Consider the following 115343-nt stretch of genomic DNA (forward strand, 5'->3'; position numbering starts at 1 on the left):
AAACCTTTTTTAAATGGTTGGAAAATCATATGCAAGAGATAGCTAAAAAGCCAATTGCAGAACTTGCTATTTCTTATGCTGGTGATAGGGAACTAGCAGACCAGCTTTTAGAGAGGATTAGACCTTTTTACAAGGGAGAGGTATCTGTACAAGAAACGGGTTCTATCATTCAGACTCATACAGGAGAAGGCGCCTTCGCCGTTATGATTAGATATGAGTAAAAAAGATTTACTAAAAGGAAGTCTCTGTTTTGTCATAGCCTTCCTGATTTTTTCCCTTGCTTTAAATTTACTTATACCAAAATCACGGTCACAATTAAAGGCCAGTGATTTTTTAAATCAAGAAAAAGTTCATATTAATTATATTGCCATTGGGGATTCTCTGACAGAAGGGGTAGGTGACTCTACTAATCAAGGTGGCTTTATTCCCCTCTTATCCAAAGATTTAGAGTCACACTATCACGTTACTGTAAATGCTCAAAACTACGGTATTTCTGGTAATACAAGCCAGCAAATAGTAAAACGCATGCAGAGCGATGAAGCACTTAAATCTGACCTAAAAAAAGCTCAAATCATGACTCTCACTGTAGGGGGGAATGATGTGATGGCTGTTATTCGAAAACACTTATCTCATCTTGAGATAGAAACTTTTGACCAACCAATGATAGAGTATCAAGAAAGATTAAGTCAGATTATCACGTTAGCTAAAAAAGCTAATAAAGATATTCGTATCTATGTTTTAGGTATTTATAATCCCTTTTATTTAAATTTTCCAGAAATAACAAAAATGCAAGATGTAGTGGATAATTGGAATCACAGAACAAAGATAACCTTATCCCAATTTAAACATGTTCATTTCGTTCCTATTAACGATCAACTCTATAAGGGGATTGATGGGAAAGAAGGAATTATTCATTCAGAAGGTGATAAGAAAAGTGTTCTAAATGATGTATTATATGCAGGTGATCATTTTCATCCTAATAACATTGGTTATCAGATAATGTCCGACGCTGTATTGGAGGCAATCAAAAAACATGAAAAGAAACTCAAACATTAATTGGTGGAAATGGGCTTTTCTCCTTCTATTATTTTTGAAGGCAAGTACAAGCTTTTAGGTTATGAAGTTCCTCTCTATGTCTACTTTCAGCCGATTGCCTTAGCTAATGGCAACGTCCAACTGCAAGTTTCATCAATTTCTGCTGGAACCTTACCTTTGCCAGAGTCAGAAGTATTACAATATGTAAAATCGAGTTATGAGTTACCAAACTTTGTAACTGTTAATGCTAAAAAATCATCTTTAATGATTGACCTTAGCAAAATTAGAAGTAATACTCCACTTTTTCTAAAGGCTAAAAAGCTTGACTTAATTAACGACAAAATAAGTTTTGATATTTACAAGAAATCGTCAAAATAACGTTAAATACTTGACCTATAAGCTTTTTTTAGATATCATTGTAACTGTTAAAGCATATTGCTTATTAATTAATTGGAGGATTTGTTAAATGGCTAACAAACAAGATTTAATCGCAAAAGTTGCAGAAGCAACTGACCTTACTAAAAAAGATTCAGCGGCAGCTGTTGACGCAGTATTTGCTGCAATTGAAGGCTTCCTTTCTAAAGGTGAAAAAGTTCAATTAATCGGTTTTGGTAACTTTGAAGTGCGTGAACGTGCAGCTCGTAAAGGCCGTAACCCACAAACTGGTGCAGAAATTGAAATCGCTGCATCAAAAGTACCAGCTTTCAAAGCAGGTAAAGCTCTTAAAGACGCAGTTAAATAATTTTACTTAAAAATCCTTATCACATCAGGTTTTCTTGATGCTGATAAGGATTTTTTTGTCGAGAGAAGATGATTAGTCATTATTAACCTTGTGTATTTTTCTTGGTTTCTAATATATTATAAAGTATATTTCTCCTAGTGTTGAATCAGATATCATCTTTTCTTCAACTAGTAAGTTTAAAGGATAGAATTTAAGATAGGTCGGTTATTTTGGTAGCGTTTGCAAAACTGGGTTTATTTTGGTATATTAGCTAAGGGAGTAATGCCCCTTATAATTTATCTGTTAATATTTGGGAGGTTCTTATGAAGAGAAGGTTAATGAGTAGTCTTTTGATTTTGGGGATTATTGCAACGTCATCCACAGTAGTTAAAGCGAGTGGACCCAAAGTAGCTTATACACAAGAAGGTGTGACTGCACTTTCTCAAGATGCTAAGGATAAAGTGAAGACTGTTTCTATTGAAGCTATTCAAAAAAGTCTAGATGGTAAGAAGAAAACCACTGTAAGCTTTGATATTGATGACACATTACTTTTTAGTAGCCAATATTTTCAGTATGGAAAAGAGTATGTCACTCCAGGATCTTTTGACTTTCTTCATAAACAAAAATTTTGGGATCTCGTTGCAAAACGAGGAGATCAAGATTCTATTCCTAAAGAATATGCAAAGAAATTAATTGCAATGCATCAAAAACGAGGAGATAAAATTGTCTTTATCACAGGGAGAACTAGAGGTTCGATGTATAAAGAGGGTGAAGTTGATAAAACAGCGAAAGCATTAGCCAAAGACTTTAAGTTAGACAAACCAATTGCTATTCATTATACCGGAGATAAAGCTATGAAATCTTATAAGTATGACAAATCATATTATATTAAGAAATACGGCTCAGAAATCCACTATGGTGATAGTGATGAGGATATTCATGCAGCAAGAGAAGCTGGTGCTAGACCCATTAGAATTTTAAGAGCACCTAATTCTACAAACTTACCACTACCACAGGCTGGAGGATATGGGGAAGAAGTTTTAGAAAATTCGGCTTATTAATCATTTTGTTACTCAAATTGTAGCAAATTTCCATCAGAGATATTTCGTAATTTAAAGAGGAAGAGCTTATCGCTTATTAGCTCTTAGAGCAATGAAATTTCCGCTCGGCAATATTCATGAAATTGTATCAGCTTAAAAAGAGAAAAATAATCTCATTTAAAGATTCTTATCTTATTAAGTTTTGATAATGCTAACAAGCTCTTAGAATTCTCTTTCTCAATTTAACAGGGTTCATCAATCATGTCACCTGCTCCTAATAGAGTATCGTAGCTAGACAAAAAGAAAAGCCGCCCTATCGGTCTAAGAGCGGCTTTTTGTCTTATTTAAGGAGTCTTAATTAGTTAAAGTATACTTGTTGTGGTGCAAATTGGTTAAGAAATTCTTCCACTTCAGATTTGATTTCATCATCTGCTTTAGACTTCAACTTTTCTAAAAGTTTGCTGAAATCTTGTTCTTCACTAAGATCTAAGTATAACTCAGCGTCTTCTTCATCAATTCCTTTTTGAGTTAAGAAGTCTACTAGTACTTGACGGTTGTTATCTTTCACGTCTGAACGAATTTCAGTGTTTACATTTCCAACTTGATCTGCGTTGACAATTTGAGTTGAAGCAGTAAGGCATGCTGCAGCTAATGCTAAAGCAGCGATTGTAGACATTGCAAATTTTTTGCAAATTAGTTTCATAAAAAAGTTTCCTCCATTTTTGGTTAGGTATACCGTTAATTTATGTGATAGAAAACTATCACAAGTTTATTTTAATCCATAACTCTCTTTTTTGTCAAATTATTTTGTAATATATTTGAAGCAAATTATTTTTAAATTAAAAATTTTTGACCTAAAAATGAATGTTATACCTGTTTATGATCGACATTTTCTAGCTTTTTATTTTTACTTTAGAGAAAAGGTTAAGCCCTGCTGCAAAGCAGGTCTTATTTTTTATCTAGAAAACTGTATGTTAGGCATGAAAAAGAAATAGACTTATCAATTAGTGTAAAAACTGGTATATAAAACGAAGTGTTTTTAATTTTGTCGTAACAAAAGATAATATTATCTGCCAGTTAATGATAAGTTTTTTTACCTCTTATCATTCCTAATTTTGCTAAAGATATTTTTTAAAATTACTTAGCTAGTCAAGTTGTTTAGAATTATTCTAAATAACTTGACTTTTTTATTTAGAATAATTATAATTAAGGTAAGTTAAATAGTTAGAAAATTTCTAGCCTGGAGGAAGAGAAATGACTTGGATTAAAATGCACATTCGTTTAATGGAAACACTTATTTGCTTATTATTGATTTTAGTAGGTTTACTACTTTTAGGAGCACATGCTAGTTTAGCCTCAGTATTTTTCATAATAGCTTTTTTGATTGGTGGGTATGAATCTGCAAAAGAGGGTCTTCATGAGTTATTTGTTGAAAAGCATTTGACTGTTGATATTTTAATGATTCTAGCAGCAGTAGGTGCAGGTATTATCGGTTACTGGTTAGAAGGAGCTTTATTGATTTTCATTTTCTCCCTTTCCAGTACATTGGAAGAAATGGCCATGGAAAAAAGTAAACATGCTATTTCAGCATTGATGAATCTTACGCCTGACACAGCACGTAGAATTCGGGAAGATGGTAGTATTGAAGAGATTGAAACTAAATCTTTAAAAGTTGGTGATAAACTGCAAGTACGAAAAGGTGAGTCTGTTCCAATTGATGGCGAGTTACAAAGTGGTTTTGGTCAATTTGATGAATCGATGATTACGGGTGAGTCCATCACTGTTGAGAAAACTTATAAGGAATCTTTAATTGGGGGTACCATTAACGAAGGTCAGACTATTGAAATGATAGTGACTGTAGAGAATGAGGACACTTTATTTGCTAAAATTGTCAATTTAGTAGAATCTGCTCAAACTCAAAAAAGTCGAACAACAACTTTCATTGAAAGCTTGGAAGACCATTATGTAAAAGCAGTCCTTCTCTTAGTACCACTATTTATCCTATTCTGTCACTTGGCTCTTGGTTGGTCTTGGTTGGATTCTTTTTATCGGGGGATGGTTCTGCTGACAGTAGCTTCTCCTTGTGCTTTGATAGCTTCCTCAACACCAGCAAGCCTATCAGCTATTAGCCGAGCTGCTAGAAAAGGTTTAGTCATCAAGGGCGGTGATATTGTCGATAAAATGGGTGATATTAAGGCAGTGGTTATGGATAAAACCGGAACCTTGACTCAAGGCAAACCTTCAGTCGTAGATAGCTATTATGTTGGTAATAAATCAGAAATCGACACAATTGTGAAAGCAGCGGAGGAAAAGTCCATCCACCCTATCTCACAGGCTTTATTGGACTACATTGGTGAAGGTATCCGTCTCAGTCCTATTCAAGCAGAGGAAATTTCTGGTAAAGGATTTATGGTGACAAGTAACGGTCAAGAATGGCGTATCGGAAAGAAATCTTTTGTATTGGAAAGAGTAACCCACATTGAGCATATTGAGCCTGAGATTGAAAAGTTAGAGAATCAGGGTAAAACACTTATATTTGTCAGCCGAGAAGGCGAGTTAATGGCTTATTATACTTTACTTGATGACATTAAGGAAGAGTCTCTAAAAGCTATTAAGATGTTGCATGCGTTAGATATTAAGACTGTCATGTTAACAGGTGATCAAGAAAGAACAGCCTGTTATGTAGCTAAAAAATTGGGTATTGATGAAGTAGTTGCTAATTGTATGCCACAAGATAAAGTTACTAACCTTGCTAAAATTAAAGAAAGGTATGGCTTTGTGGCCATGGTTGGTGATGGTATTAATGATGCGCCAGCGTTAGCCCAGGCGGATGTATCTTACGCTATTGGTTCAGGAACGGATATTGCAATGGAAAGTGCTGATAGTGTTATTATGGAAGATTTAATGAGAATTCCATTTTCAATCAAATTGTCGAAAAAAATGAAAAGGATAGTGAAACAAAATATTATTTTTGCTCTTTCTGTTATTAGTTTACTGATACTGGCTAATGTTTTCCAAGTTGTAAATTTACCACTGGGTGTTGTCGGTCATGAGGGGGCCACGATTCTTGTCATTTTGAATGGTTTACGCTTATTGTCTTTTAAATAAATTAGGAAACTTGATTCTTACTTTGAAAGTGTTTATACTAGTATTAGGAGATTTGTATAGAAAGTAGAACACATGATAAAATTAGGAATCGAAGCTGTTATAATAGGATTAGCCATTTTCTCAATTGTAAAAGTCATTATTTTTATTGTCCTATCAGAGAGATTTTTACCAAAAAATAAGAGCAGAAAAAATAAAAAAGATCCCAAAACCTATTATTTAAAAAGAGGAAATCAAAAAATTAACTCTGCTGAAAAATATAAAAGAGATTATTTTAGATAAGAGAGTCTCTTAGGATAAGGGCGAGTATCAGACTTGATGCTTGTCTTTTTCTGTGTACCAACAGACTAGTATTATTAAAAAGGAGTTTACCACCCGGCTGTTTTTGAAACGTTTTCATAGTTTACATCTCCTGTTTTCAATTTTATCTGGAATAGACTAGCTTTTTTATGTCATTTTTTGTAAAATAGAGGTTGTAAAAAGGTGATAAACCTTAAATAAAAGGAGAATTAACTAATGGTTAAATTGGTTTTCGCTCGCCACGGTGAGTCAGAATGGAATAAAGCTAACCTTTTCACAGGTTGGGCTGATGTTGATCTTTCAGAAAAAGGAACACAACAAGCTATTGATGCAGGTAGATTAATCAAAGAAGCTGGTATCGAATTTGATCTTGCCTTCACCTCAGTTCTTAAACGTGCTATCAAAACAACTAATCTTGCTCTTGAATATTCAGACCAATTGTGGGTACCAACTGAAAAATCTTGGCGTTTAAACGAACGTCACTATGGTGGTTTAACTGGTAAAAACAAAGCAGAAGCTGCAGAACAATTTGGTGATGAGCAAGTTCATATCTGGCGTCGTTCATATGATGTCTTGCCTCCAGATATGGCTAAAGACGATGAGCATTCAGCACATACTGACCGTCGTTATGCACATTTAGATAACTCCGTTATTCCAGATGCTGAAAACTTAAAGGTAACCTTAGAACGTGCGCTTCCTTTCTGGGAAGACAAAATTGCACCAGCTTTAGTAGATGGTAAAAATGTTTTCATTGGTGCTCACGGTAACTCCATCCGTGCCTTGGTTAAACATATCAAGCAATTAAATGATGATGAAATCATGGATGTTGAAATTCCTAATTTCCCACCACTAGTTTTTGAATTTGATGAGAAATTAAACTTGACTGCTGAATACTACCTTGGTGGTCAGTAATCTGACAGCCCTCACTGTGAGGGCTTTTTGTGTTCAAACAAGTTAGGTTATTTGAACTTTTTGACCTCAAGAACACTCTTCTTGGCATCTTTTTGCTAGCAGAGAGTCTCATTTTAGATTATATTTTTGTAGGACTTTGTTATAAGATAAGGCATAGGCTAGCTTAAAATTTTATGGTAAGATAGACTTTAATAAGTAATGGAGAGGTGTCCCTATGAAAGCAGAAGAGCGTCGAAAAACCATTTTAGAAATTCTTGAAGCTAATCAAGAGCCATGTTCAGCTAATAAGCTAGCTAAGCAACTACAAGTCAGCAGGCAGCTTATTGTAGGTGATATTGCCTTACTGAGAGCTTTGCAAAATGATATTATTTCAACTCCTAAGGGCTATATTATGCGCCAATCGCTTTATTCAAGTGATTACACGGCGAGATTAGTTTGTCAGCACCAAAATGATCAGACTTTTCAAGAGTTATCAATTATTGTAGCTAACGGTGGTATTGTTTCAACGGTGGAGGTAGAACATCCTCTCTATGGTATGCTAACTGCTCCTCTCAATATTAAAAGTCAGCAAGATATTCTTGATTTTATGACTAAGGTTGACAATTCGCATGCAGAACTCTTGTCCTCACTAACCAATGGACTGCATAGTCATTTGGTATCTTGTCCAGATCAGAGAAGCTTTGAAAAAATTAAAGAAGAGTTGTCATCAGTCGGTATTCTTTATCACGATTAACAAAACATTACAGGTGTCTTGACACCTGTAATGTTTTGTTTTATAATTCTTTTAAACAAAAGGAGATTATTATGACAAAGAAACCTACTCAAACAATTGCTTACGCATCAATATTAGTTGCATTTGGAATACTGATTCCTATGATTATGCCTGTTAAAATTGTAATTGGTCCAGCTTCCTATACTCTAGCGAGCCATGTTCCTCTTTTTATCGCCACATTTATTTCTCTACCAGTGGGGTTATTTGTTGCACTCGGAACAACACTAGGGTTCTTTTTAGCCGGTTTTCCAATTGTTATCGTTATGAGAGCACTCTCACATCTTATTTTTGTAGCAGTAGCCGCTCTCTATCTAAGTAAGAAGCCCACAACCTTACAAAGTCCCCTTAAAGCTTTACCTTTTGCGATAGTGATTAATATCATTCATGGAGCTGCAGAATTTTTTGTGGTCCTTTTAATGACAATGACTCCTCATACAGAACTTTCCTATATTTGGTCCATATTAGGGCTTGTTGGTCTAGGAACTGTCATTCATGGTTTAGTTGATTTTTATTTAGCCTACTGGATTTGGAATCGCTTAACACATAAATAAAGACCACAGAAAATATCTTACATATCAATCGTCAAGTCCTTGTTGCAAGGGCTTGCATTTTTTTTGAAAATTGGTATACTAGAAAAAGAATTGTGAAGACTATAACAAAAGAGGTAACCATGAAGAGTCCAGAAGAGATTATCCAAACTACAATTGCTATTGGCCAGCGCAAAGTTGAAAAGCCTTTTCTTGCAAAAGCGATTTTAGGATTTATTGGAGGAGCTATGATTAGTCTAGGCTACCTCTTGTACGTCAGAATTGCTGCTAGTGGCTTAGAAACTTTCGGTGCTTTTTCAAGTATTTTAGGGGCATGTGCCTTTCCTATTGGGCTAATTATTATCCTGATGGCCGGTGGTGAATTGATTACTGGAAACATGATGGCTGTATCAGCTAGCTTTTTTGCTAAAAAAATATCTTTTAAAAAACTCCTACACAATTGGTTAATCATAACCTTTTTTAACATCATTGGTGCTATCTTTGTTGCCTACGTTTTTGGTCATTTTCTCGGCTTAACCTCAAGTGGAGTCTTTAAAGAAGAGGTTATTCACGTCGCACAAGCAAAAATTCTTGCCAGTCCCTTACAAGCCTTTGTATCTGGTATTGGCTGTAACTGGTTTGTCGGACTTGCTCTATGGTTAAACTATGGTGCTAGTGATGCCAGCGGAAAATTGCTAAGTATTTGGTTTCCAGTGATGACTTTTGTTGCTTTAGGTTTTCAGCATAGTGTGGCTAATGCCTTTATTATACCTGCAGCTATATTTGAAAATGGGGCAACCTGGTTAGCATTTTTACAAAACTTTACTCTAGTTTATGCTGGTAATATTGTAGGTGGGGCAGTCTTCGTCAGTCTTTTCTATTACAAAGCATTTTACCACCACTAATATCATAAATTATAAAAAAATCTTGACTGAGAACTTCATTCTCAGTCTTCTTTTTATAATTTATGATAAAATAGAATGCGAAGTTTAAAAGGGGGTATTGTCATCAAAAAAGAGTCTAAATTATTAGTTGTTATTAAGAAAAAAGCAAGCATACCTCGTCGGATAAACCTTTTATTTTCTATTATTGTTTTTCTTTTTGTGGTTTTAATCTTGCGTCTAGCACAAATGCAAATTCAAGATAAGGCTTTTTATGATGCAAAGCTTAAGTCCTCAACTGTTTACAAAGTTAAAAGTTCAACGCCACGGGGAATGATTTTTGACCAAAAAGGAAAATTATTAGTTGGTAATGAGATAAAAGAAGTTATTTCATTTACAAGAAATCCTGATGCTTCAGCAAATGACCTAAGAATATTAGCTAAAGACTTAGCTGATTATGTGAGATATACTGATGTTAAAGTTAGTCTACGTGCTAAGAAGGATTACTATCTAGCGGATCCTAAAGTTTATGCCAAAGTGGTTAAAAAATTACCGAAGAATAAAAAACTTGATACCTATGGTAACAGCTTGACTGAAGGAAAAATCTACCGAAACGCTTTAGCTTCTGTCAGTAAAGATGACCTTAATTATTCTCCTGATGAAGAAAAAGTTATTTCTATTTTTAACCAAATGAATGCGGTAGCCAGTTTTAATACGATAACTCTAAAAACCGCAGATTTAACGGATCAAGAAATAGCTTATCTGGTAGCCAATAAAGCAAAACTACCAGGAATTTCTGTGACAACTGATTGGAATCGTAAAGTGGAAGATGTCAGCTTAAATTCAATTATTGGGAAGGTCTCCAGTCGAGAAGCAGGTCTGCCTCAAGAAGAAGCAGCAGAATATATAAAAAAAGGCTATGCTCTGAATGATCGGGTAGGAACCTCCTATCTTGAACGACAATATGAGAATCAATTACAAGGTCAACATGAAGTCCGGGAAATAAAAACAAGTAAATCGGGAAAAATTGTCTCAGATAAAATCACTCATAAAGGCGAAAATGGGAAAAACTTGAAATTGACTATTGCAACAGATTTTCAAGATGGTGTCGATAAAATAATAAGAAAATACTTTGAATCAGAGATAGCTCAAGGCAAAGCTAAGTACTCAGAAGGAGCTTATGCTGTTGCTATGAATCCTAAGACTGGCGCTGTTCTGGCTATGTCAGGACTATCGCAAGATTTGGAAACGGGTCAATTGGAAAAGAATGCCCTAGGAACTATTACTAATGTTTTTACTCCAGGTTCGGTAGTCAAGGGAGCTACCTTAGCAGCTGGTTGGCAAGCAGGAGCTATTTCTGGGAATCAAGTTTTAACAGATCAGCCAATTCAATTTGGAAATTCTAAGCCAATAAATTCTTGGTTTACTTTTGGTCAACAAAATATCTCAGCTATTCAGGCTTTGGAGTATTCCTCAAATACTTATATGGTGCAGATTGCTCTGAAAATGATGGGACAAGATTATCATGTTGGGATGTCCTTAACCAGTGATGGCATGAAAAAAACAATGGAGGAACTACGCCAAGCTTATGCTAGTTTTGGTTTAGGTGCACCTACTGGTATTGATTTACCTGGTGAATCTACCGGTTATGTGGCCAGCAAATATACCGTTTCAAATGTTATCACAGAAGCGTTTGGACAGTTTGATAACTATACTGCTATGCAATTAGCGCAGTATGTTTCAACAATTGCAAATGGAGGAAAAAGAGTAGCTCCTCATTTGGTTGAAGGTGTTTATCACAATAATGGCAGTAAGGGACTTGGTCAACTTGAGCAGACAATTGCAACTAAAGAGTTGAATCAGGTTCAACTAAACAATGAGCAACTGGCGATAATTCAGGATGGATTTTATCAAGTTGTTAATAGTGGTAGTCCCTATGCTACTGGTAAAGACATGGCTGGCTCCCCTGTTACTATTAGTGGTAAAACGGGAACTGCTGAAACGTATGCTAAAGATAAAAATGGCAGTACTGTAGCTACTTTTAATCTAAATGTTGTCGCTTATGGACCTAGTCAGGATCCACAGATTGCAGTAGCCATTATGTATCCACATACCAGCGACGCTTTAGCTAAAGCTCATCAATATATGGCAAGAGATATTATTAATTTATACTTATCAATGAATGCAAAATCATAAAGGAGATCAGAGTGTTATACCCAACACCTATAGCGAAATTAATTGAGTCCTATTCAAAGTTACCTGGTATTGGAGTAAAGACAGCTACAAGACTGGCTTTTTATACTATCAGTATGAGTGATGATGATGTTAATGACTTTGCTAAAAATCTATTAGCGGCCAAACGTGAATTAACCTACTGTTCAATTTGTGGTAATTTAACAGATGAAGATCCATGTTCTATTTGTATGGACCCAAGCCGCGACAAGAGTCAAATTTTGGTGGTTGAAGAGTCTAAAGATGTTTCTGCAATGGAGAAAATTCAAGAGTATCATGGCTACTATCATGTTTTACACGGCTTGATTTCTCCCATGAATGGAGTTGGTCCAGATGATATTAATCTGAAAGCACTTATTACTCGTCTTATGGATAGCGATGTCCAGGAAGTGATTATTGCTACCAGTGCCACTGCAGATGGTGAAGCAACCTCAATGTATATTTCAAGAATTCTAAAGCCAGCAGGAATTAAGGTTACTAGACTGGCTAGAGGTTTGGCAGTAGGCTCAGATATTGAATATGCAGATGAAGTAACTCTTTTGAGGGCTATTGAAAATCGTACAGAGTTATAAAATAGAAGAGAAAAGGTAGTTCAAGTAGGAACTCCTTTCTTTTTATTCGGGACTATTTGCTTTTGAAATGCTTTCAAATTTTTGTTATAATTAATAGAAATTTAATTCAGATAGGAAAAAGAAAATGTCCAAACAAACACTTGTCTTGTTATACGGTGGCCGTTCTGCAGAGCGTGAAGTTTCAGTTTTATCAGCAGAAAGTGTGATGAGAGCCATTAATTATGACCGCTTCTTGGTCAAAACTTATTTCATTTCGCAATCTGGTGATTTTTATAAAACTCAAGAATGGAATCAAAAGCCAGCCGATACTGAAAAATTAATGACCAATCAAACGATTATTGCAGATTCTCAAATTAAAGCAAGTGACATTTATGAAAAAGGTGCTGTTGTCTTTCCTATATTGCATGGGCCAATGGGAGAAGATGGCTCTATCCAAGGCTTCCTAGAAGTTCTTAAAATGCCCTATGTTGGAACAAATATCTTATCTTCAAGTGTTGCCATGGATAAAATTACAACTAAGCGAGTTTTAGAATCAGCAGGAATCCCTCAGGTTGCTTACAATGTTTTTATTGAAGGAAATTCCTTAGAAGAATGTATCCAGGAAACACTGACCAAATTAAATTTTCCCATTTTTGTAAAACCAGCGAATATGGGGTCATCAGTGGGTATTTCAAAAGCCGAGTCTGAAATTGAGTTGAGAGAGGCTATCCAACTAGCCTTACAATATGATAGTCGCATTTTAATTGAGCAAGGAGTTGATGCGCGTGAGATTGAAGTTGGTCTGTTAGGCAATACTGATATTGCATCAACACTTCCTGGTGAGGTGGTTAAGGAGGTAGCTTTTTACGATTATCAGGCTAAATATATTGATAATAAAATTACAATGGCAATTCCCGCAGAGCTTGAGACAGACCTTGTTGATAAAATGCGCTTCTATGCGGAAAATGCTTTTAAAGCTCTAGGATGCTGTGGCTTGTCCCGTTGTGATTTCTTTTTAACAAGAGACGGCTCTATCTATTTAAATGAGCTGAATACCATGCCAGGCTTTACACAATGGTCCATGTATCCCTTGCTATGGGAGAATATGGGACTTTCTTATTCTGAGCTTATTGAAAAATTAGTTACTTTAGCAATCGAGATGTTTGAAAAACGTGAAAGTCATTTAATTTAATACTCAAAAGAACAAAGTGGGGACAACACTCTGTTCTTTTATTTGACATCATTTTTGTAAGGCAGCTATAGTGACCTGAGAGCTATAACCCTTAGTGATATTTTAAGAACTTGCAATTCTAGGTCTGTGCTTAAAATATCGCCCGAAAATAAAATTGAAGCAAAAGAGAATGGAAAATGGAGGTTCTGATTAGAATAAAGACAATTATTTAGTTTATCAGAAGTTTTAACTCAACCTTCGAGTAAAAAATAATAGTATATACTTTAGCAATTTAAAATGTCATAATTTTCTTTGTAAAAAGTGGTATAATGAGTGTGAGAATTTTTTTGTTACTGTAAAAAAGAAGGAAATATTATGAAATTATCATTGTATGAAGTTGCAAAGGTCGTGGAGGCTCAGAATATTATTTCTGAATTTGATGACGTTCCCCTGAAACAAATCGAATTTGATAGCCGTAAAATCGAAAAAGGGGATCTTTTCCTACCTTTAAAAGGGGAGAGAGATGGTCATGATTTTATAGATAGGGCTTTTGAGAGTGGAGCAGTCGCTACATTTTCCGAGAAAGAGATTAGTGGGCATCCCTATATTCTTGTTAAAGATTGTTTGAAAGCATTTCAAAAGCTTGCTAAGTACTACATCGAAAAAATGCGTTTAGATGTTATTGCTGTTACGGGCTCAAATGGAAAAACTTCTACCAAGGATATGATTGAAGCTGTACTAGCAACAACCTACAAAACCTATAAGACCCAAGGAAACTACAATAACGAAATTGGTTTGCCTTATACGGTTCTTCATATGCCCGATGATACTGAAAAAATTGTTCTTGAAATGGGCCAAGATCATCTGGGAGATATTCATCTTCTTTCAGAAATTGCTCAGCCGCATATTGCTGTTGTAACTCTAATTGGTGAAGCTCATTTAGAATTCTTTGGTAACCGAGAAAAAATAGCCCAAGGAAAAATGCAAATTACTGATGGCATGAATTCTCATGGTATTCTGATTGCACCGGGAGATCCTATTATTGATCCTTATTTACCTGAAAACCAAATGGTTATCCGTTTTGGTGAAAATCAGGAAATTTTTGTCAAATCGATCGAGGAAAGTAAAAATAGCCTATCATTCACAACAAATGTTTTAAATCAATCTCTTACTTTACCATTATCAGGTAAGTATAACGCGACAAATGCTATGCTTGCTGCTTATGTTGGAAAGCTCTTAGCTGTCGCTGATGAAGATATTATTGAAGCTTTAGAACATGTGCAACTGACACGCAACAGAACCGAGTGGAAGAAGGCCAGTAATGGAGCGGATATATTATCAGACGTCTATAATGCAAATCCTACTGCTATGCGTCTTATCTTAGAAACTTTTGCACAAATTGCACCGAATCATGATGGCCAAAAAATAGCCTTGTTGGCAGACATGAAAGAATTAGGACCAAGTTCAGTTGACTTACATTGCCAATTAATAGATGCATTGAATCCAGATGATATTAATCATTTAATTTTTTATGGTAAGGATATTGAAGCTTTAGCCCAGTTAGCTAGTCAAATGTACCCAGTTGGAAAAGTCTTTTTCTTTAGAAAGACCGACACTTACGATCAGTTTGAAGACTTGTGTCATCATGTTCAAGAAGTACTTGGAGCTAATGATCAGATCCTGATAAAGGGAAGTCATTCAATGAATTTAGAAGAAGTAGTAAATCGTCTTTTGGTATAGCAAAGATTCTTAATAAATTTTTGGTTTTTAATTACCAATCTAACTTGTCCAAAAGTTATGATTAAGGTATAATTAAAAAATCAAGAAAGGATTTATTATGAATTTTTTTGCTTTAACTCCCACTGAACTTCCACGTATTAGCTTGCAATTTTATCTTTTTTGTTTGGTGTTGGTTCCTGTTCTAATTTATTTAACATTAAACTATTATCAAAAAAAGGGATTTCGATATTTTTTCCTAGCCCTCCAATTATTTCAACTCATAACTTTTTATGGTTGGTATATTCTTAAGGGCTTCCCAGCTGCTGAAGCTTTGCCTTTATATCATTGTCGTATTGGCATGTTAGCTATTTTTTTCTTTCCAAACAAAACTAAGCTTAAGCAATTGCTGATGTTATTAGGAATAGGGGGATCAATCCTTGCCTTATTTTCTCCTGATTTATATCCTTATCCTCTCACGCATGTGACTAACTTTTCATTTTATATAGGTCATTATGCCTTACTAGTCAATGCACTCGTATACCTACTTCAGTATTATGATAGGGATTTATCGTCCTCTATGTTTTCTCTCACTTTCTTAGCGACTCTCCACTTTTCATTAATGATTGTCAATATCTTAACTGGTGGTAATTATGGGTTTGTTATGGAATTGCCTCTGCTACATAGTCGTCATTTAGTAGGGAATTTTTGCTTACTAACCCTAGGTTTATGGATGTTAGCGAGACTAGTAGAATTAGTGTATGTCCGTTACTGCTTAAAAGAAGAAGCATTTGCTCCACTTGTAAAAGGATAGTCATTGCTAAAGCACTTAAAATCCGATATAATAAAGAAGTTGTCGATAATCCGGCGCTTTTTTACTTTAAAATATTGAGGAGTACCCAATGTAGCATTACTTGGAAATGATAAAATGGTTATCAACATAAATAATAAATATAGTACAATTAAAAAGAACTGTAACTAACTAAGGAAGACCTATGTCAATACAAGAAGAAATAAAAAAAAGACGAACTTTTGCTATCATTAGTCACCCAGATGCTGGTAAAACAACAATCACTGAACAATTGCTGTATTTTGGTGGTGAGATCCGTGAAGCAGGGACTGTCAAAGGAAAAAAAACTGGAACGTTTGCAAAATCGGACTGGATGGATATTGAAAAACAAAGAGGAATCTCGGTAACATCATCTGTTATGCAATTTGATTACGCAGGTAAGCGTGTTAATATTTTGGATACGCCGGGGCATGAGGATTTTTCTGAAGACACCTACAGAACCTTGATGGCAGTTGATGCGGCTGTTATGGTAGTGGATTCTGCAAAAGGTATTGAGGCACAAACTAAAAAATTGTTTGAAGTTGTGAAACATCGTGGTATCCCAGTCTTTACTTTTATCAATAAGCTTGATCGTGATGGTCGTGAGCCTCTTGAACTGTTAGAAGAATTAGAGGAGGTTCTTGGAATTGCTTCATATCCTATGAATTGGCCAATTGGTATGGGAAGAGCTTTCGAAGGCCTTTACGATCTACACAATCAACGTTTAGAACTTTATAAAGGGGAACAACGATTTGCAGACTTAGAAGAAGGGGCTAAACTTTTTGCTAACAATCCCTTCTATGAACAATCTCTTGAAGATATCGAGTTACTCCAAGAAGCTGGAAATGAATTCTCTGCGACTGCCATATTGGCTGGTGAATTAACTCCGGTTTTCTTTGGCTCAGCCTTGACAAATTTTGGTGTTCAAACTTTTCTCGATACATTCTTGGAGTTTGCTCCAGAGCCGCATGGCCATAAAACAACAGATGAAAGAGTGATTGATCCCTTAAATAAAGATTTCTCTGGTTTTGTCTTTAAGATTCAGGCCAACATGGATCCTCGTCATCGGGATCGCATTGCCTTCGTCCGTATCGTTTCAGGCGAATTTGTTAAAGGAATGGGTGTTAACTTAAGCCGGACTGGTAAAAGTGTAAAATTGTCCAATGTTACCCAATTTATGGCTGAGTCGCGAGAAAATGTGCAAAATGCTGTTGCTGGTGATATTATTGGTGTCTATGATACAGGAACTTATCAAGTGGGTGATACTTTAACAGTCGGCAAAAACAAATTTGAATTTGAGCCTTTACCAACCTTTACACCAGAAATCTTTATGAAGGTTTCTGCTAAAAATGTCATGAAACAAAAATCATTTCATAAAGGGATGGAGCAATTGGTGCAAGAGGGGGCTATTCAACTCTACAAAAATTATCAGACGGGTGACTACATGCTTGGTGCTGTTGGTCAACTCCAATTTGAAGTTTTTAAACACCGAATGGAAGGTGAATATAATGCAGAGGTGATTATGACTCCTATGGGCAAGAAAACCGTTCGTTGGATTAAGGAAGAAGATTTGGATCAACGAATGTCCTCAAGTCGTAATATTTTGGCTAAGGACCGTTTTGATCAACCTGTTTTCTTATTTGAAAATGATTTTGCTCTCCGTTGGTTTGCGGATAAATACCCAGATGTCCAACTAGAAGAAAAAATGTAATATTCTTACAAAAGCTAAACTGTACTGTTTAGCTTTTTTTATATATATTTTACACCTAGATAACATATATTTTATTAATGTTACAAAAATGTTGCAAATTGAAATTTAAGTGATATAATCTAATTATAATAAATAAAAAATATTTTTTGGAGTCGTATTATGAAAAAAGGTTCATTATTCCCTTATCAGCACTTATTTTGATTTTACTAACCTTCATAACGGTAAAATCGCTTATTTTTAAACCTCAAGAGCAAACAACTAAAAAAGAAATTAGTCAGACACGAGTTAAAAAAGTTGAAACAAAAAAAGAAATATTGAATCCTAGTCAGGAAAATAGCAGTCATACGGGAGACCTCAATAGTAGTAGTCAAAAAGGAAGCCAACCTGAGCAAAGTAGTAGCCAAGAGAATCCTGCTCATACTTTTGACTCTCAGACTGATCAAATTAATACGGCTCATGCCCTTGTTACCAGATTAGATAACCGTGATTTTTCAGCAATAGCGGGAACTTGGAAAAATGCTTTAGGAGAAGTTCTGATTATTGAAGCAGATGGTAGTTTTACGCTTGACTACAAAAAAGCTGATGGTAGTCTGGCTAGGGGATATGATAAAATTGGGACGGGTTCTATTAAAGATGGCTGTTATTTAGCTAATATTACTGGAGCTGGATTTATAGTAACACCAGCTAGCGTCAAAAATATCCATATTGGTACAGTATATAACCAAGATTCTATTGCTATAGGGCAATCTGTCCATGCAGATGAACACCCATTTTATAGACAATAATCAAGGAATGTCATTATAATATTCGTAATATATCATTCTTCAGGAGGAAGACGAAAATGACAAAGAAATTTGTGGTTAGTGTTTTAGTTGTGTTATTGGCTTGTTCAAGTATTCTTTATCTCGGGCAATATAAAGAGACGGGTAAAGAGTATTTTCCAAATAGGGTAACTTCTCTTAAACAAAAAAAGCTGTTGCTAATAAAAATACAAGTAACCTTTCCAAACTGTCAAAGAAAACCGACGACAAGAAAATGAAGACCGTAGATGTCCTAAATAATAAGACTGAGCTTGATAAAGGACAAAGTCAAGAAGCCCAAAACCAGCAAGCTGTGTTGCCTCCTAGGGATAAAACTAGTTCAAGTTCAGAAATTCCAGTGACAGGTGTGACTAAAGAGGTTAACCAACCTAATATTCTAAATGATAAAGAAAATAGCGCTCAAGTAAGCAAGGCAAGTCAATCCTCAGAAGAAATGACACCAACACTAGATAGCTCTGCTTTGGCTCCCATGCCAGCTGCTAGCATTGGAACTTGGGCTATTCAACTTAAGTCTGATTTTTTTGTGACGATTACTATTAGTGAGGATGGTACAGTCACTCGCGTAGATCAATCACTGAAGTCAAGTTCTGATGTCCAATCCAAAACGGTTCATTTTAAGGGCGTTTATGATAGAGGAAATGGGAATTATCAATTAGTAGGAAATTATGGTGCAGATCAAGCTATTATGATTCTTGGAGGTATTGGTGGTTACAATATCAAGTACGTTTTTGGCATGCATGTTGAGGGGAATAGTCTAACACCGATCCTATGGCAGACCGGGATTGATTCAGAATTTGATTATAATTACCCGCTGACTGGTCCAACACTTATCAAACAATAAAAATAAGGTTTCCAAGGAAGTCTAGACTGAAGAAAAAATCCTGTCTGTTACTTGGCTAGCCCGAATGGATGTCTAACAGATAGGTAATTAACCATTCGAGGGAGATAAAGGAGTTTTATAGTATCCGTCAACCTTCTTTTAGTTTATATTTCCAAACTTAAGCAGAAATTGTTTCGTGAATAGTTTCTATACACTAAAAATCTCAGAAGGTCAAAAACCTAGTGTTTTTGGCTTTTTTACTAGGTCTAAAGGATTTGGACAACTCGTATTACTCGTTAGTTTTGCCTAAAAACAGTGTAAAGAGTTAGACTATTATATGATAGATTTAAATAGTAATTAAAAAAGATTACTTAGCCCTTATTTCACTATTATTTTTTATAAAAACCTTTTCATAACTTCTTTCCTATCTTTTTAGATTTAATTATGTTACACTAGTCTAGTTGTTAATTGAACGACAGAACTATAAAGGCTTATAAGGCAGCTTCGCACTGCTTTTTTAGAAAAGAGAAACATTTGAAATTTACAGAATTAAACTTATCTGAAGACATCCAATCAGCTGTTGTAACAGCAGGTTTTGAAAAAGCATCTCCTATCCAAGAGATGACTATTCCATTAGCTTTAGAAGGAAAAGATGTCATTGGTCAAGCACAAACAGGAACTGGTAAAACAGCTGCTTTTGGTCTTCCAACCTTGAATAAGATCCGTACGGATGAAAATATCATCCAAGCACTTGTTATTGCTCCAACGCGTGAACTTGCTGTGCAAAGTCAGGAAGAACTTTTCCGTTTTGGTCGTGATAAAGGCGTTAAAGTTCGCTCCGTCTACGGTGGTGCAAGTATTGATAAACAAATTAAAGCCCTTAAATCAGGAGCTCATATTGTTGTTGGTACACCAGGTCGTTTACTTGACTTAATTAAACGTAAAGCATTAAAACTTGACCATGTTGAGACGCTTATTTTGGATGAAGCTGATGAAATGCTTAATATGGGATTCTTAGAAGATATTGAAGCTATTATTAGCCGTGTCCCTGAGGAACGCCAAACCTTGCTATTTTCAGCAACTATGCCAGCACCTATTAAACAAATTGGTGTTAAGTTTATGAAAAATCCAGAGCACGTTCAAATTAAAAATAAAGAACTTACAAATGTGAATGTTGAACAATATTATGTTCGCGTGAAAGAACAAGAAAAATTTGATACCATGACACGGTTGATGGACGTTGACCAACCAGAATTATCAATTGTTTTTGGCCGGACAAAGCGTCGCGTCGATGAAATTACTCGTGGTTTGAAATTACGAGGTTTCCGTGCTGAAGGTATCCATGGTGACCTTGATCAGAATAAACGTTTACGCGTTATCCGTGATTTTAAGGGAGATCAGGTTGATATCTTAGTAGCAACAGACGTTGCTGCGCGTGGTCTTGACATTTCAAACGTAACCCATGTGTATAACTACGATATTACACAAGATCCGGAGTCTTATGTTCACCGTATCGGTCGTACAGGCCGTGCTGGTAAATCCGGAGAATCAATCACTTTTGTTTCACCAAATGAAATGGGTTACTTAAGCATGATTGAAAACTTGACTAAGAAACAAATGAAACCACTGAAGCCAGCAACGGCTGAAGAAGCTTTTCAAGCAAAGAAAAAAGTGGCACTTAAAAAGATTGAACGTGATTTTGCAGATGAAGCAATTCGTTCAAATTTTGAAAAGTTTAAAGGTGACGCTATCCAATTAGCCTCTGAATTTACACCTGAAGAGTTAGCACTTTATATTTTGAGTTTAACTGTTCAAGACCCAGCGGATCAACCAGAAGTTGAAATTGCACGTGAAAAACCACTTCCATTCAAATATGTTGGTGGTGGCCACGGAGGTGGTAAAAAATCTTCCAAAGGTGGTCGAGGTAGAGGTAGCCGTGATGGTGAACGCCGTGGTGGTTATCGTGGGAAACGTGATGACCGTCGTGGCGGAGAAAGACGTGATGACCGTCGCAAAGACAAACGTGATGAGAATGGCGGAAGTCGTGACTTTAAGCGTAAGTCAAAACGTCAGGCAAAAGAATTCTTTAACAAAGATAAAAAGTCTGCAGGTAAGGATTCCGGATTCGTCATCCGCCATAAAGGTGAATAATTGAATGAGAGCTGAACGCGTTTTCAGCTTTCTTTTTTATTTGTCTTTCATATCTTTTTATTTCATAATTTGTTATAATGAGTTCAACCATTTTTGGTATTTTTAATGAATATTAGGAGGACGATTGGATGTCTAATGCCAATCACCCAGCTTTTGATAAAGCTACAAAAGCTGGATTTATTATTGCACTTGGAATTGTCTATGGTGATATTGGAACTAGCCCCCTCTATACCATGCAATCCTTAGTTGAGAATCAAGATGGTTTATCGCAAATATCTGAACAGTTTATCTTAGGTTCAGTTTCATTAATTTTTTGGACTTTAACCCTAATCACTACTGTTAAATATGTTTGGATAGCCTTAAAGGCAGATAATCATCATGAGGGCGGTATTTTTTCTCTCTATACTTTGGTTAGAAGAATGTCGAAGTGGCTCATTGTTCCAGCCATGATTGGTGGAGCAACTCTGTTATCAGATGGTGCCTTGACTCCTGCAGTAACAGTTACTTCAGCGATTGAAGGCTTGAAAGCTGTGCCTGGTATTGACCATATCTATGCCAATCAAACAAATGTTATTATTACTACTTTGTTGATTCTACTAACACTGTTCAGTATTCAAAGATTTGGAACAAGTATGATTGGTAAACTATTTGGTCCGGTTATGTTTATTTGGTTTAGCTTTCTTGGCTTGACCGGAATAATGAACAGCCTTGGTCATTTGGAAATCTTTAAAGCCATCAATCCCTACTATGCTATCCACTTATTATTGAGCCCGGAAAATCACCGTGGCATTTTTATCTTAGGTTCTATTTTCCTTGCAACTACCGGTGCCGAAGCCCTTTATTCAGATTTGGGCCATGTTGGTCGTGGTAATATTTATGTTAGTTGGCCATTTGTTAAGGTTTGTATACTCTTATCCTATTGTGGTCAAGGAGCTTGGATTTTGGCTAATAAAAATAGTGGAATAGAGTTAAATCCATTCTTTGCTAGTGTTCCCGAAGCTTTTCGCGTTTATGCTGTTATTTTGGCAACGCTAGCTGCTATTATTGCCTCGCAAGCTTTAATAACAGGTTCATTTACCTTGGTAGCAGAAGCCATGCGCTTGAAAATTTTTCCGCTCTTTAGAGTTACCTATCCGGGTGAAAACTTGGGTCAACTTTATATCCCTGTAATTAACTGGGTTTTGTTTCTCATTACGTCAAGTACAGTTTTATATTTTAGAAATTCCGCTCATATGGAATCAGCCTATGGTCTGGCCATTACAATTACGATGTTAATGACTACGATTCTGCTCAATTACTATCTTATCAAGCGCGGAATGAAATCAGTTCTTGCTCACTTAGTGATGTCATTTTTTGCAGTTATTGAATTTATCTTCTTTTGGGCTTCAGCCGTTAAGTTTTTCCATGGAGGGTATGTGGTTGTTATCATTGCGCTGACAATTGTTTCTTTAATGTTCATTTGGTATCGAGGAACTAAGATTGTATTTAAATATGTTAAGTCTCTTAATCTACTAGATTATCGTGAACAGATTAAGGCTCTTCGAGATGACACATCTATTGATTTGTATCAAACGAATGTTGTGTATTTGACAAATAGGATTAATGACAACATGATTGATAAGTCAATCCTATATTCCATCCTGGATAAGCGACCAAAGCGGGCTAAAGTATACTGGTTTGTAAATGTAAAGGTAACAGATGAACCTTACACAGCTAAGTACAAGGTTGACATGATGGGAACGGACTACATGGTTAAAGTGGAACTCTATTTAGGATTTAGAATGCCTCAGACTGTTCCGCGTTATTTAAGAACTATTGTTCAAGATTTAATGGAAAGTGGTCGTTTACCAAAACAAGTTCAGGAGTATTCAATTTCTCGTGGACGTGAAGTAGGTGATTTCCGTTTCGTTATTATTGAAGAACGTGTTTCTCAAGCTAGACAGTTAAGTGGTTTTGAACGTTTTATCATGCAAACAAAAGCAAGTATCAAACATTTCACAGCAACGCCTACTCGTTGGTTTGGTTTGCAATATTCAGAGGTAAAAATAGAGCTGGTTCCACTAATGCTCTCTGATATCTTGAAATTACCAATAAAAGAAGTGAAAGAAGTTGATCCAAAAGCTGAAACGATTTAAAAACCAGTAAAAGCATTTCAACTGACTTCAAATAGTCAACTGTTGTATTTTAAAAATGGACTTAGTTCTCTCCAATATAGAACTAAGTCCATTTAATTTTAGTTTATTTGCTAGTCTGATAAGTTTTTTTCTCAACCATTACAGTTGACAAATAACCATTTTTTGATCGACTTTATGGTATAATTACTACAATTTTAGGGATTTTGAGAATTGAAAGTTTATATTAGCTCTCTTTCTTTAAACAAGTTTGATGTTCTTTTATATAAATTAATTTTTCTTGGCGGCTTTTTCGTTTTTTGAAAAGTGCCTCTGCACTCATAGCCTCTTGTTTGCTTGCAAAAGATTCAGTATATAGTAGTTTAACTGGCAAGCGAGAACGCGTGTATTTAGCTCCCTTCCCTTCATTATGGGTTTTTATCCTTCTGTCGATGTCAGTTGTATATCCTGTATAAAGTGTCTTGTCAGCACATTCTAAAACATACATATAAGCTTTCTTATTTATCATGAGTAATTGCCTTTTTTGTGAGAATGAAGAGCATCTGCAATGCAAGTATTAACAAATAAAAAGTCCCCCAAACAAGTTCTGTAAACAGACGGGAATGAGTAGTTTGTATTGCGCCAGTTCCATCAGTTTCTCGGGTCCATAAAAAGAATGCAACAATAAGAAATAAAGCAAAAAGTATGAGATTAAAGATCAATAAGGTCTTTTTCATATATAAAAGCGTTCTTCTGTTGTTACTTTGTACCAAAATAAAGAGTATTGATATCGTCTGTGTAATCGCCATTTTCTTTGTGAACAATGAGTGGTGGCAAGATTTTCATTCCTTCAATGGAGCCATCCTTGATAGCTTCGATTAATAGCATATTGGCTTCTTTACTAGCTTTGGGATATACGAATTGAACTCGTTTGGGAGCTAGGCCATATTTTTGTAAAGAATTCATTATTTCAATAAAACGATCTGGTCGATGGACTATTGCTAAACGTCCGTTAGATTTTAAAGCATGCCGACTAATACTACAGATTTCTTCTAAATTTGTAGTGATTTCATGGCGAGCCAAGAGATAATGTTTAGAGATATTTTTCTTTGAACTTTTAGTTGATTTAAAGTAAGGTGGGTTACAGAGGATAAGGTCAACTCCTGATCTTGGAACGTGATTTAATAGATTATTTAAATCATCACAGATTATAGAAACTTGTTTTTCTAACTGATTGAGTTTAATAGATCGTTCGGCCATTTCTGCCAACCGTTCTTGAATTTCAATTTCCACAATTTGGGCGTTAGTATTGCGACTAGCAAAAAGGCCAACAGCACCGTTACCAGAGCACAAATCAACAATTAGCCCTCTAGAAGGTAGCCTTGGAAATCGTGATAGTAGAACGCTATCAATTGAATAAGAAAAAACATCCTTATTTTGAATAATTTTAACATCGTTTGAGAATAATTGATCAACGCGTTCCCCAGTTTTTAAAAGTTCTTCTGTCATAAAAATATTATAACAGAAAAGTACCTGTTGAGAAATAACTACTTATTAACAGCACAAGGAGTCAAGTGGCTATTTTGACATAGAATTTGACAAAGATGGTATTCGTGATACAATAAATGAAGTTAAAATGATTGAAGGAGAATAGGGTGTTTTACGCATATTTACGTGGGCTTGTTGTCTTTATTTTATGGGCTGTTAATGGTAATTCACATTACCATAATGAAAAAAATATTTTGCCAGCTGATGAAAATTATATTTTAGTGGCTCCTCACCGAACTTTTTGGGATCCGGTTTATATGGCGTTTGCTGCGAGACCAAAACAATTTGTATTTATGGCGAAAAAGGAATTATTTGCTAATCGAATTTTTGCATGGTGGATAAAAATGTGTGGGGCTTTTCCAATTGATCGGGATAAACCGTCACCTGATGCTATCCGTTATCCTGTAAATGTTTTAAAAAAGAAAAATCGTTCCTTGGTTATGTTTCCTAGTGGAAGCCGTCATTCAAAAGATGTAAAAGGAGGCGTTGCTGTTATCGCCAAGATGGCCAAGGTTAAAATTCTGCCAGCTGCTTATGCTGGACCAATGACGCTAAAAGGACTTATTCTAGGTGACCGCGTCGATATGAATTTTGGTCATCCTATTGATATCTCAGATATAAAACGGATGAATGACGAAGGGATTAAAGAAGTTGCCAGTCGTATCCAAGCAGAGTTTGATCGGATTGATGAAGAAAATGCCCAGTTTCAACCTGGAAAAAGACGCAATCCTTTAACTTATATTTATCGCTTTCCGTTAGTTTTGATTGCGATAGTTATCTTACTATTAACGCTATTATTTTCTCTGCTAGCTAGTTTTGTTTGGGATCCGGATAAACATACTTATTAAAATATCTTTCGGGATATTTTTTTTATGTTTTTCATCATATTTCCGAATAAATAATTGAGGTGATATGAATGATTAAACACTTGATATCTTGTAAAGACAAAATGTGCTATTTTATATCGAAAATACAATTACTGACAATACTGCTATTTATTGGAGTTTTTTTCTTACTTATTATTCTCCTAGTTGGTAGAAAAGAGGTACCTGACAATACTGCTTCCACTGTAAAACTTGAGACAATCCAAGAAAGTCAAGAAACAAAAGCTAGTGCTAGAGAAATAGCATCAGCTCAAGAACAAGCTAATAAAGAAATTGTCGTTGATATCAAAGGAGCAGTCAAGCAAGAAGGCGTCTATCGTCTTAATAAGGAAAGTCGTGTGACGGATCTTATTAAAAAGGCGGGTGGGCTTACGGAATCTGCAGATAGGAGAGCTGTTAATTTAGCTCAAAAATTAAGTGACGGTAGCGTAGTGTATATTGCAAAAGTTGGGGAAAATAGATCAGTTATTCCTAACGAAGAAAACGGTAGTGATTCTAGTACGATAGAGAAAGAGAAACTTGATTTAAAAATTAATATCAATGTCGCAAAACTTGAAGATTTAACAAAGATTCCGGGAATAGGAGAGAAAAGAGCCAAGGAAATTATTGATGTTCGAGATAGTCAGGGAGGGTTTAAGAAATTAGAAGATCTCTTAAAGATTTCTGGAATTGGGCAAAAGACATTAGAAAAACTCAAAGATGATATTAGCATTGATTAGACAGATGCCTATGCCTTTAATTCAGATTGTCTACCTTGTTATCTTTTCTTATTACACAGTTCGTTTTCCCAGCATTCCTCTTATAATTGTAGATATTTTAATAATCTCTTTAGTTATCAAACATTACAAAAAAAGAATTATTCCTTGGTTGATATGTCTTTCAGTCTCAACAATGTCTCTATTTAGCTATTGGCAATGGCATGAAAATAAAGTTTATAATCAACAGCCGAAGAAGATTAGTCAAGTCAGACTTATTCCAGATACAGTTGCCATTAATGGAGACTCTTTAACCTTCACTGGAGAGCATAAACATAGTAGGTATAAGCTTTTCTATAAATTGAAGAGCGAAAGGGAATTAATGTTTTTTAGGGAAAACAGAGACTATTTAAACATTGTTTCTGAGATACCTTTGGAAGAAGCTGAGGGTATTCGTAATTTTTCAGGATTTGATTATCGAGCATTTCTAAAATATCAAGGGATACACCGTATAGGGCATATAAAAGGGTTAAATCAGTTATCAAAAAGCCCGACTAGGAACTTAGTCGAAATTGTGCGAACTTGGCGACGCCAGGCTATCATAATCTGTCAAAAAGAATTTCCCAAACCAATGTCTGATTACATGACAGGACTTTTATTTGGCTATTTGGATAAATCTTTCGGTGAAATGACCCGGATTTATAGTCAACTAGGGATTATACATCTATTTGCCTTATCGGGAATGCAAGTTGCTTTTTTCCTTAACTATTTTCGTAAACTATTGATACTTTTAGGTATTCCTAGAGATTACTTTCCTTATTTAGATATTTTGTTTTCTTTATTTTATGCCTTTATCACTGGATTTAGCATTTCTGTTTTACGGAGTTTGTGGCAAAGTAATTTAAGGAATTTTGGTTTTAAGGGACTTGACAATATTGCTTTAGCGTTCTTACTGATGTTTATTTGTGATCATCAGTTTCTACTGAGTATTGGAGGCGTTCTATCATTTGCCTATGCTTTTTTTATTACAGTACTTCGCTTTGAAAATTTTGAAGGGATTAGAAGGAGGGTTTATGAAACTTTCGCTTTAAATCTTTGTCTTCTCCCGTTTTTAATTAGCTATTTTTCACAATATAATGTAATGGCTATTTTATTGACTATTCTTTTTTCTTTTCTATTTGATAATGTAATTCTCCCAATCTTGTGCGTAACCTTTCTTTTATCTCCATTGATAAAATTCAGTATCTTTAATAGTTTGTTTTTGCTTATGGAAAAATTAGTTCATCTTATTGGAAGATATACTAGTAAACCAATAACTTTAGGAAATCCAAATGTAATCCAATTTTTCCTACTTATCATAGTTCTTGCTTTTTTTGTCAATCAACTCTCAAAAAAGAAAGCTGTTTTCTTACCAGCTTGTGTCATTGTTTTTCTCTTTCTGAGTGTGAGAACACCGTTCCTTAATGAAATTACCGTTGTAGATGTTGGACAAGGAGATAGTATTTTAATTAGAGATATGAATAACAAAACTCTTTTGATTGATGTCGGTGGCGTACACTATTTTGATGGGAGAGAAACCTGGCAAAAAAAGTATAGACAATCTAATGCTGATAAAACCCTTATTCCCTATCTTAAGTCAAGGGGGATTACAAAAATTGATTATCTATTACTAACTCATACTGACAATGATCATGTAGGAGATATGGAGGAAGTTGCCAAAAACTTTGAAGTTAAGGAGATTTTAACTAGTCAGGGAAGTATGAAAAATATTAGTTTTGTGAATAGGCTTAAAGCTATGAAAATTAAAACAAAGCTGGTTAAGGCCGGTGACCGACTTTCTATAATGGGGAGTCACTTACAGGTTCTTTATCCATGGTCGATAGGAGATGGTAAAAATAATGACTCTTTAATTTTATATGGTCGTTTATTAGGAAAAAACTTTCTTTTTACAGGTGATATTGAAGCAGAAGGTGAAAAAACGTTACTTGAAAAATACCCAGACTTAAAAGTAGATATCTTGAAAGTGGGGCATCATGGATCCAAAGGATCCTCTACAGAAGATTTTCTAAATACAATATCAACGAAGGTTGCTTTGATTTCTGCTGGTAACAATAATGCTTTTAAGCATCCAAGCCCCGAAACTTTAGAACGGTTTAAAGAGCGACATGTCAAGGTTTATCGGACGGATCAACAAGGAGCCATACGATTTACTGGACGTAGTCAGTGGGAAATTGAGACTTGTCGCTAATAGAGTGATTTTTATATAGTAGAAATCTAAGAGCTTTTCTTCAATTTTAAAGATAAGATGGTATAATAGGTACATGATTGCAATCGAAAAAGTAAAGAAATTGTCAAAAGATAAACTAGGTCTTATAACCTTAGTTACAGGTGATGATTTAGGGCAATTCAGCCAGATTAAAGAGGAAGTTCTGAAAGCAATTGCTTATAATAAAGAGGACTTAGCCTACTCCTATTTTGATTTATCAGAAGGAGGATATTCTGAAGCAGAAATGGATTTACTAAGTCTTCCTTTTTTCGCTGATTCCAAAGTTGTCATCTTTGATCATTTCGTTGATATTACGACACAAAAAAAGAATCACCTGAAAGAAGATGAGCTTAAATCTTTCGAAAGTTATTTGGAGAAACCTCTAGGAACGACAAAGTTAATTATCTTTGCGCCTGGGAAGCTGGATGGAAAGAGACGTATCGTTAAGTTATTAAAGCGTGATGCGGAGGTTATTGAAGCGCTTCCTTTAAAAGAAGTAGAACTAAAGCAATATTTTCAGTCAAGGGGAAAAGAAATTGGGTTGATATTTGATAGTGGTGTTTTTGATAAGCTTCTTTTAAAATCCAATGGAGACTTTAGCGAGATAGCAAAAAATTTATTGTTTTTAAAAACATATAAGGGACAAGGTAATATCTCTTTAGAAGATGTCGATGAGGCAATTCCAAAAACACTTAATGATAATATTTTTGATTTATCGCGTTTTATTTTACAAGGAAGTAGTGATCAAGTAGCTGAATTGGTCCATGATCTCAGACTAGCTGGTGAAGATGAAATTAAATTGATTGCTATTTTGTTAGGACAATTTCGGCTATATTTACAAATTAAGTTGTTACTACAAGATAGTAAGAATGAGCAACAAATAGTCTTGGCTCTTTCTGATTTGATGGCACGGAGAGTTAACCCCTACCAAGTAAAATTCGCTATTCGTGATTCACAAAATTTAAGTATTGCTTATTTAGAAAAAATAGTGAAAGTATTGATTGAAACTGACTATCAAATTAAAAAAGGGGTCAATGATAAAACCTATTTATTTGATTTAGCCATCCTAAAATTGATGATTGGTTGAGGTCTAATTGGGAACTTATTCTAGTAGTCATACCTTATTTAGAATTAATCAAAATAGTTGAAAGCTCTATCAAATTAGGTTACTATAGTCTTATCAACAATGGAAAAGAGGAATACAAATGGCTATTATTTTACCTGAACTTCCCTATGCATATGATGCTTTAGAGCCCCAATTTGATAAAGAAACAATGATACTTCATCATGATAAACATCATGCAACCTATGTTGCTAATGCTAATGCGGCACTTGAAAAACATCCAGAACTTGGTGAAAACCTTGAAGAGCTTTTAGCAGATGTTTCAGCTATTCCTGAGGATATCCGTCAAGCTTTGGTTAATAACGGAGGTGGGCATCTCAATCATGCACTTTTTTGGGAAATACTCTCTCCAGAAAAAACTGAAGTGACTAGCGATGTGGCAAGTGCAATTGATGAGACATTTGGTTCCTTCGAGGCTTTTAAAGACGCTTTTACGACTGCAGCAACTAGCCGTTTTGGCTCGGGCTGGGCTTGGTTAGTCGTTAATAATGAAGGTAAACTAGAAGTTATGTCTACTGCGAATCAAGATACTCCAATATCTGAAGGGAAACACCCTATTTTGGGACTTGATGTTTGGGAACATGCCTATTATTTAAATTACCGTAATATTCGTCCAAACTATATCAAAGCCTTCTTTGAAATTATTAACTGGAATAAAGTTGATGAACTGTACAAAGCTGCTAAAGCTTAAACTGATGATAATTTATGAAGAACTGACCAAAAGGCCAGTTTTTTTTGCTTTAGAAATATATTTCTTTTTTTATATCATAGAAGTTTAAAGGGTTAGCTAATCAGGATTTATTTAAGCAATTTAAATAAGTCTAATTTTGTGTCTATCCCGTGGTCTTTTTGGTAAAATAATTCTTTGAAAACTCCAAACTTCTATTTTGTAATATAATTGACATATAATTGTCTAAAAAACGCAACATTCCCTTGATTTTTAATTAAAATAATATAAAATATAATTGAGAGGAGAATGGGGTTGCGTAAGAGAAGATTTTTTGAGGTTCCTCAAACAGTTAATATTGTTATGTTAGTTTTCTTGGTCATTGCTTTAGGTTTAGTAGTAACTGTGTCAGCTTTGGAAAAGGCTAAGACGCACCAAGTGACACAAGAAGTAAAAAAAGTAGTAAAGAAAAATGGTAATCGAGTAGAAAAATCAGCAGAAGCCAAAAAGGCTGTAATGGATGCTGACTTAGCCAGGATGAACGCTTTAGGTTTATATTATGAATATGATAAGCTAAGTTTGGTAGATACTGTCAAAGCCTATTTGGATGAATTTGGTATCGATCATTCTCAAGTAGCTTTTAGTTACAAAGACTTAGAATCTGGTAAAACCTTCTCAATGAATGATAGGCAACCGATGACTGCTGGTTCAACCTATAAACTTCCTCTTAATATGTTAGTTGTTGATGAGACAGAGAAAGGGAAATATAACCTTGAGCAACGTTTTGATATAACTAATACAACTTATGAGTATGACAGGGAACATATGGCATATGTTAATTAATTTGACGGGGCTATGTCTATCTCAGAAATGCAAGAGTACTCTTTACTGTATTCTGAAAACACTCCAGCTTATGCTTTGGCTGATCGTCTTGGTGGTATGGATAAGGCTTATAAAAAATTTGGTAGATATGGTAAGTCCAAATCAGAGATAAAAACGATACTTGAAGAGGGTAACAAGACGACAACAGAGTATTACATCCAAGTTCTAGATTATCTTTGGAAGCATAGAAATAAGTATAAGGATATCCTATATTATATTGGTGAATCATTTCCAGGAGACTATTATAAAACCTATTTGCCAAATATTACTATTTACCAAAAGCCTGGCTATGTGAGAGAAGCCTTGAATGTAGGGGCGATTGTCTGCGAAAAAAATCCTTACTTAATTGCTCTTTATACTGAAAACCTAGGAGGAAGTACAGAAGAATCCTTTGAAATTTCAGGAGAGGGTTATAATCAACTGGTCGGTCTTACCTATGTCATAAACGAGTGGCATCGTGTTAATCAAAATAAAGCCTAATTGCTGAATATTTAAAGTACCAATCTTAAATAAAAAATCATAAGCACCCATTAATGGGTGCTTATGATTTTTTATTTAACAAACATGGCATCACCAAAACTAAAGAAACGGTAATGTTCACTGATAGCGTGTTTATAAGCTTCCAAAACGAAATCACGCCCAGCAAAAGCTGAAACTAACATGACAAGGGTTGATTTTGGTAGGTGGAAGTTGGTTGAAAAAGCATCCACCACCGTAAAACGGTAACCTGGCTTAATGAATATATTAGTCCAACCAGAATCTGCTTGAATACCACCATTAAATTTGTTGCCAATTGTTTCAAGTGTCCGAATGGAAGTAGTACCAACAGCAACAACACGCCCACCGGCTTTTTTTACTTGGCGCAAAGTATTAGCTGCTTCCTCAGAAAGTTGGTAAAATTCAGAATGCATTTCGTGCTCATCAACATTATCTACTGAAACGGGGCGAAATGTTCCAAGCCCAACATGAAGAGTTAAGTAAACTAAATGAACTCCTTTTTCTTGAATTCTTTGGAGTAATTCCTGTGTGAAGTGTAAGCCTGCAGTGGGAGCAGCAGCAGATCCATTTTCCTTAGCATAAACAGTTTGGTAACGCTCAGAGTCGTCTAATTTTTCATGTATATATGGAGGAAGAGGCATTTCGCCAAGACTTTCTAAGACCTCTAGAAAAATTCCTTGATAAGAAAAGGAAACTATTCTACCACCATGATCTAGTTCTTTTATGACCGTTGCTTTTAAGCGACCATCGCCAAAACTGATGGTGCTACCTACTTTGAGACGTTTAGCAGGCTTAGCCAAAACTTCCCATTCGTCACCTTTGGTATTTTTGAGAAGAAGAAGTTCAACATGACCATGAGTATCTGGTTTTTCTCCATGAAGACGTGCTGGTAGAACACGAGTGTTGTTCATAACTAGAGCGTCTCCAGGATTAAGCTGGTCAATGATATGGTCAAAGTGACTGTCAACCATCTTTTTTGTTTTGTGATCGATAACTAGTAGTTTTGAACTGTCTCTTTGTTCAAGTGGTGTTTGTGCGATTAATTCTTCAGGTAATTCAAAATCAAAGTCGTTTGTATTCATTCTAGCTCCTTTAAGGGCTTTTCTCCTAGTGGATATAAACCCAATCCTAATTATTATATCACGTGAGGATACCTACGTCATTATAGAAAGTTTAAAAATAAGGAGCTTGACAAAAATTGGTATATACCATATAATAAAACTATAAAAGGTCTATACCAATAAAAGGAGATAAAATGAAAGTAATTCATGTAAAGAATCAAGAGGAAGGTGGGCAAGTTGCTTTCTCACTATTAAAAGAAGCTATGTCTAATGGGGCTAAAACCTTAGGATTAGCAACAGGTAGTACACCACTTGCTTTTTACCAAGAAGTTGTAGCAAGTGATCTAGATTTTTCTGAGATGACAAGTATCAATTTAGATGAATATGTTGGTTTGCCAAAGGAACATTCTCAAAGCTATGACTATTTTATGAAGGAGCATTTGTTTAATGCGAAACCGTTCAAGAAGAGTTTCTTACCAAATGGCTTAGCAACTAATCTAGCAGAAGAAACTAAGGCTTATGATAAGGTTATTGCGAATCATCCTATTGACTTCCAAATCTTGGGAATTGGACGCAATGGGCATATCGGATTTAATGAACCTGGGACTTCTTTTGAAATGACAACGCACGTTGTGAATCTTGAAAAGTCAACCATTGAGGCCAATAGTCGTTTCTTCGAGAGTATTAATGATGTACCAAAACAAGCAATATCTATGGGAATTGCCTCTATTATGTTATCCAAAACAATTGTGTTGATGGCTTTTGGCAAAGACAAAGCAGAAGCAATCAAAAAAATGGTTTCTGGTCCAGTTAGTGAAGACTTACCAGCTTCAATTTTGCAAAAGCACAAAAATGTGATTGTCATTGTTGATAAAGAGGCAGCGTCAGAATTATCCAAATCTTAATCTCCAGATTCCTAAGCGAAAGGAGGCTATCCTGCCTTTCTTTCGTTTTTTTGTGTTAAACTATAACTATGCGTTTAGACAAATTGTTAGAATCTTGTCAGGTTGGTTCCAGAAGGCAAGTAAAAAAATTAATTAGTACTAAAAAAATTACTATTGACGATAGAATAGCCATTGGAGGTCGCCAAAATGTCGATCCAGGACTTCAAACGATTATAGTGGATGGTAAAATATTGCAGGCAAAAGGTCATCATTATTTTCTTCTCAATAAACCCAGAGGGGTTGTCTGTGCATTAAAAGATAGAGAGCACCCAACTGTTATTGATTGTTTAATAGAAGCTGATCGATTTCCTAGTCTCTATCCTGTAGGCCGCTTGGACAGAGATACTGAAGGTTTAGTATTGTTAACGGATAATGGTCCCCTCGGTTTTCGGATGTTACATCCAAAACATCATGTTGACAAAAGTTATTATGTTGTCGTTAATGGTTTTTTAGGAGATGATCTCCTATCATTCTTCAGGTCTGGAGTTGTCTTTTTTGATGGAACAGTCTGTAAAGCTGCAGCTGTCGAGATTTTATCAGCTCGGGAAAAGCGATCGGTGGCTATGGTAACACTCTCTGAAGGGAAATTTCACCAAATTAAAAAAATGTTTTTAGCATATGGGGTCAAGGTCATCTATCTGAAGCGAATTACTTTTGCTGAATTTTCTCTTGGGAATCTCGCAGAAGGTGAGTATAGAACATTAACAGATCAGGAAAAGGCTATTGTGAAGCAGTACTTAGAGTGAGAAAAAATATCACATGAAAAAATTCACAATCCTTGAAAAATATTAAAAGTGTCTATATACTGAGTAGGTAATATTTTTAAGGAGAATAGTAATGCCAAAAAAATTATCAACTAAATGGGCAATCCTGTCCATTTCCCTTTTTTTGATGTCTCATTTAGCGATAGCCCCAGCTATTCCTAAATTATATCAATTATACCACCAGTCAAATCCTCATATTGGGCTAGCTTCAGTGGAAACCTTGGTGACAATTCCTGCGATGATGATTACTATATTTGTTATCCTCAGTAATTTTGTCGTTGCGAAAATTGGTAAAAAGAATACCATTAAGCTAGGTTTAATCCTTATCTTACTTTCAGGGCTTGGTTCTTTTTTAACAAGACAATTTGTTATTGTTTTGATTTGTCGTTTGCTTTTGGGGATTGGAATTGGCCTTTATAATTCTCTTTCGATAAGTATTATCAGCGATTTTTACGAGGGTGATGAGCGTGCTAATATGATTGGTTTTAGGACAGCAACTTTAAATATTGGTAAAGCTTTGACTACCTTTATTGTTGGGCTAGCTTTATTGATTGGTGTAAATTATACTTATCTTATTTACTTGTTAGTTATTCCTGTTTATTTCTTTTTCAATGCAAAGGTTCCTGAACTTGAAAATGAGCTAGTCTCTGTACGAGCTGCTCGTCTGTTTAATCGCCAAATTGCGGTATTAATGTTAATTACTTTCTTGGTTGGTATTGCCTATATTGGGGCAACAGTAAAAATTCCAACTTTGTTGGTCACTAAGTATCATTATTCTAGCTTTTTTGCTAGTAATATGTTGACGCTGTTAGCATTCTCAGGCATTTTTAGTGGTTTTCTTTTTGGTCAGTTAGCAAAAGTGTTGCAAGAAAAAACTCTGCTAGTCATGTTGAGCATGATGGCGGCTGGAAATTTAATTTTCACCTTTGGGAATTTGCCAATTCTCTTTTTCATAGCTGCTTTTCTAATAGGAGCTAGCTTTGTAGGAACTATGTCATCAGTCTTCTATTTTATTGCTAAGCATTTTGGTAAGGAACACAATCATTTTATTACCAGCTTGGCTATTACCGCTGGCAACATTGGTGTAATCTTAACGCCTATTATTTTAACAAAACTACCATCAGCTTTACATTTGGAAGCTTTTGTGACACCTTTTGCTATTAGCGTTGGTCTGATGGTCGTCAGCTTGTTACTCTATCCACTTTTGAAAAAAGACTAAAAGTGTTGAGCTATCTTAGGATAGCTCATTTTTTTCGAATAAAAAGGTAGGGAAAAGAGGAGGAATTGATGCTAAAAGCCGTAGACAGTTATGGGAAGACAATCTCCTTATTAGAAAAAGTTCCGGATAAGGGAGATTATTATTGTCCATTATGCCGAGGGAAGCTTTGCTTAAAAAAGGGAAAAGTGATACGCCCTCATTTTGCTCATCTGAATTTACGTGATTGTCAATTTTTTCAGGAAAATGAGTCGGTTGAACATCTCACTTTAAAGGCTTTGGTCTACAATGCCTTACGGCCACTACACAATGTAGAAATTGAAAAATACATTGAGACATGTGGCCAGGTTTCAGATATTATGGTCAATCATAAGTTAGCTCTTGAGATTCAATGTAGCCCCTTGCCAATAGAGCGTTTAATGGTGAGGACTAGTTCTTACCAGGAAAAAGGAATTTTTGTTCGGTGGCTCTTAGGACAAAAGCTTTGGTTGAAGAATAAATTGACTGCTTTGCAAAAGCAATTTTTATATTATTCTAAAACTTATGGTTTTCATCTCTGGGAATTGGATGTCAAAAAGCGAGAAATCCGACTACAGTATATGATCCATCTTAATCTCTTTGGGAAAGTGTATTTCCAAACAGAAACTTATTCCTTAACTCATGATTTACTAGCTGTTTTGAGATTACCATATAAGGGAATTCCTGCCAAAAAAATGAAGATTTACATGCAAGATAAAGTAAAGTTAAGCATTCAAAAAGCTCTTCGAAAGAAAAATGCTTATTGGATGAAAGAGCAAGAAAAAGCTTATTTAAAAGGGGATAATTTATTAGCGAGACAAACAGAAGAGTTCTATCCTCAAATCTACCCTCCACGGTCAGATGTCGGCTTTTGTCAGATTAAAATGGATTATCTATCAGACTATCGGCGCTTTTGCTGTTATTACAAGAATATTAAGAATAAGAAGGTGCAAACGATTCATCCTCCACTCTTTTATGATAAAATAGGGGAAAAGAAAATTTAGGAGGTTATGATGGCAGATAATAGAAGTCATTTGGAAGAAAAGTACACATGGGATTTGACTACTATCTTTGATAGTGATCAAAGATGGGAAACGGAAGTTAATGCCTTAAAAATAGACTTAGAAAAGGCTCAGTCTTTAGCTGGACAGCTTTTAGACTCAGCGAAAAATTTATTAGAAACAACGGAAGTCCAATTGGATTTGTCAAGACGTATTGAAAAGGTCTATGTCTACGCTCATATGAAAAATGATCAAGATACGACAGTTGCAAAATACCAGGAATATCAATCAAAAGCATCAGCTTTATATGCAAAATTTAGTGAAGTTTTTTCGTTTTATGAGCCAGAATTCATGACTATTCTTCCGAACCAATTTGATGAATTTCTTAAGGAAGAACCTAAATTGGAAGACTATCATCACTTCTTTGAAAAACTTCTTAAAAATAAAGAACATGTTCTTAGTCAAGCTGAGGAAGAACTTCTAGCAGGAGCTCAAGAAATTTTTAACGGTGCCGAAGAGACCTTTGGACTTTTAGATAATGCTGATATCCAATTTCCAATTATCAAAGATGAAAAAGGACAAGATGTTGAAATTACGCACGGTAATTTTATCCACTTGATGGAATCTAAAGATCGTCAAGTTCGTCAAGCTGCTTATGAAGCCTTATACAGTACCTATGAACAATTTCAACATACTTATGCTAAAACACTCCAAACTAATGTTAAGGTAAACAATTATAAGGCACGCGTTCATCATTATGAATCTGCCCGTCAAGCTGCTATGACCGCAAACTTTATTCCCGAAACAGTTTACGATACCCTTCTAGAAGTTGTTAACCGTAAGCTTCCATTATTACATCGGTATTTAGAATTAAGAAAAAAAATATTAGGTTTAGAGAGTTTAAAAATGTATGATGTCTACACACCGCTATCTCAAACCGACCTATCTGTCAATTATGACCAAGCTTTGGAAAAAGCTGAAAAAGTCTTATCTATTTTTGGAAAAGAGTATAGTGACTATGTTCACCAAGCCTTTTCGGAAAGATGGATTGATGTTCATGTCAATAAAGGGAAAAGATCCGGGGCTTATTCAGGTGGGTCTTACGACACTAAAGCTTTTATGCTGTTAAACTGGCAGGATAATTTAGACAACCTCTATACCTTGGTGCATGAGACAGGCCATAGTTTGCATTCAACTCTAACACGAAAAAACCAACCTTATGTCTATGGGGATTACAGTATTTTCTTGGCAGAGATTGCTTCAACAACAAATGAAAACATCTTAACAGAGGCTTTATTGAAAGATGTTACAGATGAAAAAGAACGCTTTGCTATTCTAAATAATTACTTGGATGGCTTTAGAGGAACTATTTTCCGCCAAAGTCAATTTGCTGAATTTGAACATGCTATTTATCAAGCTGACCAAAATGGTGATGTCTTAACAAGTGATTATCTAAATCACTTATATGCACAGTTGAATGAAAAATATTACGGTTTAGCTAAAGAAGATAACTATTATATTCAATATGAGTGGGCACGTATTCCTCATTTCTATTATAATTATTATGTTTATCAATATGCTACAGGTTTTGCGGCAGCAAGTTATTTAGCAAACAAGATTGTTCATGGCCAACAAAAGGATATTGATAACTATTTGTCTTATCTAAAAGCCGGTAATTCTGATTATCCATTGAATGTTATAGCAAAAGCAGGCGTGGACATGACCAACGAAGCTTATTTAGAAGATGCCTTTACTATTTTTGAAGAACGTCTTACAGAATTAGAGGCTCTAGTCGAGAAAGGTGTTCATTTATAAAAAAATATTTGATAATTCTTTCGCCTAGAAAATATGTTTATATGGAGACTATTTTGCTTAAAAACAAGGAGCGATAAATGGGGAAATGGGTTATTTTTGATATGGATGGTGTTATCGTAGACTCGGAGTATATTTTCTTATCAAGTAAAACAGAAATGTTGTTAGATCGAGGAATTAACACAGATGAGACGTATCAATATCAGTTTATGGGGACAACTTTTGATTACATGTGGCGTGTGATGAAAGAAGAGTGCCAACTTGCTGATTCGGTAGAAGAATTAATTGCAGAGATGAATAATAGACGAGAAGAGATTATAGCTAGAGATGGTGTCAGAGCTGTTAAAGGTATTAAAGAGTTAGTAACTTACTTAGTAGATTTGGGTTACCAACTAGCAGTAGCATCTTCTTCCCCGAAAGCTGATATTAATCATAATCTGTCAGAATTAGGTCTCACGCAGTATTTTACGGTCACTGTAAGTGGTGAAGAAGTGGCTCGTTCAAAACCAGCACCAGACGTTTTTCTTAGAGCAGCAGAATTACTGGGTGCGATTCCAGAAGCAACATTTGTCTTTGAAGATACCAGAAATGGTAGTTTAGCAGCTAAAGCGGCAGGAATGATTTGTTTTGGTTTTGTAAATCCAGATTATCCTAAGCAAGATATGACAGCTTGTGATGAAGTTTTCGAAAAATTTGAGGATTCCTATTGTTTCTTTCGCTAAGTGTTTTTTGTTATTTGGCTATTTAGGTAAAAAGTAGATGCCAACCCCTCATTAGGATTAGTGGTGGTTGACACTAAAAGTTTTTTGAGCGGGGATAATGGAAGCTAAGTACTTCACACTTCTTGACACTGCTTGATAGACTGTGATATGCTAAATTTATGGTTGAATCGTATAGTAAAAATGCAAATCACAATATGCGTCGTCCGGTTGTGAAAGAAGAAATTGTTGACTTTTTAAGAAATAGGCAAGCACCTAATACAGGTTTTTTAGCTGATATCGAGGCTTTTGCGCATCGCGAAAATATTCCTATCATTCAGCATGAAGTGGTGGCTTATTTTCGTGTCTTGTTGCAAGCCTTACAGCCGAAAGACATCCTTGAAATTGGGACTGCAATTGGCTTTTCGACCTTGTTGATGGCTGACACGCTTCCTCATGCGAGGATAAAAACAATTGATCGCAATCCAGAGATGATCAGTTTAGCCAAAGATAATTTTTCTAAACATGATTATCGCAAACAAATTACCCTTTTAGAGGGGGATGCAGTAGATATTATTGGACAGATAGACCAGCAATTTGACTTTGTTTTTATAGATTCTGCAAAATCTAAATACATTGTATTTTTACCAGAAATCTTAAAGCGCTTAAAGAGAGGTGGTATTATTATCTTTGACGATGTTTTCCAAGGGGGAGACATTGCTAAGCCGATTGAAGAGGTTAGGCGAGGTCAGAGAACTATTTATCGAGGACTTCATAGATTGTTTGAGGCTACTTTAAATCATCCTGGTCTAAGTTCAAGTTTGATTCCACTTAGCGATGGCCTTTTGATGGTACGCAAAAATCAGGAATGTGTCGATTTAGTTGATTAAGTAATATTTAAGAAATTATGTTATAATGATTTGGTTAAAGATAAAGAAGGAGCACATTAAAAATGAAAAAATCGAATAAGCTAGTTACAGGATTTGTAACTTTGGCTTCTGTAATGACCTTGGCTGCATGTAGTTCAACTAATGATAGTACCAAAGTTGTTACGATGAAGGGTGACACCATTACTGTTACTGACTTTTATAAGGAAGCTAAAACATCAACTGCTGCTCAGCAGTCAATGTTAAGTTTGATTATGTCTCGTGTTTTTGAACAAGAATACGGAAAGAAAGTTTCTGATAAAAAAGTAGAAGAATCATATAACAAGACAGCTAAGCAATATGGTTCATCATTCTCAGATGCTCTTGGTCAGGCTGGATTAACAACTGAAACTTATAAAAAACAAATTCGTACAACAATGTTAGTAGAGTACGCTGTTAAGCAAGAAGCAAAAAAAGAATTAATAGAAGCGAATTATAAGAAAGCTTTTGAGTCTTATAGCCCAGAAATGACAACTCAAGTTATTATTATGGATGATGAAGCCAAAGCTAAAAAAGTGTTAGAAGAAGTTAAAGCTGAAGGTGCTGATTTCTCTAAAATAGCTAAAGAAAATACTGTTGAATCAGCTAAAAAGATTGATTTCACTTTTGACTCAGCGGGAACTGATTTACCATCAGATGTTATTTCTGCTGCAGGTAAGCTAAATGAAGGTGCTAAATCCGAATTGCTCACTGTTATGGATCCGTCAACTTATCAGAAAAAATACTATATCGTAAATATGGTTAAGAAATCTGAGAAAAAATCGGACTGGAAAGAGTACAAAAAACGCTTAACAGAAATCATCATGAAATCAAAAGAAAATGATACGGCTTTCCAAAATAAGGTTATCTCTAAAACTTTGGACAAAGCCAACGTTAAGATTAAAGACAAAGCCTTTGCTAATATCTTGTCACAATTTGCTTCTAACAAAGGTAAAGGTGGAATTTCTTCAACAGTAGGTAAAAAATAATTAAGGTTTGACCCGACTAAAAAAAGAAGTTATAATAAGACCATTAAGAATTGCTAATAATTAGGATTTTCACCAGAAAAGTGACGGTTGATGCGAGTCATGATTATTCTTATTAGCATGCTACTTAATAAATACAATTACATATAACAATAAAGATAATGACAAGTTCATTGAATGGAGGTGGTACCGCGGTTTTCGCCCTCTATACAGTGCACTTGTCTTTTATCTTGATTAGGAAAAAAGGAAGGAAAGAAAGTTTTAAGACAAAAAGATGAGTTCAAACTCAATGAAACATTTTTAAAATGTGGTGAGTGAATCTTCTTGTAACAATTACTCCTTGTTGAGGAACTTTCTAACATGTAACAATGAAAACTTTAACATCTGCAGAAATTCGTCAAATGTGGTTAGATTTTTGGAAATCAAAAGGTCATGCTATTGAGCCTTCAGCTAACCTTGTTCCGGTAAATGATCCTACGCTGCTCTGGATTAACTCGGGAGTCGCTACTTTAAAAAAATATTTTGATGGTTCTGTAATTCCTGAGAATCCAAGAATTACAAATGCTCAAAAATCTATACGTACAAATGATATTGAAAATGTAGGCAAGACGGCTCGTCATCATACTATGTTTGAGATGCTGGGCAATTTCTCTATTGGAGATTATTTCCGTGATGAGGCTATTGAATGGGGGTTTGAACTCCTAACAAGTCCAGAATGGTTTGATTTTCCAAAAGATAAACTTTATATGACTTATTATCCAGCAGATACTGATTCTTACAATCGTTGGGTTGCGTTGGGTGTAGACCCAAGTCACTTAATTCCTTTAGAGGAAAACTTCTGGGAAATTGGTGCGGGTCCTTCAGGTCCAGATACTGAGATTTTCTTTGATCGTGGCCCAGCCTTTGACCCAGAAAACATTGGGATCCGTCTTTTGGAAGAGGATCTTGAAAATGATCGTTACATCGAAATTTGGAATATTGTTTTGTCTCAATTCAATGCTGATCCTGATGTGCCTCGTTCTGAATATAAAGAACTTCCTAATAAGAATATTGATACTGGTGCAGGTTTAGAACGCCTAGTTGCCGTGATGCAAGGGGCTAAGACAAATTTTGAAACTGACCTCTTCATGCCGATTATTCAAGAAGTTGAGAAACTCTCCGGTAAAGATTATGATCCAGATGGCGATAATATGAGCTTTAAGGTTATTGCTGATCATATTCGCGCTCTTTCATTTGCGATTGGCGATGGGGCCCTACCTGGGAATGAAGGTCGCGGCTATGTGCTTCGTCGGTTGCTTCGTCGTGCAGTCATGCATGGTCGTCGATTAGGAATTACCAAGACTTTCCTTTACAAATTGGTTGTGACAGTTGGTCAAATCATGGAATCTTATTATCCTGAAATTCTTGAAAAACGTGATTTTATCGAAAAGATTGTTAAACGTGAGGAGGAAACTTTTGCCCGTACTATTGATGCCGGATCAGGTCATTTGGATCAATTGCTAGCGCAGTTAAAAGAAGAGGGCAAAGATACGCTTGAAGGAAAAGATATCTTTAAATTATACGATACCTATGGTTTCCCACTAGAATTAACTGAGGAAATGGCAGAAGATGCAGGTTATAAGATTGATCAAGAAGGCTTCAAAGCTGCTATGAAAGAACAACAAGATCGTGCGCGTGCAGCTGTTGTAAAAGGTGGCTCAATGGGGATGCAAAATGAAACCTTAGCAGGTATTGTTGAACCGTCAGAATTTTCCTATAAAGAAGAAACCTTAGACGCTAAACTTTCAGTTATTATCGTGGATAACGAACGTAGCGATATGGTTTCTGAAGGTCAAGCTCTACTTGTTTTTGATCGTACACCGTTTTATGCGGAGATGGGTGGACAAGTGGCAGACCACGGTGTTATAAAAAATGCAAGTGGCGATATACTTGCCAAAGTGATTGATGTGCAAAAAGCACCAAATGGGCAGGCACTACATACTGTTGAAGTCTTTGCAAGTCTTTCAGTTGCTGCTATCTATACTTTAGAAATCGACCATAAACGTCGCTATGCTGTTGAGAAAAATCATACGGCAACCCATTTATTACATGCTGCCTTACATCATGTTATTGGCCAACATGCAACTCAGGCGGGTTCATTGAATGAAGAAAGCTTCCTACGTTTTGATTTTACACATTTTGAAGCGGTCACAGCAGAGGAACTCCGTCGAATTGAAGAAGAAGTTAATCAGCAAATTTGGAACGCTATTACCGTTAAAACGATTGAAACAGATGTTGACACAGCTAAATCAATGGGAGCAATGGCTTTATTTGGTGAAAAATATGGCAAGGTTGTCCGTGTTGTTAAAATTGGTGATTATTCAGTTGAACTTTGCGGTGGGACTCACCTTAACAACACATCAGAAATCGGTCTCTTTAAAATTGTCAAAGAAGAGGGAATTGGATCAGGAACACGTCGGATTTTAGCCCTAACAGGTCAACAAGCTTTTGAGGCTTTCCGTCAACGCGAAGATGCCCTTAAAGAAATTGCTGCTAATTTAAAAGCCCCACAATTAAAAGAAGTTCCTGCTAAAGTTGCTAGCCTTTCTGAACAGGTTCGTGACTTGCAAAAAGAAAATTATGAGCTCAAAGAAAAGGCTGCAGCGGCACAAGCTGGAGACCTCTTTAAAGAGGTTAAGGAAGTAAATGGCCACAGATACATTGCGACCGAGGTTTCTGTAGCAGATGCTGGTGCATTGCGAACTTTTGCTGATAACTGGAAGCAAAAAGATTATTCTGATATCTTAGTTCTAGTTGCTGCCATTGGTGAAAAAGTAAATGTACTAGTTGCGAGCAGAGATAAGGCTGTTCACGCTGGTAATCTCATTAAGAATTTGGCACCAATTGTTTCTGGCCGTGGTGGAGGGAAACCTGATATGGCTATGGCAGGTGGTTCTGATGCGAGCCAAATCTCAGCTTTGCTATCAGCAGTTCCAAACTTCTTGAAATAATAAGTGCTTACACAATTGTTTCTTATGTACTGAAAATAAGGTATGATGTGCTATAAACAAGGACATCATACCTTTTGTCATTTTGAAATTGATTCTATTAGCCCTAAGAACTTTTTGTTCTAGTTTGGAGAGGGTTTGATTAGGCTTTAATGTGTTTAATATCATAGAAAACTCCCATTAGAAGTTAGGTTATGTCTAACTTCTAATGGGAGTTGATAATAATTTTAGTTGTAGTAGTCAAGCAATCTTAGCTTGAAGTTTTCATATTTAATAAAGAAGCACCTATTTTTTGAAAAAATAGTGCTGACAAAATGGCAATGGCTATAGGTAAAGCATTCCAAAGGGGTTGATTAGTAATTTCAAGTAAGAAAAAGACTGCTGCTACTGGGATATTGTTGATGATTGCTAAGAAAATGGCAGCTCCAATAATAATAGCAAATGAAATTGAAATATTCGGTAGGTAGGAATTCCAAGCTTGAGCTGCTAGTAAACCAAGTCCCCCTCCCATCATCATGGAAGGAGCTATTCTACCTCCGAAAGCTCCAGCATAAAAAGTGATAAAAACAGCGACAGCCTTTGCTATTAATAGGCCACTGGCATAAGAAAAGTCATAGTTAGCATGGATAAAATAGAGTAATCCAGCTTTGCCATTCCCTAAAATGTGGGGGAAAAAGATACTAAGAATTGCTACAAATACAAATGAGCCTATGACCCAATAAAGATAAGTAGGGCTTGTTAAATTTCTCTTTGGGCTAATCTTAAGCAGGTATTTATAGCAAAAAATAATGATGGCAACTAAGAAACCAAAAAGAGGAGCCCATAAGAGTAAGTAGCTATTCCAATGTAAGGGACTTAGTTTGTATTGAATGACATTTCCTGACAACAGTCTAACAGTCCATACAGCCATAAATGACGTGATGGTAGCTGATAAAAAATGACGCTTTGTCCATTTTAAGAGAACATTCTCCATAATAAAAATAGTTGTTGCTAAGGGAGCATTATAGACCGCACCTAAGGCAGCTCCAGATGCGCAGGCTAACAGAAGCCTTATCTCTTTGTTTTTAAGTTGGAAAAATTGTAACCAACTTGCAGTGAGAGCAACTGAGACTTCGCGGGAAGCGCCTTCACGTCCTAATGGTGAGCCCATAGAAACAGTCACTAACTGTAACATTCCATGACAAAAAGAGGAGGTTGGGTAGACTTTCTCATTATCTTGGACAATTGCTTTAATCGTTTTAAAGGGTTTAAAATATTTTGTCAAAGCTTGCCAACCAAAAGCAGCAATAATTCCCGCAAAAATGACACTGATAGCGCGGCGAATAGGCGCTACTTTTGCAATTTCTGAACTAAATGTGCCTGAGTGATAACCAAAACTAATAGCTTGAATGAGGTGGATAAGAACAGTTAATATACTAGCAACGACTCCTGCTGTAATACCAGTTAAGAGAAGTAGTCCCAGCCACCTGAGCTGTTCTTCTATTGATTTCTTCATAGTATTATTATAGCAGAAGCTAGTAGCCATTAAAAGATATGTCCATCAAGAAGGACAAATAGAAGAGAGAATTTTTAGATGGAAAAAAAGGAACTGAGATGATTTATCTTAGTTCCTTTTCTATTATTTCTATTTTTAATATGGCTTAGCGCCCCATGTTATAGTCATCATCTTGCATAGCTTCTACTGAGCCTAACAAATAACCGTTTCCGACTTGAGAAAAGAAGTCATGGTTTGAAGTTCCAGTAGAAATACCATTCATAACGATTGGATTCACGTCATTTGCAGTATCAGGGAAAAGAGGATCTTGTCCTAGATTCATAAGAGCCTTGTTAGCGTTGTAACGTAAGAAAGTCATGACCTCATCAGTCCAGCCAACTTGATCATAAAGAGTTTTAGTGTAATTTTCTTCATTTTCATAGAGTTGGTAGAGAAGATCATACATCCATTCTCTGAAGGATTCTTGTTCTTCTTCACTTAATTCGTTAAATCCGAGCTGGAATTTATAACCAATGTAGGTTCCGTGGACGGATTCATCACGAATAATTAACTTGATGATTTCGGCTACATTTGCTAGTTTATTATTTCCTAAATAGTAAAGAGGGGTAAAAAAGCCAGAATAAAAGAGAAAAGTTTCTAGGTAAGTTGAGGCAACTTTCTTCTGTAAGGCGTCTCCATTTGCATAGATGTCATTAATGATTTTTGCTTTTTTCTGCAAGAATTCATTATTATTAGTCCATTCAAAAATATCTTCAATTTCTTTTTTGGTATTCAATGTTGAGAAAATTGAAGAGTAGGATTTAGCATGAACAGATTCCATAAACTGAATGTTATTTAAAACAGCTTCTTCATGAGGAGTTCTAATATCCGCTCGGATAGCCTCAACACCTGTTTCGGATTGCATAGTATCAAGTAAGGTTAGACCACCAAAAACTTTACCGACTAAATCTTTTTCTTGATCGGAAAGCTTGCGCCAGTCATCCAAATCGTTTGATAGAGGTATTCGTGTATCGAGCCAGAATTGTTCTGTTAATTTTTCCCAAGTCGATTTATCGATTACATCTTCGATTTCATTCCAATTTATTGCTTCATAATAGGTTGTCATTGTATAGGTTCTCCTAAAAGAGTATTATCAAGATATAAACCAGTAATCCATTCTTGAGTAGATTACTGGTAGTTTCATTTTTCAACTGAAAGTGAGTTCTTATTTAATGATGTTAGGATTTTCCTTTCACCACTAGATAACACATGATTCACATTGGTTTGCGCCAACTTCTTCACCATCATCAGTAAAGGTACGAACATAATAGATTGATTTAATACCTTTATTAAAGGCATAGTTACGAAGAATAGAAAGATCACGGGTTGTTTGCTTACTTTCTGTTTTCCACTCATAAATCTCTTTTGGTAGTTCACTACGAAGGAAAAGTGTCAAAGATAAGCCTTGATCAACGTGTTGTGTCGCAGCGGCGTAGACATCGATCACCTTACGCATATCCATATCGTAAGCAGAAGTGTAATAAGGAATTGTGTCAGTTGATAGGCCGTTTGCTGGGTAGTAAATTTTACCAATTTTTTTCTCTTGACGTTCTTCAATCCTTTGAGTTATAGGATGAATAGAAGCAGAGCAGTCATTAATATAGGAGATGGAACCATTAGGGGCAACTGCTAAACGGTTTTGGTGATAGAGACCGTCTTTTTGCACAGCTTGACGAAGAGATTCCCAGTCGGATGCTTGAGGAATAAAATGGTTCTTGAAGAGCTCTTTAACCAAGTCTGATTTAGGAACAAATTCTCCGGTCACATATTTATCAAAGTAAGTTCCATCGGCATATTTTGACTTTTCAAAACCGATAAAGGTTGTGTGACGCTCACGAGCTATATTATTTGATTCTACCAAGGTCCAGTAATTCATCAACATAAAGTAGATGTCAGTAAATTCTACCGACTCTGGACTGCCGTATTCAATGTGGTTCTGTGCTAGGAAGGAATGTAGCCCCATAGCCCCAAGTCCAAAGGTGTGTGCTTGTTGGTTACCATTTTTGATCGTTGGCACAGCTTCAATATGAGAAGAATCTGTAACGTAAGTCAAGGCTCTAGTCATAGCTTTAATGGAGCGACCAAAATCTGGAGAAGTCATCATATTAAGAATATTAGTTGAGCCAAGGTTGCAAGAAATATCTGTACCTAATTCAAGAAACTCTTGAGCATCGTTAATGACACTTGGTTTTTGGACTTGTAAAATCTCTGAACAGAGATTACTCATAATGATTTTTCCGTCAATCGGATTAGTTTTATTTGCTGTGTCAATATTGATGATGTAGGGGTAGCCTGATTCTTGTTGTAATTTTGAAATTTCAGTCTCTAAATCACGAGCACGTAATTTGGTCTTTGTAATCTTAGGATTAGCTACTAATTCGTCGTATTTTTCAGTAATATCAATGTAATTGAAAGCAATACCATATTCACGTTCAATGTCATATGGACTAAACAAGTACATGTCGTCATTGTTGCGAGCTAATTCGTAAAATTTATCAGGAACAGTTAGTCCAAGTGACAAGGTTTTTACTCGAACTTTTTCATCGGCATTTTCTTTTTTAGTTGATAGAAAAGCGATAATATCTGGGTGGAAAATATTGAGGTAGACAACGCCAGCTCCTTGTCTTTGACCTAATTGGTTAGAGTATGAAAAGCTATCTTCAAACAGTTTCATAACAGGAACGACGCCAGAAGCAGCACCTGCATAGCCTTTAATAGGTGCACCAGCCTCGCGAAGGTTTGATAAACTAATACCTACGCCACCTCCAATTCGAGATAATTGCAAAGCTGAATTGATAGAGCGACCAATTGAATTCATGTCATCAGTAACTTGAATGAGGAAGCAAGAAACCAATTCTCCACGACGACTACGACCAGCATTCAAAAAAGAAGGAGTTGCTGGCTGATATCGTTGATTAATCATTTCAATTGCTAAATCTTTTGCTAGGTCTTCACTACCATCAGCATAGTAGAGGGCATTGAACATTACGCGATCTTCAATGCTTTCTAGGTAAAGGTCACCATCATTTGTTTTCAAAGCATACTGTTGGTAGAATTTATAAGCAGCCATAAAGGATTTAAAGCGGAAATTTTCTGATTTTAGGATGGCAGCTAACTCTTCGATAAATTCTGGCTGGTATTTCTGAATAAACGCAGTTTCAATATAGTCATTTTCTATTAAGAACGTAACCTTATCAGTAATAGATGAAAACTGTTTTGTATTTGGTAGCACATTCTCTTTAAAAAAAGCTTTCAGAGCTTCTTTGTCTTTGTTTAAGGGAATTGTCCCATTAACAGGACGGTTAATTTCGTTATTTAGGCGAAAATAAGAGATATCACCAATATCTTTAAGACTCATAAAAAAACTTCCTTACTACTTAAATAATTTCTTTTAATTTTGCTGGCTGGAATCCTGAGAAAACCATCTGATCACTCTCGATAACAGGAGCAGCAGTAAATCCTAAACTTTTAACATACTCAATTTTTTCAGGGTGTTCATCAATGTTAATTTCTTGAAAATTTGCTCCGTTTTGTTCTAAGAATTTTTTTGTCATTTTACATTGCATACAGTTATTTTTTGAATAAAGTGTAATCATAAATAATTTCTCCTTTGGTATTTTCGATACTCTAATAGCATATAAAAATTGTATTTAAAAAGCAAGATTTTTCTCTTAAAAAAACACAATATTTTGGGGTTGTTGTTTAGACGTGTCACTATATATTGTGTGAATATTGATCTAGACTAGTACCTACGAAGATGGAGGGAACACTTCTTTCTCAAATAGCCGAAAAAATAGTTGGCACAATGTGTTTCTACGGAACTATGGCTATAGCAATCATTTAAAATTAATTGCTGCTAAAAAAGAGCAGAAAATGTATTTTAGGAAAATCTATATACAGAAAATTTCATGAAAATTTACTATTAAGGAGTGGAAGGTTTGAGGTTAGAGATAAAGATAAGAGAGAAAATTTCTAATAGAGATAAGCATTTAAGCTAGATTGGAGGTATATGAAAATTTTAGGAAAACTTTTAGAGCTTTTCCTTGTTAGAAGATTTAATCTTGAAAATAAAAAGACAATATGCTATAATCTGTTATTGTAAGGGTTACCATGTGGCGACTCGAAAATACACAACTATTAAAGGAGAACCATACTATGGCTTCAAAAGATTTTCACATTGTTGCGGAAACAGGAATTCACGCACGTCCAGCAACATTACTAGTTCAAACAGCTAGCAAATTTGCATCAGACATCACTTTAGACTATAAAGGTAAAGCTGTTAACTTAAAATCAATCATGGGCGTAATGAGCCTTGGTGTTGGTCAAGGAGCTGATGTTACAATCACTGCTGAAGGTGCTGACGCTGATGACGCTATCGCAGCTATCGAAGACACAATGACAAAAGAAGGATTGGCTTAAGATTATGACAGAAATGCTTAATGGAATCGCAGCTTCAGATGGTGTTGCCGTTGCCAAAGCATATCTACTCGTTCAACCGGATTTGTCGTTTGAGACTATTACAGTCCAAGATACAAACGCAGAAGAAGCTCGCCTTGATGTAGCATTACAAGCTTCACAAGACGAGCTTTCTGTTATTCGTGAGAAAGCAGTAGAGAGCTTAGGAGAAGAAGCAGCATCAGTTTTCGATGCCCATTTAATGGTTTTAGCTGATCCTGAAATGATTAGCCAGATTAAAGAGACTATTCGTGCAAAACAAACTAATGCAGAAACTGGACTAAAAGAAGTAACGGATATGTTTATCACAATCTTTGAAGGTATGGAAGATAACCCATACATGCAAGAACGTGCTGCTGATATTCGTGACGTTGCCAAACGCGTATTGGCACACCTTTTAGGTGTTAAATTACCAAATCCTGCTACAATTGATGAAGAGTCAATTGTTATTGCACATGATTTGACTCCTTCTGATACAGCACAATTAAACAAACAGTTTGTTAAAGCCTTTGTTACTAATATTGGTGGACGTACTAGTCACTCTGCTATTATGGCACGTACCCTTGAAATTGCTGCTGTTTTAGGAACAAACGATATTACACAACGTGTTAAAGACGGTGATATTGTCGCTGTTAACGGGATTACTGGTGAAGTTATCATCAATCCTAGCCAAGACCAAATTGTTGCTTTCAAAGAAGCAGGTTCTGCATATGCTAAGCAAAAAGCTGAGTGGGCATTATTAAAAGATGCCGAAACTGTTACTGCTGACGGTCAGCATTTTGAGCTTGCAGCCAACATTGGTACTCCAAAAGACGTTGAAGGTGTCAATGATAATGGTGCTGAAGCAGTTGGTCTATACCGCACAGAGTTCCTATATATGGATTCACAAGACTTCCCAACCGAAGATGAGCAATATGAAGCCTACAAAGCTGTTTTAGAAGGTATGAATGGCAAACCAGTTGTTGTCCGTACAATGGACATCGGTGGGGATAAGGAATTACCATATTTTGATCTTCCAAAAGAAATGAACCCATTCTTAGGTTATCGTGCCCTTCGTATCTCAATTTCTGAAACAGGAGATGCTATGTTCCGTACACAGATTCGTGCCTTGTTACGCGCTTCTGTTCACGGCCAATTGCGTATCATGTTCCCAATGGTTGCACTGCTTAAAGAATTCCGTGCAGCGAAAGCTGTTTTTGAGGAAGAAAAAGCGAAGCTTACAGCTGAGGGAATTGCGGTTTCAGAAGATATTCAAGTTGGTATTATGATTGAGATACCAGCAGCAGCAATGTTGGCAGACCAATTTGCAAAAGAAGTTGACTTCTTCTCAATTGGAACCAATGATTTAATTCAATATACAATGGCTGCTGACCGTATGAATGAACAAGTTTCATATCTTTATCAACCTTATAACCCATCAATCCTGCGCCTAATTAACAACGTGATTAAAGCGGCTCATGCTGAAGGTAAATGGGCTGGTATGTGTGGTGAAATGGCTGGTGATCAACAAGCTGTTCCATTACTTGTAGGAATGGGCTTAGATGAGTTCTCAATGTCTGCTACATCTGTATTACGTACACGAAGCTTAATGAAAACTCTTGATACTGCCAAGATGCGCGAATATGCGCAACGTGCATTGACAGAATGTTCTACAGCTGAAGAAGTACTTGAGTTAGCCAAAGTTTACTTACCAGAAAATTAGTCTACGAAGTTGGGGAACCAACTTCTTTTTGTTAAGAAAGTATTTTGATGATTCAAATTATCTCAATATTCTGAAAATGATTATATCAGATGTTTGAATTATCCTGAAAAAGTGTTAGAATAGTTGTATTATCTAAAAAGGAGATAAGTAATTTGTCTAAACAGTATAAAAATCTTGTTAACGGTGAATGGAAACTTTCTGAAAATGATATCAAGATTTACGCACCAGCAACTGGAGAAGAGTTAGGTTCTGTTCCAGCTATGTCAACTGATGAAGTAGACTTTGTCTATGATTCAGCGAAAAAAGCCTTTCCAGCTTGGCGCAGTTTATCATATGTGGAACGCGCAGCGATTCTACATAAAGCGGCAGATATTTTAGTTAGAGACGCAGAAAAGATTGGTGCTATTCTTTCTAAAGAGGTAGCAAAAGGCCATAAAGCAGCTGTAAGTGAAGTTGTTCGCACGGCTGAAATTATCAATTATGCTGCGGAAGAAGGTATCCGTATGGAAGGGGAAGTGCTTGAAGGTGGTAGTTTTGAAGCATCAAGTAAGAAAAAAATTGCCATTGTTCGCCATGAACCTGTAGGTCTAGTCTTAGCTATCTCACCATTTAACTATCCCATTAATTTAGCGGGCTCAAAAATCGCTCCTGCTTTAATTGCTGGGAATGTTGTTGCCCTCAAACCACCAACACAAGGCTCTATTTCTGGTTTATTGTTAGCAGAAGTTTTTGCTGAAGCTGGAGTACCGGCAGGGGTCTTTAATACTATCACAGGTCGTGGTTCTGTTATTGGGGGCTACATTGTTGAGCACGAAGCGGTTAACTTTATTAATTTCACAGGTTCGACACCTGTTGGAGAACATATCGGTCAATTAGCTGGTATGCGTCCGATTATGCTTGAACTTGGTGGAAAAGACTCAGCTATTGTTTTAGAAGATGCTGATTTAGCTCTAGCAGCTAAAAATATTGTTGCCGGTGCTTTTGGCTATTCTGGACAACGCTGTACAGCCGTTAAACGTGTATTGGTTATGGATAGCGTTGCAGATGAGCTCGAAAAACATGTTTGTGACTTAGTTTCTAATTTGAGCATTGGTATGCCAGCTGATGATGCTGACATTACTCCTTTGATTGATACCAAGGCCGCAGATTTTGTTGAAGGTTTAATTAAAGATGCTAATGCTAAAGGAGCAAAAGCTTTAACAGAAATCAAACGTGAGGGCAATCTTCTTTCACCAGTAGTGTTTGATCATGTTACAACAGATATGCGTTTAGCATGGGAGGAGCCGTTTGGACCAGTCTTACCATTTATTCGTGTGAAGTCTGTTGAAGAAGCCATTGAGATTTCAAATGCTTCCGAATATGGCTTACAAGCTTCAGTATTCACTAATAACTTCCCACAAGCTTTTGCAATTGCTGAGCAACTAGAAGTTGGTACTGTTCATCTTAATAATAAGACGCAACGTGGAACAGATAATTTCCCATTCCTAGGTGCTAAAAAATCAGGTGCAGGAGTACAAGGGGTTAAATACTCAATTGATGCAATGACAAACTTAAAATCAATTGTTTTTGATATTGCATAATTAAAATAGAGTACTCATGAACAAGTTTTCTTAGAAAACTTGTTTTTATTTAATAATAATTTATCAGTTAATTTAATTGAATTTCCTGAATAATGCCACATTTTTTTCATTTATTTCTCTTATCTATTGTGTTAAAATATCAAAGTAGTTAAGGAGAAAATATGAAGAAAATTCTATACCTTATCATCACACTTTTTCTCGTTGTTGGTCTTGGTCTAGCAGCATATACCTATCATGAAAAACAAATGCAAAAACAAATAGCAAGTGCTGTAATAACGGAAAAGAAAAAGCAACTTGATGGTCCAGAAATGAAATCTACCAAAGTTTTAAAGGTAGGTAATAAACAATTCTATTACTTAGCGCCGTTAAAAGATAATAGTTCATTCTATAAAGAAAATTTACCTTTATCTTTGTACCAAAATTTAAGTGATAAAAAAGAAATTATTTTTATTAAGCCAGAATTTAAAGACACCCCTTTAAATAAGGTTAAAAAGGTCTTTATTCATCAAATAACCTATAAAAAAGAATTATTTAAGCTTACTAAAAAGTCAGATAATATTATTAGTAGTTATCATCTAAAATCTGATTATAGTCAATTTAAAGTAACTGATTTAGTCAATGGTCATATTGATCGGGTTGCTCAAGAAATTAAAAAATTGGATCCTGACGCCGTTTTTGACCCTAGTATCATGGGAAGGCTTTCTGAACGTAAGGGAAAGTTAACGGATACATTGTTAATTAATGAAAAAGGAATTACCGTTCAAGACAAGAAGGTTATTCCCTTTCAAAACCTGTTTGATGTTATTGATCCTCATTATCTAAAGGGACAAATAAAAAATGACTATGAACAGTATTTGAAAAAGAAAAAAGAAGAGGCAGATGCTAAAGCTTCTAAAGAAAAAATGGTTGCTCTAACCTTTGATGATGGACCAAATCCTGCAACCACTCCAAAAGTTTTAGAGTTATTAAGTAAATATGGCGCTAAAGCAACCTTCTTTATGATGGGATCAAAAATTGCGGGAAATGAAGCGCTGGTCAAAAAAGTACATGATTCAGGTAACGACATTGGTAATCATTCTTGGGATCATCCTAACTTAACTAAATTAAGCCCAGATCAGGTTAAGTCACAAATTCAATCAACTAATGATGCCATTGTAAAAGCCTGTGGTCAAAAGCCCGTCTACCTAAGGCCGCCATACGGTGCAACAAATGAGATGGTAAAACAAGCCTCCGGTATGAATCAAATGCTGTGGACAGTAGATACCCGTGATTGGGAAAATCATAGTACTGAAGGGATTATGTCGAATATTAAGAGTCAATTACAACCTGGTGGTGTTATTTTGATGCATGACATTCACCAAACATCAGTAGATGCTTTGCCGACGGTTTTGGAGTACCTAAAAAAAGAAGGCTATCGTTGTGTAACGATTAGTCAATTGATGGGGGAATAAAAAAGTTATTCGATTACAAGTGAAATAGCTCTTAGAAATGCTTTTATGCAGTGTTTCTAAGGGTTTTTCTTTTGTTAGAGTCAAAAAAAGATTGAAGGAAAGTTGGTCGTATTGGACGTTTTCTTCAATCTAAATCTTAAATAAATTTTTTACTTTTGTTGTAATTTTTGGTTGTGTAAGGTTAATTCTGAAACTGGAGCAAATTTTTTTAATTTCTTGATGTCTTCGGGATGATTAACAAAGGTAATAACTACTCCTTTATTCCCCATTCTACCAGTTCTGCCAGCTCGATGAGTGTAGTTTTCCTTGTCACGGGCTACTTCAAAATTAATAACGTACTCAAGTTGATCAATATCAATGCCTCGAGCAACTAAATCAGTAGCTAATAAGAGTGAGATGTCATCATTCTTAAATTTTTCAAGAATTGCTTTTCGGAATTTTACATTGATATCACTAGCTAGAGAAACAGCATTTGTTCCCATATATTGTAATTTTTCTTCACTTGCTCCTAAATCGGATAGGTTATTAAAGAAAACTAGGGCCCGAAAGTTAGGGATATTGGAAAATTTTCGTAAAAGGTCAAGACGATTACGTTTATCTACCGATATATAGTAGTGTTTGATAGAGGTTAACTTTTGGTGGGATAAGTCAATAGTTACCGTGTCGGTAGCTAAAACATCTTTTGAAACTCTGTCGGTTGCACTCATGTAAATCATTTGATGGCTTTTAGGGACATGGTGAGAAATTTTTTGAACAAAGCGATATTGTGAGTCGCCTAGAAGTTCATCAAATTCATCCAATACAATGGTGTCTACATTCATCATTTTAATTTTTTTATGTTGAATTAACTCATAAACACGACCTGGAGTACCAATTATAATTTGGGGACCTTTTTTGAGGCGTTCAATTTGTCTTTTCTGACTTGTACCAGAAATAAAGAGTTGAGCGACTATTCCTAATGGCTCAGCCCACTCTTTAGTAACGTCAAATATTTGACCAGCTAATTCTGTATTTGGTGCTAGAATTAACAATTGCTGGGCTTTTTTACCTTCAATCTTTAATAGACTTGGCAAGAGATAGGCTAAGGTTTTACCAGTTCCAGTTGGGCTAATACCCAGTACATTTTTGCCTTGGCGAATGGGTTCAAAGACTTGTTCTTGAATAGGCGTTAACTGTGCTATTTGACTCTGGGCAAGTTGATCTTGCCAAATTTGGGGAAATTCTTTTAACATTCTATGTCCTTTTAACTTTCTTACTATATATTATAGCATGAAATAGTTTTAGTTTCTAAGTATAGTTAAACTCAATTTAAAAATCGGATTAGATAGCCATATTGTTTGAATTTTGGTAAAATATACCGAAGACTTTTTAGAGATGGAGTAAAGAATGAATAAGAAGCCGATTATTATAGGTGTTACAGGTGGGTCTGGTGGCGGAAAAACAAGTGTATCAAGAGCAATTTTGGATCATTTTCCTAACGCAAGAATTGCTATGATTCAACATGATTCTTATTATCGGGATCAAGCTCATTTAAGTTTTGAAGAAAGAGTAAAGACGAATTATGATCACCCATTAGCTTTCGAAACTGATTTTATGATTGAACAGCTGAAAGAATTATTAGAAGGACGACCGGTTGATATTCCGATATATGATTACAAAGCACATACCCGGAGTCATAAAACTTTCCGTCAAGAACCACAAGATGTTATTATTGTCGAAGGAATCCTAGTATTAGAGGATGAGCGCTTACGTAATTTAATGGATATCAAACTTTTCGTTGATACTGATGATGATATTCGAATTATTCGTCGTATTAAACGTGATATGATGGAGCGTGGTAGGAGTTTAGATAGTATTATTGAACAGTACACAACTGTTGTAAAACCTATGTATCATCAATTTATCGAGCCAAGTAAACGTTATGCAGATATTATTGTTCCTGAAGGTGTGAGTAATGTCGTAGCTATCGATTTAATCAACACAAAAATTGCAAGTATATTAGCGGAATATCAAGGTGAATAATTTAAGAGTAATACTAGCACTTCTCAGTATATTATTGTTATGGAACTTGATTGTTTTTGCAGTTTATGGGATTGATAAAGGTAGAGCAATTAAAGGCCGATGGCGTATCTCAGAGTCAACTTTAATCGGAATGACTCTCTTTTTTGGAGGACTAGGTGCTTGGCTTGCCGCTAAAATATTTCATCATAAAACACAGAAATGGTACTTTCAAGTGATTTGGGGCATAGGAATAGCTATTCTTGTGATACTGGGATATTTTATTTATTTTTATTCTTGTCTCAATTAAGCTATTGAAAGTAGGCTATTCAGATCATGGATGGCAAAGGTAATACTTAAAGAAAAAAACTTCTTGTGATATAATAGAACAATGAATATGACGACAAAAGAAAAAAATTATCAACTCATGATTGCTCAGGCGCAGGCTTTATTTGCCAATGAAGATAATGCTATGGCCAACTTAGCAAATGCTAGTGCCTTATTAATGGCTAGCTTACCTCATTCTGTTTTTTCAGGTTTTTATTTATTTGATGGAAATGAGCTCATTCTAGGTCCTTTTCAAGGTGGTGTTTCCTGTGTTCGGATTGCTCTAGGTAAAGGTGTTTGTGGTCAAGCTGCGCTAGAAGAAAAAACCATTATTGTGTCAGGCGTCACACGACATGAAAATTATATTTCCTGTGATTCCAAAGCAATGAGCGAGATTGTGATACCTATGATTAAAAACGGTCACCTATTGGGGGTCTTAGATTTGGACTCCTCAGTAGTGGATGATTATGATCAGTTAGATCGTGTCTACCTGGAGCGACTTGTCGCAATTTTGGTAGAGAACAGCTCTTTCAATTTTGAGATATTTGGGGTGAAAAATTAATGTACCAAGCTTTGTATCGAAAATATCGGAGTCAAACCTTTGCTGAAATGGTTGGACAAAAGGTGATTTCGACAACTTTAAAACAAGCCGTTTCATCAGGCAAGATTAGCCATGCTTATTTATTTTCTGGACCACGTGGAACGGGTAAAACGAGTGCTGCTAAAATTTTCGCAAAGGCAATGAACTGTCCAAATCAAATTGATGGGGAACCTTGCAACCACTGTGATATCTGCCGTGATATTACCAATGGTAGCTTAGAGGATGTGATTGAGATTGATGCAGCTTCAAATAATGGAGTCGATGAAATTCGTGAGATTCGTGATAAATCAACTTATGCCCCTAGCCGAGCGACTTATAAGGTTTACATTATAGATGAAGTTCATATGTTGTCGAGTGGGGCTTTCAATGCTCTATTAAAGACTTTGGAAGAGCCTAGTCAAAATGTTGTCTTTATCTTAGCTACAACAGAGCTTCATAAAATCCCTGCTACGATTCTTTCAAGAGTTCAACGATTTGAATTCAAGTCTATCAAACAAAATGACATTAGCAGTCATCTTGCCTGGATTTTAGAAACTGAAGAAATTCCTTATCAAGATGGTGCCTTAGATTTGATTGCCCGAAGGGCAGAAGGTGGGATGAGAGATGCCTTGTCGATATTGGATCAGGCATTAAGTTTATCAGCTGAAAACCAGGTTGATTTAGCTATTGCTGAAGAAATAACAGGGTCAATTAGTTTGGCTGCTCTAGACACCTATGTGTTCAACCTTCATCATCACAATGCCCAAGCGGCACTGTCAGATCTGGCTACTATTTTTGATAATGGAAAAAGTATGAGTCGTTTTGCTACGGACTTACTCACTTATTTGAGAGATTTATTGGTGGTAAAAGTGGGTGGTCAGACCTATTCACAATCAGAGCATTTTCAGGAGAATTTGCAGATTGAAACGGACGCTATCTTTGCTATGATTGCAACTATTACCAAGTATTTACCGGAAATTAAAAAAGGCAGTCATCCTAGAATTTATACTGAAATGATGACCATCGCCTTGTCTAAACCGGCTACTCCAACTACTTTGGGAAAGTCAGAAGAAGTACTGACTGATTTGGAAAATTTGCGAGCTGAGGTGGCCCTGTTAAAAGAAACTTTAGCATCTTTAGAACTACAGACTTCGCAAACACAAGCGAATACAGCTGTTGCTAGCAAAGCTAATTATTCTCGGAAAACCTTTACCTACAAAGTCGATCGTCAGAAAATTTTGACTATCATGGAGGAAACTGTTCAAGAGAGTGAAAAATCGCGACAATATCTAGATTCTTTAAAATCGGTGTGGAATGAAATTTTGGATAGTATTTCTCCCCAAGATAGAGCTTTGCTTTTAGGTTCAGAGCCAGTTCTTGCTAATAGTGAAAATGCTATTTTAGCCTTTGAAGCAGCTTTTAATGCGGAGCAAGCTATGAACCGCCAAGATTTAAATGATATATTTGGGAATATTATGAGTAAGGCAGCTGGTTTTGCACCAAATATCCTTGCAGTACCAAGGGCTGATTTTAATCACATTAGGTCGGAGTTTGCCAAGCAAATGAAGGCTCAAGCACAGGAGCCGGTAGAAGAAAAAAAATCCAATGAGATTCCAGAGGAGTTTGGTTTCTTAAAGGATAAGATAAAAACAATAGAGGATTAATGATTACTAAAAAAAGAAAATTCATGGCAGAATTTTCTTTTTATTGATAGAATACCAATATGACAATTAGACAATTTATAATTATGGCCATTATTTGTGCCTTTGAAACTTATTTTTTTAATGAAGCGATGTTTTCAGGTAATTTATTATTTGCTGGCTTTTGGGGCTTTTTGTTGATAAGAGATTTAAGAAAAGCTCATGCCATCACTAAATTTGCTAAGAGTCTGTTGGAAGCAACGCGATCTACCAAGAAGAAAGACTAATTTCGCCACTTCTTAAGATTTGCTGTTGGCCATCGGCTAGTTGCACTATGAGATGACCTTGATCTGTAATGTCAATAGCGCGTGCAGTTACTAATTGGTCCTTTTCTAAAAAAGAAACCTCTCTGTCTAGTACTAATGACTTTTCTTTGTAAACTTTTAAATGGTCTTTAACAGGAATATTAAAAAATAGATTCCATATTTCAACGATTAATTGGTTACGACTAATGGGGGCATTTCCCTGAAAAAGGGATCCAGCCTTAGAGCGGATTTCATCAGGAAAGCTTGGGATATCGAAATTTAATCCTACACCAATAATAACATCTGTAATTAAGCCTGTTTCAACAGAAGTAATAGCTTCGGTAATGATACCGGCTATTTTTTTTTGCTTCAAGTAGATATCATTAACCCATTTAATCTGGGTTTCAATACCTGTTAAACGGGAAATGGCTTTAACGATACTTGAAGCTACCATTAGTGTGTAGGGATTAAGTTGAGCATAAGTAACATTTGGTTTTAAATGAAGAGACATGTAGATACCACCTGTATTAGATGTAAAAAAGTCACGATTCATTCGACCTTTAGCTTTTTCCTGACTGGTTGCTAGGAATAAATGGGGAGTCTGCTCGTTAGCTGTAATACTATCTTTAGCATCTTTCTGGGTTGATATACTATTTGCAGTTAAGGTCACTGGAAAGTCTAAGGCTTGACTAATATAACCAGGTAACAGCAAGTCACCTCTTACGAGCTTATAGCCTTTAACTTTCGATTTCTCAATGACTAATCCTTGATTTTCTAAAGATTTAATAGCTTTCCAGATAGAAGTTCTAGATAAATTAATTTTATCTGCCAACACTTCGCCACTAACAAACTGATTAGATTCATTTAAAAGAGTATATATTTTTTCAGATGTTTTCATAGCTATAGTATAGCTTATTTTTTGTTCTTTTTAAAGTTAGAGCTCAAAAAAACAGTTTATTTAATTAAATAAATATTATAATAAAATAAATAAAGCATTGCAAAAAGAAACTTTTTTGATATAATTAACTAGTTAACTAAAATTTTGGAGGAAAAATGAAAAAACGTACATATTTACTTATAGTAGGACTGACATTATCATGTGGTACTGCTATCGCTATTAATTTATCGCAGTCTAAAGAATTATCGAAGACTGTGCCTGGAAGTCAAAAAATCAGCACTGAGGTTCAAAAAAAACAAAAGATAGCTGCTTCCAAAAAAAGAAAGGGGACAGCAGGTGTTGATTATCCGACAAGTGATGGTTTTAAATTAGAGGCTCACTCAAAGATTTTATCTCGGACTGATTCAGGGATTGTAGTAGAACATGGCAATCATTCCCATTTCATTTTCTATAAAGATTTACAGGGGACTGCTTTTGCCTATTTGATACCTGAGGGTGCAAGTCTAAGTAAGCCATCCGAACTGGTGATGAAATCTTCTGATTTTGGTGCAGGTCACCATTATGTCTTTGATCCCAAAGATATTGTTGCAGAAGATGCTAATGGTTATACCGTAAGGCATGATGATCATTTTCATTATATTTTAAAATCAAGTCTAGGGCTTACTTCAACTACCCCCACCGGCCTGACTCACTCTCAGACCTTCCATCGTAGTAGACACTATGTGCCTCAAAATAGAGGAATTTCTGGTTTAGACTATGCAACCTCGGATGGCTTTAAATTTGATGGAACTGGTATTGTTGGGACTACAAAGGAGAGCATTCTAGTTAATCATAACGGTCATTTGCATCCGATTTCTTTTGAGGATTTACGTAAATCAGGGTGGGAAACTGTTGCAGAAGAATTTGAACATAAAGCTAATAAAAAAGACCACAATACTGTTGAGAAAAAAGAAGATGATTTTCAACTTAAGCTAGACTACCTGGCAAAAGCTTTGAATCTACCCTCAACTGTAATTGAACGCATTGAGACAGAAGACGGTCGGATTGGTCTTAAGTACCCTCATCATGATCATAGTCATGTCTTAATGTTAGAGGATATTGAAATAGGTAAGCCTATCCCTGATCCTCATGAGCTTGAGCACGAGAGGGAATTAGAAAAGCACAAAGTGGGTATGCAGACCTTGAAAAAGATGGGATTCGATGATGATGTAATACTTGACATTGTTAGAACTCATCAAGCAGAAACGGAATTTCCATCTAATGAAACCAATCCGGAGCTAATGAAAAAATGGTTAGCTACAGTTAATAAATTAGACCTTGGTAGTCGTCAGAATCCATTAAAACGTTTTGGCTTAGCTCTTCTTCCAAATTTAGAAACCTTGGGTATTGGCTTTACACCAATTGATGATATGAAGCCGGTTCTTCAATTTAAAAAATTGAAACGTTTATTAATGACAGCAACAGGGGTTAAAAATTATGATTTCTTACAGTATATGCCACAGCTTGAAGCTATTGATATCTCACAAAACCAGATAGGTGATTTAAGCTTCTTGAAGCCTTATAAAAATTTGAATTTAATTGCAGCAGCAGATAATAATATCAAATCATTGGAACCTTTGGCAGAACTTCCGAATTTAAAATTTTTAGTATTAAGTAATAATGATATTCAAGATTTGAAACCGTTACAAGGTTTGGACAAGTTGCAAGAAATTCATATTGAGAATAATAAGCTTAGTGATTTGAGTCCATTAGCTGGAAAGAAAGAGTTAAAAGTTTTAAACCTTTCAGAAAATAGTAATGTTGATTTATCAACTTTAACCCTTCCGAATTTGGAGACTCTGACAGTTAACAATAGTGGTTTGAAACATTTAACATTCTTGGGGAAAAATTTGTCACTTTCAGAATTAACTGCAGCAAAAAACCAAATTGAAAGTTTAGAAGGAATCGAGCTGGCTAAAAAACTTCATTTCCTTGATGTTCAAGGAAATAAGATTAGCAGTCTGAAAATTCCTGGAAAGCAGGAATCTCTAAAATTTATAAATGTTTCTGATAATAAATTACAAAACTTAGAGGGAATAAACGACTATAAATCACTGGAAACCTTACGTGCAGCTTCTAATGACATTAACACCTTAAAGGTATCAGAACCAAATCAACAAGTTAAAAGTCTAGATGTTAGCCATAATCAAATACCCAAAGAAGAGTTGACTTTAAATGAGAAAGAAATTCCGGTTGGAGTAGCTCAACATTTTAAAGCTGTTACAGAAGGCTCTATTGAAGGGAACAAATCTGCTCATGAAACTTCTAGATTAGTAGAGAAGAGTACTGATGATAAAGAGGAAAGTAAAGAAGCGACTGAGTAATTTTTCTTATTTTTCCATAGTTTCCTATAGTCTTTCAAACATTTTTCTCAAAGGTAACAAGTTGATAATCTTAAAAAAATGATATAATAGACAAGTTAATGAGTCCCGAAAAGGCAGAAAAAGATAATTTTTCTGGTTCTTTGTAACTTTTTAACCACATTGGTCTAAAAGACTGATAAAATTGCAAGGCTTAAGCTTGCAAGTGTTTAAACTTATTAAAAGGGGGACATTTATATGTCAGAACGTAAACTTTTCACGTCTGAGTCAGTTTCGGAAGGACATCCAGATAAGATTGCAGATCAAATTTCAGATGCAATTTTAGATGCTATCCTTACAGAAGACCCAGAAGCCCATGTAGCTGCTGAGACAGTTGTATATACTGGATCTGTTCATGTTTTTGGGGAAATCTCGACATCGGCCTATGTTGATATTAATCGTGTGGTACGTGATACTATCGCAGAAATTGGTTACACTGAAGCAGAATATGGTTTTTCTGCAAATTCTGTAGGTGTACACCCATCTTTAGTTGAGCAATCAGCCGATATTGCGCAAGGAGTTAATGAAGCTCTTGAAATCCGTGAGGGAGCTGCTGATGAATTGAATGTAATAGGTGCTGGCGATCAGGGGCTAATGTTTGGCTTTGCAATTGATGAAACACCAGAATTAATGCCTTTACCTATAGCTCTGTCACACAAGTTGGTTAAAAAGCTAGCTGATTTACGAAAAGCTGGTACTATTTCCTATTTGAGGCCAGATGCTAAATCTCAAGTGACGGTTGAGTATGATGAGTCAGATCAACCAGTCAGAGTTGATACTGTTGTTATCTCTACCCAACATGATCCTGATGTTAGCAATGAACAAATTCGTCAAGATGTGATTAATCACGTTATTAAAGCGGTCATACCTGCTAATTTACTGGATAGCCAGACACGCTATTTTATTAATCCCACAGGCCGGTTCGTTATTGGAGGACCTCAAGGAGATTCTGGTCTAACGGGTCGTAAAATCATCGTTGATACCTATGGGGGCTATTCTCGCCATGGTGGAGGAGCCTTTTCTGGTAAAGATGCTACTAAGGTAGATCGCTCAGCTTCCTATGCAGCTCGTTATATTGCTAAAAATATTGTTGCAGCTGGACTAGCTAGAAAAGCTGAAGTACAATTAGCGTATGCAATTGGGGTTGCCCAGCCGGTTTCTGTTAGAATTGATACTTTTAATACGGCAACTGTATCAGAGAGTCGGATTGAGGCAGCAGTGAGACAATTATTTGATTTACGTCCTGCCGGAATTATCCAAATGCTTGATTTGAAACGCCCTATTTACAAGCAAACGGCTGCTTATGGGCATATGGGAAGAACAGATATTGAGCTTCCTTGGGAAAAAATAGATAAAGTTGATGCTTTGAAGAAACTACTAAGTTAAGTTTTTGTGGCAATTTTAATTTTTATAAAAGGATAGATGAGTGTTTGAAAAGAACCGCTTATAATGGACAGTATAAAAGAAAGTTATACTGTTCTTATAAGGAGGTTCTTTTTCTATGGCAAAAAAAGGAAGTCGCTTTCAACGTTACTCATATGAATTTAAACGTCAAGTTGTTGAAGATTATCTCAGTGGACAAAGTGGAGGTATGCCTGCAATTGTTAAAAGATAGGGACTAAAATCCACCTATCAGATTAGGCATGGGTAAAGAAATATCAAGCAAACCTTACAGCCCTATCTCTAGACTTACGAGGCTCTGGTAGAAAACCTAAGGTTAAAAAGATTGACTTAGAAGAAATGACTCTAGAAGAACAAAACGCCTATCTTTGTATAGAGAATGATATTTTAAAATAACTACGGGCTCTTCAAAAGAAGTAAGAAGAGTCCACAAATATCAAGTAATAGACAAGTTGAAATCTACTTACTCAATTACAGCACATTGTTACTATTTTGGTTTCCCGAGATCTTCCTATTATCTGTGGGTTGCCTGGAAGGCCACTTTATAAGGCGTTTAATCAAGATTTAGTCAAACCAATAACTGAAATTTTTACTGAGCAACCTAAAGGGGATCGCTATGTTTGTAGCCAACTAAGAAGACACTATAACATCATTCGTAATAATAAAACAATATACCGTTACATGAGAATTTTAGGGCTCAAATCACCTATCCGTCAGAAGAAATATCATTATTGGACACAACGTGAAATAAATGAAAAGGCAAGACACGTCCACTATAACGTTCTTGCCCAAAACTTTAAAGCATCTCGCCCTCTTGAGAAGTGTGTTGCTGACGTAAGCTTTGTCAATCACAACCATGGACGGATGTATTTAAGTGTCATTAAAGACTTATATGACAACTCTATTCTAGCCTATACCATATCAGATTTCAATGATAACCAACTAGTATTTAGGACTATTGACTTAGTGTTTGATGAAGATTGGAATACAACAAAAGAATGCATCCTTCATTCAGATCAAGGGTTCCAATATCCTAACAAAGTGTACTTAAAGAAGTTAGATCAACTAGGAGTTGCTATTTCGCACTCTGGTAAAGGTAACTGTTATGATAATACCTGTTGCGAGAATTTCTTTTCCCATCTCAAAAGTGAATCCTTAAAACTTCACATTCCTGAGGACAGGGCTAGTCTAATAAATCAAATTGATGACTATATTCTTTGGTATAACACTGATAGACCACAAGAAAAACTAAAAGGTATGACTCCTTTTGAATTTAGGAAATCATACTTCTAAATAACTAGCTTTTTTTAATTGTCCATTATAAATGGTGCTTGACAGTTCGTCTATCTTTTTTTTGAATTTTTAATAGCTATCTCCGAAAGGTTGTAAAGTCAGTCTGATCATTCATTTGTGTTGCACATTAAATTATGATAAAATAAAAAGGTTGAATTCTAGTTTAAGAAAGATCTGAAAGTATGCGAAAAATTATTATTAATGGTGGTAAACCTTTATCAGGGCAAGTGGCTGTCTCTGGTGCAAAAAATAGTGTGGTAGCTTTAATTCCTGCTATTATTTTGGCTGATGAAAAGGTGACTTTAGATGGTGTTCCTAATATCAGTGATGTTGATAGTTTGGTTGATATTATGGAAATTATGGGGGCTCAATGTCTTTATCAAGACGAGACTCTTACGATTGATCCTAGTCAGGTCAAAAGCGTTGCTATGCCCTATGGGAAAATCAATAGTTTAAGAGCATCTTATTACTTTTATAGCAGTCTCTTGGGGCGTTTTGGGAAAGCTACTGTTGGCCTGCCAGGAGGTTGCGATTTAGGTCCAAGGCCGATTGATTTACACTTAAAAGCTTTTGAAGCGATGGGGGCTGAAGTTTCCTTTGAAGGTGAATATATGCATTTAGAGGCCGAGGGTGGACGCCTCCACGGTGCTCATATTTACATGGATACCGTTAGTGTAGGGGCAACGATTAATACAATGTTAGCTGCTACTCGAGCGGTTGGAAAAACAGTGATTGAGAATGCTGCTAGGGAACCTGAAATTATTGATATTGCAACTTTGTTGAATAACATGGGAGCACACATTCGAGGCGCAGGTACGGACATTATTACGATTGAAGGCGTAGAAGCACTCCATGGGACGAGCCATCAAGTTATTCCGGATAGAATTGAAGCAGGTACATATATTGCCCTGGCAGCAGCCATTGGTGAAGGTATTAAAATTACAAACGTTTTATATGAACATTTAGAAAGTTTTATTGCTAAGCTGGAAGAAATGGGTGTTCGGATGACGGTTGAAGAAGATGCTATCTTTGTTGAGAAACAAGAGAATCTTAAGGCTGTGAGTATTAAAACATCACCCTACCCTGGCTTTGCTACTGATTTACAACAACCCATGACACCTCTACTCTTGTCTGCGAACGGTCGAGGTACTATTATTGATACTATCTATGAAAAACGTGTCAATCATGTTCCTGAAATGGCTCGTATGGGTGCTAATATTTCAATATTGGGTGGTCAAATTGTGTTTCAAGGACCAAATCAATTGACTGGAGCTCAAGTTAAGGCAACTGATTTAAGAGCTGGAGCTGCTTTAGTGACAGCTGGTTTGATGGCTGAAGGACGAACAGAAATTCATAATATTGAATTTATCCTTCGTGGCTATGCTAAAATTATTGAAAAATTAAAAGCACTTGGTGCCGATATTGAATTAATTGAAGAATAGATAAATGAAGCTTGTTCAATAGATGCTAACTTAGCATTATTGACAAGCTTTTTAGGTTTTAGAGAGACTTATAAGCAACTTTAGAATTATATGGTTATGAATTGTTTGAGATATTCTGTCTCTTTTTGAGAATTCAAGAACAAATTGACTTTTTTATCTGAAAATCATTTTTAAGTTATCAGATGAATTTTAACATATAAATGTATATTATAAGTAGTATATCTAATAAAACAAAAAAATAAGTAAAATAATATAAAAATTCTAAAATTCTATTGACAATACATCAGATGAATAGTATCATAAAAAATGTAAATAAAAACGCTTCCAAAAGTGGTGGTGAAAAAGGAGGTTTCTCTGATGGAGAAAACAATTGAATACAGGGAAGAAGTGGTAAGTTATAATCGAGCGAAAGTTTGGGAATTAGTTCTTTTTGCTCTTAATAATGCATCCACAAATATCTATCTGTTTACATTTATGTTTGTGACTTACTTTTCAACGGGTATTTTAGGTCTAGCAGCTATTTTTGTTAGTCAAATTATGGGTTACATTCGTATTTTTGATGGATTTATTGACCCCGCTATCGGTATTGTTATTGATAAGACAGAAACAAAATTTGGTAAGTACCGTCCTATTTTAATTTTAGGTAATGTCATTACTGCCTTATCTTTAATCTTCCTATTAGCGTTAAGCAATGTTGATCAAAACATTCGCTTCCCATTGTTTGTCATTGTTTTAATTATTCATAAAATCGGTTATTCTATGCAACAAACCGTTACTAAAGCAGGACAAACAGCCCTCACTAACGACCCTAAGCAACGCCCAATTTTTAATATTGTAGATGCTGTTATGACGACCTCACTGATGACGGGTGGACAATTTGTTGTTTCTTCATTCTTAGTACCAAAATTTGGTAATTTCACTCCTCAATTCTTCAATGCCCTTATTTATGGCACAATTATTATTTCAGCAGTATTGGCTACCCTCGCAGTTATTGGTATTTGGTCAAAAGACCGTAAAGAATTTTTTGGTCTTGGAGAAAATACACAGAAGACACAGCTAAAAGATTACTGGAAAGTAATTAAAGGTAATAAACCGTTACAAGTTCTTTCTATAGCTGCCGCTTTAGTAAAATTCACTGTTCAATTCTTTGGTGATTCTGTTGTTATGGTAATGCTCTACGGTATCCTATTTGGTAATTATGCTTTATCAGGACATTTTTCATTGCTCTTTGTTATTCCAGGAGTGCTCCTAAATATTGTGATTTCAAACATTGCTCGTAAAAAAGGTTTACGGTTCTCTTATATTAAATCATTGCAATTAGCTTTAATCTCACTTCTTGCATTTGGTGTAGTACTTTACTTTGGTAAGCAAGGGTCTTTAAGTTTAACGAATATTAATCTTTACACAGTTTGTTTCATTATCACTTATATGTGTGCTCGTTATATTAGTCAAGCACCAGCAGGACTTGTTTTAACTATGGGTGCTGATATCTCTGACTATGAAACTTCTGAGTCAGGACGCTATGTTTCTGGTATGATAGGAACAATTTTCTCGCTAACAGATTCTATCGCATCATCTTTTGCACCAATGGTGGTCGGTGCGATTTTAGCCACAATTGGTTTCTCTAAGGCTTATCCAACAATGGAAACACCTTTGACACCTGAGTTAAAAATGGCTACAATTATCTTATTAGTAGGTATTCCATTTATCTCTTTATTAGTAGCTTTAGTATTGATGAAATTCTATAAACTAGATAAAGAAGAAATGGTTCGTATTCAAGAAAAAATTCAAATCATGAAATCAGCTTCAAGTGATGAACGTGTTAAAGCAATTGCTAAAAACGTTCCGTTAACTGATATGGATTATGTCGATGTGACTCAATATCCTATTGATAAAGATTAGTTTACTGGAACAGCTGTGCCGATGGTGCTGCTGTTTTCTTTTTTTGAAGAATAATTAGGGAGTTTTTATGACAAAAGTACTTTCTTTGGGTGAGATTCTGCTGAGATTAAGTCCACCACAATATCAAACCTTAACCCAAGCTAATCAGTTAGATTGTCAGTTTGGAGGCTCGGAGTTAAATGTCTTAGCAACGCTGGCGCAATTAGGTCATGATGTTTCTTTAATTTCAGTTATTCCTGATAACGACTTGGGACGTATGACAGAACAGTTCTTGTTTTCAAAACAAATTGGGCAGGAATTTATTATAAAAAAAGGTGACCGCCTTGGTTTATATTTCTACCAAAAAGGTTTTTCAATCAGATCTAGCAGGGTAACTTATGATCGTAAATATTCCGCTTTTTGGGAAAGTCGTTTGACAGACTTTGATTTCGAAGCAGTTTTTAAGGACGTAGATTGGTTTCATGTGTCGGGGATTACACCTGCTCTAACAGAGGAATTATATTCTATTACTGAATTTTTGATGAAAAAAGCACAATCGCTAGGGGTAAAGGTATCATTTGATTTAAATTTTAGAGCTAGTTTATGGGACTCTTTTCAACAAGCTCGTCAAAAGCTATCATCACTTATACGCTTCGCTAATGTTTGTGTCGGCATTGAACCGATTGTTCTAGAGGGTGAAAATAAAGACTTGAAAGATGAACTAGGTTTGGCGAGGCCATATTGTGATGAAAAGCTCTTACTTCATATAGTGAAAGAAATTGCAAATAAATATCAGTTAGAATCGATAGCTTTTACCCAGAGAGAAAGCACTCATACTAATGAATACCAATTGAAAGCATTTCTCTTTCAAAATGGAACATTATATAAAACTGAGAAAACGGGTATTCAAGTGTTAGATCGTGTTGGAACTGGAGATGCTTTTACTGCGGGCTTAATCCATGGTTTATTAAGCAAAGGTCAACCACAATTAGCCCTTGAAACGGCTATGGCTTGTTTTAAATTTAAACACACTATTGAGGGTGATATTAACGTTGTTACTACTCATGATATTGAGCAACTATTATATTCAAACTCACATGAAATAAAAAGATAAGGAGAAAAAATGTTATATCCATTGTTGACAAAAACAAGAAGTGTTTATGATTTAAATGGAGTATGGAATTTTACTTTGGGGAGCCATGATCCAAAGACACTATTAAGTTCAGAGGAACTGATGGTTGTTCCTAGTTCCTTTAATGATGTCATTGTTGATACAGAAAAACGAAATTATATTGGTGATTTTTGGTATGAGCGGTTGGTAGATTTACCATCTGTATCAGATGCTGAAGAATTAGTAATTCGGTTTGGTTCAGTTACACATCATGCTAAAGTTTATGTTAATGGAACTTTTTTAGGAGAACATAGAGGTGGCTTTACTCCATTTGAAGTTGTTATTCCAGATGATTATTACCAAGAAGGTCAGATTAAACTTTCAGTTTGTGTTAATAATTGTTTAGACTACACGACACTACCTGTTGGTAACTATTCAGAAGAAGTCATTGAAGATGGCTCAATTAAAAAAGTAGTTAAGGAAAACTTTGACTTTTTTAACTATGCAGGGATTCATAGACCGGTGAAATTGATTGTTAGACCTAAAAATCATATTTCTGATATTGTCATTAACGCTGTTCTTTCAGATGATTTAAAATCTGCAGATATAGAAGTTACTATTAGTACTAGCAAGCCCATTGATTCCTATAAAATTAGCATTTTAGATGAGGATAAAAATATTCTTACGGAATCCTTAACAGGTCAGATTCATTTGGAACAGATTCGCTTGTGGGAAGTTCTAGATGCCTATCTTTATACGGCACGTATCGAAACGTTTTGTGATGGTAGTCTATCTGACGTTTTTGAAGAAACTTTTGGTTTACGTAAGATTGAAGTGAAAGATGCACAATTTTTAATTAACAATAAGCCTGTCTATTTTAAAGGGTTTGGAAAGCATGAAGATACCTTTATTAATGGGCGTGGCCTTAATGAAGCAGCTAATTTAATGGACTTAAATCTCTTAAAAGAGATTGGAGCCAATTCTTTTAGAACTTCGCACTATCCCTACTCTGAGGAAATGATGAGATTGGCGGATAGAATGGGGATTTTAGTTATTAATGAAGTGCCTGCCGTAGGCTTATTCCATAACTTTATGGCTTCACTTGATTTGGATGATAAAGATAATGGAACTTGGAATGTTATGAAAACTAAAGGAGCGCATGAACAAGCTATTCGAGAGTTGGTTAAGCGTGACAAAAATCATCCTTCGGTAGTGATGTGGGTTGTGGCAAATGAACCTGCGAGCCACGAAGAAGGTGCTCGCGATTACTTCAAACCTTTAGTTCAGTTATATAGAGAATTAGACCCAGAAAAAAGACCAGTAACGTTAGTTAACATTATGATGGCTACTCCGGATAAAGACCAGGTCATGGATCTGGTAGATGTTGTCTGCTTAAATCGCTATTACGCATGGTATGTTGACCATGGAGATTTGAAAAAAGGGGAAGCTGGGCTACGCAAGGAATTGCTAGCTTGGCAAGAAAAATTCCCTGAAAAACCGATTATCATGACAGAGTACGGAGCAGATACACTGCCAGGATTACATTCCTCTTGGGCTGTTCCCTATACGGAAGAATTTCAATCTGCTTTTTATGAGATGTCCCATAGTGTTTTTGACAGCATACCAAACTTAGTTGGTGAGCAAGTTTGGAATTTTGCTGATTTTGAAACTAATTTGATGATCTTACGTGTTCAAGGAAATCATAAAGGTCTGTTTTCAAGAAATCGTCAGCCTAAACAAGTCGTCAGAGATTTTAAAGAACGCTGGAAAGCTATTCCTAATTACCATTACAAAAAGAAATAGTGTACAATAGAAATAGGTAAATGAGAAGAGGTGATGAAATGGCTAGGCCCTTAGTAGAACAAGCGGCGGATCGCTTAATGCATTTGATACTAGAGCGGGAATATCCTATAGGTGCTAAACTTCCAAACGAGTATGAATTAGCCCAAGATCTTGATGTTGGAAGAAGTACAGTACGTGAAGCCGTTAGAAGTCTTGCTGCACGAAATATTTTGGAGGTTAGACAGGGTTCGGGTACTTATATTAGTTCCAAAAAAGGCGTTGCAGAGGATCCTTTTGGTTTTGCATTTGTTAAAGATCGTGTAAAATTAACAACTGATTTATTTGAATTACGCTATCTGCTGGAGCCGCGGATTGCAGAAAGAGCTGCACAATTTGCTGATGATGAGGATATTAAACGTTTAGAAGAAGTTGTCTATGCAATTGAAGAAGCATTGGAGGCAAATGATCCAATCCATCTTGAATTAGATGTCAAGTTTCATAGTATGATAGCAGAAATGAGTGGCAATATTGCAGTCTCCAGTTTAATTCCAGTTATTAACCAATCTATTCAAATCATCAATGAAGACTATACAAATCGTCAGATGAAAAAAACAAGTATTGAAGCTCACCGAAATATTTTAAAGGCCATTCAATCAAGGCATCCTATAGCTGCGTACGATAGCATGATGTCTCATGTTCTTACGGTTAGACAGTCGGTGTTGAATGATTGGTTTGATAAGAAAATTGATATTCAAGGTTTACCATCCTCTAAAAAGTGATAAATAATGAAAAGAAGATTAGTTCATCTGATCTTTTTTTCTTTTTTTAAAGTAAAATTCTTGACAATTCATCTGATGACTTTTATAATGTAATTATGGTAACGATTACAAAATAGGAGGCCAAAATGTTAGACATCTTAAAAAATAATTTCTTCTTTGCTGTGGTTCGTGGTAAGGATGAAGCTGATGCAATCAATATTTCTCGATACGCTATTAAAGGCGGTATTCGTAATATTGAAATAACTTTCTCAACGCCTAATGCAGCTCAAGTGATTAAAGATTTATCTGAGGAATTTGAGAATTTTAAAGATGTTGTCATTGGAGCTGGAACGGTAATGACAACTGACTTGGCTAAGGAAGCTATTGATGCTGGAGCAAGGTTCCTTGTCAGTCCTCACTTTGATGCAGCGATTGCAAGCTTAGCGGTTGATAACAATGTCTATTACTTTCCAGGCTGTGCTACTGCAACAGAGGTAGTAACAGCTATGAGAGCTCAATGTCCTATTATTAAATTATTCCCTGGCGGTGTTTTAGGACCTGGCTTTATTAAAGATATCCATGGCCCAATACCAGAAGTAGATCTCATGCCATCAGGTGGAGTGGCTATAGAAAACGTTGCTGAATGGAAAAAAGCTGGAGCTGTTGCAGTTGGAGTCGGATCGGCATTATCAAGGAATGTAGCAAGTCAAGGCTATCAAAGCGTTACAGAAATTGCTAAAGCCTTTGTTTCAGCTCTTAACTAATAAGGAGAAATGTATGGTTTTTAACGATGATAAGTTTATGTTAAAAAATGAAGCAGCCGAAAAGCTTTATATGCAGATTAAGGATCAACCAATCTTTGATTATCATTGTCACTTAGATCCAAAAGAAATTTTCGAGGATAACGTTTATGATAATATTGTTGATTTATGGCTGGGCGGCGACCATTACAAGTGGCGACTGATGCGAGCGAATGGTGTTTCAGAAGATGAGATTACAGGCTCTGCTAGCAAATTAGCCAAATTTAAAGCATTTGCAAGAACAATCGAAAGAGCTTATGGCAATCCGGTTTATCATTGGTCAGCAATGGAGTTGAAAAATATCTTTGGTATAAGTGAACCATTGACTGAAGCAAATGCTGAACAGATGTATCATCAACTAAATGAGTATTTAGTAAGGCATCAAATCAGCCCAAGAAAATTAATTGCTGATAGTAAGGTAACGTTTATTGGAACAACGGATAGTCCTCTAGATGATTTGAAATGGCATCAAAAATTAACTGATGATAAGACATTCTCAACTATTGTTGCTCCAACCTTTAGACCAGATCAAGCATTTATTGAGCACGGGCAATTTTCAAGCTTTGTCAAAGACTTGAGTCAATTGACTGGCAAAACAATTACAGATTTCCAAACATTCATTAGTGCTTTGGAAGACCGTGTTGCTTATTTTGCAGACCATGGTTGTAAAGCAAGTGATATCAGTTTTACAGAAATTGTCTTTGAAAGTGCTGAGCAATCTGAACTTGATTGTTTGCTCCAAAAAGGTATTCAAAACCAGCAAGTAAGTCAACAGGACATCCGTCAATGGCAAACAGCTGTTTTTTCAGAGCTATGTCGACTTTATAAAACTTATGGCTTTGTAACTCAAGTTCACTTTGGAGCCCTTCGTAATAATCATTCTGTCCTTTATCAAAAACTTGGTGCTGATATTGGGATAGATTCTATGGGGGATCAAACTGCTTTGGCAGCTAATATGAATCGACTTTTAGATCATTTGACTGTGACTGATGGTTTGCCAAAAATGATTTGGTATAACCTAAATCCAAGTTATAACATTACGGTAGCTAATACACTTGCTAATTTCCAGGCTAATGAAGCTGGGATCAAATCTTACCTTCAATTTGGGGCCGGCTGGTGGTTCGCTGATACTAAGCTTGGTATGATTAGTCAAATGGATGCTTTGGCAGAACAAGGGATGCTAGCTAATTTTGTTGGGATGTTAACAGATTCGCGTAGCTTCTTGTCATATCAACGTCATGATTATTTCAGACGAATACTTGCAAGTTACATTGGTCAATGGATCAGCCAAGGCGAAGTTCCAGAGGATTATGAAGCACTTGGTCAGATGGTTCAGGATATTGCTTATAACAATGCAAAAGCTTACTTTAAGAACTAAGAAAATAGGGGAAAAACGATGAAAATGTCATTTAGATGGTATGGGAAAAATGATCCTGTATCGCTTCAAGAAATTAAAGCTATTCCAGGAATGCAAGGAATTGTAACGGCTGTTTATGATGTACCAGTTGGTCAGGCTTGGCCTTTGGAAAATATTCTTGAGCTTAAAAAAATGGTAGAAGATGCAGGCCTTGAAATCACAGTTATTGAGTCTATTCCTGTTCATGAAGATATTAAACAGGGTAAAGCTAACCGCGATGAATTGATTGAGAATTATAAGACCTCAATTGAAAATGTTGGTAAAGCTGGAATTCCGGTTGTTTGTTATAATTTTATGCCAGTCTTTGATTGGACGCGTTCAGACCTTAATCATCCTCTTCCAGATGGATCTACTTCATTAGCCTTCCTTAAATCCGACTTAGAAGGTGTGGATCCAGTGGCTGATGATTTAAACTTGCCAGGTTGGGATTCTTCTTATTCAAAAGAAGAAATGAAGGCTATTATCGAAAATTATCGCCATAATATTTCGGAAGAAGATTTGTGGGCTAACTTGGAATATTTTATCAAAGCCATTATGCCAACGGCTGAAGCTGCGGGGGTTAAAATGGCCATTCATCCTGATGACCCTCCATATGGTATCTTTGGTCTTCCTCGTATTATTACTGGTCAAGAAGCAATTGAACGTTTCCTTGATATTTATGATTCAGAAAATAATGGTATTACCATGTGTGTAGGTTCTTATGCATCAGATCCTAAAAATGCGGTCATTGCGATGACAGAGTATGCTTTAAAACGCAATCGTATCAACTTTATGCATACGCGTAATGTGACTGCTGGTGATTGGGGCTTCCAAGAAACAGCTCATTTATCTCAAGCTGGTGATGTTGATATGAATGCTATTATTAAACTGTTGGTCAATTATGACTGGCAGGGAGCACTTCGTCCAGACCATGGACGTCGTATTTGGGGAGACCAAACCAAAACACCGGGTTACGGACTCTTTGATCGTGCTCTGGGTGCTACCTATTTTAACGGCTTGTATGAGGCAAATATGAGAGCTGAAGGAAAAATGCCTGATTTTGGAATAAAAGATAAAACAGTTGGTCATAACTAAGAGTGTTTAATTGGCAAAAGCCAGATATGAGAGGAAAGAATATGTCTAGAGTAATTGATTTTAATAATAAAGTTGTAGTTGTTACAGGTGCAGGTGGAGTCCTTTGTGGTTTTATGGCTAAAGAGTTTGCCAAAGCTGGTGCTAAAGTTGCCCTTTTAGACTTAAATCAAGATGGAGCGCAAAAATTTGTTGATGAGATCGAAGCCGAAGGCGGTATTGCAAAAGCTTATAAGGCGAATGTTCTTTCAAAAGAAAACTTAGAGGAAGTTCGTCAAGCTGTTCTGAATGATTTAGGTCCGACAGATATTCTAGTTAATGGTGCTGGAGGAAACAGTCCTAAAGCAACAACTGATAATGAATTTCATGAATTGGATTTACCATCTGAAACAAAATCTTTCTTTGATTTAGATGAAGCGGGAATCAGTTTTGTTTTCAACTTAAACTACTTAGGAACCCTTCTTCCGACACAAGTTTTTGCTCAGGACATGGTTGGTCGCCCTGGTGCCAACATTATTAATATTTCATCAATGAATGCTTTTACACCACTAACAAAAATTCCAGCTTATTCAGGAGCTAAAGCAGCTATTAGCAACTTTACGCAATGGTTGGCCGTTCACTTCTCTAAGGTTGGTATCCGTTGCAATGCTATCGCTCCAGGTTTCTTAGTTACTAACCAAAACCGGGGCTTACTCTTCTCTGAAGATGGTCAACCAACAGCGCGTGCTAAGAAAATCCTTAATAATACGCCAATGGGACGATTTGGAGAGGCTGAAGAACTTATTGGTGGCCTTTTCTTCCTAGCTGATGAGAAATCAGCAAGTTTCGTTAATGGAGTTGTATTGCCAATTGATGGTGGCTTTGCTGCTTACTCTGGTGTTTAAAGACATTATAAGGATAATGAAGTTGTTCTTGATTTACTAGTGAGATTTAAGGGAAAAGGTCATAGGCGTAGAGACCTTTTTACCTTGTTTGTGACATTTAAAATATCAAGACATACTATCGTGTGGCAATTAGTTTACACGTAAATAGTGGGAGGTTCGTATGACAAGTAAAAAGCAAAAGTATGTCTTTTGTGTAGATTCAGATGGTTGTGCTATGGATACCATGACCTATAAACACCAGTTGTTTTTTGGCCCTTTAGCTGCAGACGTTTTTGAAGTTACTGACAGAGAAGTTTTTTTGCAAGAATGGGATCGCATTAATCTCTTTTCTAAAACGAGAGGGGTAAACCGATTCGTTGGTTTGGTGATGGGGTTGGAATTTGCTGGGGTTTCTGATATTGCCGCTTTAAAAAATTGGGTTGAGACAACAAAGTCATTATCAAATCAATCTTTAGAAAGCGAGATTGCTAAAGAAGGTAGTCAGGATTTAATCAAAGCCTTACAATGGTCAAATGAAGTCAATGCCAAAATTAAAAATTATGAAGGTCAAGCTTTAGCCTTCCAAGGTGCTAAAGACGCTCTCGAAAAATTGCACCAGGTTGGAGAAGTCTTTGTTGTTAGCTCAGCTAACAAAGAAGCTGTAGAAGAAGAATGGAAGGATCAAGGGCTTATGAGCTATGTTACTGACCTTTATTGTCAAGATCGTGGGAAGAAAGAAGATGTTATTGCTCAACTTATCACTAAGGGCTATGACAAATCAAAAATTCTAATGATTGGCGATTCTCCAGGTGATCTGGCTGCAGCAGAAATAAATAATGTCTCATTTTATCCGATTTTAGTTGGTCACGAAAAATATTCTTGGCTGACGCTGAAAGAAAAAATTGCGGATACCTTTATTAGCACAGGTTTAGACAAGATTGAATTAGCACAGTTAAAAGAGAAATTCTGGAAAAATCTAGAATAACTCAACAATCAGAAAGGATAGCAATATGACACATTTAGTAGACTTAAGTAAAAAACCATACAATCTTGATCAGGAGGCTATTGATTGGGTCGAAAAGACCATCGCTTCGATGACACTTGATGAAAAGATTGGACAGTTGTTTGTTAATATGGGAAGTAGTCGCACAGAAGAATATTTAACGCAGGTTATGACAGACTACAAATTTGCTGCTGTCCGTTATGCACCGGGTCCTGCAGCAGATATTTGGGACCAAAATTACATTTTACAAACCAAATCAAAAATCCCAATGCTTATTGCTGCCAATACAGAATCAGGTGGTAATGGTGCAGTAACTGATGGTACTAAAATTGGCGATGAGGTAAAAATTGCTGCTACAAACGATCCTAAATATGCTTACGAATTAGGTCGGATTGCAGGATTAGAAGCTTCAGCAGTAGGCTGTAATGCTTCATTTGCACCAATTATGGACTTGAGTCGTAACTGGCGTAATCCCATTATTGCTAATCGCACTTGGGGCAGTGATGTTGACCAAGTGATCACTTTATCAAAAGAGTATATGCGCGGTATTATGGAACATGGCATTATACCATTTGCAAAACATTTCCCAGGAGATGGAATTGATGAGCGTGACCATCATTTATCTTATGCTTCAAATCCTATGACTAAAGCAGAATGGCTGGAAAGCTTTGGCCGGATTTATGGAGAAATGGCTGATGCAGGCTTACCAGGAATTATGGCTGGTCACATTCACTTACCGAATGTTGAAAAAGAAATGTATCCAGAGCGGGACTTTGATGACATGCTTCCAGCTTCCTTAAATAAAGTGTTATTGGATGAATTATTACGAGGTGAACTCGGTTATAACGGAGCTATCGTAACAGATGCATCGCATATGGTAGGTATGACATCATCAATGCCACGTCGTGAACTTTTACCTACTGCGATTGAAGCAGGCTGTGATCTCTTTTTATTCTTTAATGACCCTGATGAAGATTTAGCATGGATGAAAGAAGGCTATGAAAAGGGTATTCTTTCTGATCAACGTCTTCACGATGCGTTGCGTCGGACTTTAGGATTAAAAGCGCGCTTGGGTCTACACAAGTACGACAATTGCCGTGAGCAAATCATGCTTTCCAAAGAAGAAGCAATGGCTTTAATCAATACAGAAGAAGCAAAAGGCATTTCTGATCAGGTCGCAGATGCAGCAATTACACTTGTTAAAGATAAGCAAAAAGGTATTTTTCCAGTTACCCCAGAACGTTATAAACGTATCTTAATAGTAGAAGTAGATGGCTATAAAGGCGGTTTTGGTGCTCTTATCAATTCTGGTAAAAAACGTGCTTCTGATACCTTGAAAGAACTGCTAAAGAATGCAGGACACGAAGTTGCTATTTGGGAAAATACAGAAGAACGGATTAAGAAATTACCAGAATCAGAACAAGCAGCAGCTATCCAAAATGTTTATGCCTCAAAACGTCCAATTTCAGCTATAACGGATAATTATGACTTAATTATTAATCTTGTAGACGTCAATTCTGGAGGAACAACCCAACGTATCATTTGGCCAGCTGCCAAGGGTACACCAGATCAGCCTTTTTACGTTCATGAAATTCCGACCATTGTTGTTTCTGTACAGCATCCATTTGCACTAGCTGATATGCCTCAAGTGGGAACTTACATTAATGCTTATGATGGTATGCCAAATACAATGGCTGCTTTATTTGAAAAACTGTCTGGAAAATCAGAATTTAAAGGTGTCTCACCTGTGGATGCTTACTGTGGTCTTATTGATACGCATATTTGGCGACAAAAGTAATTCTTGTATAGTATAAGAACTCTTTGTAAGAAGGGTTCTTTTTAATTATTAATACAGTTGTTTACTATTTGCAAACTGTTATAGTAAATAGGTAAAAAATTTGTTATAATTATCTCGAATTAGGCAAGGAGAAGGGGATTTTATGGACTTTTGGACACATTTAGCACAACTATCTCTGATTGAAACCGAACGCTTATACTTACGCCCCATAACCTACTTTGATAGTGATGCCTTTTTTGAGTTCGCGTCAGATCCTAGTCAGTTATCTTTTATTTTCCCAGCAGTGGCAACCAGATCAGAAAGTGATTACCTATTGACACATGCTTTTTTGAAAAATCCGCTAGGTTGCTGGGCTATTGCTGAAAAAAATCAGCAAGATATGATTGGTTTTATTAAGTTTGAAAATATTGTAGTTAGCAGTGCATCGGCCGATTTTGGTTATTTTTTAAGTCACAAGTATCGTGGTCGAGGCTACATGACAGAAGCGGTTAGGCATTTACTTGCCTTTTCCTTTGAAGACTTGAACCTCAAGTGTCTGAAAATTGTAACCCATAAAGAAAATATTGCTAGTCAAAAAGTTGCACAAGCGACATCATTTTCATTAAAACGTGCTTTCAAAGGCAGTGATCGCTATACCCATAAAGTAAGGGACTATCTGGAATACCAAATATCAAAAGGTGACTATCATGAGTAAACATCAGGAAATTTTAGACTATTTAGAGAAATTAGCTATTGGTAAACGTGTCAGTGTTCGTAGTATTTCCAATCATTTGAAAGTTAGTGATGGAACTGCTTACCGTGCTATAAAAGAAGCGGAAAATCGTGGTATTGTTGAAACAAAGCCACGCAGTGGGACAGTTAGGGTTGAGCGTAAAAATCGGATACGTATTGATAAATTAACCTATACAGAGATTGCTCGTATTAGTAATTCAGAAGTTTTAGCAGGGCATTCTGGCTTGGGGCATGAGTTTAGTAAGTTTTCAATTGTTGCTATGACTGAGAAAAATATTGGTCGTTACTTGGTTAAAGGTGGTCTACTTATTGTCGGGGATCGTGAGGAAATTCAATTATTAGCCTTGAAAAATCACAATGCTATTTTAGTTACGGGGGGATTTCCAATCTCAAACCGTGTTCTTTCGACAGCTAATCAACTAGGGATTCCTGTTATGGTGACACATTATGATACGTTTGCGGTTGCAACTTTGATAAATCATGCTCTCTTGAACTTTAGAATCAAGACAGACTTGAAAACAGTTGAGAACAGCCTGATTCCATTAAGCGACTATGGTAGGCTTTATGAAACAGATAAGATTGAACAATTTAGTCGTTTAGCTAAGGAAACAAATAATGTCCGTTTCCCTGTTATTAATCAGGACTATCAACTTGTTGGTGTGGTAAGTATGCGTGATATTGTTGGCAGATCAGGGCAGCTCATACTTAAAGAGGTAATGTCGCAAGATCCGATTTTTGTTTTTCCAAATACGAGTCTAGCCAATGTTGGTCAGAAAATGATTTTTGAAGATTTAAATATGTTGCCTGTGGTTGATGATGATGCCCGCGTTATTGGTGTTATTACTCGGCGGTTGGCAATGGATAATTTGAAAAACAGTCCCTCTATTACCCACCATACCTATAGTGAACAAATAGTATCTGAGTTGGAAGAATACAATCACTATTTTCAACTTGTTGTTGAGCCTAATATGATTGATAGTACTGGCAATCTTGCTCAGGGCATTATTTCAGAAATTTTGAAAGAAATCACACTAAAAGTCTTTACAAGAAAATATCAAAAAAATATCATTATTGAACAAATGATGATATACTTTTTACATGCCGCTCAAATTGAGGATCAATTAAAAATTTATCCTAAAATTATTACTGAAAACCGAAGAAGTGGTGTTCTAGATTTTGAGATCTATGTCAATAGTCAGATAGTTGCTAAAGCGGTTATTACCAGTAAAATTAACTAAGAATGAAACTAAATAAGGAGATTCAATAAATGATAACATTAAAATCTGCACGAGAGATCGAGGCAATGGATATTGCAGGCGATTTCTTAGCGAGTATACATATTGGCCTACGGCAAATCATTAAACCTGGTGTTGATATGTGGGAAGTTGAAGAATATGTCCGCAAACGTTGTAAAGAAGAAAATGTTCTGCCTTTACAGATTGGCGTTGATGGTCATATGATGGATTATCCCTACGCAACCTGTTGTTCTCTAAATGATGAAGTAGCTCACGCTTTTCCAAGACACTATATTTTAAAAGATGGTGATTTGCTCAAAGTTGATATGGTGCTTAGTATGCCTCTGGACAAATCAGTTATTGATGTGGCATCACTAGACTTTAATAATGTTGCTCAAATGAAAACAGTGACTCAGCCTTATAATGGTGGTTTAGCAGACTCGTGTTGGGCTTATGCTGTGGGTAAACCATCCAAAGAAGTACAACAATTAATGGATGTCACAAAAGAAGCTATGTATATTGGCATTGAAAAGGCTCAAGTTGGTAATCGTATTGGTGATATAGGAGCTGCTATCCAAGCTTACGCTGAAAGTCATGGCTATGGGGTTGTTCGTGATTTAGTCGGACATGGTGTAGGACCAACGATGCATGAAGAACCAATGGTACCAAATTTTGGTACGGCTGGGCGCGGTTTACGCCTAAAAGAAGGCATGGTATTAACCGTAGAACCAATGATTAATACAGGAACTTGGGAAATTGATACAGATATGAAAACTGGTTGGGCTCATAAAACCTTAGATGGAGGACTATCTTGTCAATATGAACATCAATTTGTCATTACAAAAGATGGTCCTGTTATCTTAACTAGCCAAGGAGAAGAAAGAACCTACTAAAATGGAAAAGAAGAAAAACCTTTTTACCAGATTAATGGAAAAATGGCAGTATGAACCTGTTCAAGCTTTTATGAAACATTTTGCCAGTGCAGAGATGGATTTGTCTTCAATTGCTGTAGCCTATTACCTTATTTTAACGGTTTTCCCTCTCATTATTATTGCAGCTAATATTTTTCCCTATTTAAATATTGATATTTCTGATTTACTAAATTTGATGAAACAAAGCTTGCCAGTTGATATTTATAAACCAGCTGCATCTATTGTCACTAATATATTTTCAAAGCCTGCTGGTAGTATTTTGGGAATGGCCACCGTAGCTGGTTTATGGACAATGTCACGAAGTTTGACATCCTTGCAAAAGGCTATTAATAAAGCTTATGGGGCCTCTCAGCACCGTGATTTCTTAGTGAGTCATATCATTGGTCTCTTAATTAGTGTTTTTATTCTTTTTCTATTAACATTTGTCTTGATTTTTTCAACTTTTTCAAAGGCAGCTATTCAAGTTATCGACAAACACTACCATTTAAGTGATAATATTACTTCTCTATTTTTACTACTGATTCAACCTATTACCATCGTTATTATTTTTATTGGTATTATGGTTCTGTATTTTCTACTCCCAAATGTTAAAATACGGAAAATTCGCTATATATTACCCGGTACCTTCTTGACCGCCTTTGTTATGACATTTATGAGTAACATGCTCGCCAATTATGTTGTGCACAGTGTTGAGCGAATGGTAGATATCAAAATGTTTGGGTCAATCATGATTTTCATTATCATGCTATGGTTCATCTTTTTAGCTCGGATTTTGATTTTCGGTGCCATATGTAATGCCACTTATCAAGAATTAGACCAAGGTAAGTTGGTTGGTAGAAGGGGCAATGTGGCTTCTATTATGGAGCGTATTTTGGGGAAGAAAAAAGTAGATAAGGAAAACGAAGATAAAACTAAAGGTTAGAAAGATAGCTTATTCTTTCTAACCTTTTTATGCTAGAACTTCCAAAATAGATATGATAGAATGTTAAGGATTGGACAAGGAGAAAGAATGAAACTCAAAACAGATTCTAGACCTTTACGAGGGTGCTTAACAATGCCTGGTGATAAATCCATTAGTCACCGAGCAATCATTTTTGGAGCAATTGCAGAAGGAATTACAGAAATTGAAGGACTTTTAAAGAGTCATGATGTTAATGCAACTATCTCAGCTTTTCGACAAATGGGAGTTTTAATAGAAGAGAGAGGTCAAAAAGTTATTGTTCATGGACAAGGTTTTTCAGGGCTTAAACCTCCTCAAAAGGCCCTTGAAATGGGAAATTCAGGAACATCCATGAGACTTTTGTGTGGGGTTATAGCTGGCCAAAATTGGATTGTAACCCTAAAAGGCGATGCCAGCTTGAGCAAGCGACCGATGGACCGCGTAGCTATTCCTCTAGAATTAATGGGAGCTGAGATTTCAGGACAAAACGATGCTAAGCAGCCCCCTATTACCGTAAAAGGTAAAACACATCTTAAAGCTATTACTTATCATTTACCCGTAGCTTCAGCCCAAGTGAAATCGGCTATTCTATTAGCGGCTCTACAAACTAAGGGACAAACCAAACTAGTTGAAAAGGCCCTTACACGTAATCATACCGAAGAGATGATCAGGATTTTTGGTGGCCGGATTCAACAGTCAGGGAAAGAAATGACGATCCAGGGCCCACAGTCCTTAAAGGGACAAAAAATTAAAGTGGCAGGAGATATTTCCAGTGCAGCCTTTTGGTTAGTGGCGGGCTTAATTGTACCAGGATCAGATATTTGGCTGGAAAATGTTGGTATTAATGAAACGAGAACCGGTATCTTAGATGTTATCAAAGATATGGGAGGACAGGTCGCTATTGAAAATTATGATAGTAAAAATCAATCAGCTCATCTCAGGGTTACTTATTCTGAATTGAGAGGTACCGAAATTTCAGGTGACTTAATTCCTCGATTAATAGATGAACTTCCAATTATAGCTCTTCTAGCAACACAGGCAAAGGGACAAACGATTATTAAGGACGCTGGCGAGCTAAGACTAAAAGAGACTAACCGAATAACGGTGGTTGTTGATATTCTCCAAAAAATGGGTGCACAAGTGGAAGAGAAAGCTGATGGGATGATTATCACAGGTGGCCAAGAGCTAGTAGCTTGTCAAGCAGACGCGCAAATGGATCATCGTATTGGAATGATGGTGACCATTGCCGCTCTACTTGTAAAAAAAGGGACAATGACTTTAAAAGGGGCAGATGCTATTGCGACTAGTTACCCTAATTTTTTCGCAGATTTAGAAAGATTACAAGATGACTAAGGTATTACTCGGATTCATGGGAGCGGGAAAAACAACAATTGGCTCCTTATTAGATAAGCGTTTTTTAGACATGGATGTGATTATCGAAGATCGGATTGGGATGTCTATTTCGGATTTTTTTACTCACCAAGGCGAAGCGGCATTTCGAGCGATTGAATCAGCTTTGCTAGAAGAATTAATGACTATGAAAGGTGATTACATCATTTCAACAGGAGGTGGTGTAGTAATTAGTGAATCAAACCGCGAACTATTACGTCAAAATCGGAAAAATAACATTTTACTGTCAGCTTCTTTTGAAGTTCTGTATGACCGAATTAAAAAGGATAAAGTCTTTCAACGGCCTCTATTTTTAAATAATTCGAAAGAAGATTTCCATGGTATTTTTGAGCGACGGATGATCCTTTATGAAGGCCTCTCTGATTTGGTTATTAACGTTGATAATAGAACTCCTGAAGAAATTGTGCGTATTATTAATAGCATCTAGTAAGTAAATGATGGTATTTAAAAATGATATGGCAAGCATTAATATTGCCATAATAAGTCTTCAAAAAGAATTTTTCACAGACAAGTTGGATAAGTTAAGTTATAATAGAAACTACTGAAGTAGTTGAGAGAGAAATATAGTTGAAGCAAATGAGATAAATATGGCAAGAAATGAAAAAAATGGTTTAAGTCACCACGAAGAACTAAGGTATTTTTACTTACTGAGGAATTTGAATTATTTAAGTGAAAATGAGATGAGAGAGTATCGGTATTTAAAGGCCAAAATGGAAGCTAAAATATCCGATAAAATGACCTCTTATTCTGACAAAACTGAAGCGCAGCGAACTTTTGAGAACCAGCGCTTTCAGGATTTTTCTGCTTCCGACCATTATCAAGGGAGACAAAGTAAGTATGATGACGACAGTAATCAGGCTTACCGACCAGAAGAAACCCTTCCAAATGGCTTACCCATTTACCCCGGTCAACCACCAATGTCTCGTAGCTCCAAGCGTCATCAAAGACTTAAGCGAGAAGAAGTAGTAGGTCCTGAAAATTTTGCACAGGAAACTTCTTTATATGAAACCTATGATAGCTCGGCTGCTACTAGTAAAAAAAGTAAAAAGCCGAAGAAAAAAGGAAAGTTAAAACGAAATCTTAAGATTTTAGGCTTCATTTTGATGTTGCTAATAGCTGGTGTCATTTTGATGTTTGCAAAAGGTTATTTTGATATTTCCACTAATAAAGCCAAATATAAGCCTGCAGTTACAGAAACATTCAATGGTGTTGACACTAAAAATGGGACCAATATCTTGATTTTAGGCTCAGATCAACGGGTTACACAAAAATCAGACGATGCCAGAACAGACACTATTATGGTTCTTAATATTGGTAACAAAGATAAAAAAGTTAAGATGGTTAGCTTTATGCGTGATACCTTAGTCAATATTCCAGGATATAGTTATAACAATAATGACTCTTACGATCTCAAATTGAATTCTTCCTTTAATTTTGGAGAACAAGATGGCCATAAAGGTGCGGAAATGGTCCGTAAGACTTTAAAACATAATTTTGATATTGATGTGAAATATTATATGATGGTTGATTTTGAAACTTTTGCAGAAGCTATTGATACTTTATTCCCAAGTGGTGTTAAAATAAATGCAAAATTTGCAACTATCTCTGGAGAAGCTGTAAATTCTGTTGAAGTTCCAGATGATTTACGAATGAAAAACGGAGTTGTGCCAGAACAGACTATTAAAGTTGGTGAACAACGTATGGATGGTCGTACTCTCCTTAATTATGCTCGCTTCAGAAAAGATGATGATGGAGATTATGGACGAACAGTGAGACAACAACAAGTTATGACAGCAATCATGTCACAAGTCAAAGATCCGGTTAAATTATTTACAGGTTCAGCAGCTATTGGAAAACTTTATGCCTTAACGTCAACTAACGTTCCTTCTGGTTTTATCCTTCAAAAAGGATTAGCTTCCGTTACCTCCGGAGCAAAGGTGGAGCATGTCACTATTCCAGCCCAAGGCGATTGGGTAGATGAGTTTGACATGTATGGTGGGCAAGGCTTATACGTTGATTTTGCCAAATATCAGAAAAATTTATCAAAAATGGGATTACGTTAAAGTATGTTATAATGAAGAGTAACTAAGGTTGCTCTTTTTTAGTGCAACCCTTCAAAGTAAAGGAAAAATAATGTTAAAGAAAAACGATTTAGTCGAAGTAGTCATTGAAGATTTAAGCCATCAAGGGTCAGGTATAGCCAAAGTGGATGGTTTTGTCTTCTTTGTGGAAAATGCCTTACCAGCCGAACGTGTTACTATGCGCATATTGAAACTTAATAAAAAGATTGGTTTTGGTAAAGTCGAAGAATATCTAGAAAAATCTCCGTATCGAAATGAAGACCTTGATGTTGCCTACTTGAGGACGGGTATTGCAGACTTTGGGCACCTAGCTTATGAACAGCAATTGCTTTTCAAAGCCAAACAAGTTAAAGATAATCTCTATAAAACAGCTGGTATCAAAGAGGTTGAATTATTACCAACCATTGGTATGGATCACCCCTACGCCTATCGCAATAAAGCGCAAATTCCAGTGAGACGGGTTAATGGACAGTTAGAAACAGGTTTTTTTAGAAAGAATTCCCATGACTTATTGCCTATCTCTGACTTCTATATCCAAGATAAAGAAATTGATAAACTGATTCTCTTCGTTCGTGATCTCTTACGCCGTTTCCAGGTTAGTCCTTATAATGAAGCAGATCAGTCCGGCCTGATTAAAAACTTAGTTGTTCGGCGTGGCCATTATTCTGGTCAAATGATGTTGGTCTTTGTCACTAGCCGACCAAAAGTTTTTCGCGTAGAGCAAATGGTTCAACTCATTATTGAAGCCTTCCCACAAGTCGTTTCTATTATGCAAAATGTTAATGATCAAAATGGTAATGCTATTTTTGGGAAAGACTTCAAAGTACTCTACGGACAAGACCATCTCACCGACAGCATGTTAGATAATGACTATATGATTTCTGCTCAGTCCTTTTACCAAGTCAACACCATCATGGCTGAAAAACTTTACCAGACAGCCATTGAGTTTTCAGATTTAAATGCTGATGATGTGGTTATTGATGCCTATTCAGGCATCGGTACTATCGGCTTGTCCTTTGCTAAAAAGGTTAAAAAAGTTTATGGTGTCGAGGTGATAGAAGCTGCAGTTAAAGATGCTCGGAAAAACGCTGAGCGAAATGGTATCCACAATGCAGAATTTGTTGTAGGTAGTGCAGAAGCAGCTATGGAAAAATGGAGCAAAGAAGGAATTAAGCCAAGTGTCATTCTAGTTGATCCACCTCGTAAAGGCTTAACAGAAAGCTTTATCAAAGCAAGCGTAGCCATGGCGCCAAAGAAAATCACCTATGTATCATGTAACCCAGCTACCATGGCGCGTGACATCAAGCTTTACCAAGAACTGGGCTACGATCTCAAAAAAGTACAACCAGTAGACCTTTTCCCACATACACACCATGTGGAGACGGTAGCGTTATTGTCCAAACTTGATGTCGATAAGCATATAGATGTTGAAATTAAGCTGGACGAGCTTGATTTGACAAGTGCTGAAAGTAAAGCAACTTATGCACAAATCAAAGAATATATATTGGAAAAATTTAATTTGAAGGTTTCGACACTCTATATTGCACAGATTAAAAAGAAGTGTGGAATTGTACTGAGGGAGCATTATAATAAATCGAAAAAAGAGAAACAAATTATTCCACAATGCACACCGGAAAAAGAGGAAGCTATCATGGATGCTTTAAGGCATTTTAAAATGATTTAGTAGAAATGGAGGGTATTTATGAGATGGATATTAAAAATAATCTTATTTCCAATTAGCTTGGTGTTAAGTATCCTCACTGCATTTCTGACATTTTTACTTGCCATAGGAACAACAATACTGTATTTGCTAATGCTTATGTGTGTCGTTGTTGGGGTCGTATCATTGTTTAAAAAGGATTTTTCAATAGGCATAGAAGCATTGATAGTAGGATTCTTGTTAAGCCCATACGGAATACCGATGGTTGGAGCAGCAGTTATAGCTTTTTTACAAGGTATCAATGAAGCAATAAAATCAATCTAAATAAGAATATAGAATAACGATGATAGATATAGAGAACATAGAAAAATCTAAATAATGGGTTTGGTTATTAACATCTTACAACGTTGTTTAGACTACCTAAAAATCAAATTATGTTAGGAGTTATTTTGATGGATGGAGTAAAAGAAATAATTTTGCAGACCAAGAACGTGGAATATATAAGGAGAAATTTAGGAAAAGAACAATGGATACAGGTATCCGGTCACAAAGATATGAATGGTGCAGATGCAAGATTTTGGTGTGGGTTAGTTTCGCTAAATCATATAGATGAGGTATATAATGATGTTGGGTGGGATGTTTCTGCTAACGAGCAAGGAAATCCCGGATTTGAAGGAAATGGATACGCATATCAGTATAAAGCGAATTTGCTAAAAGATGGTTTTGAATCTATTTTATATTATCGTGATTTTTATGGTGTTGAGGAAGATTATATTGAGTTATCACAGGAGTTTATCTTACTAAACAATCTTCGATATAACAAAAATAGTAAATCATATTGGGCTATGTATGAAAATGGGGAAAGTGAAGAAGCTGTTAAATATATTGATGCTACGACGATTCAAATTAAAATGAAGTTTTTACGTAATTATTCATCAGCAAAACAGATGGCAATTTTACTTTTTTTTGATATTAGAACTAAGTTCGATGGAAAAATATCTGATTTTGGGCTAGAAGAGTTTAATACCGAATCTAAAGATAATAGTCTGTTTTATGGATTATGGGGCGGTGATATGAATTTTCCAATATATGTGTATAGTGTCTTAATGGGTAAAAAAATTCTTATGCCAGCGCCAATTGAGGAATGTGGTTATTGGCCGTATGAAAAAGAAGAAAGTTACGAGGACTTTATTATTGGTGTTGACGAGTTTGGAAAAGAAATTTTTAATACGTGCAATCCGGATAAGCTGAATAATTATTTTGGGTCTAATCCAGATGCTCCTATGTATTTAACACCAGTATTTTTTAAGCGTGATGTATTACAAAAATATGTAAATAAACCTGAGTTATATGAAATTAGAGATGGATATTTGAGTTGTCAATCATTATGGGGTATTGAAATAGATAATCATCATAAAAATTGTGTAGCAGTTTATTTGGGCGATTTAGGAAGAGATTTACCTGAAAGTGAGCGTGGATACTGGAAAAGTTACAATATAGTAGGTGAAGAAGGAGTAAGCCAGGTATCTTTCCAAAGGGATTTCTGTAATATATTTACGGAGTCAAATATGGAAGATCATAAATTTCAAGTTCTTTATGGTTCTTTAATAAAGCAATGGAACACAAAATATGGCTGGGATTTATATCTGCCATTATCTGTGGAAGATCAATATAATCTAACTCAAATTAGAATCCCGCTTGGGGAAAGTCAGCCAGAATTCGATCAATTAGTTTTGTCGTTAGTTAAAGTTTTGATTGACTCACTTAATGAAAAGCAATTAATCGTTCTTGGAGATGTTCAAACTGATATTAAAGGAATAAGTAAACTTGAAAGATGGATACAATCAAACGAGGCTGTTGGGTATGAAAATCATATTAAGTTTTTAAGGGATTTACAGAAGTTAAGATCTACTGGATCTGGACACAGAAAAGGTAAAGAATATAGTAAGATTTCAAATACATTTGACTTATCAGAAAAAAGTAAAATAGATGTATTCGAAGAGGTTCTTCGAAAATCAAATGATTTCCTGAAATATATGAAAACTACGTTTTTAGATTAATTAGGAGCGTGATATAAAGAACAAGTATGGCAAGAATTCTTCCTATATAGATACTTTATATTATGCTTTAAACTAGGGTTTGTAAAGTATTCACATCATTCATATAAATTCCAGTTTTGTAAAATAAAAATTTCAGAAAAATGGTTACCAAAGGCGATAGAGAAAAACTATCGTCTTTTTCTTTGCAAATTTTTAAGGAGGGGGTGAAGCGATGGACTTTGACTATTTCTATAATCGTGAAGCAGAGCGATTTAATTTTCTGAAAGTGCCTGAAATATTGGTAGACGGAGAAGAATTTAAGGGACTGTCTGCTGAAGCAATTATCCTTTATTCCATGCTTTTGAAACGAACAGGAATGTCATTTAAGAATAACTGGATAGACAAGGAAGGTAGAGTATTTATCTATTTTACAGTTGAGGAAATTATGAAAAGAAGAAATATCTCAAAGCCTACTGCTATAAAAACATTGGACGAGTTAGACAGCAAAAAAGGAATAGGACTGATTGAAAGAGTAAGGCTTGGACTTGGTAAGCCGAATGTCATTTATGTCAAAGACTTTATGAGCATAATAGTGGTAAAAGAAAATGACTTTCAGAAGTCAAAAAACTTAACTTCAGAAGTAAAAGATTTTAACCTCAGAAGTAAAGAAAATGAACTTCAGGAAGTTCAAAATGTTGACTCTAACTATATAGAGAATAATAAGAGTAAGTATAGTAAGAGAGAATATAGTTTTGGTGAAAACGGACTTGGAACATTTCAAAATGTCTTTTTAAAGGATGAGGATATAGGTGAATTACAAATAAAAATGGCAGGACAGCTCGGTAACTACATTGAGAGATTATCAACATATCTTCAAAGCACCGGAAAGACATATAAAGACCATAAAGCTACAATTCTTTCTTGGTTTTATAAAGATCAGGGAAGTAAAAAAACATCCAATATCCCTACATGGGAGGAATATAACAAAGGAGTACATCTATGATTAAAGAATTAGAAAAAGTGATGATAGAAGATGTGGAATATAGCTTTGATCCTGAAAAAGAATACATCAAAGACGGACACGCATACTGTAAAGTGTGCCATGAAAGAAAAGACGGGAAAGCATTAGAGTTTTTCGGAAAGCAGATGATATTTAAGACAGCTTGTAAATGCGATAGAGATAGAGAAGCAAAAGAAAAAGAAAGACAAAAGCAGCTTGAAATCGAGAGATTAAAAAGTATCTGCTTCATCTCCATGATTCAATGGGCATATACTTTTGAAAACTATCAGGGAAAAGAAAATCAAAGCCTTATCATCGCAAAGAATTTTGTAAAAGATTATGAACTTATGAAAAAAGAAAATGTCGGACTTCTGTTCTATGGCTCCGTTGGAAGCGGAAAGACCTATCTTGCCTGCTCCATTGCAAATGCACTGATTGAACAATATCAGATAAGCGTTAAGATTAGAAACTTTTCACAGATAATAAATGAACTGCAAAAAGGCGGATTTGACCTTGATAAAAACGCATATATCGAATCCCTTGTAAACACTTCCGTTCTCATCTTAGATGATTTAGGAATTGAAAGAGATACAAGCTATGCCAAAGAGCAGGTATATAACATCGTGAATAACAGGTACTTAAAGCATAAGCCGACAATCTTTACTACAAATCTTTCTTACAGCCAAATTGAAAACTGTATGGAGAGCGTGGAATACCAAAGAATTTACTCAAGAATTATCGAGATGTGTATTCCTGTGATGGTACTTGGAGAAGATTACAGGAAAGTTATTCAGGAAGGGAAATTAAAGAGGAATAAAGAAAGACTACTGACAGGAGGTGAGAGGACTTGATCAATGAAGAAATAGCAAGAAAAACGCTGAATATGGAAGTTAGAGCTGCTAAAGTAACAGGAAAGCTAATTCTGAACTTATTAAAGAAATTGATGAAAGAGGCAGAGAAACTTGGAGGGCTTGAAAAGCTCGTTAATAGCAAAGGAAATGAAGTAAAACTCAAAGATATGGTTAAAAAGGGACAACTTGAAGAAATTCCGGTAGAAGAAGCAGAGCTAAAGGAACTGAAAAAAGAGCTGAACAGATATGGGGTTAAGTTTTCTGTGATGAAAAATAAAGAAAGTGGAAAATACTCCGTATTCTTTCAGGCAAAAGACATGAAAGTAATGGATAAAGCTTTCAAACACGCTCTTTCAGAATCAGAAAAGAAAACGAAAAGAATCAATTTACAAGAATATTGAGAAATTTAAGGAGATGGCTAAAAATTCCCTTTCAAAAGATAAAGTCAAGAATAAACAAAAGGAGCAGAGCCTATGATAGATAAGATACTAAAAGACATAAAAGGCTTGTTCAAAGTGCAGGATAAGGCAAAGTTTATTAAACAGAACATTCCCTATCTTGCATTTTTCTATTTAGGAAACATCTTTGCCCATCATGTGAGAAGCTATACTGGTGGTGATGTCATAGATAAAATCTTTCAGGGAATATTAGAGCTTAATACCATGAGTTTTCTTCCAAGTATTCATCCTATGGATATTTTAATGGGAGTGGTAGTAGCGGTTTTAATCAAATTTATCGTATATACCAAAGGGAAAAATGCCAAAAAGTTTAGACAGGGAAAAGAGTATGGCTCAGCAAGATGGGGAACGACAAAAGATATTCAGCCGTATATGGATGAAAAGTTTAAAAACAACATTTTGCTTACACAAACTGAGCGATTAACCATGAATGGCAGACCGGCAAATCCAAAGTATGCGAGAAATAAGAATGTACTTGTTATTGGTGGTTCAGGATCAGGTAAAACAAGATTTTATGTAAAACCGAACCTAATGCAAATGCACTCGTCATATTGTGTTACAGATCCTAAAGGAACGATAGTAATTGAGTGTGGAAAGATGCTTGAAGATAATGGATATGAAATAAAAATCTTAAATACCATCAACTTCAAAAAGAGCATGAAGTACAATCCATTCGCTTACCTCAGAAGTGAAAAAGACATACTCAAATTGGTACAGACAATTATTGCAAACACTAAGGGTGAGGGAGAAAAAGCAGGTGAGGATTTTTGGGTGAAAGCCGAAAAACTCTACTATACAGCTCTTATCGGATATATCTTCTATGAAGCTCCAAAAGAAGAAAAGAACTTCGCAACACTACTTGATATGATAGATGCTTCAGAAGTCAGGGAAGATGATGAAACATATATGAATCCCATTGATAGGCTATTTGAAGCATTGGAAAAGAAAGAGCCTACGCACTTTGCAGTCAAGCAATATAAGAAGTACAAACTTGCTGCTGGAAAGACAGCAAAATCTATTCTTATATCTTGTGGTGCAAGGCTTGCTCCATTTGATATTCAGGAACTTAGAGATTTGATGAGTGAAGACGAACTTGAGCTTGATACATTGGGAGATAGAAAGACAGCACTCTTTGTTATTATCTCTGATACAGATGATACCTTTAACTTTGTAGTGTCTATTATGTATTCACAGTTATTTAATCTACTTTGCGATAAGGCGGATGATGTATATGGTGGCAGACTTCCTGTTCATGTAAGATGCTTACTTGATGAGTTTGCAAATATCGGCTTAATTCCAAAGTTTGAGAAGCTCATAGCCACAATTAGAAGTAGAGAAATTTCAGCGAGCATTATCTTACAGGCACAATCTCAGCTAAAGGCGATATATAAGGATAATGCTGATACCATTGTGGGTAACTGTGATAGTACCTTATTCTTAGGTGGAAAGGAAAAAACAACACTGAAAGAGCTGTCCGAAACGCTTGGTAAAGAAACTATCGACCTTTACAATACATCAGAGACAAGGTCAAATCAAAAGAGCTTTGGCTTAAACTACCAAAAAACAGGAAAGGAACTTATGAGCCAAGATGAGATAACGGTTATGGACGGAAGCAAATGTATCTTTCAGCTTAGAGGTGTAAGACCTTTTCTATCAGATAAATTCGATATTACAAAGCATAAGAACTATAAGTTGCTTGAGGACTATGACAAGAAGAATTTGTTTGATATTGAAAGCTACATGAAGCGAAAAGGCAAAGCAAAATTAAATAGAGAAACAATTATTACAAGGGTATAGGTTAAAAATTAAAAGTATTAGATAGTATTTTCGTTTGGTATAATTAAAAATAAGAAAAGTACAATTTGCAGAGAGGAGAATTTATTGAATAATAAAGATTTAATAGGAAAAATTCATTCGTCCATGTATCATCAATTAAAAAAACGGGGATATGCTACAGCAGTAGATGTACTTATGGATTTAGGGGTGCTTTCAAAAGCAAATTATGAACTTTGGAGGAACGGGAAAGTCTCATATTTAGAAAAAGTATGCAATATCAATTTAAAAAAGCTCTCCACAATCTTACATGAAATAAGAGTATATGCTAAAAAAATGAGCTTAAAGCCATCCTATTGCGTATATAAAAAGTGGGCGGTAAAGAAAAAGAATGGGCAAGGGAAAAAGCCGGTAATGAAGCTAAGGTTTAGTAAAAGCGGTTCAGATGATATTGAGAAATGGTATGCCACTCATCTTGTAGATATGAAAAGAATAGAGCAGCTTAAAGAAGAAAAACAAAAAATAGTTAATAGTGATGAAGAGCAGTAAGTCTAAAAAATAGATTTGCTGCTTTTTTTATGTTCAGAGAAGCAGGAGGTAATATGTTCAGGATAAGAAGTCCCACTTAAAAGAAAACTAAATAGTAAGAGCATCAGCGATTGGAAAAGAAAAACTCCAGTCGCTTTTTTTATTGAAAAGAAAAGGAGAAATTTTAATGAAGCAAGAAATGATTAACATCAACGCCAACTTGTTGGCAGAGCCTACTTTTTCAAGTTTTGAAAAAGAGGGGGAGGAAGTAGAAGTTGCAAACTTCACGCTTGTAAAAAAGTATGGAAAGGGCAAGGAATATATCAACTGTGCAGCTTACGGAGAAAAAGCGGAGAAAGCAAAGGACTTTGAAAAAGGCGATTTGATTCATGTATTCGGCTACTTTAAGAAGCGTGAAAAAGAGGGAAAGACTTTCAAAAACTTTGTAGTGAAGTCATACAACAAGATTGAGAAGAAAGAAGAAAATGAGGAGGAATAAATTATGGAATTTTTTACACAGGCAGTTAATGTATTAAAAATTTTAGTTATGGCAGTAGGAGCAGGACTTGGAGCATGGGGCGTTATCAACCTGATGGAAGGATATGGGAATGACAATCCGGGAGCCAAGAGTCAGGGGATCAAGCAGTTGATGGCGGGAGGAGGTATTGTCCTTATCGGACTTAAGCTAATTCCACTTCTTGCCAATGTACTCAAGTAAGAAGAAAAGGAGAGCTTAGATGTTTGGAATATTCGACAAGATAGAAGAATTCTTTAAGGAACTTCTACTGGGCGGTATCCAAGCAAATCTTGAGTCCATGTTTCTTGACATCAACGATAAAGTTGGTGCAGTTGCGGCAGATGTGGGGAAAACACCTATGGGGTGGAACGGACAGGTTTTCAGCTTTATTAAGAGTATTAACGATTCCGTCATTATTCCCATAGCGGGGCTAATCATTACGGCAGTCCTTTGTATCGAGCTTATCAATATGGTTATGCAAAAGAACAATATGCACGATACGGATACCTTTGAATTTTTCAAATACATCATCAAGATGTGGATTGCTGTATGGTTAGTATCCCATGCCTTTGAATTTTCAATGGCGGTCTTTGATGTAGCACAGCACATGGTAAACAAAGCGGCAGGGGGTGATCAACACCTCTGCCACCGTTTCCGGAGATCAAATTGTGGCAATGGTTGATTCCTTAAAAGATAAGGGGATTGGGGAGCTTGTCATGATTCTCTTTGAAACCTCAATCATAAAGGTTGCCATAGAGGCAATTTCCATTGTAATTATGCTTGTGGTTTACGGAAGAATGTTTGAGATATATGTTTACTCATCGGTATCAGCCATTCCGTTTGCTACGATGGGAAACAAAGAATGGGGACAGATTGGAACAAACTACATCAAAGGGCTGTTTGCCATTGGATTACAAGGACTCTTTTTAATGGTTTGTCTTGGAATATACGCAGTATTAGTTAAGACAATACAGATAACAGATATACACACAAGTACCATGACGATACTTGGATATGCAGTTTTGCTGGGGTTAATGATGTTAAAAAGCGGAACACTGGCCAAAAGCGTATTAAATGCACACTAATAGAAAGGAAGGATAGTATGAAAAAAAGAAAAACATTATTTATATCAGTAGTAGTTGGAACAGGTATTTTGGCAGTAATGGATAGAATCAAGCTTTACAGCAAGGTGAATGACTTGGAAGAAAGAACACAGGACATCGGTCGCTGCCATAATGATTTTTGCTTAATGCAGGAACGATATAACAGAAGTATGAATGAACAGATAGAAAGCATTCAGGATGAAATCGGATCTGTATATGAACATCTTGAGGAGCTGTCAAAGGGAAAAAAAGATGGGAGGTAGGTTATGGCGTATGTACCAATCCCAAAAGACTTAAAGAATGTAAAGGCAAAAGTAGCCTTTAACTTAACGAAAAGGCAGCTCATAGGATTTACCATTGCAGGACTGGTAGGATTACCGGTCTATTTATTTATGCGAAAAATTGTGCCGAATGATATAGCTGTCATATTTCTCATTGTGTCTACTCTCCCAATATTTTTTATCACTCTTTTTGAAAAGGACGGACTGACCTTTGAGAAATATTTTAAGCACATTTACCTTCATAAGTTTTATCAACCGCAAAAGAGAGTGAGAAAGGAGGTTTATCTTGAAAGACAAAAGAAAGATACAGCAGTTAAAGTTAGAGCAAAGCAAAAAGGCATTAAAAAGTCAAAAACAGGACTTAAAGCACAATAAGGGGACGGTTAAAAAAGACAAAGGTGGACTGTTTGACCTTATTTTTAAGAAGGAGCCGAAAAGATACACTGTTGAAGATACCATTCCCTATCTTAGACTCTTAAAAATCGGGATATGCCAGCTTGATGAAAAGCACTTCAGTAAAAGCATAGCCTTTCAGGATATTAACTATCAGCTTGCTTTAGATGAAGATAGAGATTTGATTTTTAATCAGTTTGCAAACTTTCTAAATTCCTTTGATCCAAGTGTCAGCATTGAGTTTTCCTACATCAATCAGCTTGGAAGAAACGAAGAAATGAAATCTGCCATTCAGATACCGGATAAAAAAGATGGCTTTGATGATATACGACTTGAATTTAGAGAAATGCTTAAAAGTCAGATTGTAAAGGGAAATAACGGACTAAAAAAATCAAAATATATAACCTTTACAGCAGAAGCGGATAATTTAGAGCAGGCTATTTCAAAACTGGAAAGACTGGAGATAGATATATTATCTAATCTTAAAAGCATGGGTGTAAGAGCGGAAAGCCTTAACGGAGAAGAAAGGCTAAAGATACTTCACGATATGTTAAATCCCAATAAGACCTTTGAGTTTTCATACAAAGACTTAAAGAAAAGGGAAAGCACAAAGACATATATTGCTCCTGATGAATTTAACTTTACTCCGTCAAGGTATTTTAAGTTTGGAAAGTTTATCGGAGCTGCAAGTCATTTTCAAATCCTTGCCAGCGAGCTTTCAGACCGTATGCTTGCCGAGTTTTTGGATATAGATGATAACATCAATATCTCTTTTCATATTAAGGCAATTGATCAGTCAGAAGCCATCAAGATGGTAAAAAGAAAAAATACCGATATTGATAAGATGAGAATTGAGGAAAACAAAAAGGCGGTAAGGTCAGGCTATGACATGGACATTCTTCCAAGTGATTTAATTACCTATGGAGAAGATGTAAAAAGCCTTCTAAAAGACTTGCAGACCAGAGATGAGAGAATGTTTGTTGTAACGATTGTTTTTATGAACTTTGCAAGGACAGTGCAAAAACTCGATAACACCATCGCTCAGATAAGCTCCATTGCCAATAAGCACAACTGTAAATTGAAAAGACTTGATCATACGCAGGAACAGGGACTTATCAGCGTGTTACCTCTTGGCGTAAACAAGATTGAGATAGATAGAGGACTAACCTCATCATCTACGGCAGTATTTATGCCCTTTACTACAGAGGAGCTTTTCATCAATTCAAGTAACAGCCTTTATTACGGATTAAATGCCCTAAGCCATAACCTGATTATGGCAGATAGGAAAAAACTCAAAAATCCAAATGGTCTAATCTTAGGAACACCGGGTAGCGGTAAGTCATTTTCTGCCAAGCGTGAAATGGCAAATGCGATTCTTGTAACAGATGATGATGTGATTATTTGCGATCCGGAGGGCGAGGTGCGACAAGAAGTCGTGTTGTAAATTGCTAGTTTAGCTACTCTATCCATTTGGAGTAATCCTACCACAGCCTGCTTGACTGGTAACGGTCATGTTGGGAAGCCTGTGGGACAATATGGAAAGTCTGATAGCCTAAATCAGATGGACTGTTAGGATAAGAATACTATGGTGAACAGACGTGAATCATCGCAAGAGTCGTTACAGGGACTAAGTGAAATAAGGCTGACACACTTACACCAAAAGGTACGGAGGAGGTCATTGGGGCTTTCGTAACCTGATGACAAATGGACATATTCTTCCCGGCTCAAAGATGGCACCTAAGGTATTCACAATTATTTATAACACGGAACTTGGTAAGCCCTATGTATTCCTTTTAATCGTTAGAAGGTATTGAACTCGTAAGAGGGATAGACGATACAGAGGGTAGAGGAAAGGATAAAAAGCGAATGCTCCAGCTGTAACGGTAGGAGATAGGGGTTCAAACTTTGCCCTGACCTGAAAGGGTGCAGACTTATCCTATGGTATTTTATGACAAGAAATGGAGGTAAACCTATGAATGATAAATATTCAACGACAGCACAAGCTGAGAAGTTATCACACAAGCAACTGCTTGCGAAACAATGGAAAAGCATTGATTGGAAGAGAGCAGAACAAGAAGTGAATAGGCTACAAATCAGGATTGTCAAGGCTACTCAAGCCAAACACACTAACACAGTGAAAAGACTTCAATATTTACTAACCCATTCGTTCTATGCCAAGGCACTTGCCGTTCGTCGAGTAACGACTAACAAAGGCAAGAAAACAGCTGGTATAGATGGTGAACTATGGACGACACCTGCTCAAAAGATGGAAGCTCTCCTGTCTCTAACGGATAAAGGCTACAAAGCCAGTCCGTTAAGACGGGTTTACATCGACAAAAAGGGGAAAAAGAAGAAACGTCCATTAGGGATTCCGACCATGTACGATAGAGCTATGCAGGCACTCTATGCTTTAGCACTAGAACCTATCGCAGAGACAACCGCAGATACCAAATCATACGGTTTTCGAAAAGGAAGAAGCTGTCAAGACGCTTGTGAATATATCTTCACAGCACTATCACGAAAAGCTTCTCCTCAGTGGATTTTAGAGGGGGATATTAAAGGCTGTTTTGACAATATCAGTCATGACTGGCTCTTAGAGAATATTCCGATGGATAAATCTATCTTGAAACAATTCCTTAAAGCAGGTTTTGTGTTCAAGGGTGAGTTATTCCCAACGGAAGACGGCACACCACAAGGTGGTATCATTTCGCCTATCCTTGCCAATATGGCACTAGATGGGTTACAACAGGTCTTATCAGATAGATTCCACACCAATCGTTTAGGGAAAGTCGACCTTCGATTCAAGAATAGCCATAAAGTCAATCTTATCCGTTATGCGGATGATTTTATCGTCACAGCTGCGACACAAGAAATTGCTTTAGAGGCTAAAGAATTGATTAGAGAGTTTCTGCTTGGACGAGGTTTAGAGCTGTCAGAGGAAAAGACATTGGTAACTCATATCAACGATGGTTTCGACCTACTTGGTTGGAATTTTCGGAAGTACAAGGGGAAATTGATTGTCAAACCTTCTAAGAATTCTATTCAAACAGTTATTGGTAAATTCTCAGAAACCATTCTCAAGCGAGGAAAAGCATGGGAACAAGAAGTCCTAATCATGAAACTGAATCAACAGATACGAGGATGGACAAACTACCACCAATCCGTTTGTGCTAGTGAAGCCTTCTCCTATCTGGACTATCAGATATACGAATTATTGTGGCGATGGGCAAAACGTCGTCATCCAAAGAAAGGTCAGTGGTGGATTTCGACCAAGTATTGGCATAGAAGAGGCAATCGAAGTTGGGTATTCGCTTCAGGCGATAAAGAACTCATTCGAGTTGACCATACTGCTATCGTCAGACACACAAAGGTCAGAGAAAACGCTAATCCTTACTTGGATACAGACTATTTTGCTCAACGAACCTTTAATCATGGTATGAAACGGTTGACAGGTCGTTTTAAACTTGTTTGGAAGAAACAAAACGGACGCTGTCATCACTGTGGACTCCCGATGGAACTTGGAGAAGATAGAGAAATTTTCTTTAAAGTTCCAAAATCCAAGGGAGGTGTGGAAGAAATTGATAATATGGCTTATGTGCATCGTTATTGTCAACGACTATTTATTGAGAGCCGCTCGAAAGAGTGATGAAATGCTTGAGCCGTATGAGGGGAAACTCTCACGTACGGTTCTTAGAGAGGAAGGTGGTAGTAATACCACTAACCTACTCGACTACGGAAACCTTGTAAGGCAGTTTAATGGAGAAGTGATTAAGGTTAGCAGTAAGTCAAAAGACTACTTAAATCCCCTTGACATCAATATGAACTATGGCGATGGGGACGCACCACTAAAAGACAAGGCAAACTTTATCATGAGTATGCTTGAGCTTGTAGTAGGTGGCAGTGGTCTTACGGCAGAAGAAAAGTCTGTTATTGATAGATGCCTGCCAAAGATTTATGAAAAGTATTTTGAAAATCCGACTCCTGAGAATATGCCAATACTTCAAGACCTATACGATATGTTAAAAGGACAGGAAGAAAAGGTCGGTAAGAAGCTGGCAACAGAGATGGAAATCTATGTATCAGGCTCTCTTAATGTCTTTAACCATAGGTCAAATGTGGACTTAAATAAGAAGCTCCTGTGTTTTGATATTAAAGAGCTTGGAAGTCAGTTAAAGAAAATAGGAATGCTTGTTATTCAGGATCAGGTGTGGAACAAGGTATCGCAAAACAGAGGAAACAAAGCGACAAGATACTATATCGACGAGTTTCATTTACTTTTAAAAGATGAGCAGACAGCTTCATACTCGGTTGAGATATGGAAGAGATTTAGAAAATGGGGAGGTATCCCGACAGGCATTACGCAAAATGTCAAAGACCTACTTATGAGTAAGGAGATAGAAAATATCTTTGATAATACGGACTTTGTCTTAATGCTCAATCAGGCTTCGGGAAATAGAGAAATACTTGCAAAAAAACTTAAAATCTCACTTCCGCAGCTCAGATATGTTACCAACTCCAATGAGGGTGAGGGACTACTATTCTTTGGAAATACCATTGTTCCATTTATCGACAAATTTCCAAAAGATACGATTCTATATCAGAAGATGACTACCAAGCCGGAAGAAGTGAGGTAGCCTATGGGAAAGAAGCTGAAAAAGGACTTTAAGGAAAGGCATAAGGCAAGCCTTGAAAAAGAAATGCTCCATAGTGAAACAAACATTATACCTGAAGAAAGCAAGCTAAAGGATACCGATGATTACAGAGAAAAAATCGTTCATGAAAAAGATAGATTTCAAGATAAAGTGCATGAAAAGATAAGTAAGATAAATGCTGATACTGAAAAGGCTTATGGAACTCTTAAGAGAAACGCAAAATATAGAGCGACAGATAAGGGGAACATAACTTCTGTAACTGAAACAGAAAGATCGGATTGTATTACAGAGGTAAAGGATGGAAAAATCTATGATCCTTTAGGAAAAGACCTTGATAATGACGGGATTATAGACAGATACGATAATGACTTCAGGGATAGCGACTATTTTGAATCAACCTATGAGGTAGAGGATAATCTTTCGCATAAAGAAAAATCATTAGAAAATTCCTCGAAAAATCATAAGACTCAAAAAAGCAGGTATAAGAGAAAAAACTATTCTGAAAGCCTTTATACAAGGAAAAAGGACGATGCACCAAAAGTAAATCAGGCTGAAGATAAAAAGGCGGGAAAAGATGTTGTTAGCGAAAAAGTTCATAGTAACCTATCAAAAGATCAAAAGAAAAAGCTAAAAAAAGATATGGTAAAAGTATCTGCCCTTTCAGGACTTGCCAAAGGAAGTGAAACCGTAAGAGATTATTTATCTCATGGAAGTGATGAAAATCAAGGCGTAGAAGCAGGAGAAAAGACGGCTGATGCAAGTTCAAAACTCATTCATGGCATAAAGAATTATTCGGATAGGAAAAGAGCGAAAAAAGCTTATAACCTTACAAATAAGGACTATAAAATCAGAAAGCGTAAATCCAAGTTAGAGTTTCGTGATGCCAAAGAGGAGCTTAAAAAGACAGATGAGTATAAAAGAGCAAGTGCCTATAAAAGATTTCAAAAGAAAAATCAGGTAAAGGCTGCAATTCGTCGTGAGAATAAGTCAAGGCTTAGAGATCGGATTAAAGAGGGACTTATCGGAACGCTGAAAAGCTCAAAACATATGATTATCCGAAGAGCCAAAGGGCTTATGCTTATCTTCGTAGGTATCATTATTTTGGGAACTTTCTTTATTAACTTTGCAGGAGCGGGAATGACGGGATTTATGAACTCCACAAGTTCCGTCCTTACAACAACCTACTTATCAAAGCCTAATGTCCTAAATGAAATCAATGAGAATTTTTCAGGGATGGAAAAGGATCTGAAAAACGAGGTTGACAATGTTAAAGAAAATTACCCCGGATATGATGAGTACATTTTAAATAACACAGAGTACATCGGTCATAATGTCCATGAGCTTTTATCCTACATTACATCAAGGTGTGGAGAAGTAAAGAGTGCATCGGAAGTAGAATCCATATTGAAAGAATTGTTTGAGTCCATGTATGAACTTGAATACAAGGAAAAAGTGGAAATAAGGTATAGAACGGTTACGGAAACCTATACCGATGAAGAGGAAAATGAATATACCGAAAGCCACGAAGAACCGTATGAGTATAGAAAGCTTATTGTAACGCTTCATAAAAGGGAAATGGACAGCATTATACGGGAAGTCTTTGCTGAGTACCCCGATAATTTAAATCACTATGAAGCCTTATTCCTTGCTCAAGGCAATATGGGAGAAGTCTTTGGCAATAGCGACCTGATTGCTTCAAATGGAGGTATCGGAGGAGGAAAAGAGTATGAGGCTTCTACGGAAGTTCAAAAGAAGATTGTAAATGCTGCATATATTACGCCATCTCCGGGTTCAGGATGGTGTGCAATGTGGGTATCGCAGGTCTATCAAAATGCGGGACTTGGCTATATAGGTGGAAATGCCTGTGATATGTATAGAAACTATACCTTTACATCAGACAGGTCAAAACTCAAGGTTGGAATGCTTGTGGCTGTAGAAAGCAGCAGTAGCGGAAGCAGTGCAGGACTTACTTATGGTCATGTCGGCATTTATATCGGAGACGGAAAGGTAATTGATAACATAGGTCATATAAGAGTAACTACCTTAGACGATTGGATTGCGACTTTTTGTAAACACCATCCGGTAGGCTTCGGTTTTCCGCCAAATGTAAACAGATAAGGAGGGAACAATGTGAAAAAAGAACTAACAGCAATTAAAAACAGAATAAGGAAGTTAAAGGATAAAAAGGCTCTGATTGATGAAGAATTGGAGCCTTTATTTATTCGCGAGGAAGAACTTGAAAATGAGGAAATCATAGCGATTTGCAGAAAAAACAACATCACAATCGGTGATTTGATGGCAAAGATAAACAGAGAAAAAGCAGAAATGAAAAAGGAGAAAACAAATGAAAACCAGTTTGAAAAAGAATAAGAAGTTTTGGTCAGCAGCACTTGCAGTAATTGTAAGTATTAGCTGCATTTTAGGACTTTGGACAGTTGTTTATGCTAAAGAGCAAAAAGGGGCGGATACGCCTACAAGTGATAAGGCTGTCCAAACGGAAGTTGAAGTTAATGTAAAGTACATCTTTGAAGATGAAAAAGTCTTTAAGGAAGAAAAGATTAAGGCTGAAAAAGGACAGCTTCTTGATAGCGGAGATCTTCCGATGCTTTCTGATGACATGAAATTCATTGATGAGTTTCTATTTTATGAAGTAAAGGGCGATGGAAATGATGAAATTATCCGTAAGGTAGCAAAGATAGAAGTTAAGGATAAGGAAACGCAGACAGAGGAAGAAAAGCCGAAGCAGGATGAAAGTACGCAAACAGAAACTCCCAAAACCGAAGATAAAGGTACACAGACGGAGCTTTCTAAAGACGATATTTCCAAGATGGAAAAAGAGGCTAAAGAGCTTCAGGAGAAACTTGATAAATTAAATGATGAAATCAAAGATAAAGACAAGTTAAGCGATAAGCAGAAAGAAAAGATTAAAGACCTTGAAGCTGAGATTGAAAGCCTGAAAGAGAAAGCAAAAAAGGATAAGGGAAATAAGGACTTATCGGCATATATGAAAAAGGAAATGGATAAGCTGACTGAAAAGGTGAAACAGCTTGAGAAAAAGGCAGCAGAAACAAACAAAGCTCCTGTAACATCACAATCAGCTACACCGATTAGTCCGATTTCGGGAATTAAGACAAGCTCTGGTATTCCATCTCAAACACCACAGACTTCTGTAAGCAGCACCGGGAAAGGTTCATCTGATACAGTAAGCTCAGGTAATACTACAAAGGATACAAGTAAAACTGAATCAAAGGAGAAAGAAAAGGAAGTCCGTTATCCTAATAAGCTGACACCGAAGGCTCCTGCTAATAACAGTCAGGACTCATCTATGGATAGTACAAACAAGACTGTAAATAACAATAAGGGAGTGGCTTCCGCTCCGTCAAAAGCAAGAGGAACTGTTACGGGAAATAAGGATAATGCTAATAATGATTATCCAATTCATCATGGAGATAGCAGCGATAACAAAGAAACGAATATGTATTCAGCCGATGCAAGACAGTTTATTACCTTTCAAACGAAAAACGGCAAGACCTTTCATTTGATTATCAATCACGATGAGAATAGTGAAAATGTAATGCTCCTTACAGAAGTATCTGAAGATGATCTTCTAAATATGGTTGAGAAGAAAGAAACACCGAAACAGGAGATTACCAAAGAGGAGCCGATTAAGGAAGAAGTAAAGCCTGAGAAAAAAGAAGAAAAGAGTAATTTAGGAACATATATTATTTTGCTTCTTGTTATAGGCGGAGCATTAGGATCAGGTTATTACTTTAAGGTTGTAAAAAAGAAAGAGGATAAGGAGCTTGAAGCATTAGAGGAAGAAGATGATGATTTCTTTTCTGAAGCAGAAAGTGAGGAAAAAACAGAAGAAACAGAATTCGAAGATGAAGAATAAATGCACCAAAAATAATACAGTATTTGGTGCAAATTCAGGGCGAGAGAGTAAAATCTTTCGCTCTTTTTTATTGAAAACAGGAGGGAAAAATATATATGGAACATAAACTTGTGATAGCGGAAAAACCGAGCGTAGCTATATCTATCGCCAAGGTTATCGGAGCGAAAAATAAAAAGGACGGATATTATGAGGGAAACGGACATAAGGTAAGCTGGTGTGTTGGACACTTAATTCAGATGGCAAATCCTGATGCTTATGATGAAAAATATGCAAAATGGAATATGGCTGATTTACCGATTATTCCAAGCGAATATAAGTATGATGTGGCAAAGGCAACCAAGAAACAGTTTGCCATCCTTAAAAAGCTGATGAATGATAAAGAGATTGATACGGTTATCAATGCGTGCGATGCAGGTCGTGAGGGAGAAAGTATTTTTAGACTTGTATATAACGAAGCTAAATGCAAAAAGAAAATGCAGCGTCTTTGGATTTCATCTATGGAAGATAGTGCCATTAAAGAAGGCTTTAATAATCTAAAAGACGGAAAGGATTATGATAATCTCTTTGAATCGGCACAGGCAAGAGCCATTGCAGATTGGCTTGTGGGAATAAACATCAGTAGGCTCTATTCTTGCCTATACAAGCAAAATTATTCAGTTGGCAGAGTACAAACACCTACTCTTGCCATGATTGTAAAAAGAGATGATGAAATAGCAAACTTCAAGAAAGAAAAATACTATACATTGGAGCTTTCTATGAATGGCTTTACGCTATCAACCGATAGAATTGACAACATTGATATTGCGGAGCAGCTTCAAAATCTTATCGGAGAAACGATTGAAATCACAGATGTCATTCAAAAAGAAAAGATTACAAAACCTGATTTGCCTTTTGACCTTATAACACTTCAAAGAGAGTGCAATAAGTATTTCGGATATAGTGCCAAGCAGACACTTGATTATGCACAGGGCCTTTACGAAAAGAAGCTGATTACCTATCCAAGAACAGATAGCAGATGCCTTATTGAAGATATGATTACAAGTACCATCAATAACATTTTGGGCAAAAATGACTTTGATACAGGGCGTATCAAGACGGTATTTAACTCTAAAAAGGTTACGGATCATCATGCGATTATCCCGACAATAAGCTCGCTGAGTGAAAATTTATCGGGCATTCCTGAGAGTGAAGCAAAAGTATATAGGCTTATTTCTAATAAGCTTCACGCAAGTGTGGGCTATCCTTTAATCGAGAACACAACGAAGATTGTAGCTGAATTTGACGGCTTTGAGTTTACAAGTACCGGCAAGATTATTAAGGACGAGGGCTTTACAAAGTATTTGAAAGAATATATGACTAAAAAAAGTGGAGATATAGTTTTGCCGGATGTAGGTGTAGGGGATGTACTTGCTATTGAAAGTAAGGAAGTTAAAGAAAAATATACCCAACCTCCGAAACACTTTACTGAAGATACGCTTTTAAAGTCTATGGAGATTGCAGGAAATCAAGCCTTGGAAAAAGGTGTAGAGGTGGAAAGAAAAGGACTTGGCACTCCGGCAACAAGGGCAGGGATTATTGAAAACTTAATCTTTAAGGGATTTGTCGAAAGAGATAAGAAGAATTTGATTGCCACTCATAAAGGAATCAGCCTTGTAACGATTGTAGCAGATACCTTTAAGTCGGCAGAAACGACAGCAAAGTGGGAAATGGAATTATCGGATATTGCTCAGGGAAAATCTTCAAAGGAAGAATTTTTGAAAGATATTGAAAATGAGATAAAAGAGGCTGTTTTGACATATAGCAAGTGAGTAAGGACTAATCTCAGAGTAGAAAAAATATCTTAAAAGTGCTATAATCTTTTGTAGGAAAAGTAGGGCGAAAGGAATTAGGTATGAAAGATATATTTATGGATACTGCTAAAGTTATGTCAAAAGGACAGGTTACCATTCCAAAGAGGATTAGAGAACTTTTGAATTTAGGAAATGGTGATTATGTTACTTTTGTAGTTAATAAAGATAAAGTTGAAATTCAAAATTCCAATGTTTTTATCGAAGAAAACATTAAGAAATAAAGGTGGTGAAATAAGCAGATGACGATAGATGAAATTAAGAAGTTAATTCAAACCGGAGAAAAGATAGATGTTGAGTTTAAAGAATCTAAGAATGCTTTAACTAAAGATGTCTTTGATACGGTATGTTCTTTCAATAATAGAAATGGTGGACATATTTTACTTGGTGTAAATGATAAAAGAGAGATTGTTGGAGTTAGTGAAGATAAAGTAGATAAAGTGATTAAGGAATTCACTACGGCAATTAATAATCCGCAAAAGATGTATCCACCACTTTATTTGCTGCCGCAAACTTTTGAAATTGAGGGAAAACAAGTTATTTATATAAGAGTTCCTGAAGGTTATCAGGTATGCAGACATAACGGAAGAATTTGGGATAGGTCTTATGAAGGGGACATTAATATCACAGATCATTCTGAACTTGTATATAAGTTATATGCAAGAAAACAAGGAAGCAATTTTGTAAATAAAGTATATCCGAATCTTGATATTGACTTTCTTGATGCTTCTGTCATTGAAAAAGCTAAGAAAATGGCTGTAGCAAGAAATAAAAATCATGTTTGGGAAAATATGAGTAATGAGGAGCTTCTTAGAAGTGCCAATTTGATACTGACAGATCCGGAAACAAAGCGTGAAGGAATCACATTAGCTGCTATTTTGCTATTTGGAAAAGACAACTCTATTATGTCCGTTCTTCCGCAACACAAAACTGATGCGATATTCAGGGTTGAAAATAAGGATAGATATGATGATAGAGATGTTGTCATAACAAATCTGATTGACAGCTATGACAGGCTGATAGAATTTGGACAAAAGCATTTGAATGATTTATTTGTCTTGGATGGGATTGTCAATGTCAATGCAAGAGACAGGATACTCAGAGAAATAGTTTCCAATACGCTGGCTCATAGAGATTATTCAAGTGGTTTTCCTGCAAAGATGATTATTGACGATGAGAGGATTACGGTTGAAAACAGCAACTTGGCTCATGGGATGGGAGCTTTGGATTTACAAAAGTTTGAGCCTTTTCCTAAAAATCCCGCTATATCTAAAGTTTTTAGAGAAATAGGCCTTGCGGATGAACTTGGTTCAGGAATGAGAAATACCTGCAAGTACACACAGCTTTATTCAGGACAAAACCCGTTATTTGAGGAGGGAGATATATTTAGAACAATTATTCCTCTAAAGAAGATAGCGACGCAAAAGGTTGGGGGCGACAATGTCGCTCATGATGTCGCTCAGGGTGTCGTTCACAATGTCGCTCACAATAAGATTGCCCTCGCAGAGTTTATCAAAGAAAAAGTGAGAAGCAATGATAGGATTACAAGAAAGTCTATTGCAGATGAAGCTGGAGTTAGCGTAAAGACTATCGAAAGAGCTATAAAAGAGATAGATAATCTGAATTATGTAGGTAGTGGTAATAATGGACATTGGGAACTTGATGAGTAAAAGTAAGTTGCAATACACAGAACCAAAAGGTGATTAGAGTAAAATCTAACCGCCTTTTTTGTTTGTAAAAAAGAAGGAGGTAAAAATGCGAATAAATGATTTTCATAACATTTTGGAGCTTGTAAAACAGGATATTTTGCAAAGTGAAGCAGAATACTTAAAGCTCTTAAAGGTTGTCGGGAACAATCAAAGATATGACTTTAGAAGTCAGTTGAGTATCTATGATAGAAATCCTGAAGCGACAGCCTGTGCAAAGTTTGATTATTGGAGGGAACGCTTTAATCGAACCGTTATGCGAGGACAGAAAGGTATCCCTATTTTAGAGGACTACGGCACATACAAAAAGGTTGACTATATCTTTGATATAAGTCAAACCGTTTCAAAAAACAGAGATGTCAATGAAGTAAATCTTTGGAGATTTGATAAAGAAGCTCATAGAGATGTCTTAAAGGAAATGATAACAAGTGAGGGTTATGAGGAAAGTGAAAGCACCTTAGAAAATATCTTTTCTTTAAGCAGACTCTACGGTGATGAAAAGATAGACGGTCTTATGAATGAGCTTAGAATAGCTGATGAGGATAGAATATCCTTTGCCAAGTTTGTAAGGGACTCGGTAAGCTATGCGGTAGCTGCAAGATTCAAGTTAGATTATCCGATGGATCATGAGCTTTTAAGAGAAAACTTTCAAAGACTTGACAGCATATCTCTAATGAGTCTTGGTGAAACCGTATCGGATATTAGCGGAAAGATTATTGATGCGACCATTCAAAAAAGCAAAGAATTGGAGCTTCAAAAAGAAGTTTTAAGAGGAAAAGAAGCAGGATATAATAAAATAAAAGAAGAATTAGAGGAGGTAGAAGAAAATGTACTTCGACGAGATGATCAGGAAAGAAATGAAAACGAGCGAGTTCTCCGAAATGGAGAGTACGGACGAGATAATAGAGAAAATCAGGGAGAACACACTAAACAGTTTGGAGGAACAGACAGCCTTTATAACGGAATATCCCAATCCGACCTACGCAGTGATGAGGCTGGAGTTTCTTTCAGAGAGCGAGGAGCAGAGCAACTTCGAGATGTTAGTGAATCTATACAAGGAGAAGAAACTGATAGGACACCTGATGGATATTCAGAAACAAGCGATAGAATTTATGAGAACGGAGAAGCCAAAGCTGATGGCAGCTTGGAAGATAGAGAACGAGAAGGATACGCAATACAAGGCGATGATTTCAGCCTTAAAAGAGATGACAATCAAGGAAGTAGTGGAAATCTAAAAGAACATACTGAGGCAGAGATAAGAGAAGCTGAAAAGGCTTCTTTTTCTTTACCTGAAAATACCTATGAACAGATAAGGCTTACCATTCCTCTCACTAAGAAGGATATTGATACCGTTCTTATTAACGGAGGAAATCACGATGGCGGAAGACTTCCTGTTATTGCGGAGTTTTCCAAAGGCAAAACAATAGAAGAATTGGGAGAATACCTCAAAGATACCTTTAAAGGTGGGAACGGATTTTACATTGATGAAAGAGAGGTATCTTCCTGGTATTCGGATAAAGGTATTCATTTAGCTTACGGTACATCGGCAAGAGAAGATGATACGCAAATTTTAAGCTGGAGTGATGCAGCAAAAAGAATAAATGAGCTTTTGGAAAATGGAGAGTTTGCCACAAATGTGGAGCTTTCTGAAGCCTTAGATTACGAAAGGGATAGAATTTCAGAGTCATTATGGTATCTATACCATGATTTAAGCGAAGAAGGAAAAGCACAGGGTTATTTTGACTATATAGAAAGAGGTGGTGGCTTTCCGAAAGAAACAGGCGTGCTATCTGAAAAATTTAAAAATCCCGACTATCTAAAAAATGTTATTTCTGAATATGCTCGTTTCTTGAGAGCATATGAAGAAGATAGGGACATACTAAGATTTCATTATCACAAGGTTGATAGCCTTTATAAGAGACTTAAGGAACTTGAATTTCCAAGAAAAGAATATAGCACGAACTTAACAGAGCTTCCCAAAGTGAAGTCCTTTATCACAGAAGATGAAGTCCTTGCCACTATTTCAAGAGGAAGCGGAGTAGATAGAGGAAAAGAGCGAATAACAAAGTTTTTCAAAGAAATTCATACCTTGCAGGAAAAAGCTGGCTTTCTAAAAGACGAATATGGAATTGGAGGACACTCACATGCTGTTTCAGGTGCAATGGGAAGTGATGAGTGGCATGATGCAAAGGGACTTAAATTACAGAAAAATAATTGTAGTGATGTTTTTCTTACTTGGTCAAATGTAGCAAAGCATATTGACGAGCTGCTCTCTAAAAATATGTATGAAGAAAAGAGAATAGAAAGTAAGTCAGAGATGGAAGAATCAAAAGCACCGCAATATTACTCTAAAGATAATCCTGAAAAATTAATGACCGATGAAATGCTTGAAAGAGTGCCTGAGCTTTACGCACAGGAAGATGTAGCTTTAGCGGATAAAGAGGTTCATGCTGCATATATTATTCCTTTCCGTTCAAACTGGACTTGGTATATGACGGAATATGATAGGGAAAGCGGTGATGCCTTTGGACTTGTGTTAGGATTTGAGCCTGAATGGGGATATTTCAATCTTGAAGAATTGAAAGAATTAAATGCTCAAAGGCTTATTTTAGAAGATTTTCCAAAGACTTTTAGAGAACTTAAAGACGGTGAACTAAAAAAGCAGATGGATGAGCAGGAGCTTCAGTCGGTCTTTAACGGAGAACTAAGCTTTGAAGATAAAGAAGAGCTTGAAACACCTGAAGAAGTCGAAGAAAGAGTGCCTGTAACACCTGTTCAGGGAACTTTATTTGATTACCTCAAAGAAAGAAAAGAAGTAGAGCTTAACGAAGAAAAGGAAAGTTTTTTAGATGATTTTGTAGTTAAAAAGGGCGATACCGTCTATTTTAATCATGAAGAATACAAAGTCAGAGAAATTTCTAAAAATCAAATCACAGGAAGATATGATTTGTGGCTTGATCCTCATAGAGTCGGTAACCATCAAATTCCTATTGTTGCCTTTGAAAATGGTGAGGACTTGCTGAATAAAATAAGCCTTGAAAGACCAAGCTTTATTGTTGGTGATGAAGTTAAATACAAGGACAAAGCCTATACCATCATACGCTTTGATGATATGGGAAGTAACCTAAAGACGGTAACCGTTAAAGATAATACAAAATATCTTGGCGGTATGATAACAGGCTCCGATGTAATTCCTTATCATCTTGAAAGCGATCTTGAGAGGGTATTTGAAAATCTGACATATAGAAAGCCAGCGTAGACTGCTGAAAAAATTGAAATAAAGAAAGCGGTAACTCACAATTTCAAAATCACAGAAGATATGCTCCCTGAAAAGTTAAGTCCAAGCGAAAGATTAAATCAAAACCTTGAAGCTATCTCCATGCTTAATCGTGTAGAAAGCGGACAAAGAGAGCTTGACAGTACAGCTCAGGAGGTTTTAGCAAAGTATGTGGGCTGGGGAGGACTTTCCGAAGTCTTTGATGAAAGCAGAGAAGGTCAGTGGAAAGAGGCAAGGAACTTCTTAAAAGAAAATCTATCGCAGGCTGAATACGAAGCGGCGAGAGAATCTACTTTAACGAGCTTTTACACACCAAAAACTGTTATAGACGGAATATATAAGACGCTTTCGGATATGGGATTTAAACAGGGGAATATTTTAGAGCCAAGTATGGGTATCGGAAACTTTATCGGAAATCTTCCTGATGAAATGAATAAGTCCAAGTTTTATGGTGTAGAGATTGACTCGGTAAGCGGTAGAATTGGAAAGCTGTTATACCCTGAAAGTGATATACAGATTAAAGGACTTGAAGAAACTTCCTTTTCCAATAACTTCTTCGATGCAGTTATCGGTAATGTTCCATTTGGAGAATATAAGGTAAATGACAGGGAGTATAACAAAAATAACTTTCTTATCCACGATTATTTCTTTGCCAAGTCCATTGATAAAGTAAGAAACGGCGGTATTATCGCCTTTATTACATCTTCAGGGACAATGGACAAAAAGGATGAAAGTGTAAGACGCTACCTTGCAGCAAGAGGTGAATTTTTAGGAGCAATAAGACTTCCAAATGATACCTTTAAGGGAGTTGCCGGAACAGAGGTAACAAGCGATATTATCTTTCTAAAGAAAAGAGATAGCATCAGAGAAAGAGATGAGGACGGGATACATCTTTCTGAAGATGAAAATGGTCTTACCTATAACAAATACTTTGTAGATCATCCTGAACAGGTACTCGGCACAATGCGTGAAGTATCAGGAAGATTTGGCAAGACACTTACCTGTGAGCCAATTGCATATTTAGGTACAGAAATAAATATGGCGTCCCTAAAGGATAGACTTGAGATTGCGGGAGAAAGAATTTCAAAAGATGCAAGGTATGAAGAAATAGAGCTATTTGATGATGAAATAACCTCTATCCCTGCAACGGATGATGTAAAGAACTTCTCTTATACCTTGATTGATGAGGAAGTCTATTACAGAGAAAACTCACTCTTTATCAAAAAGAAAGTATCAGATAAAAACAAAGAAAAAATCAAGGATTATCTCGAGCTGAATGTTGCCTTAAAAGATGTGATTTACAAGCAGAAAGAAGATTTTAGCGAGGAAGAAATCAAGGCTTCACAGGAAAAATTGAATGAAGTCTATGACATCTTTTCTAAAAAGCATGGTTTTGTAAATAAGCTAAGTAATACCAGAGCCTTAAAAGAGGATAGCAATTTCCCTCTTGTTTCTTCCATTGAAATTCTTGATGAAGAAGAAAACTTCAAGGCAAAGGGTGATATTTTCTCAAAGAGAACCATTACAAAAGCCAAAGTCATAGATCATGTAGACACTTCCATTGAAGCTCTTGTTTTATCTATGTCGGAAAAAGGCTATGTTGATTTTGACTATATGGAAAGCCTGACGGGAAAAGACAGACCAACTTTGATAGAAGAACTTAGAGGGGAAATCTATCTAAACATCAGAGAGGAACAAAACTTTTATAGACCATTATCCTTTAACCTCGAAGATGGAGATTTGCCTTTCGCCTGTGCCAACGGCAGTAATTCATATAAGTACGGCTATGTAACAAAGGATGAATATCTTTCAGGAAATATCAGGGATAAGATTGTCATAGTTGACAGCTACCTTGCAAAGCTCAGACAAACAGAAAGAGAACTACCTCATCTTGGATATGCGGAAGATGGCAAAGAAAAAGAGCAGATAAGCTATGAGATGAGTCGATTAGAATATCAAAAGGCAGAGCTTACAAAAGTTCTTCCAAAGGAGCTTGAAGCAAGTGAAATCAATGTGCGTCTTGGTGCTACTTGGATACCGATTAAAGACATTGAAAAATTTATCTTTGAAATACTCAAAACTCCGGGTTATGCAAGATGGGATATAAAGGTTAAATTTTCAAACCTGACAAGCGAATGGAATATTGAAGGAAAAAGCAAAGACAGAGGAAATGACCTTGCAGA

95 protein-coding genes and 7 pseudogenes (2 of these 102 cut by a window edge) are annotated in these 115343 nt (G+C 36.1%); 90 read left to right on the plus strand and 12 right to left on the minus strand.

What is annotated here, in order from left to right; genetic code table 11:
- The 5 genes and pseudogenes from FGK96_RS02320 to aphA form a co-directional block, all read left to right on the plus strand.
- Nucleotides 1-221, plus strand: the 3' portion of a protein-coding gene (locus tag FGK96_RS02320) for a DegV family protein (protein WP_138080985.1). It extends 619 nt beyond the left edge of the window; 221 of the gene's 840 nt are visible here — the last part of the coding sequence; its start codon lies beyond the left edge, outside the window; its stop codon occupies nt 219-221.
- Nucleotides 214-1056 carry an SGNH/GDSL hydrolase family protein gene (locus tag FGK96_RS02325; protein ID WP_138080987.1) on the plus strand — a complete coding sequence of 281 codons (843 nt, stop codon included), beginning with the start codon at nt 214-216 and terminating at the stop codon, nt 1054-1056. Before FGK96_RS02320 ends, FGK96_RS02325 begins: the two co-directional genes overlap by 8 nt.
- A gap of 18 nt (nt 1057-1074) precedes the next feature.
- Nucleotides 1075-1413 (plus strand): annotated as a pseudogene (locus FGK96_RS02330) (YpmS family protein); the annotation flags it as partial.
- 88 nt (nt 1414-1501) lie between these two features.
- Nucleotides 1502-1777 carry an HU family DNA-binding protein gene (locus FGK96_RS02335; protein ID WP_003084234.1) on the plus strand — a complete coding sequence of 92 codons (276 nt, stop codon included), beginning with the start codon at nt 1502-1504 and terminating at the stop codon, nt 1775-1777.
- A 302-nt stretch (nt 1778-2079) separates the two neighbouring features.
- Nucleotides 2080-2817 carry an acid phosphatase AphA gene (gene aphA / locus FGK96_RS02340; RefSeq protein WP_138080989.1) on the plus strand — a complete coding sequence of 246 codons (738 nt, stop codon included), beginning with the start codon at nt 2080-2082 and terminating at the stop codon, nt 2815-2817.
- Between the two features lie 337 nt (nt 2818-3154).
- Here the strand turns inward: aphA and FGK96_RS02345 are convergent, their stop codons facing one another.
- Nucleotides 3155-3499 carry a hypothetical protein gene (locus FGK96_RS02345; protein ID WP_138080991.1) on the minus strand — a complete coding sequence of 115 codons (345 nt, stop codon included), beginning with the start codon at nt 3497-3499 and terminating at the stop codon, nt 3155-3157.
- 551 nt (nt 3500-4050) lie between these two features.
- Between FGK96_RS02345 and FGK96_RS02350 the strand changes: the two genes are divergently transcribed.
- The gene (locus tag FGK96_RS02350) at nt 4051-5904 is read left to right on the plus strand and encodes a heavy metal translocating P-type ATPase (RefSeq protein WP_138080992.1); all 1854 of its coding nucleotides are present in this window, start codon (nt 4051-4053) and stop codon (nt 5902-5904) included.
- A 72-nt stretch (nt 5905-5976) separates the two neighbouring features.
- The gene (locus FGK96_RS02355; RefSeq protein ID WP_138080994.1) at nt 5977-6183 is read left to right on the plus strand and encodes a hypothetical protein; all 207 of its coding nucleotides are present in this window, start codon (nt 5977-5979) and stop codon (nt 6181-6183) included.
- Here the strand turns inward: FGK96_RS02355 and FGK96_RS10635 are convergent.
- Nucleotides 6176-6301, minus strand: coding sequence for a hypothetical protein (locus tag FGK96_RS10635; RefSeq protein WP_269472107.1), 126 nt, complete (start codon nt 6299-6301; stop codon nt 6176-6178). The genes FGK96_RS02355 and FGK96_RS10635 overlap by 8 nt on opposite strands.
- 116 nt (nt 6302-6417) lie before the next feature.
- Here FGK96_RS10635 and FGK96_RS02360 point away from each other — a divergent pair, with 116 nt between their 5' ends.
- The 15 genes from FGK96_RS02360 (at nt 6418) to FGK96_RS02430 (ending at nt 23430) form a co-directional block, all read left to right on the plus strand.
- Nucleotides 6418-7113, plus strand: a complete 696-nt coding sequence (locus tag FGK96_RS02360; RefSeq protein ID WP_138080996.1) for a phosphoglycerate mutase — start codon at nt 6418-6420, stop codon at nt 7111-7113.
- A gap of 214 nt (nt 7114-7327) precedes the next feature.
- Nucleotides 7328-7846, plus strand: coding sequence for a transcription repressor NadR (locus FGK96_RS02365; RefSeq protein ID WP_138080998.1), 519 nt, complete (start codon nt 7328-7330; stop codon nt 7844-7846).
- 71 nt (nt 7847-7917) lie between these two features.
- Nucleotides 7918-8436 carry a hypothetical protein gene (locus tag FGK96_RS02370; RefSeq protein ID WP_138081000.1) on the plus strand — a complete coding sequence of 173 codons (519 nt, stop codon included), beginning with the start codon at nt 7918-7920 and terminating at the stop codon, nt 8434-8436.
- Nucleotides 8437-8555: 119 nt separating this feature from the next.
- Complete coding sequence (locus tag FGK96_RS02375; RefSeq protein ID WP_138081002.1) at nt 8556-9317, plus strand: formate/nitrite transporter family protein; 762 nt, start codon at nt 8556-8558, stop codon at nt 9315-9317.
- Between the two features lie 96 nt (nt 9318-9413).
- Nucleotides 9414-11489, plus strand: coding sequence for a penicillin-binding protein PBP2B (pbp2b, locus tag FGK96_RS02380; RefSeq protein ID WP_420031109.1), 2076 nt, complete (start codon nt 9414-9416; stop codon nt 11487-11489).
- 11 nt (nt 11490-11500) lie between these two features.
- Entirely contained in the window at nt 11501-12097 is a 597-nt protein-coding gene (recR, locus tag FGK96_RS02385) for a recombination mediator RecR (protein ID WP_003085002.1), read from the plus strand.
- Between the two features lie 124 nt (nt 12098-12221).
- Entirely contained in the window at nt 12222-13268 is a 1047-nt protein-coding gene (locus FGK96_RS02390) for a D-alanine--D-alanine ligase (RefSeq protein ID WP_138081005.1), read from the plus strand.
- A 354-nt stretch (nt 13269-13622) separates the two neighbouring features.
- Nucleotides 13623-14987, plus strand: coding sequence for a UDP-N-acetylmuramoyl-tripeptide--D-alanyl-D-alanine ligase (locus FGK96_RS02395; protein WP_138081007.1), 1365 nt, complete (start codon nt 13623-13625; stop codon nt 14985-14987).
- Nucleotides 14988-15084: 97 nt separating this feature from the next.
- Nucleotides 15085-15777, plus strand: coding sequence for a TIGR02206 family membrane protein (locus FGK96_RS02400; RefSeq protein WP_138081009.1), 693 nt, complete (start codon nt 15085-15087; stop codon nt 15775-15777).
- 181 nt (nt 15778-15958) lie between these two features.
- Nucleotides 15959-17503, plus strand: a complete 1545-nt coding sequence (locus tag FGK96_RS02405; RefSeq protein ID WP_138081011.1) for a peptide chain release factor 3 — start codon at nt 15959-15961, stop codon at nt 17501-17503.
- 146 nt (nt 17504-17649) lie between these two features.
- Nucleotides 17650-18288 (plus strand): DUF6287 domain-containing protein, encoded by a 639-nt coding sequence (locus tag FGK96_RS02410; RefSeq protein WP_138081013.1) that lies wholly within the window; start codon nt 17650-17652, stop codon nt 18286-18288.
- A gap of 56 nt (nt 18289-18344) precedes the next feature.
- Nucleotides 18345-18542, plus strand: a complete 198-nt coding sequence (locus tag FGK96_RS02415; RefSeq protein ID WP_138081015.1) for a hypothetical protein — start codon at nt 18345-18347, stop codon at nt 18540-18542.
- Nucleotides 18539-19165: a hypothetical protein gene (locus FGK96_RS02420; RefSeq protein WP_138081017.1), complete on the plus strand. Its 627-nt coding sequence runs from the start codon at nt 18539-18541 to the stop codon at nt 19163-19165. Before FGK96_RS02415 ends, FGK96_RS02420 begins: the two co-directional genes overlap by 4 nt.
- 513 nt (nt 19166-19678) lie before the next feature.
- Nucleotides 19679-21295, plus strand: coding sequence for a DEAD/DEAH box helicase (locus FGK96_RS02425; protein ID WP_138081019.1), 1617 nt, complete (start codon nt 19679-19681; stop codon nt 21293-21295).
- A 128-nt stretch (nt 21296-21423) separates the two neighbouring features.
- Nucleotides 21424-23430: a potassium transporter Kup gene (locus FGK96_RS02430; RefSeq protein ID WP_138081021.1), complete on the plus strand. Its 2007-nt coding sequence runs from the start codon at nt 21424-21426 to the stop codon at nt 23428-23430.
- A 223-nt stretch (nt 23431-23653) separates the two neighbouring features.
- On the opposite strand, the gene FGK96_RS02435 is transcribed toward FGK96_RS02430, so the two are convergent.
- From FGK96_RS02435 to FGK96_RS02445, 3 genes are read right to left on the minus strand one after another with little or no spacing between them, the layout of a single operon-like run.
- Nucleotides 23654-23935 carry a GIY-YIG nuclease family protein gene (locus FGK96_RS02435; protein WP_172601582.1) on the minus strand — a complete coding sequence of 94 codons (282 nt, stop codon included), beginning with the start codon at nt 23933-23935 and terminating at the stop codon, nt 23654-23656.
- Entirely contained in the window at nt 23925-24215 is a 291-nt protein-coding gene (locus FGK96_RS10685) for a DUF3923 family protein (protein ID WP_138081023.1), read from the minus strand. The genes FGK96_RS02435 and FGK96_RS10685 overlap by 11 nt, the downstream gene beginning before the upstream one ends.
- The gene (locus FGK96_RS02445) at nt 24166-24915 is read right to left on the minus strand and encodes a tRNA1(Val) (adenine(37)-N6)-methyltransferase (RefSeq protein WP_138081025.1); all 750 of its coding nucleotides are present in this window, start codon (nt 24913-24915) and stop codon (nt 24166-24168) included. The genes FGK96_RS10685 and FGK96_RS02445 overlap by 50 nt, the downstream gene beginning before the upstream one ends.
- 146 nt (nt 24916-25061) lie before the next feature.
- Here FGK96_RS02445 and FGK96_RS02450 point away from each other — a divergent pair, with 146 nt between their 5' ends.
- The 6 genes and pseudogenes from FGK96_RS02450 (at nt 25062) to FGK96_RS02475 (ending at nt 31951) form a co-directional block, all read left to right on the plus strand.
- A complete protein-coding gene (locus FGK96_RS02450; protein WP_138081027.1) occupies nt 25062-25802 on the plus strand; it encodes a lysophospholipid acyltransferase family protein in 741 nt (246 codons plus the stop codon).
- Between the two features lie 68 nt (nt 25803-25870).
- Entirely contained in the window at nt 25871-26557 is a 687-nt protein-coding gene (locus FGK96_RS02455) for a helix-hairpin-helix domain-containing protein (protein ID WP_138081029.1), read from the plus strand.
- Nucleotides 26538-28781, plus strand: coding sequence for a DNA internalization-related competence protein ComEC/Rec2 (locus FGK96_RS02460; protein WP_420031100.1), 2244 nt, complete (start codon nt 26538-26540; stop codon nt 28779-28781). The genes FGK96_RS02455 and FGK96_RS02460 overlap by 20 nt, the downstream gene beginning before the upstream one ends.
- 73 nt (nt 28782-28854) lie before the next feature.
- Entirely contained in the window at nt 28855-29886 is a 1032-nt protein-coding gene (gene holA, locus FGK96_RS02465) for a DNA polymerase III subunit delta (protein ID WP_138081031.1), read from the plus strand.
- Nucleotides 29887-30004: 118 nt separating this feature from the next.
- Entirely contained in the window at nt 30005-30613 is a 609-nt protein-coding gene (sodA, locus tag FGK96_RS02470; protein ID WP_138081033.1) for a superoxide dismutase SodA, read from the plus strand.
- Between the two features lie 339 nt (nt 30614-30952).
- Nucleotides 30953-31951: pseudogene (locus FGK96_RS02475) on the plus strand (serine hydrolase).
- Nucleotides 31952-32022: 71 nt separating this feature from the next.
- Here the strand turns inward: FGK96_RS02475 and queA are convergent.
- Nucleotides 32023-33051, minus strand: a complete 1029-nt coding sequence (queA, locus tag FGK96_RS02480) for a tRNA preQ1(34) S-adenosylmethionine ribosyltransferase-isomerase QueA (RefSeq protein ID WP_138081035.1) — start codon at nt 33049-33051, stop codon at nt 32023-32025.
- Nucleotides 33052-33224: 173 nt separating this feature from the next.
- Here queA and nagB point away from each other — a divergent pair, with 173 nt between their 5' ends.
- The 9 genes from nagB (at nt 33225) to alaS (ending at nt 44364) form a co-directional block, all read left to right on the plus strand.
- Entirely contained in the window at nt 33225-33935 is a 711-nt protein-coding gene (nagB, locus tag FGK96_RS02485; RefSeq protein ID WP_138081037.1) for a glucosamine-6-phosphate deaminase, read from the plus strand.
- 68 nt (nt 33936-34003) lie between these two features.
- Nucleotides 34004-34720 carry a pseudouridine synthase gene (locus FGK96_RS02490; protein WP_138081039.1) on the plus strand — a complete coding sequence of 239 codons (717 nt, stop codon included), beginning with the start codon at nt 34004-34006 and terminating at the stop codon, nt 34718-34720.
- A gap of 91 nt (nt 34721-34811) precedes the next feature.
- Nucleotides 34812-35957 carry an MFS transporter gene (locus FGK96_RS02495; protein WP_138081041.1) on the plus strand — a complete coding sequence of 382 codons (1146 nt, stop codon included), beginning with the start codon at nt 34812-34814 and terminating at the stop codon, nt 35955-35957.
- 68 nt (nt 35958-36025) lie between these two features.
- On the plus strand, nt 36026-36976 hold the full coding sequence (locus FGK96_RS02500) for a competence protein CoiA (protein WP_138081043.1): 951 nt from the start codon (nt 36026-36028) through the stop codon (nt 36974-36976).
- Between the two features lie 9 nt (nt 36977-36985).
- On the plus strand, nt 36986-38788 hold the full coding sequence (gene pepF, locus FGK96_RS02505) for an oligoendopeptidase F (protein ID WP_138081045.1): 1803 nt from the start codon (nt 36986-36988) through the stop codon (nt 38786-38788).
- Nucleotides 38789-38865: 77 nt separating this feature from the next.
- Nucleotides 38866-39507, plus strand: coding sequence for an HAD family hydrolase (locus FGK96_RS02510; RefSeq protein ID WP_138081047.1), 642 nt, complete (start codon nt 38866-38868; stop codon nt 39505-39507).
- A 158-nt stretch (nt 39508-39665) separates the two neighbouring features.
- Nucleotides 39666-40373, plus strand: a complete 708-nt coding sequence (locus FGK96_RS02515; RefSeq protein WP_172601584.1) for an O-methyltransferase — start codon at nt 39666-39668, stop codon at nt 40371-40373.
- Nucleotides 40374-40435: 62 nt separating this feature from the next.
- On the plus strand, nt 40436-41377 hold the full coding sequence (gene prsA / locus FGK96_RS02520; protein WP_138081049.1) for a peptidylprolyl isomerase PrsA: 942 nt from the start codon (nt 40436-40438) through the stop codon (nt 41375-41377).
- A 365-nt stretch (nt 41378-41742) separates the two neighbouring features.
- On the plus strand, nt 41743-44364 hold the full coding sequence (alaS, locus tag FGK96_RS02525; RefSeq protein ID WP_138081051.1) for an alanine--tRNA ligase: 2622 nt from the start codon (nt 41743-41745) through the stop codon (nt 44362-44364).
- A gap of 247 nt (nt 44365-44611) precedes the next feature.
- Here alaS and FGK96_RS02530 read toward each other — a convergent pair whose 3' ends face one another.
- The 4 genes from FGK96_RS02530 to nrdH form a co-directional block, all read right to left on the minus strand.
- Nucleotides 44612-45856: a chloride channel protein gene (locus tag FGK96_RS02530; protein ID WP_138081053.1), complete on the minus strand. Its 1245-nt coding sequence runs from the start codon at nt 45854-45856 to the stop codon at nt 44612-44614.
- A gap of 145 nt (nt 45857-46001) precedes the next feature.
- On the minus strand, nt 46002-46961 hold the full coding sequence (gene nrdF, locus FGK96_RS02535) for a class 1b ribonucleoside-diphosphate reductase subunit beta (protein WP_138081055.1): 960 nt from the start codon (nt 46959-46961) through the stop codon (nt 46002-46004).
- Nucleotides 46962-47093: 132 nt separating this feature from the next.
- Nucleotides 47094-49253 (minus strand): class 1b ribonucleoside-diphosphate reductase subunit alpha, encoded by a 2160-nt coding sequence (gene nrdE / locus FGK96_RS02540; protein ID WP_138081057.1) that lies wholly within the window; start codon nt 49251-49253, stop codon nt 47094-47096.
- A gap of 19 nt (nt 49254-49272) precedes the next feature.
- Nucleotides 49273-49491, minus strand: a complete 219-nt coding sequence (nrdH, locus tag FGK96_RS02545) for a glutaredoxin-like protein NrdH (protein WP_003083060.1) — start codon at nt 49489-49491, stop codon at nt 49273-49275.
- A gap of 559 nt (nt 49492-50050) precedes the next feature.
- On the opposite strand from nrdH, the gene FGK96_RS02550 reads away from it, so the two are divergent.
- The 4 genes from FGK96_RS02550 to FGK96_RS02565 all read left to right on the plus strand — a co-directional run bounded on the left by FGK96_RS02550 (nt 50051) and on the right by FGK96_RS02565 (nt 55083).
- Nucleotides 50051-50314 (plus strand): phosphocarrier protein HPr, encoded by a 264-nt coding sequence (locus tag FGK96_RS02550; RefSeq protein WP_003085030.1) that lies wholly within the window; start codon nt 50051-50053, stop codon nt 50312-50314.
- A gap of 4 nt (nt 50315-50318) precedes the next feature.
- On the plus strand, nt 50319-52052 hold the full coding sequence (gene ptsP, locus FGK96_RS02555; RefSeq protein WP_138081059.1) for a phosphoenolpyruvate--protein phosphotransferase: 1734 nt from the start codon (nt 50319-50321) through the stop codon (nt 52050-52052).
- 152 nt (nt 52053-52204) lie between these two features.
- Complete coding sequence (locus tag FGK96_RS02560) at nt 52205-53632, plus strand: NADP-dependent glyceraldehyde-3-phosphate dehydrogenase (RefSeq protein ID WP_138081061.1); 1428 nt, start codon at nt 52205-52207, stop codon at nt 53630-53632.
- Nucleotides 53633-53793: 161 nt separating this feature from the next.
- The gene (locus FGK96_RS02565) at nt 53794-55083 is read left to right on the plus strand and encodes a polysaccharide deacetylase family protein (RefSeq protein ID WP_138081063.1); all 1290 of its coding nucleotides are present in this window, start codon (nt 53794-53796) and stop codon (nt 55081-55083) included.
- Between the two features lie 149 nt (nt 55084-55232).
- Here the strand turns inward: FGK96_RS02565 and FGK96_RS02570 are convergent, their stop codons facing one another.
- Nucleotides 55233-56315 carry a DEAD/DEAH box helicase gene (locus FGK96_RS02570; RefSeq protein ID WP_138081065.1) on the minus strand — a complete coding sequence of 361 codons (1083 nt, stop codon included), beginning with the start codon at nt 56313-56315 and terminating at the stop codon, nt 55233-55235.
- A gap of 154 nt (nt 56316-56469) precedes the next feature.
- Here FGK96_RS02570 and udk point away from each other — a divergent pair, with 154 nt between their 5' ends.
- From udk to FGK96_RS02595, 5 genes are all read left to right on the plus strand, one after another.
- Nucleotides 56470-57105: a uridine kinase gene (udk, locus tag FGK96_RS02575; RefSeq protein ID WP_003082967.1), complete on the plus strand. Its 636-nt coding sequence runs from the start codon at nt 56470-56472 to the stop codon at nt 57103-57105.
- Nucleotides 57098-57391 (plus strand): DUF1294 domain-containing protein, encoded by a 294-nt coding sequence (locus FGK96_RS02580; RefSeq protein ID WP_138081067.1) that lies wholly within the window; start codon nt 57098-57100, stop codon nt 57389-57391. The genes udk and FGK96_RS02580 overlap by 8 nt, the downstream gene beginning before the upstream one ends.
- An 81-nt stretch (nt 57392-57472) precedes the next feature.
- A complete protein-coding gene (locus FGK96_RS02585; protein WP_138081069.1) occupies nt 57473-57970 on the plus strand; it encodes a GAF domain-containing protein in 498 nt (165 codons plus the stop codon).
- Complete coding sequence (gene dnaX / locus FGK96_RS02590) at nt 57970-59652, plus strand: DNA polymerase III subunit gamma/tau (protein WP_138081070.1); 1683 nt, start codon at nt 57970-57972, stop codon at nt 59650-59652. Before FGK96_RS02585 ends, dnaX begins: the two co-directional genes overlap by 1 nt.
- Before the next feature lie 59 nt (nt 59653-59711).
- The gene (locus FGK96_RS02595; protein WP_138081072.1) at nt 59712-59915 is read left to right on the plus strand and encodes a DUF3272 family protein; all 204 of its coding nucleotides are present in this window, start codon (nt 59712-59714) and stop codon (nt 59913-59915) included.
- Here the strand turns inward: FGK96_RS02595 and birA are convergent.
- Nucleotides 59896-60831 carry a bifunctional biotin--[acetyl-CoA-carboxylase] ligase/biotin operon repressor BirA gene (gene birA / locus FGK96_RS02600; RefSeq protein ID WP_138081074.1) on the minus strand — a complete coding sequence of 312 codons (936 nt, stop codon included), beginning with the start codon at nt 60829-60831 and terminating at the stop codon, nt 59896-59898. The two genes, FGK96_RS02595 and birA, sit on opposite strands and share 20 nt — an antisense overlap.
- A 155-nt stretch (nt 60832-60986) precedes the next feature.
- Here birA and FGK96_RS02605 point away from each other — a divergent pair, with 155 nt between their 5' ends.
- From FGK96_RS02605 to FGK96_RS02825, 44 genes and pseudogenes are all read left to right on the plus strand, one after another.
- Nucleotides 60987-63194: a leucine-rich repeat domain-containing protein gene (locus FGK96_RS02605; RefSeq protein WP_138081076.1), complete on the plus strand. Its 2208-nt coding sequence runs from the start codon at nt 60987-60989 to the stop codon at nt 63192-63194.
- Nucleotides 63195-63428: 234 nt separating this feature from the next.
- Nucleotides 63429-64616 carry a methionine adenosyltransferase gene (metK, locus tag FGK96_RS02610; protein ID WP_138081078.1) on the plus strand — a complete coding sequence of 396 codons (1188 nt, stop codon included), beginning with the start codon at nt 63429-63431 and terminating at the stop codon, nt 64614-64616.
- 507 nt (nt 64617-65123) lie between these two features.
- On the plus strand, nt 65124-65924 hold the full coding sequence (locus FGK96_RS02620) for an IS3 family transposase (RefSeq protein WP_197733239.1): 801 nt from the start codon (nt 65124-65126) through the stop codon (nt 65922-65924).
- Between the two features lie 182 nt (nt 65925-66106).
- The gene (locus FGK96_RS02625) at nt 66107-67366 is read left to right on the plus strand and encodes a UDP-N-acetylglucosamine 1-carboxyvinyltransferase (protein ID WP_138081080.1); all 1260 of its coding nucleotides are present in this window, start codon (nt 66107-66109) and stop codon (nt 67364-67366) included.
- Between the two features lie 357 nt (nt 67367-67723).
- Nucleotides 67724-69268 carry an MFS transporter gene (locus FGK96_RS02630; RefSeq protein WP_138081083.1) on the plus strand — a complete coding sequence of 515 codons (1545 nt, stop codon included), beginning with the start codon at nt 67724-67726 and terminating at the stop codon, nt 69266-69268.
- A 67-nt stretch (nt 69269-69335) separates the two neighbouring features.
- Nucleotides 69336-70361 (plus strand): sugar kinase, encoded by a 1026-nt coding sequence (locus FGK96_RS02635; protein WP_138081085.1) that lies wholly within the window; start codon nt 69336-69338, stop codon nt 70359-70361.
- 9 nt (nt 70362-70370) lie between these two features.
- The gene (gene uidA / locus FGK96_RS02640; RefSeq protein WP_138081087.1) at nt 70371-72161 is read left to right on the plus strand and encodes a beta-glucuronidase; all 1791 of its coding nucleotides are present in this window, start codon (nt 70371-70373) and stop codon (nt 72159-72161) included.
- A gap of 38 nt (nt 72162-72199) precedes the next feature.
- Nucleotides 72200-72919 carry a FadR/GntR family transcriptional regulator gene (locus tag FGK96_RS02645; protein WP_138081089.1) on the plus strand — a complete coding sequence of 240 codons (720 nt, stop codon included), beginning with the start codon at nt 72200-72202 and terminating at the stop codon, nt 72917-72919.
- Nucleotides 72920-73044: 125 nt separating this feature from the next.
- Nucleotides 73045-73662, plus strand: coding sequence for a bifunctional 4-hydroxy-2-oxoglutarate aldolase/2-dehydro-3-deoxy-phosphogluconate aldolase (locus FGK96_RS02650; protein ID WP_138081091.1), 618 nt, complete (start codon nt 73045-73047; stop codon nt 73660-73662).
- A gap of 13 nt (nt 73663-73675) precedes the next feature.
- The gene (uxaC, locus tag FGK96_RS02655) at nt 73676-75076 is read left to right on the plus strand and encodes a glucuronate isomerase (RefSeq protein ID WP_138081093.1); all 1401 of its coding nucleotides are present in this window, start codon (nt 73676-73678) and stop codon (nt 75074-75076) included.
- An 18-nt stretch (nt 75077-75094) separates the two neighbouring features.
- A complete protein-coding gene (locus FGK96_RS02660; protein WP_138081095.1) occupies nt 75095-76189 on the plus strand; it encodes a mannonate dehydratase in 1095 nt (364 codons plus the stop codon).
- Between the two features lie 41 nt (nt 76190-76230).
- Nucleotides 76231-77070, plus strand: coding sequence for an SDR family oxidoreductase (locus tag FGK96_RS02665; RefSeq protein WP_138081097.1), 840 nt, complete (start codon nt 76231-76233; stop codon nt 77068-77070).
- A gap of 160 nt (nt 77071-77230) precedes the next feature.
- Nucleotides 77231-78034: an HAD family hydrolase gene (locus tag FGK96_RS02670; protein WP_138081099.1), complete on the plus strand. Its 804-nt coding sequence runs from the start codon at nt 77231-77233 to the stop codon at nt 78032-78034.
- 25 nt (nt 78035-78059) lie between these two features.
- On the plus strand, nt 78060-79850 hold the full coding sequence (locus tag FGK96_RS02675; protein ID WP_138081101.1) for a glycoside hydrolase family 3 protein: 1791 nt from the start codon (nt 78060-78062) through the stop codon (nt 79848-79850).
- A 142-nt stretch (nt 79851-79992) separates the two neighbouring features.
- Nucleotides 79993-80544: a GNAT family N-acetyltransferase gene (locus FGK96_RS02680; protein ID WP_138081103.1), complete on the plus strand. Its 552-nt coding sequence runs from the start codon at nt 79993-79995 to the stop codon at nt 80542-80544.
- On the plus strand, nt 80537-81820 hold the full coding sequence (gene spxR / locus FGK96_RS02685; protein WP_172601585.1) for a CBS-HotDog domain-containing transcription factor SpxR: 1284 nt from the start codon (nt 80537-80539) through the stop codon (nt 81818-81820). Before FGK96_RS02680 ends, spxR begins: the two co-directional genes overlap by 8 nt.
- A 29-nt stretch (nt 81821-81849) precedes the next feature.
- Nucleotides 81850-82710, plus strand: coding sequence for a methionyl aminopeptidase (locus FGK96_RS02690; protein WP_138081107.1), 861 nt, complete (start codon nt 81850-81852; stop codon nt 82708-82710).
- Nucleotide 82711: 1 nt separating this feature from the next.
- A complete protein-coding gene (locus tag FGK96_RS02695) occupies nt 82712-83671 on the plus strand; it encodes a YihY/virulence factor BrkB family protein (RefSeq protein ID WP_138081109.1) in 960 nt (319 codons plus the stop codon).
- 87 nt (nt 83672-83758) lie between these two features.
- On the plus strand, nt 83759-85042 hold the full coding sequence (gene aroA, locus FGK96_RS02700) for a 3-phosphoshikimate 1-carboxyvinyltransferase (RefSeq protein WP_138081110.1): 1284 nt from the start codon (nt 83759-83761) through the stop codon (nt 85040-85042).
- Nucleotides 85035-85526 (plus strand): shikimate kinase, encoded by a 492-nt coding sequence (locus FGK96_RS02705; RefSeq protein ID WP_138081112.1) that lies wholly within the window; start codon nt 85035-85037, stop codon nt 85524-85526. Before aroA ends, FGK96_RS02705 begins: the two co-directional genes overlap by 8 nt.
- 160 nt (nt 85527-85686) lie before the next feature.
- Nucleotides 85687-87162: an LCP family protein gene (locus FGK96_RS02710; protein ID WP_138081114.1), complete on the plus strand. Its 1476-nt coding sequence runs from the start codon at nt 85687-85689 to the stop codon at nt 87160-87162.
- Nucleotides 87163-87232: 70 nt separating this feature from the next.
- On the plus strand, nt 87233-88864 hold the full coding sequence (gene rlmD, locus FGK96_RS02715) for a 23S rRNA (uracil(1939)-C(5))-methyltransferase RlmD (protein WP_138081116.1): 1632 nt from the start codon (nt 87233-87235) through the stop codon (nt 88862-88864).
- 18 nt (nt 88865-88882) lie between these two features.
- Nucleotides 88883-89164, plus strand: a complete 282-nt coding sequence (locus tag FGK96_RS02720) for a CD1845 family protein (protein WP_138081118.1) — start codon at nt 88883-88885, stop codon at nt 89162-89164.
- 128 nt (nt 89165-89292) lie between these two features.
- A complete protein-coding gene (locus FGK96_RS02725) occupies nt 89293-90900 on the plus strand; it encodes a hypothetical protein (protein ID WP_138081120.1) in 1608 nt (535 codons plus the stop codon).
- A gap of 211 nt (nt 90901-91111) precedes the next feature.
- Nucleotides 91112-91882: a replication initiator protein A gene (locus FGK96_RS02730; protein ID WP_138081122.1), complete on the plus strand. Its 771-nt coding sequence runs from the start codon at nt 91112-91114 to the stop codon at nt 91880-91882.
- The gene (locus tag FGK96_RS02735; protein WP_138081124.1) at nt 91879-92730 is read left to right on the plus strand and encodes an ATP-binding protein; all 852 of its coding nucleotides are present in this window, start codon (nt 91879-91881) and stop codon (nt 92728-92730) included. The genes FGK96_RS02730 and FGK96_RS02735 overlap by 4 nt, the downstream gene beginning before the upstream one ends.
- Nucleotides 92727-93207, plus strand: a pseudogene (locus tag FGK96_RS02740) (PcfB family protein). The gene FGK96_RS02735 and the pseudogene FGK96_RS02740 overlap by 4 nt, the downstream one beginning before the upstream one ends.
- Nucleotides 93204-94985: a VirD4-like conjugal transfer protein, CD1115 family gene (locus FGK96_RS02745; protein WP_138081126.1), complete on the plus strand. Its 1782-nt coding sequence runs from the start codon at nt 93204-93206 to the stop codon at nt 94983-94985. Before FGK96_RS02740 ends, FGK96_RS02745 begins: the two are co-directional and overlap by 4 nt.
- 84 nt (nt 94986-95069) lie before the next feature.
- Nucleotides 95070-95510 carry a hypothetical protein gene (locus FGK96_RS02750; RefSeq protein WP_138081128.1) on the plus strand — a complete coding sequence of 147 codons (441 nt, stop codon included), beginning with the start codon at nt 95070-95072 and terminating at the stop codon, nt 95508-95510.
- A gap of 166 nt (nt 95511-95676) precedes the next feature.
- A complete protein-coding gene (locus FGK96_RS02755) occupies nt 95677-95988 on the plus strand; it encodes a single-stranded DNA-binding protein (RefSeq protein WP_138081130.1) in 312 nt (103 codons plus the stop codon).
- Between the two features lie 3 nt (nt 95989-95991).
- Nucleotides 95992-96207, plus strand: coding sequence for a Maff2 family mobile element protein (locus tag FGK96_RS02760; protein ID WP_000394208.1), 216 nt, complete (start codon nt 95992-95994; stop codon nt 96205-96207).
- A 19-nt stretch (nt 96208-96226) separates the two neighbouring features.
- Nucleotides 96227-97091: pseudogene (locus tag FGK96_RS02765) on the plus strand (VirB6/TrbL-like conjugal transfer protein, CD1112 family).
- Between the two features lie 17 nt (nt 97092-97108).
- Nucleotides 97109-97372 carry a conjugal transfer protein gene (locus tag FGK96_RS02770; RefSeq protein WP_138081131.1) on the plus strand — a complete coding sequence of 88 codons (264 nt, stop codon included), beginning with the start codon at nt 97109-97111 and terminating at the stop codon, nt 97370-97372.
- A 3-nt stretch (nt 97373-97375) separates the two neighbouring features.
- A complete protein-coding gene (locus FGK96_RS02775; protein WP_138081133.1) occupies nt 97376-97765 on the plus strand; it encodes a PrgI family protein in 390 nt (129 codons plus the stop codon).
- Nucleotides 97677-99203 (plus strand): annotated as a pseudogene (locus FGK96_RS02780) (VirB4-like conjugal transfer ATPase, CD1110 family); the annotation flags it as partial. The gene FGK96_RS02775 and the pseudogene FGK96_RS02780, both read left to right, overlap by 89 nt.
- Before the next feature lie 552 nt (nt 99204-99755).
- The gene (gene ltrA / locus FGK96_RS02785; RefSeq protein WP_138081137.1) at nt 99756-101429 is read left to right on the plus strand and encodes a group II intron reverse transcriptase/maturase; all 1674 of its coding nucleotides are present in this window, start codon (nt 99756-99758) and stop codon (nt 101427-101429) included.
- An 82-nt stretch (nt 101430-101511) separates the two neighbouring features.
- Nucleotides 101512-102417, plus strand: a pseudogene (locus tag FGK96_RS02790) (VirB4-like conjugal transfer ATPase, CD1110 family); the annotation flags it as partial.
- Between the two features lie 3 nt (nt 102418-102420).
- Nucleotides 102421-104553 (plus strand): CHAP domain-containing protein, encoded by a 2133-nt coding sequence (locus FGK96_RS02795; RefSeq protein ID WP_138081139.1) that lies wholly within the window; start codon nt 102421-102423, stop codon nt 104551-104553.
- A 12-nt stretch (nt 104554-104565) separates the two neighbouring features.
- Nucleotides 104566-104805 carry a conjugal transfer protein gene (locus tag FGK96_RS02800; protein WP_138081141.1) on the plus strand — a complete coding sequence of 80 codons (240 nt, stop codon included), beginning with the start codon at nt 104566-104568 and terminating at the stop codon, nt 104803-104805.
- Nucleotides 104780-106330, plus strand: a complete 1551-nt coding sequence (locus FGK96_RS02805) for a CD1107 family mobile element protein (RefSeq protein ID WP_138081143.1) — start codon at nt 104780-104782, stop codon at nt 106328-106330. The genes FGK96_RS02800 and FGK96_RS02805 overlap by 26 nt, the downstream gene beginning before the upstream one ends.
- 95 nt (nt 106331-106425) lie before the next feature.
- Nucleotides 106426-108138 (plus strand): DNA topoisomerase 3, encoded by a 1713-nt coding sequence (locus tag FGK96_RS02810; RefSeq protein WP_138081145.1) that lies wholly within the window; start codon nt 106426-106428, stop codon nt 108136-108138.
- A gap of 83 nt (nt 108139-108221) precedes the next feature.
- Entirely contained in the window at nt 108222-108401 is a 180-nt protein-coding gene (locus FGK96_RS02815) for an AbrB/MazE/SpoVT family DNA-binding domain-containing protein (RefSeq protein WP_138081147.1), read from the plus strand.
- Nucleotides 108402-108419: 18 nt separating this feature from the next.
- Nucleotides 108420-109847, plus strand: coding sequence for a helix-turn-helix domain-containing protein (locus FGK96_RS02820; protein WP_138081149.1), 1428 nt, complete (start codon nt 108420-108422; stop codon nt 109845-109847).
- 85 nt (nt 109848-109932) lie between these two features.
- Nucleotides 109933-115343: pseudogene (locus FGK96_RS02825) on the plus strand (helicase-related protein); it runs 3337 nt beyond the window's last position.

This window comes from Streptococcus porcinus, assembly GCF_901542335.1.
In the GTDB taxonomy this organism is placed as follows: Bacteria; Bacillota; Bacilli; order Lactobacillales; family Streptococcaceae; genus Streptococcus; species Streptococcus porcinus_A.

What these genes read in the sequence shown, in the direction of transcription:
- FGK96_RS02325 (WP_138080987.1), top strand. Translation starts at nt 214, where the DNA reads ATGAGTAAAAAAGATTTACTAAAAGGAAGTCTCTGTTTTGTCATAGCC.
- FGK96_RS02335 (WP_003084234.1), top strand. Translation starts at nt 1,502, where the DNA reads ATGGCTAACAAACAAGATTTAATCGCAAAAGTTGCAGAAGCAACTGAC.
- aphA (WP_138080989.1), top strand. Translation starts at nt 2,080, where the DNA reads ATGAAGAGAAGGTTAATGAGTAGTCTTTTGATTTTGGGGATTATTGCA.
- FGK96_RS02345 (WP_138080991.1), bottom strand. Translation starts at nt 3,499, where the DNA reads ATGAAACTAATTTGCAAAAAATTTGCAATGTCTACAATCGCTGCTTTA.
- FGK96_RS02350 (WP_138080992.1), top strand. Translation starts at nt 4,051, where the DNA reads ATGACTTGGATTAAAATGCACATTCGTTTAATGGAAACACTTATTTGC.
- FGK96_RS02355 (WP_138080994.1), top strand. Translation starts at nt 5,977, where the DNA reads ATGATAAAATTAGGAATCGAAGCTGTTATAATAGGATTAGCCATTTTC.
- FGK96_RS10635 (WP_269472107.1), bottom strand. Translation starts at nt 6,301, where the DNA reads ATGAAAACGTTTCAAAAACAGCCGGGTGGTAAACTCCTTTTTAATAAT.
- FGK96_RS02360 (WP_138080996.1), top strand. Translation starts at nt 6,418, where the DNA reads ATGGTTAAATTGGTTTTCGCTCGCCACGGTGAGTCAGAATGGAATAAA.
- FGK96_RS02365 (WP_138080998.1), top strand. Translation starts at nt 7,328, where the DNA reads ATGAAAGCAGAAGAGCGTCGAAAAACCATTTTAGAAATTCTTGAAGCT.
- FGK96_RS02370 (WP_138081000.1), top strand. Translation starts at nt 7,918, where the DNA reads ATGACAAAGAAACCTACTCAAACAATTGCTTACGCATCAATATTAGTT.
- FGK96_RS02375 (WP_138081002.1), top strand. Translation starts at nt 8,556, where the DNA reads ATGAAGAGTCCAGAAGAGATTATCCAAACTACAATTGCTATTGGCCAG.
- FGK96_RS02390 (WP_138081005.1), top strand. Translation starts at nt 12,222, where the DNA reads ATGTCCAAACAAACACTTGTCTTGTTATACGGTGGCCGTTCTGCAGAG.
- FGK96_RS02395 (WP_138081007.1), top strand. Translation starts at nt 13,623, where the DNA reads ATGAAATTATCATTGTATGAAGTTGCAAAGGTCGTGGAGGCTCAGAAT.
- FGK96_RS02400 (WP_138081009.1), top strand. Translation starts at nt 15,085, where the DNA reads ATGAATTTTTTTGCTTTAACTCCCACTGAACTTCCACGTATTAGCTTG.
- FGK96_RS02405 (WP_138081011.1), top strand. Translation starts at nt 15,959, where the DNA reads ATGTCAATACAAGAAGAAATAAAAAAAAGACGAACTTTTGCTATCATT.
- FGK96_RS02415 (WP_138081015.1), top strand. Translation starts at nt 18,345, where the DNA reads ATGACAAAGAAATTTGTGGTTAGTGTTTTAGTTGTGTTATTGGCTTGT.
- FGK96_RS02420 (WP_138081017.1), top strand. Translation starts at nt 18,539, where the DNA reads ATGAAGACCGTAGATGTCCTAAATAATAAGACTGAGCTTGATAAAGGA.
- FGK96_RS02430 (WP_138081021.1), top strand. Translation starts at nt 21,424, where the DNA reads ATGTCTAATGCCAATCACCCAGCTTTTGATAAAGCTACAAAAGCTGGA.
- FGK96_RS02435 (WP_172601582.1), bottom strand. Translation starts at nt 23,935, where the DNA reads ATGATAAATAAGAAAGCTTATATGTATGTTTTAGAATGTGCTGACAAG.
- FGK96_RS10685 (WP_138081023.1), bottom strand. Translation starts at nt 24,215, where the DNA reads ATGGCGATTACACAGACGATATCAATACTCTTTATTTTGGTACAAAGT.
- FGK96_RS02445 (WP_138081025.1), bottom strand. Translation starts at nt 24,915, where the DNA reads ATGACAGAAGAACTTTTAAAAACTGGGGAACGCGTTGATCAATTATTC.
- FGK96_RS02455 (WP_138081029.1), top strand. Translation starts at nt 25,871, where the DNA reads ATGATTAAACACTTGATATCTTGTAAAGACAAAATGTGCTATTTTATA.
- FGK96_RS02460 (WP_420031100.1), top strand. Translation starts at nt 26,538, where the DNA reads ATGATATTAGCATTGATTAGACAGATGCCTATGCCTTTAATTCAGATT.
- holA (WP_138081031.1), top strand. Translation starts at nt 28,855, where the DNA reads ATGATTGCAATCGAAAAAGTAAAGAAATTGTCAAAAGATAAACTAGGT.
- sodA (WP_138081033.1), top strand. Translation starts at nt 30,005, where the DNA reads ATGGCTATTATTTTACCTGAACTTCCCTATGCATATGATGCTTTAGAG.
- queA (WP_138081035.1), bottom strand. Translation starts at nt 33,051, where the DNA reads ATGAATACAAACGACTTTGATTTTGAATTACCTGAAGAATTAATCGCA.
- nagB (WP_138081037.1), top strand. Translation starts at nt 33,225, where the DNA reads ATGAAAGTAATTCATGTAAAGAATCAAGAGGAAGGTGGGCAAGTTGCT.
- FGK96_RS02490 (WP_138081039.1), top strand. Translation starts at nt 34,004, where the DNA reads ATGCGTTTAGACAAATTGTTAGAATCTTGTCAGGTTGGTTCCAGAAGG.
- FGK96_RS02495 (WP_138081041.1), top strand. Translation starts at nt 34,812, where the DNA reads ATGCCAAAAAAATTATCAACTAAATGGGCAATCCTGTCCATTTCCCTT.
- FGK96_RS02500 (WP_138081043.1), top strand. Translation starts at nt 36,026, where the DNA reads ATGCTAAAAGCCGTAGACAGTTATGGGAAGACAATCTCCTTATTAGAA.
- pepF (WP_138081045.1), top strand. Translation starts at nt 36,986, where the DNA reads ATGGCAGATAATAGAAGTCATTTGGAAGAAAAGTACACATGGGATTTG.
- FGK96_RS02510 (WP_138081047.1), top strand. Translation starts at nt 38,866, where the DNA reads ATGGGGAAATGGGTTATTTTTGATATGGATGGTGTTATCGTAGACTCG.
- FGK96_RS02515 (WP_172601584.1), top strand. Translation starts at nt 39,666, where the DNA reads ATGGTTGAATCGTATAGTAAAAATGCAAATCACAATATGCGTCGTCCG.
- prsA (WP_138081049.1), top strand. Translation starts at nt 40,436, where the DNA reads ATGAAAAAATCGAATAAGCTAGTTACAGGATTTGTAACTTTGGCTTCT.
- alaS (WP_138081051.1), top strand. Translation starts at nt 41,743, where the DNA reads ATGAAAACTTTAACATCTGCAGAAATTCGTCAAATGTGGTTAGATTTT.
- FGK96_RS02530 (WP_138081053.1), bottom strand. Translation starts at nt 45,856, where the DNA reads ATGAAGAAATCAATAGAAGAACAGCTCAGGTGGCTGGGACTACTTCTC.
- nrdF (WP_138081055.1), bottom strand. Translation starts at nt 46,961, where the DNA reads ATGACAACCTATTATGAAGCAATAAATTGGAATGAAATCGAAGATGTA.
- nrdE (WP_138081057.1), bottom strand. Translation starts at nt 49,253, where the DNA reads ATGAGTCTTAAAGATATTGGTGATATCTCTTATTTTCGCCTAAATAAC.
- nrdH (WP_003083060.1), bottom strand. Translation starts at nt 49,491, where the DNA reads ATGATTACACTTTATTCAAAAAATAACTGTATGCAATGTAAAATGACA.
- FGK96_RS02550 (WP_003085030.1), top strand. Translation starts at nt 50,051, where the DNA reads ATGGCTTCAAAAGATTTTCACATTGTTGCGGAAACAGGAATTCACGCA.
- ptsP (WP_138081059.1), top strand. Translation starts at nt 50,319, where the DNA reads ATGACAGAAATGCTTAATGGAATCGCAGCTTCAGATGGTGTTGCCGTT.
- FGK96_RS02565 (WP_138081063.1), top strand. Translation starts at nt 53,794, where the DNA reads ATGAAGAAAATTCTATACCTTATCATCACACTTTTTCTCGTTGTTGGT.
- FGK96_RS02570 (WP_138081065.1), bottom strand. Translation starts at nt 56,315, where the DNA reads ATGTTAAAAGAATTTCCCCAAATTTGGCAAGATCAACTTGCCCAGAGT.
- udk (WP_003082967.1), top strand. Translation starts at nt 56,470, where the DNA reads ATGAATAAGAAGCCGATTATTATAGGTGTTACAGGTGGGTCTGGTGGC.
- FGK96_RS02585 (WP_138081069.1), top strand. Translation starts at nt 57,473, where the DNA reads ATGAATATGACGACAAAAGAAAAAAATTATCAACTCATGATTGCTCAG.
- dnaX (WP_138081070.1), top strand. Translation starts at nt 57,970, where the DNA reads ATGTACCAAGCTTTGTATCGAAAATATCGGAGTCAAACCTTTGCTGAA.
- FGK96_RS02595 (WP_138081072.1), top strand. Translation starts at nt 59,712, where the DNA reads ATGACAATTAGACAATTTATAATTATGGCCATTATTTGTGCCTTTGAA.
- birA (WP_138081074.1), bottom strand. Translation starts at nt 60,831, where the DNA reads ATGAAAACATCTGAAAAAATATATACTCTTTTAAATGAATCTAATCAG.
- FGK96_RS02605 (WP_138081076.1), top strand. Translation starts at nt 60,987, where the DNA reads ATGAAAAAACGTACATATTTACTTATAGTAGGACTGACATTATCATGT.
- metK (WP_138081078.1), top strand. Translation starts at nt 63,429, where the DNA reads ATGTCAGAACGTAAACTTTTCACGTCTGAGTCAGTTTCGGAAGGACAT.
- FGK96_RS02625 (WP_138081080.1), top strand. Translation starts at nt 66,107, where the DNA reads ATGCGAAAAATTATTATTAATGGTGGTAAACCTTTATCAGGGCAAGTG.
- FGK96_RS02630 (WP_138081083.1), top strand. Translation starts at nt 67,724, where the DNA reads ATGGAGAAAACAATTGAATACAGGGAAGAAGTGGTAAGTTATAATCGA.
- FGK96_RS02635 (WP_138081085.1), top strand. Translation starts at nt 69,336, where the DNA reads ATGACAAAAGTACTTTCTTTGGGTGAGATTCTGCTGAGATTAAGTCCA.
- uidA (WP_138081087.1), top strand. Translation starts at nt 70,371, where the DNA reads ATGTTATATCCATTGTTGACAAAAACAAGAAGTGTTTATGATTTAAAT.
- FGK96_RS02645 (WP_138081089.1), top strand. Translation starts at nt 72,200, where the DNA reads ATGGCTAGGCCCTTAGTAGAACAAGCGGCGGATCGCTTAATGCATTTG.
- FGK96_RS02650 (WP_138081091.1), top strand. Translation starts at nt 73,045, where the DNA reads ATGTTAGACATCTTAAAAAATAATTTCTTCTTTGCTGTGGTTCGTGGT.
- uxaC (WP_138081093.1), top strand. Translation starts at nt 73,676, where the DNA reads ATGGTTTTTAACGATGATAAGTTTATGTTAAAAAATGAAGCAGCCGAA.
- FGK96_RS02660 (WP_138081095.1), top strand. Translation starts at nt 75,095, where the DNA reads ATGAAAATGTCATTTAGATGGTATGGGAAAAATGATCCTGTATCGCTT.
- FGK96_RS02665 (WP_138081097.1), top strand. Translation starts at nt 76,231, where the DNA reads ATGTCTAGAGTAATTGATTTTAATAATAAAGTTGTAGTTGTTACAGGT.
- FGK96_RS02670 (WP_138081099.1), top strand. Translation starts at nt 77,231, where the DNA reads ATGACAAGTAAAAAGCAAAAGTATGTCTTTTGTGTAGATTCAGATGGT.
- FGK96_RS02675 (WP_138081101.1), top strand. Translation starts at nt 78,060, where the DNA reads ATGACACATTTAGTAGACTTAAGTAAAAAACCATACAATCTTGATCAG.
- FGK96_RS02680 (WP_138081103.1), top strand. Translation starts at nt 79,993, where the DNA reads ATGGACTTTTGGACACATTTAGCACAACTATCTCTGATTGAAACCGAA.
- spxR (WP_172601585.1), top strand. Translation starts at nt 80,537, where the DNA reads ATGAGTAAACATCAGGAAATTTTAGACTATTTAGAGAAATTAGCTATT.
- FGK96_RS02690 (WP_138081107.1), top strand. Translation starts at nt 81,850, where the DNA reads ATGATAACATTAAAATCTGCACGAGAGATCGAGGCAATGGATATTGCA.
- FGK96_RS02695 (WP_138081109.1), top strand. Translation starts at nt 82,712, where the DNA reads ATGGAAAAGAAGAAAAACCTTTTTACCAGATTAATGGAAAAATGGCAG.
- aroA (WP_138081110.1), top strand. Translation starts at nt 83,759, where the DNA reads ATGAAACTCAAAACAGATTCTAGACCTTTACGAGGGTGCTTAACAATG.
- FGK96_RS02705 (WP_138081112.1), top strand. Translation starts at nt 85,035, where the DNA reads ATGACTAAGGTATTACTCGGATTCATGGGAGCGGGAAAAACAACAATT.
- FGK96_RS02710 (WP_138081114.1), top strand. Translation starts at nt 85,687, where the DNA reads ATGGCAAGAAATGAAAAAAATGGTTTAAGTCACCACGAAGAACTAAGG.
- rlmD (WP_138081116.1), top strand. Translation starts at nt 87,233, where the DNA reads ATGTTAAAGAAAAACGATTTAGTCGAAGTAGTCATTGAAGATTTAAGC.
- FGK96_RS02720 (WP_138081118.1), top strand. Translation starts at nt 88,883, where the DNA reads ATGAGATGGATATTAAAAATAATCTTATTTCCAATTAGCTTGGTGTTA.
- FGK96_RS02725 (WP_138081120.1), top strand. Translation starts at nt 89,293, where the DNA reads ATGGATGGAGTAAAAGAAATAATTTTGCAGACCAAGAACGTGGAATAT.
- FGK96_RS02730 (WP_138081122.1), top strand. Translation starts at nt 91,112, where the DNA reads ATGGACTTTGACTATTTCTATAATCGTGAAGCAGAGCGATTTAATTTT.
- FGK96_RS02735 (WP_138081124.1), top strand. Translation starts at nt 91,879, where the DNA reads ATGATTAAAGAATTAGAAAAAGTGATGATAGAAGATGTGGAATATAGC.
- FGK96_RS02745 (WP_138081126.1), top strand. Translation starts at nt 93,204, where the DNA reads ATGATAGATAAGATACTAAAAGACATAAAAGGCTTGTTCAAAGTGCAG.
- FGK96_RS02755 (WP_138081130.1), top strand. Translation starts at nt 95,677, where the DNA reads ATGAAGCAAGAAATGATTAACATCAACGCCAACTTGTTGGCAGAGCCT.
- FGK96_RS02760 (WP_000394208.1), top strand. Translation starts at nt 95,992, where the DNA reads ATGGAATTTTTTACACAGGCAGTTAATGTATTAAAAATTTTAGTTATG.
- FGK96_RS02770 (WP_138081131.1), top strand. Translation starts at nt 97,109, where the DNA reads ATGAAAAAAAGAAAAACATTATTTATATCAGTAGTAGTTGGAACAGGT.
- FGK96_RS02775 (WP_138081133.1), top strand. Translation starts at nt 97,376, where the DNA reads ATGGCGTATGTACCAATCCCAAAAGACTTAAAGAATGTAAAGGCAAAA.
- ltrA (WP_138081137.1), top strand. Translation starts at nt 99,756, where the DNA reads ATGAATGATAAATATTCAACGACAGCACAAGCTGAGAAGTTATCACAC.
- FGK96_RS02795 (WP_138081139.1), top strand. Translation starts at nt 102,421, where the DNA reads ATGGGAAAGAAGCTGAAAAAGGACTTTAAGGAAAGGCATAAGGCAAGC.
- FGK96_RS02805 (WP_138081143.1), top strand. Translation starts at nt 104,780, where the DNA reads ATGAAAACCAGTTTGAAAAAGAATAAGAAGTTTTGGTCAGCAGCACTT.
- FGK96_RS02810 (WP_138081145.1), top strand. Translation starts at nt 106,426, where the DNA reads ATGGAACATAAACTTGTGATAGCGGAAAAACCGAGCGTAGCTATATCT.
- FGK96_RS02815 (WP_138081147.1), top strand. Translation starts at nt 108,222, where the DNA reads ATGAAAGATATATTTATGGATACTGCTAAAGTTATGTCAAAAGGACAG.
- FGK96_RS02820 (WP_138081149.1), top strand. Translation starts at nt 108,420, where the DNA reads ATGACGATAGATGAAATTAAGAAGTTAATTCAAACCGGAGAAAAGATA.